Origin of the sequence: Pseudoalteromonas sp. SG43-4, from assembly GCF_014164325.1 — a bacterium.
In the GTDB taxonomy this organism is placed as follows: Bacteria; Pseudomonadota; Gammaproteobacteria; order Enterobacterales; family Alteromonadaceae; genus Pseudoalteromonas; species Pseudoalteromonas distincta.
Genome location: NZ_JACJFB010000002.1, coordinates 325,037 through 410,740, shown reverse-complemented (window position 1 = coordinate 410,740; position 85,704 = coordinate 325,037). Strand labels below are relative to the sequence as shown.

The following is an 85,704-nucleotide window of genomic DNA, read 5'->3' as shown; positions in this document are numbered from 1 at the left end:
TCTAATTTTATTGCTGCAGAATACGATGCGCGTTTTAATTTCGTCATTTTTTCACCCAAATTTGTATGCTTATCAGCATAACATTTCTTTCTTAATGGGTGGCTAAAATCACTGTACCACTACAAGCCAACAAGCAAAAACGACTGGTAAACCATTAATCATCATTTTAGATGGATTAGATCATGTATGGAGAGAAAGGAGTGATATTTCTCAATTAAATCATCTAGTAAATAAACTTTTACCTACGCCTGAAAATGCGTGTTTAATTTTAGGTACTCAGCCAATTAATGAATCTCAACTTCCCATCAAAATTTCAACACTTATTGATAGAGACTCTAATTGGCACTCATTGCCACCAATGGGTTTAATGGCTATTAATTCTTGGCTTGTTGAACAGCGGGACTCAGGACAAGTAACTTTACCTAATTATAATAAATCTCAAAACGAAACTGCTTTAGCTGAAATCACACAGGCACTAAAAAACGTGAGTGATGGCTATCCTCTTCATATGCTTTATTCAATGAAGAATTTGATTCGCTCTGGTCAAGTAATTACTGAACATACGATAGAGCAATTACCTAGATGCCCAGACGGAAACATTCATCAATATTATAAAAATTTATGGGTGCAACTATCTCCTACAGCTAAAGAAGTACTATACCTTTTGAGTTGTGTTGATTTTCCTTGGCCTAATTCGCATAGTCTTGGTACCTGTTTCAATAATAGTAGTGACTTTTTAACTGCTTATGAAAGCATTGAACACCTTTTAGATAGTAAAAGAAGCGGTATTTACTCATTTCATAGCAGTATCAATGTATTTCTAATGAATAGAAGTGAGTACCAAGAAGCTTCAAATAGATTGTTGCCAAGGGTTAAAAACTGGTTAAGTAAAGAGGCCCCTGAATATTGGGTATGGGGGTGGTTATGGATAATCGAAGCTAAGCTAGGCGATTTCTCTAATCTAATGTCAGGTATATCTAGAGCTTGGCTAAAAGAGTCATTTAGTAAAGGTTATTTAAGTGAGCACATTGAGCATATTTTGGATTATGCCGAAAAGGTGGCACTGGAAAATGATTTATTTGCAAAGTTAGTTGACCTTAGATTAATAAAAATACGACTTTTAAATGGGGTTGAGTTTCAATTATATGAAAATTACTCCACATTTTTGAATTGTATTTTCGAATATACCCCTGATAGTTATGCATTGCTATGGCGCGCTGATCACTTACGACAACTAAAAGATCCTAAAGAAATTGTCGTTGTTACGTCTTCATTGCAAAACAGTGATGATTTAATTGTTGAGGAAGCCATTAATGAGCTAATTAGAAGGCTAATGTTCTATAGCGGAATAAAAGGCAGTCGATATGGAAATAAGTTTCATGAATTAGTAAATGCCGTTATTGATATTCTTATTAACGTTATTGAACCTAATATGCTCCGAATAACAGGATTTATTAAAAGGATAAAACCAATTGAAGCACCATTTCGATATATGGTAGACAGTTTAATCTCTAAAGGAAAAGGTTATTGTTTATTTGAACTATCAAAAGAAGCAATCCCTGAATCCTGTATAAAAATTGTTACCGACGCCCTTGTACGCGCCTCAAGCACTGAAGAAATAGAATTAGACGAGCATCACCCCCTGTCTAAGATGACAAGGGCATTTACTCTTGGGCGATTGTATTACTACCTTAATCACCAATTAATAGACAAAACTAAAGTATCTAAAGAAGATATTGAACCAATTACATTAGAAAGTATTTCAGAATATTACTTACATGATTTCTTTTTTAAGAACTTGCTAAATTACTTGGTTGAACCATCTGAAGTAGTACTACCGTTATCAATTGAAATTTCTGATAAGGAGCAACACTTTCAGCAAGCTTTACTAGCATTTAAATATATGGCGATAAGTTTAGGTAATAGTATTAATAGAAAGAAAAAATTTTCACCACTTTCAATTTATCATTTACTTGAAACTACTTTACCTAAACTCGAAGAATACAAATTTTTCGATGTAACAGGTTCAATTATCAGGTCGTTACCATTGATATCAACAGATCTTTACTTATTGCTAAAGAATATTGATTTAGTGTGCCCATTTAATGAAAATATATTTTTAGAAGTAAAAAAATGCAGTTGGTGGAACGGCCATTTATTTTTAAAGAAATCAGCCAAGTTAATTGATGTAGGAGTAATTAGGGAGTTTTCTAAAAATCATTTTAATGAAGCTATTTCTCATTTAGCAAATAGGAAAGATAATACTGCTGAACTATGCAGAGATGCTATAGAAGAAGCTGCGATAGCTTTGGAATTTGACCTTAAAGATCAAGTAATGGAACTTGTTAATCAAACAGCACAACATACCCTCGGTTATGGGCACCGCAAAGATACAACTTTAAGTGAGTTATACGATGCCATAGAGTCGTGCGGCAAAAGTGGTATTGGTGATGTTAAAGGCTGGCTTGAACGATTGACTCCATTTACTAATGAGATATTTGAATTTACTGAGCGTGAAATACGGCATATTCCTTCATGGAGGATTAATTTAATATCTCAACATTATCCTGAAAGACTTGTTGATGAATTTACATATCATCTTTCGAAACAAAACTGGTTTGTACTAGATGATATTATGCCTGCTTATTTTAAAATTACTGATTTTAACGATGAAATTGATTTAGCTTTAATAAGGTGTTCATCAAAGATAGAGAGTCTTGATGTTTTAGAAAGAAGGTCCAAAGTTGCTACTAATATAAGAGAAGCACTTAGTGAACAAATTAAATTTCTTGGCTCAAAGCCTCCATCTCCTAGAAAACGTGAATATAGTGATGCAGATAAAGATAAAAATTTATTAATATTTCCTGAGAATTACCCTCCTGAAAAATTAATATCATTCGCTAAAGCTGTTGATAAATTATCATATAAAGACCACTTCCACTGTTATCAAATGTGGGTTAAATGTTGGCAACAGCAAGGTAAAGGTCTTGAAGTAATACAGAAGTTTAATGACATAATTGAGAGTAATAACAAATTACCTTACAGTTTAGACAAAGGGCTTGAGTTGATTTTTGATTTAAGTAAAAAACTACAAGGAAAGGCTAAATCGTATAAGTGGGCTGTAAGATGTTTACAGTTAAATAATTGTTGGATTCGCTATATGGGGGGGAGTAGAACTGAGTCAATGATTAATAAGTTTGCAAAAATATATTCCAATAGATGGTCAGATCTACTAAAAGACTCACTTCAAGGTGAAAACTTAAAAATCCGCGGTAATGAATCGGTTGTTGTACCGACAGAACGCTTAGTTCAATACCTAATTGCAGCCGGAGAATATGATAAAGCTGTTGAAGTTACTGAAGTCATGGTCTCCAGTATAGAGCAAGAAACAATTCACCTTGCGCTTGAACCTTGTTATTGGACAGAAGAGCCTGTTAAGTTCGATGCTATAGCATATAATTTATTGCTTCAAAATTTCTTCCTTCCTGATAGGGTTATGAGATTGAAGACTGCTAAAGAAATAGCCAATACTCTTACATTTAAAAATGCCGAACACTATAAAAAACTATATTTAAAATATTTGAGTGAGCTACCTTTTGAAACTGAAATTTCAGACTTTTTATCTATTTTGCTATTAGTAGATACTGAAATATTCAAATTTGCTGACTTACAAAGGAATATAAATCACCCCTCATTAACTTCTAACTATATTCTCCAGAAATTAACAGGTAGAACTAGTCGTTTATCCAGTAGTTATTACGAAACTATAGAGAATATAGATAATTATAAAATCCCAGAAAAATTTATAAAGGCCAAGTATAGTTCTTCACCTATGTTTTATAACAATATGGAACGATTAGAGGAAGCCACAGGATACCCATTCACAAAGCATATCTCTCATGAATGGGAAACCATATCAAAAAGGTGTGCAGTCCCATTTTTTAAAGCTCACAATTACTGTGGAGATCAATTTTCTAATGCCGAACCTATACTAGGAAGCTTTTCATCACAAACTGAGTCTGTAGTACTTTCTGCATATGTTAGAACTTTACTATTTGCTAAAGTTAATTTCCCTGATTTCCAGAAATACATTGAGCGCTTTAATCTCGAAGTTATACCATTGGGTAAGGAGTACTCAAAATTGCTTCATTCCCTCCCACCTGAGGGTTGGCCAAAGCTAGAGGAACTTAACAGAAGTTCAGGATTACCAACACAAGATGATTTAAGAAAAATACTTAAGGAGCTAAGTCATAGTTCAAAAATAATATTACAAGCAAGTGCCCCAGTTAGTAGAGATTATTTAAACGTATCTATTGATTTAGAGGTTCTCTGTGTTGAAATACCTAATAATATTACTTTAACCGCTCAAGAAATTATTGAAGGAAAAACAATAAACATTGACTCTGAAATTGAATGTAATTATTTAGCAGAGCAACTATTTCCGGAAGGATTAAACCGCTGGGAAATAGATTACTTTTTAAGAGGGGTGTTTAATCCTCGTTTCTTAATTGGCGCAGGCGACCCTGCTATGGAGTACAAGGAAAGTAGTATTAATTATTTAGAAGGTGATATTTGTAATTCTTCATTTATATACTGGCTACATGAATGGTATCCAGCTTATAAACCTGAACTAGGTTCTTGTTTGGGCACTGCATTATTAGCGTCAGAAAAAGTAACTGATGTTTTAAAAACAGGAAGCAATGACGATTTATATTTAGTAGGTAAATTTACAATAATTGATAAAAGTAGGAACTATAGTAGTAATGCCAAAATAAGCAGTATTTATGAAATGTTAAAAATATAATCGAAATATCATTCGAGATGGCATTTCTAAATAAAAGAGCGAACCATTTGGAGTGCCCCAAAATAGTTGTAAACTCCAATTTTTGGTTCGCTTTTTTCTTATTTATGTGTTCACATTTTTAATTGTAGCGTTCACAAACTTAATTGTTGATCGCCAACTAAGTTTTTATACAAAAAAGGTGAGCCACTGGAGCTCACCTTTTTCAATAATTATAGATTGGGAATAGCGATTGGATTCCCAATCTATAATGAAATTCCCAATCTATAATTTCATTCCCAAACTATAATAACTCTGATCACATCTCTGCTGTAGATCATGAATAGAGTTTGCAACTAGCAGGTCTTGTAACTCAATTACTTAGGTTGGACGTTTTTTAAATAAAGTTTGCAACTCCCTACTCAATCTAACAAGTCTCGGTGTGTACGATTTAAAATAAAGTTTGCAACCAGATTAATTCATTTCTAATCGGGCAATATTTAGAAATGTTTACTAACTCTACCAAACACACCGAGCGTCGTAGGAGGTCTGTATGCTCATCCAAAACTTGAGGGGGGAACAAAACGCTTTCGACAACTGATAAAGAAAGCGGTCCACCAACATAAAAAGTAACTAAGTTATGTATTTGGAGTTTGGGAATAGACAACTAACCTTGCGTATTATTTGAATAAGTCTTAACTTTATCTGTCAGGTTTTATTGTTAGGGCTTAATCAAATCTGACAGTCGCATAAGTGCCATGAGCAGTCATTGGTAACGCTCAAATAAGGGAAGATATAGTTTGTTAAAATAAGCAATGAAGGAGCAAAAACAACTGCTTTTTGTTCTGTTAATTGACTTGTTATGTGTTACCACCAGTAAAACGCTTTAGCGGCGTGCTCTATTAGTGTGTAAATACAAAATATAGTGCCGAATATGAGTGGCAAGTTTGACTTGATGGCTCTTCCACTAAATCCATTCCATATGTCGTAGGAGTGGATCTCTTCCATTATTTCTTCGTTGTTCTCTTTATTTTTGTATTTATCCTTTAATCTATCTAGCGTTGACTTTAACTTAGAGTCAGGTGCGTTTCTTTCCTTTAACATCAAGTAAAGGAAAGTAGTGAGAACAACTGCCATTATAAAGAGGTTATACATTGGTGGTATCTTTTGAGCTGATAGTGTGCCTAAGCAAAACCCAACTACTAATACGACAAAATCAGTGAGTTCGCTAAACCTTCCATTTACATATTCTGAGTAAGCTTCAAACAAACTCTTTCTTTCATAATTAGTCAATTTTCACCTCTTGGTTTTAACTTGATCAGATAAAAACACATAACTTTTAAATAAGGGGCGCAGGCACGTAGGGCACAATGGCGAAGCCGCCCTGCGTGTATGCGTCCAGAAGCGTTGGCTCCCATCCCGAAGTAAACATTTTTTCACCAAAGCACCTAACGCTTACATAAGCGGAAAATTATAGTTGGCTATAATGTTTGAGGAACGAAAAACAGCCAACTGTAATTTTTCCGTTTAATGTTCTTGTTATATTACAACTTACGCCGATGTTTAAAATACTTAAATAGTTCGTAGCACAAAATAATTAGGTAACCACCTAAACAAATTTGACCAATTAAAACCATACCAGGACGACCACAAGCACCAGCTGGACCAATAATTCCGTAACTATCAAGATTGAATAAAATAAAAGGGAAATAACCAAAACCTAAGACTAAAAGTGCAGGAACCCATAATCTAGACCTCTGATGAGACAACCTAATTAGCAGTGAAATAACCGCAACTAAAAGGGAAAATAGAACTAATAAATCAAATAGATTATTGTGCTCCTCAATCAATCCTTTAGGCGGAAACATACAAGCTTGAGTAGTGAAAGATAAGACAGACAACGATAGAAAACTAAGAAACTTCACCACAACTCCTTTTGTAATATAACAATTTAATAGTGTGCTCATCGCGCATATTTCTGCCGACTTCACGCTCATTTATCTACATTATATGTTTTAACAAATAACCTAAAGCATTACTATTATTAAGTTTTCTAAATTTTTAGGTAGAGTTAAATAAACTAATATGCGCTAACGATACAGTTTAACCAATCAATTCACGACGATATTTGGACAATCTCAATGTCTGGTTATCGCTCAAAGTCGCCTGTCAGGCTAAGTCTAAACCCGTTCTTTTAAACTGTAAGATCGGATATGAGCTACTACATATTATTGATTCCGTCAACATATATTCAGTTTCTGCACTCCTTCGAACTTCTATTTGAATCAGGCCTGCTAATGAATGACTAATCAAAGCCGCCCTCAAAAAGTAAGTCATCAATAATGTCCATAGACATATAGTTTTCTCTCAGATCAAATCTCATTAAGGCTTCACCCTGAGCGCAAACAAGTCTTCATTATAGTATTTAACCAAATTAAGGCTTCATCCTGATCGCAAACAAGGCTTCATTACAGTACTTAACCGGATTAAGGCTTCATCCTGATCGCAAACAAGGCTTCATTACAGTACTTAACCGGATTAAGGCTTCATCCTGATCGCAAATAAGGCTTCATTACAGTATTTAACCAAATTAAGGCTTCACTCTAATCGTAAACAAGGCTTCATTGCAGTACTTAACTGAATTAAGGCTTCACCCTGATCGCGAACAAGGCTTCATTACAGTACTTAACCGGATTAGGCTTCATCCTGATCGCAAACAAGGCTTCATTACAGTATTTAACCAAATTAAGGCTTCACTCTAATCGTAAACAAGGCTTCATTGCAGTACTTAACTGAATTAAGGCTTCACCCTGATCGCGAACAAGGCTTCATTATAGTATTTAACCAAATTAAGGCTTCATCCTGATCGCAAACAAGGCTTCATTACAGTATTTAACCAAATTAAGGCTTCAGCCTAACATCATCTACGTCTATTTCTTGGTATTGCAGACGGTAAAGTTTCATACAGCCATTCCTTATCATGTTTAAAAAGCCACGTGTAAGAACTTCTACATAATGCTTGAATCTCTCCACGAGTAGGCGCTTTTGTTCTATCCAAACATTCATGTAATATTGAGCGATGCGTGTTGCGTTGCTTTTTAAATCGAAGCTGGATACGTAATTTTTTAATATTAGGAAACTGAGTCAATAACTGTTCAACTGCACTTTGCGAGCATTCCATCTCTTTGGCAATTGAAGTAGTAAGTTCACCAGCTTTTAGCCTAGAAAGAATTTGCTTACGCTCTGTCGCAAATAGGAAATGTGCTCTACGCTGTATTAGTATGTTATTTTGTATAGCTACAGATTTAGCATACCCCACACTAACGTTTGCTCGCTTAGCAGCTTGGCGCATACTCATGCCATTTCTTAGCTGCTTTAAAAGTAAATCTGTTTTTTCTGGATTAACACGTTCAAACACATCATTAATTACATGATCTGGCCTCACGTTTAATTGATTCGGATTAGAACAACACTTCAAAAATTCTGACAAACTGCCAAATAAATGCTGTATCACGAGTAGGTGTTTTAATGAGTGAAACTGAGCGTGAGATTGATAAATAAAGTTTGATGGGTAGCTATTGCTTTTACTCCCCCCAAAAACCGCATCAAAAAGCCCTTTAGGCAACTCATTTACCCAGTACTCCTTAAGGCTTGTTTGCCATTTTCCTTGCCTGACTGACCCATAATTACATACGAGATTATTCGCATTTAACCCATGTAAATAAACCCTTCTCAAAACATCTGAATCGATGGCCTCTAAATTTAAAGACCAAAGTGCATACGCATCTTGAGCAAGTCTTGCCTGCTTTAGGCTTGCCTGAGTTAAACCTTTGCTCTCACTTACAACCTGAGGTGGCAAAACGAGCAATTTTCTTTCACGCTTTATGTGTTCTAGCTTTATCAAATGAAATGGACAGTATTTGACCCAAGGTAATTGATGTTCTACATGCCAGTAAGCAACCCCAAAGTTTTTTATATCTTGCGCTGCGCACTTTGAACAATAGCTTAAAACTGTGGGCTCAGGTATTCGATTAGCCAACAATGAAAATTGGTTATACGAATCAACACATAACCCTTTGCTTAAGTTATCGTGAGCATTTTGAAAAATATCACTTCGTATAAAAGGCTTAAAAAATGGCAATACGCTGTGCTTTGTAATTATCTCATTAATGTCCAATCCCACAGATTGTGAAACTTGAACAATAAAGGGAGGAAATATGGATGTTAATTGCTGGCCAGTATATCCCAACCTAACCAGCAAAAAGTCATGATCCGTAGCTAAACCGCTTATTAACCCTGCTCTAGCGAGCCAACTGTAAATAGTCTCGTTGGGTAGCAGCGCACTTAAGCTGCAATTTCTAACGAAGGCCATTCTACCGCCAAAAACCGCAGCCACATCAATACAAACAATGGATGCCATCCATTTACGTTTCGTAATGCCTTTTCGAGACTTAACGTTTTGTAATTGATAACAGCTTCAGGTTCATGAAAAAAACGTTCAAAACCATGTTCAAAAAACCACGCTACAAAGTCTTGCTGAAGTCTCGCTGCCACAAATACTTGCTCTCGTATTCTCCCTCCGTTTAAATTAGAAAAGCCACTTTGAATACCTCGTTTCATTACGTGTTCAAAGTATGGTTTAGAAAGCATTCCAGGTGAATTTAATAAATCCATACTCGCTTGCTGTACCCATGTAATATGCCCATTTAAATCTACGTAACTTGCCCTATGAATAGCACCACATTTAGTACATTTATTGGTGGTTGGTGGCGTCGCCATAATTCTTATGTCAATGCTAGAAAATCCACAGTTATTACAGCTTTCACACAATTCGCAAGCATGCTTTGAACAAGTGATCATCGAAGGTAACTGATGTTCAACGTGCCAATAGGAAGTACCTACACGTTTTTCATCTTCAATGGCGCATAATGGACACCATCGCCAAGCTAAAGAAAACGACAATGTTCTGCATAATGGAGCCGATAAGGATGGTACTTGCTCAATAAATTCGCAGCGCTTCCAAAGGCCTCCTTTCCTGATCCGTTTATTAATGATCTTATCAACATCACGAAAATGCATCGAAGGTGAATAATAAGGAAACAATGAGTGTTTTCTTAACAGATATTCTCTGCTTATACTCCCCTCATACGCATTCGCAGCAATATCAATTAACGGATGATAGATTCGTTGATTGCTCAAAGAGCCATCCTCTGAAAGCATGCGTTCAAACACCAGCTTAGGGTTACTACTATCTAAAAGGGTTGCCTTACGAGACACCACTCCCGCAAAGTGCTCGCCATCAAAAGGGGTTGGCATAAATGATACTTTACTCATCGTAACCCTCCTTAATGAAATTGAGCATATCTTTAGAATCAATATCCATACACACACGAGGTATACCTAATGGGTCTGGCACTACGTCAGGTAATAACTTTTGTACTTTTTTGCGCTCAGCTTTTGCAGCTAACTTTACTTCTTCGTTTGTTAAAACATGCTCTTTTTCATCCAGTTTGTTCACATCCTCATCAAACTGTTGAATATTTCCCGCTCTTAGATTATCTAAAGCTCCAGCAATCAAAGAGAATTGATTATTATACGTCTTATGTAACCTCTCCACGTCACCCGTGCGATATGCATCGGCTTTATCGGGGTATTTATTCTTCAACATTGCAATTGACTCATGATGCAGTATCGCCAACCTCGTCATCATTGCAGGCAGACCACACGTTAAATAACAAAAAACTTGTTTGAACTGCTTATCTGGCATTTCGCTACTCTTACAAAATGATTCAGGGAACAATGCATCAAAGAGAGAGTTAAAAAACTTACTCTTTACCCCGTACAAAGAAAACTGATATTCACGGTTGGTCAAGAGTCTGCGTGTGATCGTAAAATCTGGGCTTTTAGTATCAGATAAAAACATCTCCCTACCAGATGTTGTTGATGAAAGAACAATAGGAATACCCAACTTGTTAAACAAAGCTTCAATCGTAGTGAAGGATGGCGCATTTTTACTATTTTTGTATTTCAACATGAACTGCAATTCATCAATATGAGCCAACCCCAAATGATGTGCCACAGCAATTGACTGCATTTGACTTAAATGGCGCTCTACAGAGTAATGTGATTTATCTTTCCACTGTTCATAAAAATCTGTATCAAGGGCTTCATCAACAGCGTTAAAGAAATTGAGCGCCAATCCCTTGGTTGATGGAGTCGATGGCATATCAAGCGATACCCAAACGAGCTGATCTTGCCGGAAGATTTTGTCCTCAAACTTGTTGTGTTTGATCACTTGTGGGATCACTTTCAGAACACTGCGAATTCCTTTCGTCTTACCAACACCACTATGACCATGAACAAATACGCTAGGCGCGGTTGTTCGAGAAATAAATTCCTCTTCTAATCGCTCCCCCTTTCTAGCTGCCAAGGCGATTGCCATTTGCAATTTGTTAGTTTCCGCAGAATGTGGCTTGTACTTAGAATATCCATCTAAAATAAGCCCTACAAACTTGTTATACATTCCATATAAGTATGGCGCTGGAACGTGAACCTTTTCTAAGCGCTCTAGAAATACCTGCTGATATACAGCTGGTATATCAGTTAAGTTCTTTTCAAAAGTAGGTTTGAAAGTAAGCTTTTTATTCAGCTCATCTTCGTGCGCTATTACTTCAATAGCTTCGGTAAGAGGATTTCCATTTAAGCTATCAAGCGGGTGTTTTCGATATATCGCTTCTTTTTTCATAAGATTACTCCATTAATCTCCATACAATTCGTCGTCTAAGTCATCCATGACGGCGGGCTTCATTGACTCTAAGTCGGTTCCAGTACCAAATGTATTATCCAACTGTTGATTCGCTTGAGCTCTTAGCACAAGCTTCTGAATTTGTTGACGAGCTTTAATGCCTGGTTGGATAGATTTACGTTTGTTTTTAGGTGCGAGCGAGCGCTCAGCTTCCTGCTGTAAAGTAGTTTGGTCAGTGACAGAATCCCAAAATGCACGTGTTATCAGAGCATTTTGCTTATGCTCGTGAAGCATATTTTTTTCTTGCTCCATCAAGTGCATTACCAGCTCCCAATGCTGACTTGCTAAAGGGTTTTCGTTATTGATATTTTTAAGGCGTAACTTAACGATCTGACCATCGTCGGTTTCATGTAAGAGCTCATTAATATTGTCGTACATCCTTTTGACCAATATTTTGAATGCGCCATGATGCCTAGCTCTAGCATAGCCACTACTAGAATTAAAATAAGGGTGATGGTATTCGACCCCTTCAAAACGTATACAGCTAGAATTTACCGTCGCACGCTCTTCAGGCAAAAATGCCCACCGAATTTTGGCCTCACTTACTTCAGGGTTTAACCGACCTACCTTTTTCATGTCTTCCAAGCTATTCAAAAAAATTGCTTTGGGCGTAAAGTCTGCACCATTTTCAAGGCCCTTGAAGTTAAGTCGCTTGAGACGATCTGCTGAATTGTTGTGGTAGCAGATTTCTGCGATTAACACTTGCATCAATGAGTCATAATCGTACAACGCATTATTAGATGCATGGCTATCTTCACGTTTTGCTAGATCTGCTAATGCACCAGGAACAAACTTAATAACTTGATCATTAACAGTACCAAATTTGCGCTCAACCACTCCTTTAGCATCACCGCGATAAATTGCCATAAACGCAACATCTTCAATACCAATTCTCGCGTTTAAAAGAGCATCAATGAAGGTGTTCCTATACTCAGGTCCATTGTCTATTGCTAATTCAATTGGCACATGTTTAGCTGGCCAATCATTTTCATCGAGAAGAACGCCAAAACGTTTAGCAAATTCAACTTTATCTAAACATGCATTTGCCAAAGCCTGAGATACTCCTTGCCAATTGGGGCCATCAAACCCCAAATACATCCCAACAATCATTGTTGAATAAACATCGACTACGAGATATAAAACAGGACGCCCCATTGAATAGCGCTTACTTGTATCAAAAGGGTAACGCACGTAACAATCAAGAATGGTTGCATCGACTTCATAGCGCTGTGTGGCGCCAAGTACACCATCAAAAGACTTGCCTTGTCTATCCTCGAAGTCTTTGGCGAAGTTAACATCTCCATGTTTCAAACGAAGAAGTGATGCTTTATCAATAATTTTTTTAAAGTGATAGCGAAACATGCCATCACTGATTCGATCTTCCTCAGGAAATGGGTGAAAGATATGTTGGGTACCTAGTGTCGTCTCTCTTTCGATTACATAGCGTTCAAATGTCCTGTGATATAGCCGATAAGCAAACGCAATAGAAAAGTTAACGTGATTAGATTTGATAAAAGCAGCAGTTTTTTTAATGTTTAATTTATCAACATCATTTACACATCGTGCGTTTGAACGAACTTTCACTTTACCGTTCTTACCGTTTGGACCACGCTTAATCTGGGAGTCACTCAAGTCTTTAACATGACGGTAGTTTGAGCCACATTTCGTTAAGCCAAATGGCAACAATGAGTTTTTGGTACAACCAAAAATGATGTATCGATTAATCGCAGAATGAAATGATGCTTTCCCTTTCCACTTAGCCTTTCCGAGAAGTGGCTTTATCTCAGCCGCTAGCCCCTTGCCATACAAGTACTGCTCAATTTTATCGGGACTAACAAGACTTTCGATTTTCTTAAATTTGTAGTCACGTTTATCAAGCCAGGCACCTTTACCCATTTCAGTAGCAATCCAGCCATCACCTCTAGTCATAACAACCGGATAGTTAAAACGCTCTACTTTTAATGAATGGCTAGTTATGTGTGCCAATACATCATCCATACGCCATGCTTCAGGTTTAGAAAGGTTTTTTTTGGGGTCAAAACCATTTAGATCATACAAAGCAGTAAACCGTCGACAACAACTAACGTGACAAACAAGAAGATCAATATTCTTTTTCTCGTTAGTCAGGCGCGTACCTCTTCTGAGCATCATAAGATAAGCTCCACTGGGCGATGGAACTGTAACGTACTACTATGCTTAAGCGGCAAAAAATGCTTGAGTACACTAAATTGAAAAAGCCGAATAACTTGCTCATCAGAGCAATTTAGCTGTTGCCTTGTATGTAACAGTAAAAACTCAAGTGGTTTCATGAAGTATCTTTGCCATACGTGGCAAAAAGTAAATACGAATGTTCTAACCAATTCATCCTCAAACTTCATAAAACCCGCAGGTTCACAGAAGCGGATGTTATTGAACTCTTCCTTGGTAGCATCCAATTCCGTAACAATTTGATACTTAACACCACGGCGTCGCCAATACTCTCGTTCAATGGCAAATTTCTGCCAAGTTCGAGCATTCTTGCGCTGTAGCACCTTTATTTCTTCGCCTTGTATCGAGCCCTCCAGCTCAGTCCCTTCCTCATCGACCACGTAAATTTGAGAAGCATATTTAAAACTATATGCCGTCGTTATTATGCGACTCGGGTTTTTTAGGTTTTGATGTTGAACCAAAAAATCTGTTGTCATCACATATGCCTCCGAGGTTTCCCAATTGCGTGGATGAATTAAATTACCCGCGACTGCAATATTTAAAGTTTCATTTAAATCGAGTGCATACTGCTCAAATACGCGCTTAGTACCTCTGGCCCAAATCAATTTTTTGTACATCCGTAATTCACCATCACTCAACAAATGAGCATGACGCTTCTGTACATTGCAAAAGATCCAATGCCTACGGCCATATTGATTAACCGCTTTTACCGTTAAATATGGCCGATAGCTCTCCGTTGTTAAACTTTGTATGTCACGCTTCCACCGGTTTAACTTTTCCATAACTTTTGGTGTAGCGGTAACCTCTTTTAATTTCATATGCATCCTGCAATTGATTCATTCGGGAATAATATCTTGCCTGTAGATCAAACTTTGATCAACCCACCTAAAAACCATAACTACATGAAAAACAACATTTTTGTGTTGCAACAGCAACCTTGAACAACATCAGAATTGTGCAAGTGAAAATTGAATTAAATCAACGCAAGTTTTTTGACTAAAAATAAGTTTTTGAATTGGAAATGGAAACAATAATTTTGTTGTGAGATATTTTGGGGCTTTAAAAATTGAAATATTTCAACGCAAGATAAACAAATATTTTTAAGGCATGATCAAAATTAAATAAATATTTTATAAAATAATTTTTAACCGCTCAAAAATACAACAAAATAACAAAATAAGATCGATTGCGATCAATTGCTAATTCCTCAATTTTCTCATACTATCAATTTGTTCACATACAGAGATTAAACATGGCCGATGATATTTTGACCATTCAAGAAGTCGCAACCTACTTAAAGCTAAATGAAAAGACGGCTTATCGTCTTGCAAGTGAAGGCAAATTACCCGGTTTTAAGGTGGGTGGAAGTTGGCGATTTAAGCGCGTAGATTTGGAAAAGTGGATTGAAGAACAAAAACAAAAATAAGGACGTTATATGATCCCTAGTTATCAAGAATTCATGCGCCCTTTTTTCGAAGTTGCTCATCAGGCTGCTCCCAAAGAAGTTAGATTAAGAAAAATAATAAGTCAGTTGGTTAATCAGGAAAATTAGCAAGGAGGTTAGATGAATATTTTAGTTGATCAAGTTCGGATTGCTGGATTTAGAGGGATTGCTAATTTAGAAATTTCTTTACCCAGAGTGGCAGTGCTTATTGGTACAAATAACTCAGGTAAAACTTCAATCATAAAAGCGCTACAACTCGCCTTGGGCGATTATTCGCGCTCTTTAACTGAGGAAGACTTTCATATTGATGGGGAAGATCATGGCAGTGAATCTATTATTGTCGATGTCAGAATTGTCGCAACAGACGAACATGGTAATAGAGTTCAAGCATTTGAAGCTGAATGGATAGAAGAGTTTGAAGACATTATTCAATCTGAAGCTGACGGCCATCAATTTGTTATTATTAGAACAAAATGTGAAAGAGACAAAGTAAAAGGCGGATTTTTAACCTCTCGATTCTGGATGGAAACATGGCCCGATTTTGAAGGTTGGGCAGATGTAAAAGTGATATCTAAACGACAAATTAGAAAACGTTACGATGCACTGCCTTTTATTTCCATTGATGCCCAGCGCGATATCCATCAAGAGTTAAGAGAGAAAACATCTTACATAGGCAAAGTACTTTCAAGTATTGAGTATGATGAGAAAGATGTTGAAGAACTTGAAAAGATGGTCGCTGACATTAATGAAAAGGCAGTTGCTAAAAGTGAACCTTTATCTGAACTTAAAACTCACCTCGACTCATTGAGTCAGTCATTTGAAGGTAATGGGCAAACAGAAATTACGCCTTTCCCCAAAAAAATTAGAGACTTGTCTAAGCGTTTTACAGTTCACTTTGGAGAACATGCAAGTAACTCTTTTTCAATGGAATACCACGGCATGGGCACACGAAGTTGGGCATCAATGCTAACGGTTAAAGCATTTACCGAGCTTTCAGCTAGAAAGCATGCGGAAGAAGTTGAACCGTTTTTTCCAATCATTGCAGCGGAAGAGCCAGAAGCGCACTTGCACCCGAATGCACAAAGAACTCTTTATCAGCAGTTAGCAGATTCTAGGGGACAGGTCCTCGTTAGCACTCATTCGCCATTTCTTGCAGCTATGGCGAACCTTCCTGACCTTCGTTCTATGGTGAAAGTTGATGGAAAAAATTGCGTTAAGCAGCTTTCCAACGCTTTTGACCCTGAGGACCTACTGATACTTCAACGCGAAGTTATGAGATTTCGCGGAGAAGTATTATTTGCAAGAGCAATTGTACTATTTGAAGGTGTCACAGAAGAACAAATTGTTCCTGCTATGTTTGAGCACTATTTCGGCTTTTCATCCTTTGTTGCTGGCGTCACATGTATCAGCGTTGCAGGTAAAAACTATGCTCCATTCATTAAGTTAGGGTGTAGTTTAGGTATACCTGTATGTGTTGTTAGTGACAATGATGGCAATACCAAGTCTTCTGTGGAATCGCAAATTGTTAATATTAAGAAAGATACTGGGTTAGAACTAAACGCCCAAGAGTTCCAAATTTACTTCTTATCCGATGGTAATGATGTTGAGGCTGAGTTAGTTAATATTCTAAAAATCAACCCTGAGTTGATTGAAGCTTTAGTTCTTTCCGAAACAAAAGGTTCAAATAACCCCAGATATGTAGAGGCGAAGCAGAAGGAGCTTTCTACTCTTGATAGTGAAGCCTTGTTGGAAAAACTTAGGGGTGCCAAAGCATCTTATGCAGGTTTTCTTGCTGATGTTATTTTTAGGAATCCACGGGAAAGAGAAAAAGGTACTCTCGTACCAGATGCTTTTAAAGCGGCATTTGAGCAAGTTAAAGGTTGGATATCAGTATGATAAGTCTTTCACCAGCACAAGCGAACATTGTCAAATCTCCAATAGGCACTCCTATACAAATACTAGCATCTGCTGGTTCAGGTAAAACAAGAGTATTGACTGAGCGAATTCGGTTTATTCTGGAAAACACCAAAAAAGATAGAGTGATTGCCCTTACTTTTACTAATAAAGCTGCTGAAGAAATGCAGGAGCGCTTAGTTGAAGTGGATGACATTGAAGATCGAACTTGGATTGCTACCGTTCATTCGGTTGCACAGAGAATACTGGAGCAATATGGGCATACCATAGGCTTACCTTCTGAGTTACACATTTACGACAGAGATAAAGACCGCATGGAAGTATTTCTTCAATCGTTAAGAGATGAAGGTGTCGATATTGACACGTATCTCAACATTGAAGATTCGAAAGAGAAGAAGAACCGCCAACAAGTCATCCAAAACTACATGGATACTTTTTCCATAATAAAAAGGGAACTGTTAAGCCAAGGCGAAGCAGATGAACGCTTTGGTGCAGAAAGTGGCGTTTGGAAAATTTATCAGGATTACCAAAATGCATTGCTTGCAAGTGGTGGTATTGATTACGATGATATCCTTATCTACGCCCATAAATTACTACTGACCCAAGAATGGATTGCTGATTTATACCGCATAAAGTATAAACATATTTGTGTGGATGAAGCACAAGACCTTAACAAAGCTCAATACGAATTTATAAATGCTTTTTGTAGTGACAAAGTTCAAAGCATCTTAATGGTGGGTGATCCTAATCAAATGATTTATGGGTTTAATGGGTCATCGGAAAAGTATCTCTTAACGCAATTTGTTGACGATTATCAGCCCACTCAATACCAACTTACAGAAAATTATCGAAGTACAAAAGCGGTAATTAATGTTGCTAATAAAATCAAACCGCTTTCGCAAACAGAACATGAAATGGCGTTAAATGGCGTGTTTCATAAGCAATCGTGTGACGATGAATATGTTGAAGCGCTATGGGTCATTAATCAAATTAATGAGTTGTTAAAGCTGGGCATACACCCAGAGATTGAAGGAAAAATATCTCTTAAGAATATGGTTGTAATAGCAAGAAACCGATTCGTATTTAAAGCTATTACTGATGAACTTGAGCAAAAGAATATACCTTACCACTTCAAAAAAGGTGAACGCCAAACAGAACCAACCTCGCTATTTGGCAAAGTGCTAGATTTTGCACTTCGTCTAAAACTAAACCCTAAAGATTGGGTTGATGGTAAAAAGCTATGTGCCATTCTCAAAGTAACCCCACCTGAAGATTGGGGTAATGAAAACTATTTGAGTGTATGGGCAAACGATGTACTAAATTCAGAAATACTGTTTTCTGATCTTCAATCAAAGCTGTTGACTCAAATCCAGAATCTAGATGCTAATGAACCAAACATTCCAAAGTTTCACAAAGAGTTAGTGGCTGAACTTAATGTATTAGCCAACGATGAATCCTTAGAAGATAAAAAACCAGAAATTGAGCGTAGCTTAGCTGAGCTAGAAGAATTTAGAAATTCTTGGACTCGCTTCAAGTCTAAGGGGCTTGGTAATTCTCTTCAAGCATTTAGAAATGCGCTTGCTTTAGGGCAATTGGCAGAAACAGCTCAGGGCGAAGGAATAACACTTAGCACAGTTCATACGATGAAAGGGCTGGAAAAGGACATTGTATTCCTAATTGGTATGGTTGAGGGCGTTTTCCCTGACTATAGAGCCAAGACAGCGCAAGAAATAGAAGAAGAGAAAAACAGCGCTTTTGTAGCGGTAACAAGAGCTAAAAGGTGGCTTTATATCACTTATCCTAAAAAAAGGACGATGCCTTGGGGTGATGTTAAATTTCAATCGCCATCTCGGTTTATAAGGGATTTATAAAAATGAATATTCTAAGCAAAGCAAGTTTTGAAACGAGAGTCTAATGAGCAAACAGATCGATAAGGAAATCATAACGGTAAAAGCACTATTGTCTTTGCCAAACTTAAGCATTCCTGCATATCAGCGCCCTTATAAATGGTCTCAAACAAACTTGGCTGATTTGCTAAGTGATTTAAAGGTATATCGAGAGAAATCGGCATACCGATTGGGGTCAGTGGTATTTCATAAACACATAGATAGCGACAAAGAAGCACTTGATATCGTTGATGGACAGCAGCGGACATTAACCTTGTTACTATTAGTAAAAGCCTTGTTAGAAGAGTGCTTCAATGGTTTAAAACGGCAAGATGTTAAAGAAACTCTGATCACACTAACTGAGCCAATTAATAGCTTTTTAGCGCGACAAACCTTTAATAGTGATATTTCGCATCGAAATTTGCATCAAAACTTTATGGCGGCAAAACGTGCTGTTGCTCGCAGTGACTTTACCGAAGCTGACATCGATTTTTTATTAAACCGCTGTGAAGTTGTGACCTTTGTTCTAGATGATGTATCAGAGGCATTTCAGTTTTTTGATTCACAAAATGCCAGAGGCCGAGATTTAGACCCTCATGATTTGTTAAAAGCGTTTCACTTGCGTGAGTTTTCACAAAGCGAAAGTCAACTTAAAGCTGACTCGGTACGACATTGGGAAAGCTTGGAAAGTGACCAGCTGGCGCGACTGTTTGCCAACTACTTGTTCCGTATTCGCAACTGGGCACAAGGTAAATCGGCACAGTATTTTAATAAATCAAAAGTAGGTTTATTTAAGGGCGTAAATCTCGATCAAGTTGGACTTTTCCCCTATGTAGAACCGCTTCGCATTGCTCACCATTTTGTTGATAACTATAACGGGCAGTATCAGCGCCATATTGATCACCAACATATGCGTTTTCCTTTCCATTTAGATCAGATGATCATAAATGGTAGACGCTTTTTTGAAATGACCAGCCATTATCAACATAAGATTAATGAGATAGTCAGCGATGAGCGAAGTGACAATTCAAAGGCTAAGAATAGTGAAGATAAAAGCCAAACTATTCGCATATTGGATCATGAATTAGAACCATTAGCTAGTAAGATTCTACATACTCTAAACACCTATCGTTCTCGAACCCGCACAGGGGATGGTTATATTCGCACTCTATTTGATTGTGCAGTGATTTTTTATCTAGATAAGTTTGGCGCACATCAGCTTTCGCAAGCGATAGAGAAGCTGTTTATTTGGGCATATAGCTGCCGATTACAAATGCAAGTCGTGGGTATAGAGCGCATGGATAAACACGCTCTGACACAAAATGTATTTGAACGTATAAAACAAGCGGTGCAGCCAAGTGATGTTTTAAATTGGCCGTTAGCCACATTAAAAGCATCTGATTGTAAGGGAACCAAGCTGAGTGAGATCACAAAGCTGTTTAAGGACATGAAGTACTATGAGTAATACGCAAGCACCATACCAGCAATACAATGATGGAACTGCAAGTAAAGCAATCACTAGCTTTAGCATTAAGGCATTACTTAGTGATACAAGCCGCTATTTAGTCCCTATGTACCAACGTAACTATGCGTGGGGTGAAGGTGAAATAAACCAGTTAATCCAAGACGTATTGGATTATCAGCAAAGTAAACCCAATCAAACTTACTATATTGGCACACTGGTAGTGTTTGAGCGTAAAGATGGCAGCTTTGAAGTAATAGATGGGCAGCAACGTTTTACCACGCTCACGTTATTAGCTTTTGCTCTTAAACGCTTATCTTCTACAAACAAAACGACGCTTGATATGGGCTGGTACAATGCACCCAATCTCAATTTTGAAAGCAGACAAAAATCATCGGATACCTTTGCAAGCCTAATTCAAGGTGTTGCACTAGAACACTTAAAAACTGACGACTATAACCTAGATGTGGTGAATGGATTCTCGTTACTTGAAAAAGGCTTATTGGCTCTGGGTGACAAGCTAGAAGGTTTTTGCAAATACCTGTTCAATAACGTAGAAATAGCGCGTGTATCAGTTCCAAAAGATACCGACTTAAATCATTATTTTGAAGTCATGAATAATCGCGGTGAACAGCTCGAAAAGCACGAAGTTGTCAAAGCTAGGTTAATGTCAGTATTAAATGAAATTACTGACCCTTATGAACGCGAACACAGTATTCTGCTACTGGGCAAAGTATGGGACGCAACAGCGAATATGGAGCGTTACGTTCAATATGGCTTTAGCCCAGAAGAAAGGCATCTTGTTTTTGGTAAAGACGATTGGGGGCAATTTACAACAAGGTGCTACGCTGATTTAGCTACAAGTATTGGCGAAGTAACCACTCAAAAGAGCGAATCCACTCAATCTATATCGCTGTCGCTTAATGAGATATTGGCAACGCCACCTCATTCATCTTCTAGCGCCGATGTAACGCTAACACCAGAGCGCTTTAATAGTGTCATTAATTTTTCTAATTTCTTACTGCATGTTTTGAGAGTGTTAACAAAGCAGGATATCGCATTAGACGATAAGCGTTTGCTAGAGCAATTTGATGCCTATTTAAAAGGCAACAGCAGTGACAATATTAGTGCGGTAAAAGACTTTGTATTCGCATTACTCAAGTGTAAATACCTCTTCGACCAGTACATCATTAAACGTGAATTTAATGATGGCAAAGATAAGTGGAGCTTGAAGAAGCTGCATTTTTATAACGCTAAAAGCCAGAGCTACATTAATACTTTTGATGACAGCGAAAAACAGGATGATGAAGATGGCTTTGAAGGGATAAACCGTCAACTTTTAATGTTGTTAAGTGCTTTGCATGTTTCCACACCGACATTGGTTTATAAGCACTGGTTAAATGGCGCGTTGTTCCATTTATTCAATATGGATGAAATTACTCCTCGCCTGTATTTACAAAAACTCGAAAACTTAGCTCGCCAATTTGTATATGGACGCTTTTTAAGCGAATCACCTTCTGATTACTACCAAATGATTTACCAAAACTCGCATTATTCAGCGTTAGATCAAAACAATCAGCAAACTATGGTGAGGCTACACTATGGTACGATTGAAAATAACTTAGTGTTTAACTATCTCGATTATTTGTTGTGGTGTGATTGTATTCAAAACAAAAAGGATGATGTCATTACACAGTTTGAATTTGCCTTCCGAAGCTCTGTTGAACACTTTTATCCTCAGCATCCACTTAATGGGCACAGAGTACTAGCCGATGCAGACCTGCATAGATTTGGTAATTTGTGTTTGATCAGTCACAGCAAAAATTCAAAGTTAAGTAACTTACAGCCAACCGCTAAGCGCGATCATTTTAAAGCCGCCATTGCAGATAAAAACATTGATACCCTAAAATTGTATGAAATGATTGAATTAATGAATACCGCTAACGAGTGGAATGAAACTCAAATAGCTGAACATGAACAATCCATGTTAGCTGTATTGGTTAACGATTCGAAAAATGACTAGACTAACTCCAATAATCTTTATAACAGATAAACTTCTTAGTTTATTGTTTTTATTATAATTATCATTTGACTTCACTAAATAACCCAAACAGAATTTTACGTAAAAAAAGTTCAAACAAACTGTTTGCTAATCACAATCACTTATTTAGTTCACAGCTTAAAGTAAAAGACAAAAAAGCGAACCATCTCAGGTTCGCTTTTTCATTTTACTGACCTCAAAATTCAACTATCGGTTGCAAACTTTATTTGAGTTGCAAACTTAATTCCGATAGTTGCATTCTTTATTCGAGATCGACATCTGCTCTTAGTCGCGATAAGTCTCTACCGCTGGGCATGAACATACCAAGTTACGGTCGCCGTATACGTCATCAATACGTGTAACGGTTGGCCAGAACTTGTTTTTAGCTACTGCAGGCACTGGGAATGCAGCGTAAAAACGGTCGTATGCGCGGTCCCATTCGTTACCTAACACGTCGCCTTGTGTATGCGGTGCAAACACTAGCGGGTTATTTTCGATTGACCATTCGCCAGAAATTACTTTTTCAATTTCGCCTTTAATTGACACCATTGCTTCGATAAAGCGATCAATCTCACCTTTTGATTCAGACTCAGTTGGCTCAATCATTAATGTGCCAGCTACTGGGAACGACATAGTTGGTGAATGGAAGCCGTAATCTTGCAAGCGCTTAGCTACGTCCATTTCAGTAATGCCTGATTGCTCTTTAAGCGGGCGTAAGTCAACAATACATTCGTGAGCAACACGGTTGTTACGACCACGGTATAAAATTGGGAAGTGCTTGCTTAGCTCATGCGTTAAGTAGTTAGCATTAACGATTGCCATTTCAGTGGCTTGCTTTAAGCCCTCGCTGCCCATCATGGTGATGTAAGCCCATGAAATAGGTAAAATAGCAGCTGAGCCATAAGGCGCTGCCGATACCGCACCGTTACCGATGTTAGTACCTGGTACGTTAATTACGCTGTGGTTTGGCATAAACGGCGCAAGATGCGATTTAACACCAATTGGGCCTACACCTGGACCACCGCCACCGTGTGGAATACAAAATGTTTTATGCAAGTTTAAGTGCGATACGTCTGAGCCAATAAAGCCTGGGCTTGTTACGCCAACTTGCGCGTTCATGTTTGCGCCATCCATGTAAACTTGGCCGCCGTGCTCATGAATAATGTCACAAATTTCGCGAATTGTTTCTTCATATACGCCATGCGTAGACGGGTATGTGATCATGATACACGATAAGTTTTCAGACACTTCCTCAGCTTTTGCTTTAAGGTCTGCCATGTCTACGTTACCGTTTTTGTCGCAGTTAACTACCACAATTTTCATGCTCGCCATTTGCGCTGATGCAGGATTAGTACCGTGCGCAGAGCTTGGGATTAAACATACATTACGGTGTACGTCGCCGCGTGACTCGTGGTATTTACGAATCGCGATTAAGCCTGCGTATTCACCTTGCGCGCCAGAGTTTGGCTGAAGCGATACTGCATCGTAACCGGTAATGTTTACTAGCCAGTCGTGAAGCTCGCCAATCATTATTTGGTAACCCTCTGCTTGATCAAGCGGGCAGAATGGGTGAAGGTTTGCAAACTCAGGCCACGTAATTGGGATCATCTCTGCGGTCGCGTTTAGTTTCATGGTACATGAGCCTAACGAGATCATTGAGTGATTAAGCGATAAGTCTTTGCTTTCTAGTCGCTTAATGTAGCGAAGCATGTCTGTTTCGCTGTGGTAGCTGTTAAAGTTTGGATGCGTTAGTACTTCGTCATCACGTACTAAACTTGCAGGGATAGACTCGCTGCCATTTGCTTCAACGTCGGCTGCAATAGCGTCAACACTTAGGCCATGGCCTTCGCCTAAAATAATATCAAATAACTCAGTAATATCGGCACGTGTTGTTGTCTCTGATACCGAAATTGAGTACTCGCCTTCGTGGTTTGTTGCAAAATTTACGCCTTTTGCAATTGCACGCGCTATTACGTCGTCTTTGTTGTCGCTTACTACTGTAAGGGTATCAAACCAAGTGCTGTGCTTAAGTGCGATGCCTTTAGCTTTAAGGCCACTTGCTAAAATATCAGCAAAGCGATGTATACGCTGCGCGATAGTTTTTAAGCCTTGTGGGCCGTGGTACACCGCGTAAAACGCTGCCATGTTGGCAAGTAATACTTGTGCTGTACAAATGTTTGAGTTGGCCTTGTCGCGGCGAATGTGTTGTTCGCGCGTTTGCATTGCCATACGTAGTGCGTCGTTACCTAAACGGTCTTTAGATACACCAATAATACGACCTGGTAATGAACGTTTGTATGCGTCACGTGTTGCAAAAAATGCAGCGTGTGGACCGCCGTAACCCATAGGTACGCCAAAACGCTGAGCCGAACCAAGTACTACGTCTGCGCCTAGTTTACCCGGCGCTTTTAACAGTAATAAACTCATTATGTCGGCAGTAACACAGGCAATGGCCTTTTTGCTTTGTACGCCAGCAATTAGGTCAGTTATGTCTACCACTTCGCCTGATGTAGTTGGGTATTGGAACAATGCGCCAAAAATGTCGTGGTTTACGGCATCTTCTGCTTTACCTACAATTATTTCAAAACCAAACTGCTCGGCACGCGTTGTTACTACGTCGATTGTTTGTGTGTGTACGTCGTCGGCAATAAAAAAGGCATTGGCTTTTTTAGCTTTTGATACGCGTTTTGCAAGGCCCATAGCCTCTGCAGCCGCTGTTGATTCGTCAAGTAGTGACGCGCTTGCTAAATCAAGACCAGTTAAATCTAGGGTCATAGTTTGGAAGTTTAATAATGATTCTAAACGCCCTTGAGCAATCTCTGGCTGATACGGTGTGTACGCTGTATACCAACCTGGATTTTCTAGTACGTTACGTAAAATTACGTGTGGTACGTTAGTTGGGTGGTAGCCTTGGCCAATGTACGATTTGAAAACTTTATTTTTGCTTGCTACTGATTTTAAGTAGCTTAGTGTTTCAACTTCAGTACGGCTTTGTCCAACTGTTAGCGGTTGCTCTAGACGAATGCTAGCCGGTACAGTTTGGTCAATGAGCTCTTGCACACTCGATACTTCTAAAGCACTTAGCATATCGCTTACTTGTGCTGGGCTTGGCCCAATATGGCGACGAATAAAATCTTGCTTTTGCTCTAGTTCTTCAAGAGATTTGGCGTTTGACATGTGTCCAGATTCCTATGATCCAAAAAATGTGGCTACTGCTGATGGGTAAACAGCAATAACTTAAAATTCTTATGATTTAACAGCTTACTTTGTATGGAAAAGTTAACTGTAAAATCATAAAAGCCCCGATATCTAAATAAAACACGCGGGGCTTTTAGTTATCTACAAAGAATAATTATTCTTCGTCGATAGTGTGCGAGTAACCTTCAGCGTCTAATAAGTTGTCTAGCTCAGACTCGTCAGATGCTTTAATACGGAATAACCAACCGTCGCCGTAAGCGTCGTTGTTTACTGTTTCAGGTGAGTCTTCAAGTTCTTCGTTAATAGCAACAATTTCGCCACTGATAGGTGCGTAAATGTCTGATGCTGCTTTAACTGACTCTGCTACTGCACAGTCTTCGCCAGCGTCTACTTCGTCGCCAACTTCTGGTAATTCAACAAATACCATGTCGCCAAGAAGTTCTTGTGCATGCTCAGAAATACCAACAGTAAATGTACCGTCGCCTTCACTGCGAACCCACTCGTGTGAAGGTGCGTATTTTAACTCGCTAGGAATGTTGCTCATTTTATTTGTCCTTTGGTTTATATTGGGAGGATATCAATCACTGTAATTACACTGATTGATATAACCAAATTATTTAAATTATTGATTTACCGTTACGTACAAAGCTAGGCTTTACTACTTTAACGTTTACTAATTTTTTACGCATTTCTACTTGAGCTGTATCGCCTGTTGAACGTGGTACACGTGCAAGGGCTACACTAAAACCAAGTGTTGGTGAGAAAGTACCTGAGGTAATAACCCCTTCACCACCATCAACAATTACTTTAGAACCGCTACGCAAAACGCCTTTTTCTTCAAACACTAAGCCAACTAGTTTGTCAGTGCTTTTTTCTGCGCGTTGCTTAACAAGTACGTCACGACCAATAAAGTCACGATCTTCTGGTTCCCATGCAATGGTCCATGCCATGTTAGCTGCAAGTGGTGATACGCTTTCGTCCATATCTAGGCCGTAAAGGTTCATACCTGCTTCTAAACGTAGCGTGTCGCGTGCACCTAAACCAGCAGGCTTAACACCTGCGTCTAGCAGTTGTTGCCATAAATCGGCTGCTTGGTCGTTCGGTACTACTATTTCGTAACCGTCTTCGCCAGTATAACCCGTTGTGGCAATAAATAAATCACCTACTTGAACACCAAAAAATGGCTTCATACCTTCAACAGCGGCTTGTTGCTCAGCATTTAAAAGAGTAGCTGTTTTTGCTTTAGCGTTAGGGCCTTGCACTGCAATCATTGCAAACTCTGGGCGCTCTGTAACAGTTACGTCAAAGTCGCTCGATACGTTAGCTAAATGCGCTAGGTCTTTTTCGCGCGTCGCTGAGTTAACAACTAGGCGGTAAAACGTTTCACTAAAGAAATAAATAATTAAGTCGTCTATTACACCGCCTTGCTCGTTAAGCATGCCTGTGTAAAGCGCTTTGCCTGGTACGGTTAATTTTGCAACGTCGTTAGCTACTAGCTTACGTAAAAATGCTTTTGCTTGAGGCCCTTCAATATCAACAATAGTCATGTGTGATACGTCAAACATACCAGCGTCGGTACGTACGCTATTGTGTTCTTCTATTTGTGAGCCGTAGTTGATTGGCATTTCCCAGCCATGAAAATCAACCATTTTTGCGCCCGCTTCTAGGTGCTTAGCATGTAGTACAGTTTTAGAAGTCATAACATTCCTTCACGTTTAAATTAACCCTGTTTAGGGCGTGGCTTAAATAGATATAAAAACAGGTAAACATTGTTATGCTCGCCTGTTGTTTTTATTCGTTATGCGGCTTCACTATGCATAAGTGCAAAGCCTTGCGCTTGCATGTAGCTTTGCCATTTTTGTAATTCTTGTTGTTTAGCTACTAATACAAAGTGTTGTTCGTCGTTTTTATCAATGGCGGTAATAAATACATCACCGCTTTGTGCACCGTAGCAAAGTTGCGTGTCAGAAAGGCGCAAACCTGGTGTTAATTTAAAAGCATTAACTAGGGTATCAAATGCGTTGTCGCCACTTAAAATAAAGCTTGCTAGGTCGGTGCGTACTACATAATCAATATCAAAACGTAATTGCTGCTCGTTTATAAGCGCTTGTAGTTGAAGGCTTGCGTTGTGTGGTAGTACGAATCTAAAGGCGGTTTCGCTAAAGTAATAAACAGCAAAACTGTAGTCAGAATTATAGTCGCCATCAAGCGTGCCTTTTAAGCCTAAACCGCTGGCGGTAAGCTTAGTTAAATCAAGGCCTAAAATAGTGCTTAAAAATACACTGGTTTCGGTTCCGCTAAAATCCATTACAACGTGATTGTTGTTAGTTTGCAAAGCGTTAGTAACCGCACTACTTGCGTTGCTGTGGCGGGCAAACATTATTGGGTTAAAAGTCATAACAGACACCTGTGTATTTTCGATTACAAAAGTATATTGCCCACGTCTATCAACAACAAATTGTAATTATTTATCAATTGATAAATAATACTTATATATATGGCTATATAAATTGTAATTTTAAATATGAAAAACATATCAACAGACGGTTTACGTACTTTTGTAATGGTAGTTGAAATAGGTGGCTTTGCTAAAGCAGGCGATTTACTTGGCCTGTCGCAACCTGCTGTAAGTTTGCAAATCAAGCGCTTAGAAGACGTGCTTGGCTATAAACTATTTAAAAAACAAGGGCAGCGCCAAGTATTAAACCAGTACGGCGAGCTATTATTGCCTATGGCAAAACAAATGATGCAACACAACGATGCTATTTTGCAGCAGTTCACCTCAGAAAACATTGCAGGTAAAGTGCGCTTGGGTATTCCGAGCGAATTTGCAGCGCGTATTTTACCCTCAATTATTGGCGACTTTGTGGCGCTCTACCCTGAGGTGTCGTTAGAGGTTAAGTCGCGTTTAAGTAAGCATTTGCTTTCGGCTTCTCGCCAAGATCAGTTTGATTTAGTACTTGCGCTAAATGAGCGACTCAACTCTGATAAGTTTCCTATTTTTATGCAAGACGAACTAGTGTGGGTGGGCGACCTGTCACTTGCGCATAATGAGGTGGTTACCCTAGTTACCGCACCAGAGGGATGTATTTATCGTCGCCGTGCTACTGATGCATTAAAAAGTGCAGGCATTAAATACCGAATAGTTTATAGCAACGCCGATTTAACCGGCCTTATTGCTGCATTAAAAGAAGGCTTAGGTATTACGGTACTTGCCAAAAGTACAGTACCGAGTGAGCTTAACTATCAGGTTCAAACCAAGCATTTACCAGCTCTTGGTAATATTGGTATTAGTTTGGTTAAAAGTTCGGGTGAGTCGGAAAATGCGGTAGATAAACTCGCTGAATTTATAGCTCTACGCTTGGGCTAGCGCTTACGTAGCACATATAATTCGTTCAGCCTTTATAGCTAGTAAAGCAATTACAAAATAATACAAAAGAAACAATTTAGTTAATTAAGTTGCATAAGCAGGTGTTTTTAGTTCTATTAAACTGAATAATTAAATAGTTAATAACATTGATTCGTATTCGTTAACGTGTTCAAATTGCGCCAATTAAGATAATTGACATGATTAGGAACACAATGAACCCTAAGTTTTTAGTATCTACTTTAGCAACTGCGGTTGCTTTGTCTTTTAGTGCTACTGCAATAGCAAAAGACACCAGCAATAAAGAACAACGCTTTGAACAAATTACTGTTATTGGCTCTCAGCAAGCAATTAACGATATTCCTGGTTCGGCTACGTTTATTTCTGAAGAAGATCTTCAAAAATTCCAGTTTACCGATATTTCTCGCGTTTTAGCGTCTGTTCCGGGCGTTTACGTGCAAGAAGAAGACGGTTATGGCCTTCGTCCTAATATTGGTATGCGCGGTACAGGTACTGGCCGTAACGATAAAATATCAGTAATGGAAGACGGTGTATTAGTTGCACCAGCACCATATTCAGCACCTTCTGCATACTACTTCCCTACTATGGGTCGTATGGAATCTATTGAAGTATTAAAAGGCGCAGCCTCAGTTAAGTACGGCCCGCGTACTACAGGTGGTGTTTTAAACTTACTTTCGCGCAGTTTACCAACTGAGCCAAATAGCTCAAAAGGTATGGTAGATGCAGCCCTTGGTAGCGACGGTTACTACAAAGGCCACGCTTACTTTGGTAAAGAAAAAAATAACACAGCGGGTTTAATTGAAGTATTTACTTACGGCGCAGACGGCTTTAAAGAGCTGCCAGTAGGCAATGACAACACCGGCTTTGAAAAAACAGATTTACTATTAAAGTTTGGCCATACGTTTGGTCAAAACGATGCGCATAATCTTGAGCTAAAAATTAAGTACTCTGACGAAACATCAGACGAAACATACATGGGCTTAACTGACGAAGACTATCAAGAAAGTCCTTACCGTCGTTATGCTGCATCGCAAAACGATGAAATGAATACGCGCCACAACGCATACCAACTTAACTACGCGTACCGTTTTGGTGATGGCTATGAGTTTTTAGCTACGGCTTACTTAAACGATTTTCATCGTAACTGGTATAAAGCCAGCAGCGTAGGCTTAAGTACTCTTGAGCAGTACAGCGATTTTGAAGCAAACCCTACAAGCGAAGGTATTGAAGGTATTGGCGTTAAAGCTAATAACCGCGACTACCAAGCTAAAGGTATTCAGTCTGAATTACATATTCCTGCAGGCGATCACTATGTGACTGTTGGCGTACGTTACCACGAAGACGAAATGGATCGTTTTCAGTGGGAAGACAAATACACACTTAATCAAGACCTAAGCTTAACACTTACAGAGCAAGGCGTTCCGGGCTCAGACAGCAACCGCGTAGATAGCGCAGAAGCAAGCACCTTGTTTATTCAAGACGAGTGGACAATTGATGCATTAGTAGTAAGTGCAGGCCTTCGTTATGAAGACATTACTATTACGCGTGAAGAGTGGTCTAAATCAGATCCAACACGCAGCAACGGTTTAACTAAAGATGTGTCGAACGACACTGAAATTTTAGTGCCGTCACTAGGTGCTACTTACACGCTTAACGAAAACGTAACGCTACTTGCGGGCATTCAAAAAGGGTATGCACCAGCAGCACCTGGTAATGCTGACCAAGAAGAAGAAGAAAGTGTAAACATTGAGTTTGGCTCTCGCTTTAATATGGATGGCTTTAGCGGTGAAGTAATTGCCTTTTACTCAGACTACGACAACATGCACGGTAACTGTACTGCAGCGGTTGGTTGTAGCGACGACAACATTGGCGACCAATACAACTACGGTGAAGTAGAAGTAGCGGGTTTTGAATTTAGTGCAGCACTTACGTTTGCAACTGATACAGCTATGTTCCCAGTTAAATTAACGTATACCTACACAGACTCTGAGTTTAAAAACGATTTTGATTCAGAAATTTGGGGCGCGGTAGAAAAAGGCGATGCAATGCCTTACGTACCAGAAAACCAAGTAGCGTTATCGTTAGGTGCTGAGTTTTCTGCGTTTGTAGTTAACAGCCAAATACGTTACGTATCTGATGCGCATGCTAACTTAACTGAGGCGGGCTTAAACGCAATTGATAGCCGCGTAGTATGGGATTTAGCTGCTAAATACTTAATCGATGAAAATCAAAAAGTATACCTAAGCGTTGATAACTTGTTTGATAAAACATACGTTGCTAACCGTTCAAACGGTGGCATTCAGCCAGGTAAGCCGAGGACTGTACAGATGGGCTACACTTACTCATTCTAACGAGTTAAATAGCTCTCTAGCTGCGTTAAAAATAACTCATATAAGAACAACTATATTTCGTTATTTTTGTCTTGCTATAGAGTTATTTTCCTATCGCTATAATAGAGTATCAATTGATATAAAATTAAAAGCGTAAATTACAGACACAAAAAAGCCGAGATTGAATTTCAATCTCGGCTTTTTAATACATAAAACTTATCGTTTTATATATTAGTTATTTGCGTTACGTTGGCGTAATACTTCAAACAAACAAATACCCGTGGCTACCGATACGTTTAAGCTTGAAACAGTACCCGCCATTGGGATTTTAACGAGCATATCGCAATGCTCACGCGTTAAGCGTCGCATGCCCTCGCCTTCTGCGCCCATAACAATAGCCATTGGCCCTGTTAAGCTTGCATCAAATACGTGATTATCAGTTTCGCCAGCGGTACCTACAACCCATACGCCTGCATCTTTAATTTCGCGAAGCGTACGTGCAAGGTTAGTCACTTGAATAAGCGGTACTGTTTCGGCTGCACCACAGGCCACTTTACGTGCAGTACCGTTAAGCTTAGCCGACTTATCTTTAGGTACAATCACAGCGTGGACACCTGCCGCGTCTGCACTACGTAGGCATGCGCCTAAGTTATGCGGATCGGTAATACCATCAAGCACAAGTAAAAACGGTGTGTCTTCACGAGCGATTATCGCATCAAGATCTTTTTCATTAAACGTTGGCGCTGCTTTTACGTTAGCAATAATACCTTGATGCTGCTCACCTTTTGATTTGCTATCAAGGGCTTTACGCTGCATAAACTGTACTGAAATACCAAATTTACGTGCTTCATCAATAATCGGAGTTGAGCGTTTGTCGTCACGACCTTTAAGGGCGTAAATTTCTACAAAGCGCTCTGGTTCGCTTTCTAAAATTGCTTCAACAGAATGAAAGCCAAAAATTAATTCATTACTCACGTATTGTCTGCTCCTGGGCTAGTACGTTTGCGGGCATTTTTGCCTGCTCTTTTAGGCTTTTTAACGGCCTTCTTCTTTGGTTTTTTCTTTACGGCAGAGTCTGCTGCTTTTTTATCTGCAGGTTTTGTTGCAGACTTATTTGCAGGCTTGCCTTTATCTTTATTTGCTGGCTTTTTTTTACCTTTTGGTTTGTCATCGCTGTGCGACTTTTTACCTGGTACTTTGCCTGCTTTTAATTGCGAACGCACACTTGCTGGCGCATGCTCAGACTTACCTGAACCTTTTTTTGGTGCACGACGACGTGAGTATCTGTCTTGTGCAACATCGCCTTTAAGCGTTAAGTTTATACGGCGATCGTCTAAACTAACCGACGCAACTTTTACTGTTACTTTATCGCCAAGGCGATAAATTTTGTGAGAGTGCTCACCTATTAGGGTGTGTTTTGCAGCATCATGCGCAAAAAACTCGTCGCCTAAATTAGTAACGTGAATAAGCCCATCAATTTGTAAATCGTCTAAACGAATAAACAAACCAAAATTGGTAACCGATGAAATAACACCATCAAACTCTTCACCTACATGGTCTTGCATAAACTCACATTTAAGCCAATCAGCTACTTCGCGAGTTGCATCGTCAGCACGACGCTCTGTTGTAGAACACTGCTCACCTAGTTGATCAACTTCATCGTCGGTATAAGCGTATTCGCCAGACGTTTGCTGACCTTGTGCTTTTATTACTGCTTTAATAGCACGATGCACTACTAAATCTGGGTAACGACGTATTGGCGATGTAAAATGCGCGTAAGCCGATAACGCTAAACCAAAGTGACCAATGTTATCTGGCTGATATACAGCTTGTTTCATTGAACGCAGTAACATAGTTTGAATAAGTTCAGCTTCTGGGCGGTCACCTAGTCGCGCTAATACTTGCGTTATTTCTTTTGGTGTTGGCTCGTCGCTTAATGTACTTTCAATACCTAACTCGCCTAAAAACTTAGTAAAGTTACCTAGTTTTTCTTGGTCTGGTTCGTCATGCACACGATAAAGCGCGCTTGCTTCGTGCTTTTCAAGAATTTTAGCCGCTGATACGTTGGCTAAAATCATACATTCTTCAATGAGTTTGTGCGCGTCGTTACGAATAACAGGCACTATTGATTCTATTTTACGCTGAGCGTTAAATACAAAACGTGTTTCTAGGGTTTCAAACTCTATGGCACCACGGTCTTGGCGTGCAGCTTTAAGTGCCATGTACATTTGCTGTAAATCAGTTAAATGTGGCACAACGGCTGAGTATTCTTCGCGTAGTTTTTCGTCGTTTTGTAAAATGGCATTTACTTTGGTGTAAGTTAAACGTGCATGCGAGTTCATTATCGCTTCGTAAAACTTATAACCCGAAAGTTTACCCGCACTCGACACGGTCATTTCGGCAACCATACATAAGCGATCTACTTTTGGATTAAGCGAACATAATCCGTTAGAAAGCACTTTTGGTAGCATCGGAATTACTTGCTCAGGGAAATACACTGAGTTACCACGCAAAATTGCTTCTTTGTTAAGCGGCGTGTTCATTCCTACGTAATGCGATACATCAGCAATGGCAACCCATAAGCGCCAGCCACCTGATTTTTTAGGTTCACAATATACGGCGTCATCAAAGTCGCGTGCATCTTCGCCATCAATAGTTACAAGTGGTAAATCACGTAAATCTACGCGACCTTTTTTGTCAGCTTCTTCAACAAATTCACCTAGATGAGCAACTTGTGCTTCAACTTCTTCTGGCCATACATGTGGAATATCGTGATTGCGCAGTGCAACTTCAATTTCCATACCTGGGGCTAAATGCTCACCAAGTACATCTATAACTTTACCTACCGCGTTCATGTTACGGCTTGGATTTTGCGTAATTTTAACCTGCACCATTTGGTTATGGCGGGCACCGTTTTCGTTGCCTGGTAAAATCATTATATCTTGCGTTATGCGCGGGTCTTCAGCGACTACAACAGCAACACCGTGCTCAACAAAGTAACGGCCAACAATTGGCGCGCGCTCGTTAGTAAGCACTTTTATAATACGTGCATCGCATTTTGAGCCAGAACCACGTTTAGTGCCTTTAGCTAGTACAATGTCGCCATGTAACACCATATTCATTTGGTGCTTAGCAATAAACCAATCTTTACTCTCGCCTTCAACTTCTAAAAAGCCGAAACCGTCTCTGTGGCCTATTACTTTGCCTTTGGTTAAACCGGCTTCGTCAATTAGGGCGTAGCATTTAAATTTATTGAAATACAGCTGTCCGTCACGCTCCATAGCGCGAAGGCGGCGTTTAAATGCTATTTGGCGTTCGTCATCGTTTACTGCTAGTTCTTCACATAATTGCGCGCAGTTAGCAGGCTTTGAACGCTCTTGAAGGTGAGTAAGTATAAACTCACGACTAGGGACTGGGTTTTCGTACTTTTCTTGTTCTCGACTGAGATTTGGATCTTGGTTTGACATTCACTATCTTGTTAGTTGGTTATGTAGGTATTTTAACCCATATAGTTATAATGAGACAGGTAAAAGCTATTAAACTTTTAAGAAAGCACTTTTACCTTGCTGTTTACCTTGCTGTATAGTTTAAAAATCTAGCGCAATGGGGCTTAACGATCCCTTAACTGCAAAGTGTTTAGTCATCTCGTAGCAATGCTAAAATCTATACTATTTTTTTTGTAGGTTTTTCCACAGCAGTTTACTTATATTATCAATAAAGCTTGGATCTTCTTCTTTCATTGTAAGTAAAATCTGCTTATTCATTTGTGTTTTATTTTGAGCGTAAATCCAACGATTTTTATTAAATTGCTGGGCAAACTCAAGTGCACCCGCTTGAAGTTCGTCGTTATTTGCAAACACAGCTTCAACTACTTTGTTCTCTAGCAACTGCTGTGCACCAACCCGCTCTCCTGACATAGCTAGACGATTAAAGAAGGTTTGCGAAATAGCCTTATTAATTATAGGAAACATCGATGGAACAAACGGCACCATTACATCCACTTCAGGAAAACAAAAAAAGCCTTTGTCTGATTTCATAAATCTAAAGTCGCACGCACACGCAAGTACAGAACCATTACCATAGGTATGCCCGTTTAACGCAGCAATAATAGGCATAGGAAAAGTAACTATGCGTTTAAATAAGTCACTTATTTGAATCATAAAGTCTGAAATTGCTGCAGGTAAAATACTTGGATTAGACATCCATTGGAGGTCGATACCCAATGACCAGTTTTTATCACTTGAAGACGTTAAAATAACTGACTTAATATTTTGTTCTGCTTCAATGTGGTCTAGGTGTAAATTAAACTCAGCCAAAAACGCTGGGTTGTGGCGGTTTTCAGCGGTATTCATGGTGAGTATAGCGATATTATTTTTAGTTGTTAGTTCTATTAAATTTGCCATTAAAACCTCTTTTAGCGCGTTTTAAGCTAATTTTAAGCGCTGTTCGTTACTTTTACATATCATAGTAATACTTTGCTTATAATTTATAAACCCACTGATTAAAGCCACCCTTTTTGTTTAGCTATACGCGCAGCATCTATGCGGTTAGTAGCGTTTAATTTTGCAATGGCATCAGATAAGTAGTTACGCGTAGTCCCTTCGCTAATAAATAACTGCTTAGCTATGTCGCTTGTTTTAAGGCCATCGCTTGCAAGTTTAAGGGCTTTGCGCTCTTTATCGGTAAGTGGATCTGCGTCGCCTAATGCATTAATAGCAAGCTCTGGGTCAATTACCTTTTGTCCCTGCATTACTTTTTTAAGCGCATTTATTAACTCTTCACTTGGTGCTTCTTTTAAAATAAAACCTTTAACGCCAGTCGTAAGCGCTCGCCTAATATAACCCGCACGAGAAAATGTAGTCATAATAACCATTTTTATAGCAGGAAATTTAGCGGCTATTTTTTCGCTAAGCTCTATACCATTCATGGTTGGCATTTCTATATCGGTTAAAATTATATCGGGATGTAAATCACTATCAAGTGCCTCAATTGCATTAAGTGCATCTTGCCCGTTACTTGCTTGCCCAATAATCTCAATATTAAAATCAAGCCCTAACAATGCTGCTACTGCGTCGCGTACAAGCGCCTGATCTTCCACTAAATATACTCTGATCATTATAAATCCTTAGCTGTAATTGGCAGCACTACTTTTAAAGTAAAATTATCGCCACAGGTAAATGCTGCACTGCCATTTAGTTGCTCTGCTCGCTCTTTAATACCATTTAGGCCATTGCCCGAATTCAATGTACTGCACGGACCATGGTCAATTACGGTTATAAGTAACTGCTGCGCTGTTTGTTCTATATTTATTTCGCAATTTTTTGTGTTGCTATGGCGTAATAAGTTAGTAACTGCCTCTTTAATTATAAGGCCTGCTATACCCTCTACTTTAGCGGGCAGAGCATTTAAAACCACATTAAATGAAACGTTAAATCCTTGCTCTATTAACCTTTGCTTTAACTGTGCTACTTGGCTGACAAGATTAAGCTGTTTTAAATCACTTACGGCGCTTCTTACATCGCTAAGCAACTGCCTTGCCAAATCGGCCACTTGTGCAATTTCGCTATTTGCTTGAGCGTATCGCTCTCCTTGGTTTAATTTATTAGCAAGCTCAGCCTTTAGAGCAATAGATGACAATGAGTGGCCTAAAATATCATGCAAGTCGCGAGCTATTCGTTCTCGCTCTGCAATAGCTGCTAATTGCTCTAGTTGGTTAGCGCTTTCTTGTTCGCGCTTTTTGTATAAGCTTTCTCTTTTTGCTGCAATACCGTAACTAAATAATGTGGCGCAAAGAATCAAAGCAACGCCTAAAAAGTATTGAACCTTACCTATATCTCCAATATATGTGCTTAATAAAACCGTGAATATAATTGCGATCGCAGCATAAATTCTTTGACGGTAGCTGTAAGAGTAGCCTGCTATGTAGGCTACGAAACCAAATAAAGTAGGCGTACCTGTGGTGTAAAAAGTAGCGCAAAAACAAATTAAAAGCATGGCTACAAATAACTTAGTCACCCCTGCACTTTTACAGTTTATTGCTTTTATATACAAAAGAATAAAAGCAACATAGAAGGCTAAAGACATAACAATTTGGTTAACGGTAAAGCTCGAAAAATTAATTATTAGCGGGAGTAAATAAAAGCCGGTAAAAATTAAATGTCCATATTTCCAAAAACCTTTATCGCTTTGTTGAGAAAAGCTGCTTAACGAGCTCATACTAATACCTCAGGCATATTATTTTTACTTATAGCACTATTTTTATTAATAAATATAAATAACATAAAAATGCATACCAGCATAAAGCAATCTGCGTACGTAATAGTAAAACTTAACGCCTCTAGCACTTCATTAATAGTTAAGCTGATTAAAATTAAAGAATTCATAATTACCTCCTGTTGAGTAAGGTAACTATGCCCGCGTACAAAAATAATAAGAGTGTGAAGTGTCATCAACTTTAATGACTTTTGTCATGCGGAAAAAATTCATCTTAAGAATTTTTAAGCAATGTTAATATATTCAAAAAGTACAACAAGGAAACTAAATGCAGCCTCAGCAACAAAGTTTAATTTATTTACACATAGCGGTATTACTTTTTGGCGGGACCGCTTTATTTGCCAAACTTATTGGTTTAAATGCTTTAGATATTACCGTTTACAGAACTGCAATTGCAGGAATGGCTATTTTAGCCATGCTTTATTTTCAAAAAAAACAAATTAAACTCAACAAACCTAAAGACTATCTTATTGCGTTATTTTTAGGTGTTGCGGTGGGTATTCACTGGGTTACCTATTTTGCTGGTATGCAAATGGCTGGTATAACTATTGGAATGCTGGCATTTTTTAGCTACCCCGTAATGACGGTGTTTTTAGAACCCTTATTTAATAAAAGCAGGCCAAAAGCAAAAGATATAATAAGTGCAGCGGTGGTTGTTTTAGGTATTTACTTATTAGTACCAAGTGCAAACTTGGGCGATGATGTAACCCTAGGTGTAATAACAGGTGTGATATCAGCATTGTTTTTTTCAATAAGAAACATTACTCATAAGCGCTACTTTAGCCAATATGGCGGGCCGCAAACGATGTTTTATCAAACCTTAGTGGCAAGCATTATGTTGTATGCATTTATAGAAGTACCAGTGTATGAGGTTAGTAATCATGACCTGATTTTAATTGCTGTAGCGGGTGTTATATTTACAGCTACACCGCACTCGTTATTTGCAGCAAGTTTAAAGCATTTATCAGCGGCAACTGCGGGGTTAATTTCTTGCTTGCAGCCACTTTATGGCACCATACTGGCTATAGTAATTATTCATGAACGTCCTACTGTTATGACGTTAGTTGGTGGAGCACTCATAGTGAGTGCCGCTTGTTTTGAAACGTGGTCAATCACTAAAAAGGCTCGACAATGAAAGTATTTGCACACCGTGGTGCCAGTGGGGATTTTCCTGAAAACACCAAAAGCGCTATTTTAGAAGCGTTAAAAGTAGGTGTTGATGGTATTGAAGTAGATATTCAAAGTTCCTTCGATGATTACATGGTAATACACGATTCATGGCTTGATAGAACCACCAGCGGTAAAGGCAGGGTGAGTAACTTTACCGCTCATGAGCTCTCTAAGCTTGATGCTGGAAATGGTGAAAAAATTCCTACTCTTCAGCAGCTGTTTGATTGGAATAACAATAAATCTTTATTAAATATTGAGCTTAAACACACGTTTGCACTAGAAAGGTTTGTGGCTCAATTAGAACAAAACATTGAAGCTAAAAAAATATCGAAAACCAATATTTTAGTATCATCGTTTGATCATCATCAACTACAGTGGCTTAAAAACAAGCTACCATGGCTTAAAATAGGCGCCCTTACTTCTTCTATTCCAATTAACTATGCAAAGTTTGCTAGTGATTTAAACGCTTATAGCGTACATGCAGATAAAACCTTTATAAATAAGGCCTTTGCAGAGGATGCAAAAAAAAGAGGCCTAAAGATTTATGCTTATACAGTCGATAGGGAAGAAGATATAGCGCTAATGCTTGAGTATGGCATAGACGGAATTTTTACAAATTACCCAGCGCGAACCAAAGCTTACTTGTTGTCGTTACAAAAAGGCTAACTTACATTCCCCTTACTTAAATAACAATCGTAGGGCTTGAGCATAATGAGTGGTTTCATGAAAATTTATAACTATATAGAGCAAACATTCTTTTTTACGTTAACCCGTAAAATAGTCGGTAATTTAAGTTTTGTATTATTGTTCCAAGCAATTACGTTATTTTGGCTGCATCAGAGTTTAAGCGAACAACAGCAAAATACAGGGCTATTTTGGCTGCTTACGCTTGTGATTATATCTGGTTTTATTTTTACTCTTTTTTATATGCGTTTTTTAATTGTTCGCCCTGTTACTGCTATGCGCGATACTTTGATAGAAATAAACCAACAAGATGCAAATTTAGCAGCAAAACTTCCCCACTTTTCGTATGACGAATTTAAAGATTTAAGTTCACAATACAATATATTTACTGCCCATTTAAGTGAGTTACTCAGCACAACATATAACAGTGCTCAAGCGAGTGCACACAGCAATACACAAGTCACTGAATCAATGAAAAATACTGAGCAATCAAGTGAGCAACAAATACAGTTAAGCCACAGTATTATTAATGCCAGTATGCAAATAACCCAAAGCTTACAAGACATAGTAAATAATACAGATAGCGTACATAACGTTAATAATGAACACCTTAACTTTGTAAAACTATCTGCGTCAGAACTCGCTGCTTTAGTAGAGCAGGTAAAACTTATTACTAATATGCTAGGTAGCTTTTCAAATACAATTGCGGGACTAAAAGAGAACAGTGAAAACATTCGTAGTATTTTAAAAATGGTTGAAGAGTTTTCTGATCAAACTAATTTGTTAGCCCTCAACGCCGCAATAGAAGCAGCTAGAGCGGGTGAAGCTGGCAGAGGATTTGCCGTAGTTGCAGACGAAGTACGCACGCTTTCAATAAAGGTAAGTGGCGCAACTAGGCAGATTAGCGACTTCATAAGTCAGATGAATGATTTGGTAAACGAGACAAATAAAGAGTCAGAGCAATTAATGACTCACTCTAATAACGCACAAAGCTCAATTAGTGCAACCTGTGATGGCTTTACTAAAATGCTTAGTGAGTTTGAGCACAACCAGCAGCAGCTGCAACAAATAGCCAGTGCTGTACATTTGCTTGAGGGCACCCAAAGTACGACTCACCAATCGGTAGAGCAAATCGTAGCTTTAGGGGAGCAAGCTAAACTACAAATAGATACGGCATTAGCCGATAGCGAGCAATCTCAACAGCTTAGCTTACAAACCCAACAACAGTTAAAGCGCTTTGTGCACTAAGAAGCGTTTTCGGGCTCAGAGAAATATGGTAAATTACGCAGCTATTAATTTAAGTGTGTAAAGCGTGTGAGCAACCCTACCCCAGACTATGAAAAATTAGCCCTACAAATAAAAACCTGGGGGCAAGAGCTTGGCTTTAGCGAAGTGGGCATTACTGATATTGACTTATCTAAGCACGAAGCCCAATTGCAACGTTGGCTTGATGCAGGCTACCACGGCTCGATGGATTATATGGCTGCCCACGGTATGAAACGCGCCCGCCCTGCTGAATTAGTGCCTGGTACACAACGTGTTATATCCGTAAAAATGAATTATCTGCCTCCCGATGCTGGCTTTGCAAAAACCTTAAAAAATAAAGAAAAAGCATATATAAGCCGCTATGCATTAGGTCGTGATTACCATAAATTAATGCGTAATCGTTTAAAAAAACTCGGCCAAAAAATAGAGCAAGAAATTGGCGAGTATGGCTTTAGACCCTTTGTAGATTCAGCCCCTGTACTTGAGCGTCAACTTGCCGAAAAAGCCGGCTTAGGGTGGCGTGGTAAGCATTCGTTATTAATTAACCAAGAAGCTGGGTCGTGGTTTTTTTTAGGCGAGCTATTTATTGATTTACCTCTACCAATTGATGCAGAAAACACCTTTGAAGGCTGCGGTAAATGCGTTGCTTGTATTACTCTTTGCCCAACAGGTGCAATTGTAGAGCCCTACGCTGTTGATGCACGTAAATGTATATCGTATTTAACCATAGAACACCAAGGGACAATACCAGAGCAGTACCGAACTTTATTAGGCAATCGTGTTTATGGTTGTGATGATTGCCAGTTGGTATGTCCTTGGAATCGTTATGGACAAATAACTGACGAAAATGACTTTCATCCTCGCACTCAATTAAAAGATAAAGATTTACTTGAGCTGTTTGCTTGGGATGAGCCTACATTTTTAAAAAACACCGAAGGCAGCCCTATTCGTCGCATTGGCCACGAACGTTGGTTACGTAATTTAGCAGTTGGTTTAGGTAATGCAGAGTTCAGCCCCGCTATTATTAATGCCCTACAAGATAAAAGCCAAATATGCAGCGAACTTGTTTTAGAGCATATTGAATGGGCACTTGCTCAGCAAAACGATAAACAACGATTACAAATTCGTAAAACAGCTAGGTTAATTAGAATTGTAGAAAAAGGCTTACCAAGGGATGCATAGCACCGCTTAAGTAAACCTTTATATTGCGAAGTAACTAGTTTTTCAAAAGTAACGATAGATCTTGTTCTATCTCTGTAAAGGCTGCTTTGACTTGTTTAACAGACTCTTCTCTTGCTACTGAGTTTTGGATAGTTTCATCTACTTTTTTATAAATAAACACCTCCTGATCTTCATCCAGTCCCATTGATGGGATACGTTCTTCGAGCTCTTCTTGTAACTGTTTAAACACTTTTTCGTTGTTTTGACGGTTTTCATTCAACAAGCTAATTAAGCTATGAAACTTACTATGAACAGTACTTGCTACGGCATTAAGTTTCGCTCGTTGTGATTCAAGCATTTTCTTGGTCATGATGGCGCGTAGCTGCTGCTCGGTAACACTTACAATAAAACATACGTGGTCGCGTATACGACCATGCTTATCAGGGTCATGATCGGGCATATTTAAAATGAGTAAGCTAATCAATTCATAGTTAACTAAAATTCGGTGCGAAAACTCATGTAAGCGCCCTTTGTTTTTCAGCATTTCAAATAGCTCCACCACAATAGGTGAACACACGCCGTTTAGCGCAAAGTGGCTAATTTCATTATTTTCTCTAAATTCTACATTGCTTTGTAAATCAAAAGACTGAAGGCAATCTACAAGCGCTTTACCTAGCTCTTGAGGATCGTTAATAAAGCCTATGTTTTCAACGTAGTTAACTATTTGCCCCATTTCACTGCTATTGGCCATTGCATTAAATGCAGTTGATGTTGCATCTTCAACTTGCTTTTCTAGGCTTTGCTTTTCAACGAGTACTTGATTTAAATTTTTAAGCTTAGATTTAAGTTCGTCATGGCCAAAAGGTTTTACAATATAATCTTCTGCGCCAACAGAATAGCCTTCCATGCGTTCTTCAACAGTGCCGCGAGCAGAAACAAACATAACAATGATGTGTGCGGTATTTGGATTTGCTTTAAGTGCTTTACATACTTCATAGCCGTTCATTTGCGGCATACTTACGTCGAGTAATATAACCTGAGGCATATAACCTTCAACCATGTTTAAACACTCAGGACCATTTGTTGCTACTTGTAATTCAAAATCAAGCTCCTCTAAAATTTCCTCAATAATTTCAAGGTTAAAGGGTTCGTCATCAACGGCAAGTATTTTAGTTAAGGCCATAATTTATCATCCATTCAAATTCTTTAAAAAGTTACTTGGTATGCCAAAAAACAATTAATTACTGTGTTGTATTAACTGATCTTCAGCTAAATGCTCGTCTAAGTTTATTTCTAATGGCACTTGTATAGATATAGTTGCACCACCATTTTCGTTGTTACGTGCAGTGATTTCACCTTGGTGTAAAGATACAAACTCTCTACACAATGCAAGGCCTAACCCTGTGCCACCAGCACCACTATTTGTTTTACTGCTTTGCACAAACTTAGTAAAAATATGCTCCAACTCATCTTCTGGTATACCGACCCCATTATCGGTAACCTCTATAGTAGCAAGCTTATTATCTGACTCTAAATTTACCCGTATTTTACTTTTAGGTTCGCTAAATTTAAGTGCGTTACCTAGTACGTTTCGAAGTAACTGGTTTATTTGCTCTTCATCACATTGTGCAATTACAGGTAATGGCTGTGCGGTAAATATAATCTCAATTTCTTTTTCCATTGCCGTACCAGACACATCATCAATACTTGTTTTAATAATATTCGCTAAATTATAGGGACGAGGGTTAAATGGAAACTTGCCTACATCTAGCTTAGATAGGTCGAGTAAATTATTTAGTAACGACAGTAAACGCTCACCACTACTCTCTATTCGCGATAAATACTTAATGAGTTTTTCTTTTGCAAAATCTCCAGCTTCTAATTTACTTAAACCAAAACGAGAAAAGCTTAAAATAGAGTGCATAGGTGTTCGAAGTTCATGCGACATGTTTGCTAAAAATTCTGATTTACTTAAGTTTGCAGCCTCAGCCACATTTTTAGCATGCTCGAGTTGTGAAGTACGTGCTCTTACTTGCTCTTCAAGAACATCTTTTGCTTCAAGTAATAAATCCTCTTTTTGCTTAAGATGGGTTACATTTTTAAATATGACCGCAAGTGCTATTTCGCCATGGTGATCTATCTCATTAAAAGAGCCAACTAAGGGTATATAACCTCCTGCTGTTTTAGATAAACGTAAATCGCAGCTAAATTGTCGATTACTATTTAATGTCGAAATCTTATCTTTAATACCTAAAATTGAATCATCATCTAAAAAATCAAATACTGATTTACCTTCGAGTTCATTAAACGGTAAGTTAAATAGTCTCAAGCAAGCATCATTAGCTTCTATCACTCTACCGCACTTTTCAAATAACATAATTGCATCGGGCGTATGTTTATAAATAACCTGAAGTAGGCTGTCTTTTTCAATTAGGGCATCAACCGTATCTTGTAGCCTTTCTACAAGCTCTGCGTTATGACGTTTTAATAACTCTGTTTGCCATAATTTATGTATTGATTGTAATAGTGAGCTATCGTTTAAAGGTTTAATAAGTACATCTTCTACGCCTTGACGAATTGCGTCGATCATTGAAACTTGATCAGGGCGTGAGGTAAATAACAAACAGCGGCAATGCGGTTGGGTTACTTTTAAATTTGAAAAAATTCCTAAACCTGTTCCGTCATCTAAAATAAAATCGCTTATCAGTATATCTATTTGCTTTTCTTTACTAATTTCTAAAGCTTCTGCGGAGGTTGTTGCAGTATGAGTCTCGATATGAGCACCGATTAAGCTATTTTTCATTTTTTCGAGACGTTCAGGAACATGGTCGACGAGTAAAATAGTAGGTAATTGCAAAATATGGTTAGAGCCTAATTCTAATAGGCTCTCTAAAAGAGAAGTAATTTCTTTATTAGAAAAAAATGGGTAGACCACGGTTGCGTCAGGCGCAATATGATTTAGCTCGCTAAACGCAGTTAGTTGTTCACCGCTTTGTGCTTTTGGCGCAAGCAGCATAAAGCGCTCTTGCGCTACTTCGCTTACAAGCGGTTTTATAGAATCAACAGGCACACCATGGGCAACAACAACTAAGTCGTAATCGCCTATATTGGTATACATGTCTAGCATGCTGAAATGAATTAATTCGACCTCACACCCTATTAATTCTAAAAGCACTTTCACACGCATCGCGATGACACTACTACTATCAATAATTAATATTTTTCGAATCATCAAGCCACACTTCAAATTAATAAACTTAATATCCTAATAGCGTAGTCTATTTTTATTTAATTGGCATAAAGCCCTATCGTTATTTTGTAAAAAAATATTACAAGCTTTCAAAAAACAGTTTATTTAAGATGCTTTCCAAAAATAGTCAGGCTGTAGGGCTTGTTATCCATTATGGCAACGCTTGGTAACTCGCCCCATATTTCAAAATCAAAATGCTTAAATAATTTAACACTGGGTAAATTATGACTAAAAATAAAACCAAGCAATACTTTAATATTTAATTGCTTAGCTTGTGTTTGAGCAAATATCATTAGCTTTTTACCAAGCCCTTTACCTTGTGCTTTACGGGTAATGTAAATGCTCATCTCTACTGTGCCATCGTAAGCAGGACGCCCATAAAACGATTTATAACTTACCCAAGCAAGTACTTGGTTATTTTCGCAGTAAACATAAATAGGCCTTTTATCGTTATGGCTATTAAACCAGTCACGCTTTTCGTCAACAGTAACTTCTTCGGTATCTGCAGTTACCATTCGCCCTGCAATGGTTTCGTTATAAATGGCTACAATTTCATTAAGATCATCAATAGTTGCTAAACGGGTTGTCATAGGTCATTCAAAGGTTGATCAATTTGTTTCATATTAGCGTATGATTATCCAATCAAACAATTGAAAAGTTTAGGTAATGTAATGCTAAAAAAAATTATAATAGGATTAATGGCTTTATTTATTAATGCCCCACTCCACGCTGAAACATCATCAACTATTAACCAAACCTCTACCCAAGACTGTCAAGATTTTACCAATGTCGATATTCGAAAGCTGCGCTCAAAAGAATCTATTAATTTATGCCAATTTAAAAATAAGCCTTTATTAATAGTAAACACGGCAAGCAACTGTGGTTTTACACCCCAATTTAAAGGCCTTGAAGCGCTATATCAACGATACAAAGAACAAGGCTTAGTCGTATTAGGGTTCCCTTCTGATGATTTTTTTCAAGAAGAGGATAGTGAAAAAGAAACTGCAAAAGTATGCTTTGTAAATTATGGTGTAACCTTCCCTATGTTTGCTACAAGCGAAGTGCGTGGTAGTAAAGCGAATCCAATTTTTAAATATTTGAATGAGCAAACTAGCTCTCCAAATTGGAACTTTTATAAGTATTTAGTGTCTGCTGATCGTGAGACGGTTTTACGGTTTAACAGCAAAGCAGCACCTGATTCAGAACAAATGATTGCTGCAATTGAAACTGTGCTTTCTGATAAATAAGTTTATACTGGTACAATTAGTTGAAACTAACTAGAATGATATTTTAATTCGGTTAAAAAAACACCACACTATACTCGGGAGATTTTATGACAGTAGCAAGCGCACGACATATACTTGTAGACAGTGAAGCACAATGCTTAGACTTAAAAACAAAAATTGAGCAAGGCGAAGACTTTGCTGAATTAGCCAAAGCGCATTCAAACTGCCCATCAGGTCAAGATGGCGGTGCTCTTGGTGAGTTTGGTCCTGGTATGATGGTTCCAGAGTTTGATAAAGTTGTGTTTTCAGCTCCAATTAACCAAGTACAAGGCCCTGTGCAAACTCAATTTGGTTATCATTTACTTGAAGTTACTAGCCGTTCAGAATAAATTTAACTGTATCGTAAGTAACGTTTTATAAAAGCCGCTTATGCGGCTTTTTTATGGAGTAATTATGCAATTAATTGGTTCTGTACCTTCACCTTACGTGCGCCGAATTAGAATTTGGGCACAACAAAACAACTGTAAACTAGAGCTTGTGAGTCTTGATATATTTTCTGAGCAAGATCGCCCTACTATGGCCAGTAAAAATCCAGCTCGAAAGATTCCTATTCTGGTAGATGGCGACTTAACACTTAGTGACTCTAATTCTATATTGCGCTATTTACTTGAAAAAACAGGTCAACCAAAACTAACGTGGCCGCAAGAGCACTTACTTACGACTATAAATGCCTGTAACGATTCGCTAGTAGAAATGTTGCTATGTGAACGCTCTGGATTTGACACCAAAAGCGATAAACTCTTTTTTAATTTGCAAAACGAACGAATTGAACAAACATTAAGCTTTTTAAATACCCATTTAAGCGATGAAGAATTTAAAAGCTGTGAATACCTCAACATCAGTTTATACTGCCTGCTTGATTGGATTTGCTTTCGTGAATTAACTGACTTTAGTCAGTATTCAGAGCTTGTTGCTTTTCATAAGCAATATTGCAAGCGTCAAGCAGCAATAGATACTAATCCTCGTCACTAATTTAAAAAGGTAAACACATGAGCGATATCGAAATTGAATCACAACTAGTTAACTTTGTAGAAAAAGTACGTGTTAGCGAAGTAATTTGGGCACTTGGTGCAGAAGATAATGGCTTTGTAGTGTGCGATTCTAACCAATTTGACGAAACTGACGTACTACTGCTTTGGGAAAGTGAAGAAGCAGCTAAAGCGCAATGTAAAGAAGAGTGGAAAGACTACAGCCCTGTAGAAATAAATCTTGATGAATTTTTAGATGCATGGGTTGAAGATTTAAATGAAGATAACGCACTTGTTGGCATTAACTGGAATGATGACCAAGTATGTACAGAGATTGAACCTACTGGTTTAGCTCGCGCATTAAGTGAATAATACTTTATACGCTTTATTTTAAGAGCGGATAAAACCCGACTAGCATCTACTGCTAGTTGGGTATAAAATAAAACACATCATTATTTTCAAGGTATTACGTTGAAAACCCATCTTGGTCGCCGGCCCTTTTCAGCCATGGAACTGCACACTCTTTATAATGGATATATATACGGTGATTTTAAAGTTGCACGTGAGCAACCAAAACACTGGCATTTTTGGCTTCCTCTAATTGCATACTACAGTGGTGCATATAGCGATGAAATTGGCTATCTAACGCTTGATGATCTGTCCCTTGAAAAAGATGTCTTATGTTTTAATTTTCATACTCACGGTAAGATAAAACCTCGCTTAGTTCCAGTGCATCAGGCACTTATAGATGCCGGGTTTAATGAATATTTAGCATTCATAAAATCACAAAATCAACAACGATTAATGTTCGACTTACCCGCTAAAACTGGCAGATACAGTGAAAAAGTCCGTATTTGGTTTTCAGGTGAAGGTGAGCGAGCCGGCTATTTACAAAAGTGTGATATACCAAACGTTGATCAACTCGGTATGAAAACAGCCATAAGCAGTCTTCGTCTTAACTTTGAGCAACAAGTGCGTATACATGCTCTGCAAGCCAACTCTAAAGACGCCTTTAATTATCTCATGGGATTTAACGAATACCCACATAATGAATTTAAGGACGTGCTTTTATTAAATAACGTGATCCAAAAAATACGTATTATTAACCCACACCTGCATTGGCAGCGTTTTATAAGACGCGAAAGCCACTGACAAACTTTGTTACTATTTCCCCTTAAAGTCATCGTTATAATCAATTACTCTATTAAAAAAAACTGTTAGGATATCTAACCCCCTAATAATATGAGCATAAAAAAGCCTATTTAGGGTAGTTTCTAACAACAACAATCTAGGGATCACTATGTTTCTTAAAAGCCTCTTAACAGTGAGCGTTGCTTTGGCAATGGGTGCTGCAAACGCTAACGAATTCGTTATTGAAAAACTCGCAAAACCAAGTTCACAACAGGTATCGTTAACACTCGATCCGAGCCAAGATACATTCACAGGGATGACTGAGATTTCCCTAGAAGTACTAAAACCAACAAAATACATTGAATTAAATGGCGTAGCTTACGCTGTTAAAATGGCGCAACTGCTTGGCGACGAAAACTGTGACTTAAACAACGAAATGCTTAAAACAGGTAAAGTTAAATTTAGCTGTGATGAGCAAATTCAACCAGGTAAATACACCCTTAAAGTTGATTTTTCAGCGCCATATAACCGTCAAAGTGTTGGTTTATACAAAACGTTAGACCAAGGCACACCTTACTTATTTACTCAATTTGAAATGAGTGATGCACGCCGTGCATTTCCTGTTTTTGATGAGCCAAGTTACAAAATTCCATTTCAGTTAACGATTACCGCGCCTACATCACAAAAAGTATATTCAAATACGCCTGAGCTTAAAACAACGGTTGATGGCGATATGACCACACACTTTTTTGATAAAACGCCGCCAATTCCTTCATACTTAGTCGCGATGGCTGTTGGCCCATTTGAAGAATTAGATATTAAAGGCATGCCAATTCCTGGTCGTGTAATTACCCCTCAAGGTAAAATTCACTTAGCCCAATACGCAAAAGAAAACATGCCAAAAGTACTGGGCGCACTTGAAGCGTATTTTGGTATTCCTTACGTTTACAAAAAATTAGACTCAGTAGCGGTACCAGAGTTTCCATTTGGCGCAATGGAAAACTCAGGCTTAGTAACCTACCGAGAAGATATTTTATTAGTTGATTTAGCTGCAGCAACACGCAGTAAAAAACAGCGTAATGTATCAATTATTGCTCATGAACTTGCTCACCAATGGTACGGTAATTTAGTAACCATGAAATGGTGGAACGACTTATGGTTAAACGAAGCATTTGCTAGCTGGATGGCTGCAAAAATTACTAAGCAGCTTAACCCTGAGTTTGAATCGCACTTAGACCTGCCACAAAACAACGTAATGGCACTTGATGCACGCCTAAGCACCAAGCCTATTCGTAAGCCAATTAAAACCGAAGCCGACATTATGGACGGTTTAGGTCTTGCTTACAGTAAAGGTAGTTCAGTACTTGCTATGGTTGAAAACTGGATTGGCGAAGATGCATTTCAAAAAGGTATTCAAAGCTACTTAAAAGAGTTTTCATATAAAAATGCTGAAGCGGCCGACTTATGGGAAGCACTTGGTAAAGCGTCAAATAAAGACGTAGCGAGTGTTTTAAAATCGTTTATTGAGCAATCTTCTTTCCCACTAGTTAAAGTAACTCAACAAGGTAGCAAATTAACTATTTCACAAAGCCGCTTTGTAAACGCAGGCGTTGATGCGCCAGAGCAGCTATGGAATGTACCAGTTGCAATTAAATATGGTGCTGGCGATAAAGTAAAAACAGCAAACGTATTACTTAATAAACAAAGCCAAACACTAGATTTAGACTTTGAACCAGAGTGGATTTATCCTGACCAAGGTGCACTAGGCTACTACCGCTGGGTAATGGATGATGCACAATTTAGCGCGCTTGTTAAAAAGGCGCCAAGCGTACTGAGCGACCGTGAACGCTTAGCGTTACTATCGGCTACTGATGCGCTACTTGATGCTGGTGTTATATCTGCTGCTAAGTTAATGCAAACACTTGAAGTGTTCGTAAGCGATAGCCACCCTCGCGTAGCAAATACCGCACTAGGTTACTTAGTATCGCAACAGCGCACTTTTAAAGACGATAGCAATAAAGACCTATGGCCTGAATTTATTCGCGGTGCAGTAACGCCTGCTGCTAAAAAATATGGTTTAGAAGCAAAAGCGGGTGAAGATGGAGCTATTGCACAACTTCGTGCAGCCGTTGTATCACGCTTAGGTTTTGATGGTGAAGATCAAAATGTCATCAATAAAGCCAAAGAACAAACGCAGGTTTATTTAAATGATCCACAAAAGGTAGACCCATACTTAGCGGGTACGTACTTAACTCTTGCTGCTTTTCATGGTGACAAAGCGCTGCTTGATCAATTCATGACAACGTTTAAAACGACTAAAGATCCGCAAGTACGCACAAACATGCTTGCAGCTATGGGCTTTTTTGGTAAACCTGAGTTACAAAAAGCGGTATTAGCTTATAGCTTAACGGATGAAGTAACGGCATCTGACATGCGTACTATTTTGTCAGGTCAAAGTTACACAGATGAGCGCCAAGCATTATTTATTGATTGGGTTTACAGTAACTACGATAAAGTAACAGCAAGCTTACCGCCGTTCTTTATACCTAACTTGCCGTACTTTACAACTGCAAGCTGTGATGCAGAAAGTTTAGCGACAACAAAAACCTTCTTTAACGAAAAAGTAGCTGATGTAGCTGGTTACGCTCGTACATTAAGTAAGCTTGAAGAAAGCACAAACGATTGTATCGCGCTTAAAACACGTGAACTTGAATCGGTTAATAGCTTTTTAAAAAGTAAGTAATTATTAGGTTTATTGAGCTATAAAAAACAAAAGCCGCTGAAAATAAATTCAGCGGCTTTTTACGTTTATATTTTTGCTTTATTAATTACCAATAATCATAGTTAGCTTGGCTATAAAATCTTTGGCTGCTTGCTCAGAATTTATTTTAAACGCAACACCGTAGTGAATAGGTTGAGCGCTTTTAAAAATGCGCGTAGGAAAGCGTGTCATCTCACTGCTATGGAAGTACCCTTGCGCACGCGTCACGCCATCGATATCATTAAAATCATCGCTAAACACTTCAAATGCTGGGCGAATTACTATTTTACCCTTGCCGCTTTCGCTGTGGGTATAAAATGCTTCTTTAGAGTTTACTAACATGTACTCTGCAATATTTTTAATCTTAAAATTACTTCTGCACTGTAATTTAATGAGCTGTTCTGTCAGCTCGTCTGCACTATAAGCCACGTGTAATCCCTATTAGTTAATTTGCGTATTAGATTAACGCATACACACAATAAAATCTGAATTTATTTGTCTGCTTCACTTTGTTATATCACATACAAAAGCGAGTTTTTCATTGTTGTAACTCATTCTTGTTATATTTGTTTCGCAGTAGGTGCTTAAATTAAGCCATTGCGATACTTCATCACTTCCATCAAGTTTACGCTGATAAACGCGGTTTTTAATAGCATAAGCAATGGTCGCATTATCTTTTAAAATAAAATCTTGAACTTGAGCCGGTAACCTTAATAGGTCTTCAACTTGTTTATCTTGTGGATTAAAACTCGCTAAAATGTGTTGCTCGTTTTTAGTGTAACTAAATAAAAATGCAGCCATTAAGTTGTTATAAATAAGCGTTCGGCCAATATTACTGGCAGCTATTTCCCCCTTCGCTTGTGCAACAGAAGTATATTGAAGCGTGTGAGGCTTACCTAAAATAAACATCACTAAATCATTTTGGACACCCCATGCATGGTATCCAACAGGTTCAATCCAATCAAAAATACGACGTGGCGCATCTTCATTTTTGAGTGGGTATTGCCACAATTTTTGCTTACCGTCAGCTTCTACAACAATCGCTGATATCGCATCACCACTTGGCATAACTGTTGGTGAGTATTCGCTTACGGGAGAGTTAGTTATATTGGTAACTTTTTTTGACGTGAAATCATAATAAGCAATATCAGTTTGGCTTTGCCCTTTATTAATTACTTCATGAGTAAAGTATAAACCTGTACTTGTTAAGTGCGGTTGGTTGTTATAACTATTTTTATCGCTCACAATACTAACTTGTACCCCGAAAGGTGTATTTAAATCAGCAAGTAATACTTGGCTTTTTGGCATGCTAGCCTGCACCACTATTGGGCTCAGCGCTGCTATAGAAAATAATCCAAGTAATGGTTTAATAAGTTTCATGCTTTCTCTCGTTTTAATTTTAAGCACCTCATGATAACGTTATTTGCTGATGGCGTCACTTGAGCTAAGTCAGTCAACTCTTAAGATACCCAAACGACTTAAAATAATGTTAAGTTTAGTCTGGTTATAAAACCTGGTCCTAAAAAAGAGAATTAACATGTCAGCTAAAAATCCTATTATTGCGATTACGGGTTCATCTGGTGCGGGTACAACCACCACAACGAATGCAATTAAACATATTTTCCGTAGCCTTAATATTCAAGCGGCTTTTGTCGAAGGAGATAGCTTTCATCGTTACACTCGCCCCGAAATGGATAAAAAAGTTCGAGAAGCACAACAAGAAGGTAAACATATTAGTTACTTTGGCAGAGAGGCCAATGACTTTGGCGCTTTAAAAACGCTGTTTGAAAACTATAGCGAAACAGGTCAAGGAAAGTTACGCCGCTACTTACATACCTTTGATGAAGCCGTTCCGTACAATCAATTACCAGGTACATTTACACCTTGGCAAGATCTTGACCATAATACTGACATTTTGTTTTATGAAGGGTTACACGGTGGTGTAGTTGATCAAGATGTAGACGTTGCAAAGCATGTCGATTTATTAATAGGCATGGTTCCAATTATTAACCTTGAATGGATTCAAAAATTAATACGCGATACATCCGAACGAGGCCATTCTCGCGAAGCGGTTATGGGCTCTATTGTGCGCAGTATGGATGACTATATAAATCATATTACCCCGCAGTTTTCTCGTACCCATATTAATTTTCAACGCGTGCCGACCGTTGATACATCAAACCCATTTAGCGCCAAAGATATTCCATCTCTTGATGAAAGCTTTGTAGTTATTCGCTTTAGGGGGATTGATGATGTTGATTTTCCTTATTATTTACGGATGATCGAAGGCAGTTTTATGTCTCGTATTAATACGCTTGTAGTACCAGGGGGCAAAATGGGCTTAGCTATGGAGCTGGTTCTTACTCCACTTATTAAAGATATTATTTTGAAAAAGCGTGCACTGGAAAACTTAGCACCTTTGGATATACCTATTTAACTCCTCTTCTAAGATTGAGCTCTCTCACGTACACTGCTGATTTTAGTAACAATAAGGGACATTGTGTTGTACTCATTAAAAATTATTGTGGGTTCTAAAAACCCTGTAAAAATTAACGCGGCTAAACATATTTTTGCAATGTATTTCCCTGAACATGAAATTGATTGCCAAGGTGTTGATGCCCTATCCAATGTGCCAGATCAACCTATTGGCGAAGAAGAAACACGTGTTGGCGCACAAAACCGTGTTAATTATTGCAAAGAGCATTACCAAGCTCACTACTACGTGGCAATGGAAGGCGGTGCAGAGCAATTTAGCTATGGTGCAGCAACCTTTGCTTACGTAGTTATTGATAATGCCTTAAATCAGGTTGTAGGGCGCAGCAGCAACCTCCCCTTGCCTCAAGTGCTTTATAACGCATTACTTAACGGCGAAGAGCTTGGCGATGTAATGGACAAAGCATTTAATACCACCAACGTTAAACAAAAAGGGGGCGCTATTGGGTTACTTACAAACAATCACGCCACGCGCGAAAGCACCTATACACAAGCACTCACTTTAGCTATGGCGCCCTTTCTACACGTAGATCTCTACAGCCAAACAAATTAATTTAGGAAGTTTAATGAAATACAACTATGTATTGTTTGATGCAGACGAAACCTTATTTAGGTTTGATATTTTAGCGGGCATGACTCGCATGTTTAAAGCTTACAACGTAGATTTTAGCCAAGACGACTATATTCATTATCAAAAAACCAATAAGCAGCTGTGGGTTGATTATCAAAATGGCACTATTAGCGCAGATTACTTACAAGTAACACGCTTTAATGAATGGGCTTCAAAACTCAATGTGCCCGCAAAAGAGCTAAACGATGCTTTTTTAGATGCTATGGCGCAAATTTGCGAGCCATTACCTGGTGCTATTGAGCTTTTAAATAAACTTAAGCCAAATGCTCGATTAGGTATTATTACTAACGGATTTGCCCGCTTACAAACCGTACGCCTTGAGCATACTGGCTTAAAAGATATGTTTGAATGGTTAGTAATATCTGAACTTGTGGGTATAGCAAAACCAAATAAAGCGATTTTTGAGCACACATTTGAGCTAATGGGTAACCCAGATAAAAGCGAGATACTTATGGTGGGTGATACTGCTGCAAGTGACATACTTGGCGGCAACAATGCAGGTATTGATACTTGCTGGTTACAACACCCTGGTGAGCAATTAGCCGATGGAATAAAACCAACCTATACAGTAACTCATTTAAATCAGTTACAAGCTCTTTTAGAGTTATAATAGAGTAAATTTTACGCAAAAAAAATGACGCTAATTAGCGTCATTTTTTATAACTGTTTGTGAGCTGTTCTTTTACTGCTTTTAGGCTGGAGCTAACTCAAGACCGGGTGCAGGCATCGTCACAGGCGTTTCAAATGTTGCCCACTCCCATGCTGACTCTGTAGCCATAATTTTACGTAGTAATTTATTATTTAAATCATGACCCGATTTAAATGCAGTTACTTTACCCAAAAGGTTATGACCTGTCATAAACATGTCACCAACACAGTCTAATATCTTGTGCTTAACAAACTCATCGCTATAACGTAAGCCATTAGGATTTAAAACTTTGAATTCATCAAGTACCACAGCACTATCCATGCTACCACCTAGCGCTAGGTTGTTTGCATGCATGTATTCAATATCTTTCATAAATCCAAAAGTACGCGCACGGCTAATTTCTTCAATAAAGCTTTGCGTTGTTATATCCAACCCAATACGTTGGCGACTTTCATTGATAGCTGGGTGGTTAAATGCAATCTCAAAGTCGATATGAAAACCATCATATGGTTCAACTTCAGCCCACTTACCATCTTCTTCAATGCGTACTTTTTCTTTAATACGGATAAAGCGTTTAGCAACGTTTTGTTCTTCAATTCCGCCTTTTTGTAACAGATATATAAATGGTAATGCACTACCATCCATAATCGGCACTTCTGAGCTGTCTAATTCTACAATTAGATTATCAATGCCCATTGCAGCAACAGCTGCAATAAGATGCTCAGTAGTTGATAAGCGAACACCATCTTTGTTAATTAAACAGGTACACAACTGCGTATCACCAACGGCTTCAGGTGTTGTTTCAAAATCAACAACCGGATCAAGGTCGACACGACGAAATACAATCCCAGTATTTGCGCTCGCAGGTCGGAGAGTTATTGTGACCTTCTCACCTTTATGAAGTCCAATTCCTATGGCTTTGACTACTTGTGCAATCGTACGCTGTTTAATCATAGGTATGCTCACTTTTAAATCAGTTACAGTTAGACGGCGGATTTTAACATAAATCCTTTTGCCTTTCAATATTTGTACATATTTCAAACAAAAGTATTATTAAATGTTAATCTGCCTGCTTACGTAAAAAAGCGGGAATATCAAAATAATCACCACCTTCTGATTTATCTGCTTTTTTACTATTTTGCGCTGAAGAACTTGAACTCGTTGAAGGCGCTTTTTCTTTGCTTTGCGCTTGCTCTTTAGTCGTATTTTCTTCAGCGTTTGTATCTTGGCTTGCAAAACTTGGTACGTACATGCTGCTCGTTTGGTTTGATGTGCTTGCAACATCAGAACCTGATGCTTTTTTAAAGCCGTTATCAACAATACCAAACTGTGGACGACGATCGCCGCCTAAACCAGTTGCAACAACCGTTACACGAAGCTCATCAGTCATTTCTGGATCGATTACCGCACCAACAACAACCGTTGCGTTTTCTGACGCAAGTGCTTTAACGTGATTACCAACAATTTCAAATTCTTCAATCGCAATGTCCATACCAGCGGTAATATTAACTAAGATACCTTTAGCACCTGTTAAATCAACGTCTTCTAGTAGTGGGCTTGAGATAGCTGCTTCTGCAGCTTCTTGTGCACGATCAGGACCTGACGCAGACGCCGTTCCCATCATTGCAGTACCCATTGCAGACATTACTGTTCTAACATCGGCGAAATCCACGTTAATTAAACCAGAGCGTGTAATTAGCTCTGCTATACCTTGTACCGCACCAAATAATACGTCATTAGCTTTAGCGAAGGCATCTAGAAGTGTAGTCCCTTTCCCTAAAACTTTAAGCAATTTATTGTTAGGAATTGTAATAAGTGAATCTACAATTTCTGACAATTCATTAATACCTTGTTCAGCGGCTGCTGCACGTTTTTTACCTTCAAAATCAAAAGGACGTGTTACAACTGCAACGGTTAAAATACCGAGTTCTTTAGCAATTTTAGCAACTACCGGTGCAGCACCAGTACCTGTACCACCGCCCATACCGGCTGCAATAAATACCATATCGGCGCCTTCAAGGCTGGCACGAATTGTATCTGCATCTTCTTCAGCCGACTTACGGCCTACTTCAGGGTTTGCGCCCGCACCTAACCCAGAGGTTATTTGCGTGCCTAGTTGAACTGTAATATCGGCAGCAGAGTTACGTAATGCTTGCGCATCCGTATTAGCGGCTATAAAACGCACGCCTTCTATTTGTTGTTTTACCATGTGCTCAACAGCGTTACCGCCACCACCGCCCACGCCGATTACTTTTATTACAGCTTCTTCGCTGTGTTGTTCCATTATATCAAACATGTTTACTCTCCGACTTGAGTCTTAAAACTCGCCTTGGAACCATTTAGTAATGCGGTTCCACCAATTATTGTTATCCTCTGCTTTCGACTTTTGTGCATTCATCGATTGCATGGTACGCCCGTATTGTAACAAACCAACAGCGGTTGCGTACGAAGGATCATCTACATAGTCTGTCAAACCAACCATCCCGATTGGTTTGCCTATTCTTACTGGCATTTGGAAGATGTCTTCTGCCACTTCCATAGCGCCAGTCATTTTAGCAGTTCCGCCTGTTATAACGAGACCTGCCGCAATTTGGTCTTCTAAGCCTGAACGACGAATTTCTTCCATCGCAAGCTCAAATAATTCTCTAAAACGAGGCTCTACCACCTCAGATAATGTATGGCGCGACATCAACCTTGCTGGTCGCCCGCCTACACTTGGTACTTCAATTGTGTCTTCGCTACTTGCCATTTGGCTACTAGCACATGCGTATTGTACTTTGAGTGACTCTGCATGTGATATAGGTGTGCGAAATATTTTTGCAATATCACCAGTAACTTGGTTACCCGCTACAGGTATAACGGCAGAGTGACGAAGTGCGCCATTAATATAAATGGTGATATCCATAGTACCGCCACCAATATCAAGTACTGCAACACCTAGCTCTTTTTCGTCATCTGTTAGTACAGAATAGCAAGACGCAAGGGCAGTAAAGATAAGTTGATCGACTTCAAGACCACAGCGTTCTACACATTTTTCGATATTTTTTGCCATGTCGTTTGAGCACGTAATGATATGTGCACGCGCTTCCATACGAACGCCGCTCATGCCTAGTGGGTTTTTAATGCCCTCTTGCATATCAATGCTGTATTCTTGTGGCAATGCATGTAGCATTTTACGCTCTGCTGAAATAGGCACAGAACGCGCAATATGTATTACGTTTTCAATGTCTTCGTCAGTGACTTCGGTGTTATTAATTGCCACCACACCACTTTCGTTTTGACACTGTATATGTTTGCCAGAAATACCCAAATACACAGAGCTTATACGACAATCAGCCATTAACTCGGCCTCGTCTATTGCTCGTCGAATAGACTCAGACACTAAGTTTAAATCGTTAACGCCGCCTTTATCCATACCATGAGATACTTGGCTGCCCACACCAACAATGCTGAGCTTGTTATCTGCGGTGATTTCACCTACCGTGGCAACCACTTTCGAGGTGCCAACGTCTAATCCTATTACTAGGTTTCTTTCTGCTGACTTAGTCATGCCTTACTCTTATTTTGTAATTGTTCTTCTTGCATTGGCTTAAAGCTTACTGCAAGGCCGGTATCATACCGTAAATCGATTGTATCTACTTGTGCATCTGCACGTTGTTCCATTCGTGGATAAACGTCTATAAAACGTTGTACACGCTTGGCTTTATCTTTACGCCCTAAATTTAAGCGAATCCCGTTATCTAGCCAAAGTTGCCACGAAAAACGCTCCGATAATGCCAAACTTGTTAATGTTAAACCATTAACTCTGAGCATTTCATCAAATTGCTTAAAAGCAACCCACGCCTCTTCTTCGCTACCTTCTGGGCCATATAACTGCGGTAAGTTATCATCTAACTTATCGCTGCTGGCTTGAAATGCTTGGCCACTTTGGTTGAGCAACAAGTCGCTATTCCAGTGAGCAACTACTTCATGTTCAACTACATACACCTGTATAGTATCAGGCCATTGTTTACGTACCGAAGCGGTAGCAACCCAAGGCAAGTCTTGAACTAGCTGCTGCACGTGCTTAACATCAAGTTCAAAAAAACTACTTAAATCGGCTTTTTTAATTGCTTTTATAATTGCCGTTTCATCTGTGTATTTGGGATGCCCTTGCACTGTAAGGTGCTTAATTTGAGCATCTTTATTTTCAACTAACCAATCAGATACACCTGTGGTTATTTGTACTAAGCCTATAACCACAACCAGAAAAAAACTCACTCCAAAAATCAGCGACCAATTAAAGTTAAGTTGCTGTTTTAGTTGTTGAGCTTTTTCTAAAAGGGGATGCATATTAAAGCGTTTGCTCTAAAATGCGAACAACTAATTGCTCAAAAGTTGCCCCGTTCGCTTTTGCAGCCATCGGTACTAGTGACTTTTCAGTCATGCCTGGTACTGTATTTACTTCAAGCAGGTAAAAATTCCCTTGCTCGTCTTGCATAGCATCAACACGACCCCAACCACTTGCACCCACTAAATCAAACGCATCTAGCGATATGGCTTGTAAGTACTTAGTATCTTGCTCTGATAAATCTGCAGGGCAATGATACTGGGTTGTATTTGATTGATACTTAGCTTGGTAATCGTAAAAGCCATTAGGTGTCGTCATCTCAATGACTGGTTGTACATCGTCGCCAAGCACCGTGATTGTAAATTCACGACCAGTGATCCACTGCTCTACAAGTACTTGGTTATCAAACTTAAATGCATTAGCTAGTGCATCTTCAAGCTCTTGTGTTGTACTTGCTTGCGCCATACCTATGCTTGAACCTTCATGCGATGGCTTAACCATGACCTTTTTAAATTCATCCATAATGGCTGCAGCATCAAAGCCTTTTTTAGCATCAACTACGGTATAAGGTGCAGTGCTTAAACCCGCTGATTTAAATAAGTGCTTACAACGTACTTTATCCATAGCAAGTGCTGAACCTAGTACATTACTGCCCGTGTAAGGCAAGTCCATAAATTCAAGTGCTCCCTGCACTGTGCCGTCTTCGCCACCACGGCCATGCAAAGCGATAAAAACGCGATCTACATTTAATTCTTTTAACTCCCACAAAGAACGACTTTGTGGGTCAAATGCAATTGCATCAATACCACTATTTTGCAGCGCATTTAAAACAGCCTGACCCGATCGTAAAGACACTTCACGCTCTGCTGAGTTACCACCTAGCAGTACCGCTACTTTACCAAATTGTGTGTTTACCTGAGTCATACTTCACCTTGCTTAAGTTTTTCTATCGACATACCCGTTGCAGCTAATGTTTTAACTAACTGACCTATATTACCAGCGCCTTGGGTTAATACTAAATCATTGTTTTGTAAATTTGCGGCCAAAACACCTGCAAGCTCAGCATTTGTTGCTACGTGTAGCGGCTCTTTGCCACGTTGACGAAGGCTACGACATAAGCTTTTGCTGTCGGCCCCTACAATAGGATCTTCACCAGCGCTATACACATCAAGCAATAGCAACTGATCTACATCAGCAAGTACTTTTACAAAATCTTCGTATAAGTCGCGTGTACGAGAAAATCTATGAGGTTGATATACCATTACTAAACGCTTATCAGGCCAACCTTCACGTACTGCTGCAATTGTTGCTGCAACCTCTGAAGGGTGATGCCCGTAGTCATCAACTAACATCACATTGCCCCGCTCGTTTTCAAATTCACCATAGTGCTGAAAACGACGGCCAATGCCTTCAAACTTCTGCAGCGCTTCTAAAATTGCATGATTCGCAATGTTTTGATCTTTTGCCACAGCAATCGCAGCGGTTGCATTAAGTGCGTTGTGTCTACCTGGCATATTCAACGTGGCAGTTAAACACTCACCTTGCTTGTTAGTTACTGTAAATGTGCACGTATTAGCTGATTGGCTAAAGTCGCTCATGCGATAATCAGCATCCTTCGATTCGCCATACGTAATAACTGGGCGACCAAAGCGCGGGATAAGCTCAGCTGCAACTTCAGAGTCAATACATACAACAGCTAAACCATAAAACGGCAAGTTATGAATGAAATCGACATACGTGTCTTTCATTTTTTCAAGACTGCCGCCATAAGTATCCATGTGATCTTCTTCAATATTTGTGATCACCGAGACCATTGGCTGCAAGTGTAAAAACGACGCATCGCTTTCATCAGCTTCTGCTATTAAAAAATCACTTTTACCTACTTTTGCGTTACTACCTGCGCTATTTAACAAGCCACCAATAATAAAAGTTGGATCGAGCCCTGCTTGTCCATAAATACTTGCAATTAGGCTTGTTGTCGTTGTTTTACCATGCGTTCCCGCAATCGCTATACCGTGGCGAAAACGCATTAGCTCTGCGAGCATTTCTGCGCGGCGCACAACAGGGATTCTTGCGGCTTTAGCTGCAATAATTTCAGGATTTGTTTCATCAATCGCGCTTGAAACAACCACTACATTGGCATCTTTCACGTTATTTTCATGATGGCCAATAAATACCTCAGCACCGGCTTTAATTAAGCGATCTGTCATAGCGCTATGAGCAATGTCAGAACCTGTAATACGGTAGCCTTCAAAAGCGAGTACTTCAGCAATACCGCCCATACCGGCTCCACCAATACCAATAAAGTGAATGGTTTCTATTCGGCGCATTGCTGGGCGCGTGTGTTTTTCTTGTACTGACGTTTCTTTCACTTATTTTCTCTTATTTGTTACTTGCTCACAGTGCGTTGCTACGCTTGCTGTGGCATCTAAAATGGCTTGTTTATTTGCATTTGTAGCCATTTCAGTAATTAATGAAGGTTGGGCTAAATATGGGCTTAATAGTTCAACAATTGATTGTTTATTAAACTGCCCTTGTGGCATTAATAATGCGCCATTAGCCATCACTAAATATTGTGCGTTTGCTGTTTGATGGTCGTCCACAGCATGTGGAAAAGGGACAAAAACAGCCATTTTACCTGCTGCTGCAATTTCGCTAACAGTTAACGCACCAGCACGGCAAACAACAATATCAGCCCAGCTATACGCCGCGTCCATATCATCAATAAATTCAGCTATTTTTGTACTACCATCCGCAAAGCCATGCATTTTATAAGCTGTTTCTACAGTAGATAAATGACCCTTACCTGTTTGATGCCATACGCTTATAGGAGCTGTATTATTTAGTACTTTAAATGCTTCTGGTAATGTTTGATTAAGCACTTGTGCACCGAGCGAGCCCCCTACCACTAAAATATTAATAGGGCTTGATACATCGCGTTTGGCTATATTCATAACGCTTTGGCGAACTGGGTTACCTACTAGCTCGGCTTGACCCTGTGCAAAAGCACTTGGAAATGCTGCTAATACACGTGTAGCCACCTTAGCTAGCAGTTTATTACTCATACCCGCTACAGCGTTTTGCTCGTGAATAACTAACGGAATACCTAAACTCTTTGCGGCAATTCCCGTGGGTCCCGTAACATAACCGCCCATTGCGAGTACTACATCAGGACGCTGTTCTTTCAATACCTTACGCGCTTGCAATACTGCATTAACTACCATGAATGGGGCTTTAATAAGACGTTTTAATCCGTTACCACGAACACCTTTTACATTAATAAAATCAATATCTATATTATGCTTAGGTACAACGCTTGCTTCCATTCGATCTGGTGTGCCAATCCAGCTAACTTGCCAGCCCTGCTGTTTTAAATAATCAGCCACTGCAATACCAGGAAAAATGTGTCCGCCAGTTCCACCAGCCACTACTACTAATTTTTTACTCATCGCTTGCCTCCACGTGAGGTGGCTTGTTTGGTTGCCATTTTGGTTTCAAAATCTACGCGCAATAAAATGCCTGTGGCAATGGTCATAATTAACAAGCTTGAACCACCATAAGAAATAAATGGCAGGGTTAAACCCTTAGTTGGCAAAATACCCGCGCTCGCACCCACATTCACCATGGTTTGAAATGCAAACCAAATACCAATGGCAAACGAAAAATAGCCTTCGTATTCTTTGCCACATTTAAGCGCTTGTTGGCCTATTAATAACGCTCTAAATACTAAAGTAGCTAATACCATTAAAATACTTACAACGCCTATTAAACCAAGTTCTTCACCTATTACAGCAAAAATAAAATCGTTATGCGCTTCAGGTAAATATTGCAGTTTTTGTACACTGTTACCTAAGCCTTGGCCAAACCAACCACCTTGGCTATAAGCCATTAGCGATTGAACTAACTGATAACCTTTACCAAAAGGATCATCCCAAGGGTCCAAAAAGCCGACAACACGCGCCATTCGATATGGTTCAACAATAATCAGTAATACAACTAAACCGACGCCAGTTAGAATAAGCACAAAGAACTGCCATAATTTAGCGCCAGCTAAAAACAGTAAACCAACCGTTGTTACAAACATAACAACCACTGTGCCTAAATCAGGTTGCAGCAAAATAAGTAGCGCATACACTGCAAATACAGCTATTGGCTTTGCAAAGCCTTTAATATTTTCTTGTACTTCTTCGCGTTTTCTTACCAAATAACCCGCAATATAACTAAAAAAGTATAATTTAGCGGCCTCAGCAACCTGAAAACCAACAGGACCAATAGGTATCCATCGTTTAGCACCATTCACTTCACGCCCAACAATTAATACCGCTATTAACAGCACCATACCTAGTATTAATAAATAAGGGTTGGATCGTTTCCACCAATCCATTGGCACACAAACACTTATCCAAAAAAGCACAAAAGACATTGCCAAAAACATGCTGTGGCGAATAGTAATATGGTATGGGTCATCAAATAACCGCTCAGCAGTCGGCATTGAAGCGCTAGTTACCATGATAAAACCAACACCAATTAACATAATTACGCAGTACAGCAGCGGTACATCATACAACTGACCTGAAGGTTTTGGTGTTAATGCATCTCTTATATCGGCAAAAGCAATCATAGTTGCCCTGCCATAACACATTGAATAAAGTCATCACCGCGCTGCATATAATTGTTATACATATCAATGCTGGCACATGCAGGTGCTAACAAAACAATATTGCCTGTACTACTAAGTACGTTGGCCAAAGCAACGGCTTCTTCCATGTTGTTAGTTAAATAGCTCTTATTGGTAATCGCAGCTAAGTCACTTGCATCTTTACCAAAACAAATTAATGCTTTTACATGCTGTTTTATGTAGGGTTTAAGTGCGTTTAAATCAGCGCCTTTAGCATCGCCACCAGCAATAACAATCAGATTTTCACCGTCACTAGCTAAACTATCTATTGCAGCAATGGTCGCTCCAACATTCGTTGCCTTTGAATCGTTAAAATACTTTACACCGTTAAGTTCAGCTACAAATTGGCAGCGATGAGCCAACCCATTAAATTGACCTAATGCATTTTTATATTGCACTTTACTTACTTCAAACGGACTTAAAAGCGCCATTACTGCAAGCGTATTTAAATAATTGTGTTTACCCACTACCGCAAGCGTATCAACAGGTAAAAAGGCATCGCCTTTAAGCATAAAATGAGTTTCGCCATTATGCTGCGCTAAATGGTAATCACCTTGTTGAGCACCAAAGCTGATTAGGGGGGTTGTACCGCGCTCAACTGGATGTGTTTGAATATCGTCTGCATTGACAACAATAAGCTCTGTACCGCCATAAATACTTAGCTTTGAGTCTATATAAGCTTGGTAACTGTCGTATCGGTCAAGGTGATCTTCTGACACATTTAATACCGTTGCACTCACAGGTTTTAAACTCGTTGTGGTATCTAGCTGAAAACTAGATAACTCAAGTACATACACATCAAAATCATCGTTGAGTAAATCAAGCACCGCTGTGCCAATATTCCCACCCAAAGCAACTTTATAGCCGGCTTCTTTTAATACTTCATAAGCGAGCGTAACCACGGTTGATTTACCGTTAGAGCCCGTAACAGCAACAACCGGTTTTGTATTAATACGTGCAAATAACTCAACGTCGCCAATCACTTCAACACCTGCGTTAATTGCATTTGCAACAGCTGGTATTTTTAAGCTAAGCCCAGGGCTTATAATAATCATATTGCTTGAACAAAGCTCAGCGTCATCTAAATTACCAAAGTGGGTATCTAGATTTGGCGCATGCTCTTTTAACCAATCAATCCCCGGCGGGGTTGCTCGGCTATCAACGACCTTGGGGGCGAGGCCATGAGATAATAGAAAACGCACAATGCCCAGACCGGTTACACCGAGTCCGAGCACTGTTATTTGTTTGTTTTTTATCTCGTTTAAATACTGCATTTATCGAATCTTTAAAGTAGCTAAGCCAGCAAGCACTAGCACAACAGAAATAATCCAAAAGCGCACAATAACGCGAGGCTCTGGCCAACCTTTTAATTCATAATGATGATGAATCGGCGCCATTCTAAAAATGCGTTGTCCGCGCAGTTTATACGACCCCACTTGTAATATTACCGATAGTGCTTCCATTACAAATACACCGCCCATAATAATAAGTAGTAACTCTTGGCGTACTAAAACAGCAATAATACCTAATGCGCCACCAAGTGCTAATGAGCCAACATCACCCATAAATACTTGTGCTGGGTAAGTGTTAAACCATAAAAAGCCAAGCCCTGCGCCCACAATGGCAGTACACACAACTACAAGCTCACTCGCTAGCGGTAAATGTGGAATATGTAAGTAAGCCGAAAAGTTAATATTACCTGTTAAGTAAGCAATAATTGCCAATGCTGCAGCCACCAAAATAATTGGCACAATCGCCAAGCCATCTAAACCATCGGTCAGGTTTACTGCGTTTGATGTACCTACTATCGCAAAGTACGTAAGCACAATATAAAACAAACCTAATTGCGGTAATACGTCTTTAAAAAATGGAACAACAAGTGATGTCTCAGATGCTTGTGCACTGGTAAAGTACAAAGCAGTAGCTACAACTAATGCAATGACCGATTGCCAAAAGTACTTCCACTTAGCAATTAAACCTTTTGGGTCTTTACGAATAACTTTACGGTAATCATCAACAAAGCCAACAATACCTAATGAGCCAATTACAAACAGTGTTGCCCACACATATTTATTTGATAGATCGGCCCAAAGTAGCGTGCTGGTAAAAATAGCCGCTAAAATAAGTAAGCCACCCATAGTCGGTGTACCCGACTTAGACAAATGCGATTGCGGACCATCGTCGCGAACTGTTTGACCTATTTGCATACGTTGCAAACCACGAATTAACTTAGGCCCTAAATAAAGAGACATAATTAGCGCAGTTAAAATACCTAAAATGGCACGTAGCGTTAAATACGAAAAAACATGAAAACCACTAAAATACTGTGTTAAATACTCTGCCAGCCAAACTAACATTATGATACTCCATTGATGGCTTGTTGCTGGCCATTAACTAAATCGGTTACTAATAATTCCATGCGAGAACTGCGCGATCCTTTCACTACTATTGTTGTTTTTTTATTCACTTTATTAATGCTTTCTTGAATTTTTTGCTGCATCTGTTCGCGGCTCGAAAAGTGACGATTAGGGAGTTCAAACACATCACTTGCGTATTTACTTAACACGCCTAATGTAAATAACTCATCAATCCCTTGTTCAAGTGCATACTCGCCAACTTCTTGATGGTACTTACGTGCATCTTCACCAAGCTCACCCATATCTCCGAGTGCTAAAATGCGGTGACCTTGCATATCACTTAACAAGTCAATCGCAGCCTTTACCGACTTAACATTGGCATTATAGGTGTCATCAACCACGGTAAGTAAATCAGACACTTCAATTAAATTAACGCGCCCTTTTACATCACCCATTGTGGCAAGTGCGTTGGCTATTTCTTCAAGGGTTACATCAAATTCACTGGTCAGCGCCGCAGCGATAAGTGCATTACTAATATTATGCTTACCAGGTAGTGCCAAAGTAACAGGCACTTGCTTGTTTTTAGTGCAAAGCGTAAAGCTTGCACGTGCATTGGCATCAAGCGTGATGTTCTCTGCCCAAATATCGAGTTTTTCGGTTGTAGAAAAGCGCTTAACATTACGCCCTTCAAGTTTATCTAACCAATACTGGCTAAATTCACTATCGCAATTAACAATGGCAACGCCGTCATCTTTTAGGCCATCAAAAATCTCACCTTTAGCTTTTGCAACGCCCATTAAGCTACCAAAACCTTCCAAGTGAGCTGCTGCAACATTACATACAACGGCCACATCTGGTTTTGTCATTGCCGTTGTGTAAGCAATTTCACCTAAGTGATTTGCACCTAGCTCAATAACAGCAAAACGATGTTGAGGCTCTAAGCGCAATAACGTAAGAGGGACGCCAATATCGTTGTTAAAATTACCTTTAGTAGCTAATACATCACCGTGAACCGACAAAATTGCTGCACACATTTCTTTTACGGTGGTTTTGCCTACACTCCCTGTAATTGCAATTGTTTTAGGCGCCACTTGGGCCATAACAGCGGTGCTAATTGTACCTAGTGCAATACGTGTATCGCTTACTATAAATTGTGGAATATCTACATCAACTTTGTGCTGAACAATAACGCCTATAGCGCCTTTTTGTTTAGCCTCAGCTATAAATTTATGGCCATCAAAATTTGGCCCTTTAAGTGCTAAAAACACTTCGCCATCGCACACTGTGCGAGTATCAGTATTTATATTTAGCACGTGTTGATTATCACCTTGATAATCAGTTGTTAGCACATTAGCTAACCAATCAAAATCCATTGGGATCATTGTGTTATCCCTCTTACTGCTTTTTTTAGTTGTTCTTGTACATAGCGGCGATCGCAAAAGTCGATGCGCTTATCGCCTATAATTTGATAATCTTCGTGGCCTTTACCTGCAATCAAAATAACATCATCAGCTGTAGCATTTTCTATAGCAAAACGAATTGCAGTTGCTCTATCAGCCTCTAAATGTGCATTTTGAGGATGGGTTAGACCGCCTGCTACATCTGCAATAATGTCATCAGGATTTTCTGTTCGAGGGTTATCGCTGGTAATAATCACTTTATTAGCGTTTTGCTCTGCAGCTTGCGCCATTAATGCGCGCTTACCTTTGTCTCTGTCGCCACCGCAACCAAATACACAACTTACACCACCTGGCACATGCAACTGCAATGCTTGTAATGCAAGTGCAAGTGCATCGGGTGTATGGGCGTAATCGACAACACACGTTGGTATGCCAGCTTGACTAAAAGCTTGCATTCGACCAGCGACTGGCTGTAACTGCGCACAACCAGCAACTAATTGCTCAAGCGGATAACCTAGCCCTAGTAATGTAGCGAGCGCTGCCGTTAAGTTATATAAGTTGAATTCGCCAAACAGAGGCGATTTAATTGAAATATCACCCCAACTTGTCGACAGCTGCGCCGAAATACCTTCACTTGAATATTCAACATCAGAAAAATAAACGTATCGGGCATTCTTAGGAGCTAAGTTTTTGCGGCCATAACAAATTAGGTTATTAAAATCATACTTTTCAAGCCATTGCTCAGCTTGAAAGTCATCTTGATTGAGCACTACAACTTGCGGCTCAAAATCACGGAAAAGCATTAATTTCGCATCTCCGTAACTTGCCATATCACCATGGTAATCTAAGTGATCGCGCGAAAGATTAGTAAACACAGCCGCTTTAAACTGACATTTAGCAACGCGTTGTTGCACTAATCCATGAGATGATACTTCCATGGCTACCAGCTTTTTATGCTGCGAATTTAAATCGCTCAAAATATGCTGTAAATCAACTGTTGAAGGCGTAGTGTTTATCAGTGGAATTAAGTTATCAGGATGGCCATAACCTAAAGTGCCTATAATAGCCGACTCAGTACTACAAAATTGTGCTAAGTGGGCAATCATTGCTGTGGTAGTCGATTTACCATTTGTACCTGTTACACCAATTAAATCAAGAGTCTGACTTGGTTGGCTATAAAAGCGACTAGCTAATTCTGGAAGCTTTTTATCAAGCTCTGAGACTAAATACAGTGGCTCAAAACTGCTTTCAAATTCACATAATCTGTCAGCAATGATAGCTATTGCGCCATTTTCAATTGCTTTAGTAATAAATTGTCCGCCATCAAGTGTATGGCCTTTAATAGCAACAAATACATCACCCCGCGTTACTTCACGGCTATCAAGGCGTAAATGCTTTACCAGTTGCGAGGGCGCATCTATTTCGATGTATTTTAAAATATCCTTTAAATCACGCATCGTTATCTTTACCTTGTACGTACGCAACCTCTTCCTTGTCAGGCGCTACGTTTAATATTCTTAATGCGTTAGAGATGATTTCTGCAAATGCAGGGCCAGCGGTGGCACCTCCATAGTACACATCACCACCTGGTTCATTAATCATAACTACCACGGCTAAACGAGGATTACTTGCCGGTGCTACACCTGCAAAGTAACCTACATATTCATCACCATAACCACCTGCTACGGCTTTTTTAGATGTACCTGTTTTACCGGCAGCACGATACCCATCAACTTTTATGTTGCGAGCAGTACCGTCTTTTTCAAATACACTTTCCATCATGTGGACTACGGCTTCTACGTCTTTTTGTTTAAAAATACGTTCGCCTTCAGGTATATTATCTTGCTTTAAAATAGTCAGTGGTCGATTAACTCCACCAGCGCCTAACATGGTATAAAAGCGCGCCATTTGCGCAGTACTTACCGAAATTGCATAACCAAATGATAAAGTGGCAATTTCAAAGTCAGACCAACGACGATTTGGATAAAACAAACCGCTGCTTTCACCTACCATTCCAGTACCGGTGTCACTGCCAAAGCCTACTTTTTGATATAAGCCAACAAGGTAATCTTTAGGCACTAACTGAGTAACCTTCGCAACCCCCATATTTGAGGAGTACTTTAGTATTTCGCGCAGTGTTAGTTCGCCGTGATTACGAGTATCTCTAACTAAACTACCACCTAAACGCATCCAACCTGGGTAGGTATCAATCGTGTCATCTGCCTGAATGGCGCCGTAGTCTAGCCCAGCTAAAATGGCTAGAGGCTTAACAGTTGAGCCTGGTTCAAACAAATCTGTAATTGCGCGATTACGACGCTTATGAGGTGCAGCATCGCTTAAGTTATTTGGATTAAATGAAGGACTATTTACCATTGCCAGCACTTCACCGGTTTTAACATCAACTACCATTGCTGAGCCCGATGTGGCTTTGTAAGTCAGTACAGCTGATTTTACAGCTTTGTAGGCAATAGCTTGAATTCGCTGGTCAATACTTAGTTCTATACTTTCTGGCTCTACGCGATCACGCTCGTCAAGCACTTCTACTTCACGCCCTTGTGCGTCTTTACGTATAGTGCGGCGGCCTTCCTCGCCCGTTAAAGCGTTTTCGTATAGCTTTTCAATGCCTTCAATGCCTTTACCGTCTATATTAGTAAAACCAATAACATGCGCGGTAACCTCACCGGCGGGGTAATAGCGTTTAGATTCATCTAGTAAATGAATACCTGGTAGGCGTAAATCGCCAATATAATTTGCTACAGCAGGAGTAACTTGGCGCTTTAAATAAACAAAGCGACGCGAGGGATCGTTTAATAGTCGAGAGTTAATCTTCTTGGGATCAATGCGCAATACATCTGCAAGCTCACGCCAGCGTAAATCGTTTTTATAATAAAGTGCAGTACGCTTATCAAGCTCGGCGGTATTTTCAGCTAAAGATAAATGATCTTCGCCGCTTTTACGTGCTTGTTTGATTACCTTAGAAACAAGCGATTTATGTAATGCTTTAGGATCAGCATATACACTTACCACAGGCACACTTACCGCTAATTCTTTACCATTGCGGTCAAAAATCATCCCGCGTTGCACATGTAGTTTTTCAACGCGCACGGTACGTTTGTCACTTTCTGAACGTGCTTTATCAGGTTCTATTACTTGTAAATAAGCAGCGCGAGATACGAGTGTTACAAACACCATAAACACAACTGCACACACCAGCATAAAGCGCCATGTGATTAAATTAGTGACTGGTTTTTTGCCTCTATTTCTCATTGTACTATTATTACCTGCTCATCTTGACTCGTAGGTCTTTTCATTTTCAATTGTGATGTAGCTACTTCTTCAATGCGTGCATGTTGCGAATAAAATTCTTCTTCAACAAGTAAGTAGCGCCACTCTAAATCGAGCTCATCGCGTTCTTGTAATAATTGATCTTGCTGTATAAGTTGGCCACGAGCTAAGTGGGTTGTTTGCACAACAGCTAAACTAGAAGCGAATATCACAACCAACAAGGCCGAGGTTAGCTTATTAGCTCCTAGGCCTTTTAATATTTCAAAGAATAAATTAGGTTGCCGATAGCTCGCTTTTTTACTCATCCCAACCTCTGTGCAATCCTAAGTACAGAACTACGAGAACGTGGATTACGCTCTACTTCTGCAGCACTTGGCTTAATAGCTTTACCCACTGCTTTTAACGTCAGATTTTTATTTATTTGTGCGTCAGTTAAAGGCAGACCTCTGGGTAATGCTTCTCCCTTACTCTGTTTTCTAATAAACTGTTTTACAATACGGTCTTCTAAAGAATGAAACGAAATCACTACTAAACGTCCGCCTGGCTTTAGCACTTTAACTGCAGACTGTAGCGCTGTTTGAATCTCTTCAAGCTCGCTATTGATATAAATACGAATCGCCTGAAAAGTACGTGTTGCAGGGTGCTTAAACTTATCTTTTACCGGTACAGCTTCATCAACAAGGTCAGCAAGCTGCTTGGTAGTTGTGATTGGTGTGTGCTCACGAACTTCAAGTACTTTGTGTGCAATGCGTTTACCAAACTTTTCTTCGCCCAATTTTTTAATTACGTGGGTAATATCATCCAACTCAGCCTCTGCTAACCACTGTGCTGCACTGCGACCTGTTGTAGGGTCCATACGCATATCGAGTGGGCCGTCTTTCATAAAACTAAAGCCACGCTCAGCGTCATCTAATTGTGGTGACGAAACACCAATGTCTAATAAAATGCCATCGACTTTACCAATTAGATCGTTTTGCTGTGCTACTTCGTATAGGTTTGAAAAGCGAGTATGTGCAATTGCAAAACGTGGGTCATCAGCAAATTTTTCAGCTGATTGTATTGCTTGTGGATCTTGGTCAATTGCTTGCAGGCGACCTTCATCACCAAGGCGTGCTAAAATTTGCCCAGAGTGGCCACCACGTCCAAATGTACCATCCATGTATATACCGTCTGGCTTAATTGCAAGGGCATCGATGGTCTCATCCATTAATACGGATACGTGTTCAAATTGCGCTGTCATTAGCTATTGTGTGCCTTTTTTTGTGCCGTTAGAGTGTAAAATTATCTAAATCTTGGTTAGGTTCAAAATCACCAAGCCTTTCAAGCTCAGTATCTTGCTGCATTTGCTCGTGCCAACGCGCCTCATCCCAAATTTCAAACTTATTCATCAAACCAACCAGCATGATTTTTTTGCCAAGAGATGCATGGGCACGTAATGACGGCGCAAGCAAAATTCGACCATTTTTATCAAGTTGATACTCTGTAGCGTTACCTAGCAACATACGTTGCATTCGTCGAGCTCGTGGATTCATATTAGATATTTTCGCTAAACGGCTTTCTATTTCGAGCCACTCAGCCAATGGATATAACCATAAACACGGTTCATTTAATGCGACGGTACAAATAACTGTCCCCTGATCTTCAGACAACAGAGATTCTCGGTACTTTGTCGGTACCGCAAAACGCCCCTTATCATCCAAACTCAGTGAACTCGCGCCACGAAACATAAAAAACCTACTTTGAAATTGTTTTATTCAATTTTTTGTTTATTTTATCCAATGAGATCCACTAAAAACCACTTTTTACCACAGTGCTCCAGTTTAGGGCTTGACAAGCCATTTTGTCAAGTAAGCTGACCAGCTTTAGTGAGTCTCAAAGCTAGAAAAAATAAGGGCTCAAGCGAAGCGTTTGAATTACGTGGGAAAAAGTGGGATTGAGGTAAAGAAAAATATCAGCTTTGCTTTTATAACTTTCTGTTTACATGTATTGCTTACTGAATAACCAATGAATATTTACAATTTTTAAGGCGTTTTTATCCTCTTTGTAAAATTTACCTAGCCGTGTAGTAATAGTTACTGTTTATTTTAAAATACTAATTATCAAAAATTAAAAACAATAAACAAAATACATCAAATTCAGGCAGTTAAAATAAATAACAAGTTTGGTTTAATCATTGCATCATCTAAATCACTATTTAAATTTTTAACTTATTAAGGATTGATTATGGCTACTGCAACGAATACGAAACCAAATACAACTTCAGATGTTAAGCCTGACGTTAAACTAACAAATACTGAGTCTCCTCTTACAGAGAAAGCAACATCAGCGGCGCACGATGCTGTAGATGCACTTTCTAGCAAAGCTGCAACAGCAGAAAGCAGTGTGCGTAAAGGAGCTTCTAGCTCAGCAGATGCATTGAGCGAAAAACAACTTATTGCACGTGAAAAACTAAGCGAATGTACTGCAAAAACTCGTGCTTTTGCTTCTGAAAATCCATTAGCAACTGCGGGTATTGCTTTTGCTGCGGGTATGTTAATCACATCACTACTTCGTCGTAAGTAATTAGTGATGAATAACCCACAAACAACAGCAACCAAGGATGGTAATGCGCAAGACCAAACTACTGAGCAACATAGCCAAAAGGACGATTGGCAAGATCATGTTGCAATGCTTTTAGAGTATTCTAAGCAGCTCAAGGATGATTACCAAACTCAAGGAAAGATCACCCACCAGCTTGCTAAAGCTGAATGGCGGTTATCGCTTAGATCGCTTGCATTGATCACTATATTTTTAGGATGCTTTGCCAGTGGTTTGGTTTTGTTGTGGGCAGGATTTCTAGGTGCTGTTGGATACGGTGTATACGATGTTTTTGGGTCGGTATGGCTAAGTATAGCAACAGCTACTTTACTACAAGTTGCTTGTTTAATATGGCTTTGGAAAAATACAGTTTACTTAAGCAATAAAATCGGCTTTAGTAAAACACTTAAAAGTTTAAAGCAGCTATTTAACTTACAAGGAAATTAGTATGTTAGTTAACTACTTAATTAAAGCACCTAATGAAAACGTTGATGCTCTAAGTAAGCAAATGGATACGCGCAGTGAATTGAAACGCCAACATCATGCAGCGTTCCAATATAGACTAAAGCGTTTTGCCGTAACCAAAGTTGGGCTTTCAAGTGCCTTTATCGCAGGTGCAGCAGTACAAGCGGGTAAAAGCGAAACCAGCTTCGTAAGAAAATACGGCTGGCTAGTGAACTTGATAGCTTAAGCGCTAAACATTTCTACCGTGATCAGATAAGTAATCAATACTTGGACCACTTGGCACAACTTGTGTTGGGTTGATCATTGTGTGACTAAAATAGTAGTGACGCTTAATATGATAAAAATCAACTGTTTCAGCCACTCCTTTAACTTGATATAGCTCCCTAAGGTATCCACTTAATGCAGGATAGCTTTCAATTGTGCGTAAATTACATTTAAAATGGCCAACGTACACACTATCAAACCGAATGAGTGTAGTGAATAATCGCCAATCTGCCTCGGTGAGCCTATTACCTGTTAAATAACGCTGCTTGCTCAGTATCCCTTCTACTTCATCGAGTGCTTTGAATAAATCGTTAAACGCCTCTTCGTATGCATCTTGAGTTGTTGCGAATCCCGTACGATAAACACCATTATTTATATTTGGATAAATCAACGCATTTAATTCATCAATTTTTGGTCGTAGTGCCTCCGGATAGTAGTCATCGTTATTACCTGTTAACTCATTAAACGCACTATTGAACATACGTATAATATCGGCAGACTCATTACTGACAATTTTATTTAGCTTTTTATCCCACAATACGGGTACTGTAACTCGCCCGGAATACTTAGGATTATTTTTTGTATACACTTGATGTAAGTAGTTACTATTAAATAAAGCATCACCAGTACTGTGGTTTTGCGTATCAAAAGCCCAACCACTATCAAGCATATCAGGGCTAACAACCGACACCGTAATTAAATTTTGCAACCCTTTTAACGCTCTAAATATAAGCGTTCGATGCGCCCAAGGACACGCAAGTGATACATATAAATGATACCTGTTCGCTTGTGCTTTAAAACCAGCCTCGCCCGTTATTCCAGCGCTACCATCAACAGTTACCCAGTGACGTAACTGCGCCGTTTCGCGTTCAAACTTACCGTTACTTGAATCTGTGTCGTACCATTTATCTTGCCATTGGCCGTTAACTAATAATCCCATAAAACTCTCCTAAAAATACCGTTATATTTTGCCAAACTCGCCGTTTTGATAATCACGCACTGCTTGCTGTACTTCAGCTTGCGTCGTCATTACAAACGGACCCATATGAGCAATTGGCTGATTAAGTGGATCGCCTGCAAAAACCAAAACGCCAGCGCCGTGCTCAGAGCTAATATTAATATCACTGCCTGGTTCTAAAATAAGTAACTTACCAGCTGGTATTGTTTGATTATCGCTCATTATTAGTGAGCCGCTATAAATATAAAGCATTACTTTTTGTTGGCTAAGAGGCTCTAAATAAATGCTTTTACCAGCAGGTAATGTAATATCAGCGAGCGCCGCATTAGCAGCTAAACTTTGCAGCTCGCTTGCAAGCGTTTCACTTTCGAACTGCCACGATCCCGCAAGTGCTTTTAACGTCACGCCTTGCGTATTTGTAAAACTAGGAGCTGGGTTTTTAGTCGTATCTTGATAACGTGAATCACGCATTTTTTCTGCGCTTGGCATGTTTATCCAAATTTGAAAGCCATGCAGACCATCTATAGCATCAGCGAGTGGCATTTCACTGTGCATGACGCCGCGCCCTGTGCTCATCCATTGCACATCGCCTGCTTTAATTGCTTCTTTGTTACCCATTTGGTCACGATGCTCAAAGCCACCTTTTAGAATATAAGTAAACGTTTCAATTCCTCGGTGCGGATGCTCTGGAAAGCCTCCCATATAATCTTTTTTGTCGTCTGACTTAAGTTCATCAATCATCAAAAACGGATCTAAATATTTACCATCAAACCCAGGTATACGGCTAATGCTCACGCCATCGCCATCTTGAGTTGCATAAGCTGTAAGTATTTTTGATATTTTCATTTTTTAATTCACTCTAAAGAATAAGTTTATGAGGCTATTAAATCATTCATTAAACAAAACAACTATGTCTTTAAATCGAGCTTAAGGTTCTAAAAAATAGAACGACATTGATTCATTGGTTACATTTTAAACCTTATAATTACTATGGTTATTTGGAGTGAATTTGGCTACAATTGTTATTGCAAAATACGAAACTAAGGAATGGTTATTTTTACTTATTCTCTCAAACATCAGCTTTATCGTTTGCTTATATTGCTAAGTATTCCGGGCACCGCTGTAATTATTTTTACTCTGCTGCTTGAACGCCACCACTCTATTGAGCAAAGTGAAAAAAAAGTAGAAAACATTGCTAAGCAATTAATTTTACAGCAAAAGCACTTAGTCGATGATATTGACCGTTTAGCGCGTTATTTGGCTAAAGAGGAAAGTAAGAAAGAAAATATAGCAACGTCCTGCCCTAATTATTTTAATCAATTTAGAGCTATTTATGCCCATGTTGCCAATATCGGGATTATAGATCCAAATGGCATTGTTATGTGTACAACAAGCGGATTAACCAAAACAATAAGTATTGCAGATCGTGCGTATTTTCAAAATGCCTTAAAAAGTAACCAATTGTCGGTAGGTTATTTTCAGCACGATAGAAACTTGCAAAAAAACACCCTTAACTTTGCGTTGCCTATCATTAATAAAAAAAATGTAATTCAGGGCGTTGTAGTTATCGTTGTTGCGCTTGACTGGTGGAACAATGCTTTTAATAATATTGAACTGCCGACTGGCTCTATTGCTGCAATCGCTGATTCTAATGGAAAAATTTTAGCGCGTTACCCACCAACAACTGCAGCCCTTGGCGATAATATTGCAAAGACTTTATTAGCAACTGATTCTTCGATTGATAATGAGGCATTAACAAAAATAAAATCTATTGAGGGTGAAGATCGAATGCTTCATCACTCTATTATTTATAAAGATCCGAGTAATAACAGCTTAAATATACATATTGCACTTCCTATTACGCATGCTTTAAAGCAAATAAATAATAATTTTTTTATAGCGATTGGTGTGTTTGTTTTATCACTGCTAGTGCTATGTTTAACTGCACGTAAGCTGCTTAAAACCAGCATTATCGACCCAATTAATAATCTAACAAATGCAACAAACGTGTTGGCTAAGGGCGAAATGCCGTCACAAAAAACACAGCCAAATAATCCAGAGCTAAATACTCTCTATCAGCGCTTTAAATCAATGGCGCAAACTAGGTTAACAGCTGAAGCTAATTTAAAAAACAAGCACGATGAGCTTACCAGCTTGCTTAATACTCTACCCGACAGTTACGTTAGAATTAACATCCATGGCGATATTCTCAACATAACGGGGCAATTTAAGCCTCAAGTAAACCCAAACAGCACTGCAGTACCTCATTTATCATCAATACTTTCACACAGCAATGTTCAGCTTTTGTTATCGCAGTTATCTAAGCTTGATGTTTCGAGTAATTTAGAATTTACACTCGAAAAATCAGATCCTAAACGCAGCTTTGAAGCGCGTATTAGTGCAATGCAAAGTAAAAATGAATACGTTGTTGTGCTAAGAGATATAACACAACGAAAAATAAATGAAGAAGCACTCCACCTTGCCTCGCTAGTGTATAACAACAGTAGTGAAGGCATGGCAATCACCGATCCAGCGGGTATAATATTTGATGTAAACCCTGCGTTTTGCAAAACGACTTTATATAGTAAAGAAGAAGTTATTGGGCGCTCCTCTTCAATTCTTTCATCAGGAAAACATGATAAGAATTTTTACAATAAAATGTGGTCTGAATTACAGCAAACAGGCCGCTGGCAAGGCGAGGTTATTAACCGTAAAAAGAACGGGCAGCTATACTCTGAGTGGCTCACAATCGATACGGTTTATGATACAAACAACGCACCTATTCGTCGAATCGCGATATTTACAGACCTCACTGAGAAAAAACAAGCCGATGAAACAATTTGGCGACAAGCTCACTATGATCACCTAACTGACTTACCAAATCGTTTAGAGTTAAAGGAGCGATTAAATCAACGATTTTCAAACATTGTTACTCCCGACAATCAATTGGTTGTCATGCTTTTAGATATAGATCACTTTAAAGATATTAATGACACATTAGGCCATCACTATGGTGATAACTTATTAAAACTCGTATCTCAGCGTATAGTCCAGTCGGCAAAAAATGCTGAGTTTGTGGCACGTATTGGTGGTGATGAGTTTGTTATTGTGTTTAATCGTATAAAAAGTACGCGTCATATTAATCAAATTGCCAGTAATATTTTGCTTAGCCTATCGTCGGCTTTGCATCTTGAAAACGAAGAGTTATTTATTAGCGCCAGCATGGGCATAGCATGCGCCCCTAATGATGGTGAAAATACTGAACAACTTTTAAAGGCAGCCGATCAGGCTATGTATAAAGCAAAAAGTAATGGTCGTAACTGTTTTGAATTTTTCTCTGCTGACATGCGCGAATATGCACACGCGCGCATGGTGCTATTAAAAGACTTACGAAGTGCCATTGAACTTGAACAGTTTGAGTTGTTTTATCAGCCCATTGTTGCTTTGAATGATTTACATATTCATAAAGCTGAAGCACTTATTCGTTGGCAACATCCCGAAAAAGGCCTAATTAGCCCTGTCGCATTTATTCCTCTTGCTGAAGAAACTAGGCAAATAAACGCAATTGGCCAATTTGTATTTGCTCAAACCTTGCAAACGCTTAACGATATAAAAACCCTAACCGATGACACTTTTCAAATAAGTGTAAACGTGTCGCCAGTGCAGTTATCCACGCCAGAGAGTGGTATAGATGAATGGTACGATATGCTAAAAGCTGCAAAATTACCTGCATCCTCAATTGTGGCAGAAATAACTGAAGGCCTAATGATTAACCCCGAAGCATTAACGCAACGTCGCTTAAAAGAAATAGTAAAATCAGGTATGCAGCTTGCCCTTGATGATTTTGGTACAGGATATTCGTCACTCGCTTACTTACAAGAAATGGATACCGACTATTTAAAAATAGATAAACGTTTTGTTGATAATATCCAAGTAGGCAGTCAAGAACTTGCACTGTGTGAAGCAATAATTGTTATGGCGCATCAACTGGGCTTAAAAGTAATCGCCGAAGGAATTGAAACTAAATTACAAATGCAGCTATTACTTGAAGCCGGATGTGATTACGGACAAGGTTATTTATTTTCAAGACCTTTAAATAAAAGCAGTTTTATGGCACTTCTAGCTGATAAAAAAGTCGCTTTATTAAAATAAATAAACAAAAAATTACTGTTACGCAATAAATAATGCGTCTGCGCGGTCAAGTTAAGCAATCAGATATAAGTAGTAACAGGATTTAAAAATGGCAAAAGCAACATTAGAGCAATGGCGAATGTTTAAAGCGGTTGTGGATCACGGCGGATTTGCAGGCGCAAGTGCGGCTGTACATAAAAGTCAGTCAACCGTACACCATGCTGTTCAAAAACTTGAAGCCGCCTTGCAAATTAAGTTGCTTGAAGTAAAAGGTCGTAAAGCATTTTTAACCGATAGCGGTAAACTAATTTTACGCAGAGCTGAATTTTTAATTGAAGAAGCAACTAAAATAGAATCGGTAGCGAGCACACTAAGCGAAGGCGTAGAAAGCACATTAAAAATAGCTGTTGATGAAGTTTTTCCACACACCATTTTATACCAGGGACTTGCTAAAACGAGTGAACTTTACCCGCTTTTAAAGATTGATTTAGTAGAAAGCGTGCTAACCGGTGCAAACGAATTACTACATAACTCAGTGGTTGATTTAGCCATTTCATCAATTCCTATCTATGGAATTAGTTGCAGTACGTTATGCGATATAGAGTTTATAGCCGTTGCGCATAAAGACCATGTATTACACCAACAAACTGAACAACTCAACTTTCGCGATTTAAAGCTACACCGGCAAATAGTAGTTCGCGACTCAGCAACCCACACCAGTCACAATGATGGCTGGTTAGGTGCTGATATGCGCTGGACAGTCAGCCATTTACGCAACTCTATTGATATGGTTAGTCAAAATTTGGGTTACGCTTGGCTGCCAAAAACACAAATAGCACATTTAATTGAAGATAAAACGCTCATCCCACTTAATTTAGACCAAGGTACAACCCGTACCCTTAATTTATATTTAATGTGCAACGACAACGACAGGCTTGGTCCTGCAGCACAAGAGTTTAAAGAGCAGCTTATAGCTCTCACTAACTTTAGCTAATAGCTATTCGTTTTTTACATCGAGGTGATCTGCCACATAGGCGCCTCGCTGCCCACGCTCTTTAGCTGGGCCTATAGTACTGTCTTTACCTGTTTGCTGCTCAGTAGCTGCATTAATAACAGCACCTAATGTGATTATATAAGCGCTGATATACAACCACATCAACATGATCACTACACCACCTAGTGAGCCGTAAGTTTCGTTGTAACTAGAAAAACGCGACACATAAAAAGAAAAACCTATAGATGCCAAAATCCAAAGTACAGTAGCAATAGACGAACCCATCGTGATCCAACGCCATTTGGCCGGTTTACGATGTGGGGCATAACGATATAAAAGTACCAATGCAAAATTAAAGGTAAAAGCTAATAATGGCCAAGAGATGAGTTTAATTAATAAATCTATACTTTCTTTTAGTCCCACTAAATTAAGTACAATAGGTAAAATACCAATAATTAATAACGCAAAAATTGCGACAACAATCGCCCCTACCGAAAATAAAAAGCGTACTAATTGAGCTTTAAAAAATGAACGCTTTTCATATTCACGATAACTAATATTACACGCAGTAATAAGTGCTTGGCTGCCCTTAGAACTACTCCAAATAGTAAGTATAAGCGTACCGATTGCACTTAAGCTCAAGCTTGCACTTGATGTTTTTGCAAGGCTAGAAACCTGAGATAAAATTAGTTCACTGGTACTTGGTGGGAGCAAAGTAACTATTTTACTTAAATGATCACTAATATCTGCGGGGGATGAAAAGTACGCATACACAGATACCATCGCCGCAATGGCCGGAAAAATAGCAAGTAACGCATAAAATGCCACACCCGCTGCCACTATAGATAAGTTATCTTCACTCATTTGCTTAAAAATGCGCTTAACAATATCCCACCAACCTATAAAAGGGATATGACCAGGCTGCTCAGCTTGCTGTCCTCGTTTAGCTTCTTTCATTCTAAACCTCAATATTTGTATTACATTACTACAGCAAAATGTTTGCCAAGTTAAATAAAGTATTTGGTACTAAACTTGCTGTTACCTAATATTAGCGATTATAAAAACCAAACACGGACGATAAGCCATGCCTAGTAGCCAATCAAACATTATAGCTTTAAACAATACGCCTCCCAGCACGCAAAGTTTTCAAGGCGATGTGTTTACGTGGCAGTTTTTTCATGAACAAGCTGTGCAATTACTTCATGCAACAGCGCAAATATTACCCACACTATTACTCGGTATAATACTTTTAGCATTAAGCTATTTAATTGCAGGGCCACTTTCTCGATTGCTTATAAAGCCTGTTGACTACATGACTGACAGTAAACTAGTTCATCTAGTTGTAAGGCGCAGTATAAGCACTTTAATTATTTTATTTGGCGTGTACTTATTCCTGCGTTTAGCAGGGCTTACCGAGTTTGCTGTCGCCATTATGAGTGGAACGGGACTAATAGGACTTATATTAGGTTTTGCCTTTAGAGACATAGCTGAGAACTTTATCGCTAGTTTATTACTGAGCATACAGAGGCCTTTCAAAATCGACGATGTAATTGAAGTAGACAATCGTTTAGGCGTTGTTAAAAAAGTAACCGCAAGAGCAACCACACTTGTTGATTACGATGGCAATCATATTCAAATACCCAATGCGACGGTATATAAAAATACTATTAAAAACCTGACTGCCAATCCAAAAATGCGCGGAAAAGTAGAAATTGGTATTGGCTATGATAATGATATACGCAGCGCACAAACTCTTGCCCTAGCTATTGCCAATCAACAAAATGTGGTGCTTAGCGATCCACCTGCGCAGGTTTTAATAAAAAACTTAGGCTCATCTACTATTAACTTCGTTTTGTATTTTTGGGTTAATAGCGAGCAACACAGTCCATTAAAAGTAGCTTCCCAGCTTTTGCGCGAATTAGTCAATGAGTTCACAAAACAAAACATCAGCATGCCTGATGATGCACGAGAAAGAATTATACTCACCGACCCTAGTGAAAATGTTTCTAATTTAGAGGAAAAACAACCATCGCAAGTGCAAAGCGAAAAAAGTGAAACAGTTGATCAAACTAAAACACTTGATGATGTGAGCAGTGATACCGACGAAATACGTGAACAAGCAGAGCAATCAAGAGACCCAGAACAAGGTAAAAATATTATTTAATAATGCTGAAGTTGTATATATTAGTATTTAGCTCAATATTAATACTCTCGACCCAATAAGCAAAATAAGTAATCAACGCTAATATATATTAACGCTGGTTAGGAAGTATCTTATGAAAAGGCAAAAGGCTTTATAGGATATTAATCGACTTTTGCCCTTTGTTTGCGGAGTTTTTCAAGTTAGTTGTCGCATCAAATAAAATTTTATGCCGCCCGCATTGCTTCTTTTTTCTCTGGATTTAAATTTACTTCATTGGTCAGATGCCCACAGCTAGTCTGGTCTAGTTACTACTACAATCCACCAACACCGCCTTGTATCGACCTCTAAACAGTTCACCATCTGTATTATGTGTTCTATTAGAATATTGCGTATAGAGACCATTAATATGTTTCATGGCTCTGCCCATGTTTGCATCAGGGATTTTTATTAGTAGGTGGTAATGATCGGTCATTAAATAATACGAATGCACTTCAATATTAAAACGAAAACTGGCTTCCTCAATGCAGTATAAAAAATGCTTAGAATCGTCATCACTCAAAAAGGTGTTTTCACGCCCTCTTCCGCGATTCATCACATGATAAAACACATTTTCATACTCTATTCGTAGTGGTCTAGCCATAATAATAAACTCAATGAGCAATAAACTATAAATCTAGATCATTGATGTATGAAGGTAAGATTTGACCCTGCCGAATCGCTAAAAAGCAGTTAACACCCTCCTACCTTTATATTAATGACCTTAGCTCAAAGTCATTTTCTTCGCGCCCAGCTTTATCTTTCGCTTTATCTATACATCTTAAGTTTTAGCTATTGTACTTTATATAAGCTTGTTTATCATATGAGATCTATTTACAAAGGCATGTGAATATTAAAGTTTGCAAGGGAATCATGTAGCCTCCCCACAAAAAATTCACAGCCTATTTTTAAGGCTTCTTGTTTATGTCATTTTTAACAACACTTAAAAAGTTTGGTAATCATATTGGTGCTTACAAAGTGCACTTGTGCCCTGAGGTAAAAGGCCAAGCTAGTGAAAAAGGCAAACCTTTATCGAATGTAAAAATAGAGAGAGTATTGAATTTTTCTGATGGTAAAAGTGTTGAAGATTTCACTTACACGGATAATAATGGGGGCTTCTCATTACCTGAAATTAATATCCGTTCTAATCAACCAGCAGTCCCACTTGCTGAGATTTTCACTTCTCAAGCTATTTATCTATCCTACAATAATGAAGAATATTGCCTTTGGGGTTCTAGATTATCAGGCGTTAAATATCGAGAGGAATATGCAAGAAAGTTAAGGCAATTAATAGCCGACATCTCTAATGGAAAGGTTCTTTTTAAATTTCAGAATAAGAAAACTGAAGGCTATAAATTTGAGGCTTTAAGTATTTGTCGTTGGTCTGATGATTTTGAAGTAGTGGAACAAAATGCTTATTTTGACCTTTCAGAAATTGAAACGGATAATAATTAATAAATCAAAAACTAAATTATAAGGAAATATTAATGAATGTTTTAAGCCCTGCAATAGCTGCTAATTTTGCAGCTATCTCATACGAAAGCCTTGACAAAAGAGGCTTGAGAGCTAATCCATATTTTGAAAGAATTAGCTCTTTATTTTCATTCGAATCAGAATCTATAAAAGGTGTAAGTGGTTCTATTCTCGAACGAGTTTTTAACCACTCGACCAATTTTGGCTGCATTGCAGAGGGTAAGAAAGGAGCATATGAAGATGAAGATGATTATGTTTTAGCTTTACGAGGCACGGCTAAAGTTCGTGATGTTGTCACTGATTTACATTGTGGCTTAAGTACTTGTAGTAATAATCAACCTGTACATGCAGGCTTTAACCATACATTTAACTCTTTCAAAAATCAGTTAGAACTATACTTTAAAAAAAGCACTAAGAAAAAGTTAAACATTCATGTTGTAGGTCATAGTTTAGGTGGGGCTTTAGCAAACTTAGCTGCTAACTGGCTAAAGCAACGTTTCGGTGCCAATGTAAAATTATATACTTTTGGTGCGCCGCGCGTTGGTTATAATAGCTTTGCTGTAAAAACAGAGTCCGCAACAGATAACAACATCTATCGTTGCGTACATGCCGCAGATCCAGTTCCTTTAGTGCCTGTGTGGCCATTTATGCATACTGAACAAGAATATATTTTACACGGTGCTGCCACTATTACTCCAAAAGCACATAGTATGACTAATGAGACGCCAGGATATTTACATACAGCAAGCAACTTCAAAAGTTACTCTGCTATCAACAAAGGAATGGAAAAACGAATTCAAGAAGAGGTAAGGCTTGATTATGATAGACGGCTCGAATGTAGCCGCACGTCTAAATGGGCTAGGAAAATTGGTGCAGCTTTAATAACTCATTTACGTGATACTGGTAAGCTATATGCGATACAAAATCATTTATCGAACGCTCTCACAGTGTACGATCAGATAGCTAAAGCATTAGCTGATAGCATTGACTTCTCTAAAAACTGTACCAAAGATATAAAAGGGATTTTAGGGCACATACTAACATTTTGTGGCTATCCATTTAAGGTAATTTCTTTTACTTACGCTTCGATTAGACATATTTTACAATTAATGCTTAAAAATATTTTCGCACTTGCGGGTGAAGCGATAGCATTAGCAAAACCTTCCTAAAATGAAATTATACAAAAAAACCGCCAAATGGCGGTTTTTTATTAACAAGTAAAGCTGTTAGTGTTATGTGAAATTTAACAAAAGCCAATGTGCAAAAGCCAACGGGGCCAAATCTTGACTTCATACATCATAATTTCTCACTGCCCGGTTATCACTCTTTGTTGAAATTCTAACGAGTACTGCAAACAGATAGCCAAAAACTAATTACTTGCCTTAATTTACAAGCACAAAAAAGCCCGCAGCGTTAACTGCGGGCTTTTTTATT

71 protein-coding genes are annotated in these 85,704 nt (G+C 38.9%); 29 read left to right on the top strand and 42 right to left on the bottom strand.

The genetic code is table 11. The features are described 5' to 3' along the window. The first annotated feature begins 367 nt into the window (after nt 1-367). Nucleotides 368-4,804 (top strand): hypothetical protein, encoded by a 4,437-nt coding sequence (locus H5160_RS03855; RefSeq protein ID WP_182736798.1) that lies wholly within the window; start codon nt 368-370, stop codon nt 4,802-4,804. Nucleotides 4,805-5,647: 843 nt separating this feature from the next. Here H5160_RS03855 and H5160_RS03850 read toward each other — a convergent pair. The 7 genes from H5160_RS03850 to H5160_RS03820 form a co-directional block, all read right to left on the bottom strand. Continuing rightward, nucleotides 5,648-6,073: a hypothetical protein gene (locus H5160_RS03850; RefSeq protein ID WP_182736796.1), complete on the bottom strand. Its 426-nt coding sequence runs from the start codon at nt 6,071-6,073 to the stop codon at nt 5,648-5,650. Nucleotides 6,074-6,324: 251 nt separating this feature from the next. After that, nucleotides 6,325-6,705: a hypothetical protein gene (locus tag H5160_RS03845; protein WP_182736794.1), complete on the bottom strand. Its 381-nt coding sequence runs from the start codon at nt 6,703-6,705 to the stop codon at nt 6,325-6,327. 995 nt (nt 6,706-7,700) lie between these two features. After that, on the bottom strand, nt 7,701-9,200 hold the full coding sequence (locus H5160_RS03840) for a TnsD family Tn7-like transposition protein (protein WP_182736792.1): 1,500 nt from the start codon (nt 9,198-9,200) through the stop codon (nt 7,701-7,703). Continuing rightward, nucleotides 9,125-10,114 carry a TniQ family protein gene (locus H5160_RS03835; protein WP_182736790.1) on the bottom strand — a complete coding sequence of 330 codons (990 nt, stop codon included), beginning with the start codon at nt 10,112-10,114 and terminating at the stop codon, nt 9,125-9,127. The genes H5160_RS03840 and H5160_RS03835 overlap by 76 nt, the downstream gene beginning before the upstream one ends. After that, the gene (locus H5160_RS03830; protein WP_182736788.1) at nt 10,107-11,525 is read right to left on the bottom strand and encodes an AAA family ATPase; all 1,419 of its coding nucleotides are present in this window, start codon (nt 11,523-11,525) and stop codon (nt 10,107-10,109) included. Before H5160_RS03830 ends, H5160_RS03835 begins: the two co-directional genes overlap by 8 nt. Before the next feature lie 12 nt (nt 11,526-11,537). Next, entirely contained in the window at nt 11,538-13,736 is a 2,199-nt protein-coding gene (locus H5160_RS03825; RefSeq protein ID WP_182736786.1) for a DDE-type integrase/transposase/recombinase, read from the bottom strand. Then, nucleotides 13,733-14,611, bottom strand: coding sequence for a TnsA endonuclease N-terminal domain-containing protein (locus H5160_RS03820; protein WP_182736784.1), 879 nt, complete (start codon nt 14,609-14,611; stop codon nt 13,733-13,735). Before H5160_RS03820 ends, H5160_RS03825 begins: the two co-directional genes overlap by 4 nt. Nucleotides 14,612-15,045: 434 nt before the next feature. Here H5160_RS03820 and H5160_RS03815 point away from each other — a divergent pair, with 434 nt between their 5' ends. From H5160_RS03815 to H5160_RS03795, 5 genes are all read left to right on the top strand, one after another. Next, a complete protein-coding gene (locus H5160_RS03815; RefSeq protein WP_159577776.1) occupies nt 15,046-15,219 on the top strand; it encodes a methylation-associated defense system helix-turn-helix domain-containing protein MAD1 in 174 nt (57 codons plus the stop codon). Between the two features lie 138 nt (nt 15,220-15,357). Further along, nucleotides 15,358-17,133: an AAA family ATPase gene (locus H5160_RS03810; protein ID WP_182736782.1), complete on the top strand. Its 1,776-nt coding sequence runs from the start codon at nt 15,358-15,360 to the stop codon at nt 17,131-17,133. After that, a complete protein-coding gene (locus tag H5160_RS03805; protein WP_182736780.1) occupies nt 17,130-19,022 on the top strand; it encodes an ATP-dependent helicase in 1,893 nt (630 codons plus the stop codon). Before H5160_RS03810 ends, H5160_RS03805 begins: the two co-directional genes overlap by 4 nt. Nucleotides 19,023-19,065: 43 nt before the next feature. Then, entirely contained in the window at nt 19,066-20,502 is a 1,437-nt protein-coding gene (locus tag H5160_RS03800) for a DUF262 domain-containing protein (RefSeq protein ID WP_182736778.1), read from the top strand. Continuing rightward, a complete protein-coding gene (locus H5160_RS03795) occupies nt 20,495-22,522 on the top strand; it encodes a DUF262 domain-containing protein (protein WP_182736777.1) in 2,028 nt (675 codons plus the stop codon). The genes H5160_RS03800 and H5160_RS03795 overlap by 8 nt, the downstream gene beginning before the upstream one ends. A 303-nt stretch (nt 22,523-22,825) precedes the next feature. Here the strand turns inward: H5160_RS03795 and gcvP are convergent, their stop codons facing one another. The 4 genes from gcvP to H5160_RS03775 all read right to left on the bottom strand — a co-directional run bounded on the left by gcvP (nt 22,826) and on the right by H5160_RS03775 (nt 28,136). Further along, a complete protein-coding gene (gene gcvP / locus H5160_RS03790; protein ID WP_182715728.1) occupies nt 22,826-25,717 on the bottom strand; it encodes an aminomethyl-transferring glycine dehydrogenase in 2,892 nt (963 codons plus the stop codon). 175 nt (nt 25,718-25,892) lie between these two features. Continuing rightward, the gene (gcvH, locus tag H5160_RS03785) at nt 25,893-26,282 is read right to left on the bottom strand and encodes a glycine cleavage system protein GcvH (protein ID WP_024590231.1); all 390 of its coding nucleotides are present in this window, start codon (nt 26,280-26,282) and stop codon (nt 25,893-25,895) included. Between the two features lie 73 nt (nt 26,283-26,355). After that, nucleotides 26,356-27,438, bottom strand: a complete 1,083-nt coding sequence (gcvT, locus tag H5160_RS03780) for a glycine cleavage system aminomethyltransferase GcvT (protein ID WP_002958027.1) — start codon at nt 27,436-27,438, stop codon at nt 26,356-26,358. Between the two features lie 98 nt (nt 27,439-27,536). Next, nucleotides 27,537-28,136, bottom strand: coding sequence for a hypothetical protein (locus H5160_RS03775; protein ID WP_182736775.1), 600 nt, complete (start codon nt 28,134-28,136; stop codon nt 27,537-27,539). Between the two features lie 126 nt (nt 28,137-28,262). Here H5160_RS03775 and H5160_RS03770 point away from each other — a divergent pair, with 126 nt between their 5' ends. Together H5160_RS03770 and H5160_RS03765 are read left to right on the top strand one after the other, a co-directional pair. Then, nucleotides 28,263-29,108 (top strand): LysR family transcriptional regulator, encoded by an 846-nt coding sequence (locus H5160_RS03770; RefSeq protein WP_002958025.1) that lies wholly within the window; start codon nt 28,263-28,265, stop codon nt 29,106-29,108. 212 nt (nt 29,109-29,320) lie between these two features. Next, complete coding sequence (locus H5160_RS03765; protein ID WP_182736773.1) at nt 29,321-31,477, top strand: TonB-dependent receptor domain-containing protein; 2,157 nt, start codon at nt 29,321-29,323, stop codon at nt 31,475-31,477. A gap of 210 nt (nt 31,478-31,687) precedes the next feature. Here the strand turns inward: H5160_RS03765 and rlmB are convergent, their stop codons facing one another. The 6 genes from rlmB to H5160_RS03735 all read right to left on the bottom strand — a co-directional run bounded on the left by rlmB (nt 31,688) and on the right by H5160_RS03735 (nt 37,839). Further along, a complete protein-coding gene (gene rlmB, locus H5160_RS03760; protein WP_002958023.1) occupies nt 31,688-32,431 on the bottom strand; it encodes a 23S rRNA (guanosine(2251)-2'-O)-methyltransferase RlmB in 744 nt (247 codons plus the stop codon). Next, nucleotides 32,428-34,923: a ribonuclease R gene (gene rnr / locus H5160_RS03755; protein WP_182736771.1), complete on the bottom strand. Its 2,496-nt coding sequence runs from the start codon at nt 34,921-34,923 to the stop codon at nt 32,428-32,430. The genes rlmB and rnr overlap by 4 nt, the downstream gene beginning before the upstream one ends. 201 nt (nt 34,924-35,124) lie before the next feature. Beyond that, nucleotides 35,125-35,859 (bottom strand): enoyl-CoA hydratase/isomerase family protein, encoded by a 735-nt coding sequence (locus H5160_RS03750; protein ID WP_182736221.1) that lies wholly within the window; start codon nt 35,857-35,859, stop codon nt 35,125-35,127. A gap of 98 nt (nt 35,860-35,957) precedes the next feature. Then, the gene (locus H5160_RS03745) at nt 35,958-36,572 is read right to left on the bottom strand and encodes a DNA-binding response regulator (protein WP_182719876.1); all 615 of its coding nucleotides are present in this window, start codon (nt 36,570-36,572) and stop codon (nt 35,958-35,960) included. Continuing rightward, nucleotides 36,572-37,672: a sensor histidine kinase gene (locus H5160_RS03740; protein WP_024594631.1), complete on the bottom strand. Its 1,101-nt coding sequence runs from the start codon at nt 37,670-37,672 to the stop codon at nt 36,572-36,574. The genes H5160_RS03745 and H5160_RS03740 overlap by 1 nt, the downstream gene beginning before the upstream one ends. Continuing rightward, on the bottom strand, nt 37,669-37,839 hold the full coding sequence (locus tag H5160_RS03735) for a hypothetical protein (protein ID WP_164487629.1): 171 nt from the start codon (nt 37,837-37,839) through the stop codon (nt 37,669-37,671). The genes H5160_RS03740 and H5160_RS03735 overlap by 4 nt, the downstream gene beginning before the upstream one ends. Before the next feature lie 158 nt (nt 37,840-37,997). Here H5160_RS03735 and H5160_RS03730 point away from each other — a divergent pair, with 158 nt between their 5' ends. The 4 genes from H5160_RS03730 to queG all read left to right on the top strand — a co-directional run bounded on the left by H5160_RS03730 (nt 37,998) and on the right by queG (nt 42,031). Beyond that, nucleotides 37,998-38,864 (top strand): DMT family transporter, encoded by an 867-nt coding sequence (locus H5160_RS03730; protein WP_182736769.1) that lies wholly within the window; start codon nt 37,998-38,000, stop codon nt 38,862-38,864. Next, nucleotides 38,861-39,565 (top strand): glycerophosphodiester phosphodiesterase family protein, encoded by a 705-nt coding sequence (locus H5160_RS03725; RefSeq protein ID WP_024599309.1) that lies wholly within the window; start codon nt 38,861-38,863, stop codon nt 39,563-39,565. The genes H5160_RS03730 and H5160_RS03725 overlap by 4 nt, the downstream gene beginning before the upstream one ends. Before the next feature lie 45 nt (nt 39,566-39,610). Continuing rightward, nucleotides 39,611-40,831 (top strand): methyl-accepting chemotaxis protein, encoded by a 1,221-nt coding sequence (locus H5160_RS03720; protein WP_182736767.1) that lies wholly within the window; start codon nt 39,611-39,613, stop codon nt 40,829-40,831. A gap of 66 nt (nt 40,832-40,897) precedes the next feature. Continuing rightward, the gene (queG, locus tag H5160_RS03715; RefSeq protein WP_182736766.1) at nt 40,898-42,031 is read left to right on the top strand and encodes a tRNA epoxyqueuosine(34) reductase QueG; all 1,134 of its coding nucleotides are present in this window, start codon (nt 40,898-40,900) and stop codon (nt 42,029-42,031) included. 34 nt (nt 42,032-42,065) lie between these two features. On the opposite strand, the gene H5160_RS03710 is transcribed toward queG, so the two are convergent. From H5160_RS03710 to H5160_RS03700, 3 genes are all read right to left on the bottom strand, one after another. Then, a complete protein-coding gene (locus H5160_RS03710) occupies nt 42,066-43,193 on the bottom strand; it encodes a PleD family two-component system response regulator (protein ID WP_182693580.1) in 1,128 nt (375 codons plus the stop codon). Nucleotides 43,194-43,247: 54 nt separating this feature from the next. Further along, complete coding sequence (locus H5160_RS03705) at nt 43,248-45,242, bottom strand: ATP-binding protein (RefSeq protein ID WP_182736765.1); 1,995 nt, start codon at nt 45,240-45,242, stop codon at nt 43,248-43,250. 119 nt (nt 45,243-45,361) lie between these two features. Next, nucleotides 45,362-45,850, bottom strand: a complete 489-nt coding sequence (locus H5160_RS03700; RefSeq protein ID WP_039485299.1) for a GNAT family N-acetyltransferase — start codon at nt 45,848-45,850, stop codon at nt 45,362-45,364. 81 nt (nt 45,851-45,931) lie between these two features. Here H5160_RS03700 and H5160_RS03695 point away from each other — a divergent pair, with 81 nt between their 5' ends. The 6 genes from H5160_RS03695 (at nt 45,932) to H5160_RS03670 (ending at nt 51,388) form a co-directional block, all read left to right on the top strand. Beyond that, nucleotides 45,932-46,507 (top strand): glutathione peroxidase, encoded by a 576-nt coding sequence (locus tag H5160_RS03695; RefSeq protein WP_002958010.1) that lies wholly within the window; start codon nt 45,932-45,934, stop codon nt 46,505-46,507. An 86-nt stretch (nt 46,508-46,593) separates the two neighbouring features. Continuing rightward, entirely contained in the window at nt 46,594-46,875 is a 282-nt protein-coding gene (locus H5160_RS03690; RefSeq protein WP_002958009.1) for a peptidylprolyl isomerase, read from the top strand. Between the two features lie 64 nt (nt 46,876-46,939). Continuing rightward, a complete protein-coding gene (locus tag H5160_RS03685) occupies nt 46,940-47,518 on the top strand; it encodes a glutathione S-transferase family protein (protein WP_182736764.1) in 579 nt (192 codons plus the stop codon). Nucleotides 47,519-47,535: 17 nt separating this feature from the next. Further along, nucleotides 47,536-47,886, top strand: coding sequence for a DUF2750 domain-containing protein (locus H5160_RS03680; RefSeq protein ID WP_002958007.1), 351 nt, complete (start codon nt 47,536-47,538; stop codon nt 47,884-47,886). 99 nt (nt 47,887-47,985) lie between these two features. Continuing rightward, nucleotides 47,986-48,666, top strand: coding sequence for a hypothetical protein (locus H5160_RS03675; protein WP_182736763.1), 681 nt, complete (start codon nt 47,986-47,988; stop codon nt 48,664-48,666). Between the two features lie 148 nt (nt 48,667-48,814). Continuing rightward, nucleotides 48,815-51,388 carry a M1 family metallopeptidase gene (locus tag H5160_RS03670; protein ID WP_182736762.1) on the top strand — a complete coding sequence of 858 codons (2,574 nt, stop codon included), beginning with the start codon at nt 48,815-48,817 and terminating at the stop codon, nt 51,386-51,388. An 81-nt stretch (nt 51,389-51,469) separates the two neighbouring features. Here H5160_RS03670 and H5160_RS03665 read toward each other — a convergent pair whose 3' ends face one another. Further along, complete coding sequence (locus H5160_RS03665; protein ID WP_007376965.1) at nt 51,470-51,835, bottom strand: hypothetical protein; 366 nt, start codon at nt 51,833-51,835, stop codon at nt 51,470-51,472. 75 nt (nt 51,836-51,910) lie between these two features. After that, on the bottom strand, nt 51,911-52,786 hold the full coding sequence (locus tag H5160_RS03660) for a hypothetical protein (protein ID WP_182732803.1): 876 nt from the start codon (nt 52,784-52,786) through the stop codon (nt 51,911-51,913). 157 nt (nt 52,787-52,943) lie between these two features. Here H5160_RS03660 and H5160_RS03655 point away from each other — a divergent pair, with 157 nt between their 5' ends. The 3 genes from H5160_RS03655 (at nt 52,944) to yjjG (ending at nt 55,140) form a co-directional block, all read left to right on the top strand. Beyond that, nucleotides 52,944-53,843 carry a phosphoribulokinase gene (locus H5160_RS03655; protein WP_002958002.1) on the top strand — a complete coding sequence of 300 codons (900 nt, stop codon included), beginning with the start codon at nt 52,944-52,946 and terminating at the stop codon, nt 53,841-53,843. A 63-nt stretch (nt 53,844-53,906) separates the two neighbouring features. Then, nucleotides 53,907-54,452: an inosine/xanthosine triphosphatase gene (gene yjjX, locus H5160_RS03650; protein WP_096040826.1), complete on the top strand. Its 546-nt coding sequence runs from the start codon at nt 53,907-53,909 to the stop codon at nt 54,450-54,452. A gap of 13 nt (nt 54,453-54,465) precedes the next feature. Continuing rightward, complete coding sequence (gene yjjG / locus H5160_RS03645; RefSeq protein WP_182711439.1) at nt 54,466-55,140, top strand: pyrimidine 5'-nucleotidase; 675 nt, start codon at nt 54,466-54,468, stop codon at nt 55,138-55,140. Between the two features lie 81 nt (nt 55,141-55,221). Here yjjG and lpxC read toward each other — a convergent pair whose 3' ends face one another. From lpxC to mraZ, 16 genes are all read right to left on the bottom strand, one after another. Then, nucleotides 55,222-56,133, bottom strand: a complete 912-nt coding sequence (gene lpxC, locus H5160_RS03640; protein ID WP_002957999.1) for a UDP-3-O-acyl-N-acetylglucosamine deacetylase — start codon at nt 56,131-56,133, stop codon at nt 55,222-55,224. A gap of 106 nt (nt 56,134-56,239) precedes the next feature. Next, nucleotides 56,240-57,475: a cell division protein FtsZ gene (gene ftsZ / locus H5160_RS03635; RefSeq protein WP_154903867.1), complete on the bottom strand. Its 1,236-nt coding sequence runs from the start codon at nt 57,473-57,475 to the stop codon at nt 56,240-56,242. Between the two features lie 21 nt (nt 57,476-57,496). Further along, nucleotides 57,497-58,729: a cell division protein FtsA gene (gene ftsA / locus H5160_RS03630; protein ID WP_007582937.1), complete on the bottom strand. Its 1,233-nt coding sequence runs from the start codon at nt 58,727-58,729 to the stop codon at nt 57,497-57,499. Beyond that, entirely contained in the window at nt 58,726-59,511 is a 786-nt protein-coding gene (locus tag H5160_RS03625) for a cell division protein FtsQ/DivIB (RefSeq protein ID WP_002957996.1), read from the bottom strand. The genes ftsA and H5160_RS03625 overlap by 4 nt, the downstream gene beginning before the upstream one ends. A gap of 1 nt (nt 59,512) precedes the next feature. Next, nucleotides 59,513-60,433, bottom strand: coding sequence for a D-alanine--D-alanine ligase (locus H5160_RS03620; RefSeq protein ID WP_058154153.1), 921 nt, complete (start codon nt 60,431-60,433; stop codon nt 59,513-59,515). Further along, the gene (gene murC, locus H5160_RS03615; protein ID WP_039485322.1) at nt 60,430-61,881 is read right to left on the bottom strand and encodes a UDP-N-acetylmuramate--L-alanine ligase; all 1,452 of its coding nucleotides are present in this window, start codon (nt 61,879-61,881) and stop codon (nt 60,430-60,432) included. The genes H5160_RS03620 and murC overlap by 4 nt, the downstream gene beginning before the upstream one ends. After that, entirely contained in the window at nt 61,882-62,958 is a 1,077-nt protein-coding gene (gene murG / locus H5160_RS03610; RefSeq protein WP_182715721.1) for an undecaprenyldiphospho-muramoylpentapeptide beta-N-acetylglucosaminyltransferase, read from the bottom strand. Continuing rightward, the gene (gene ftsW / locus H5160_RS03605) at nt 62,955-64,130 is read right to left on the bottom strand and encodes a cell division protein FtsW (RefSeq protein WP_024606332.1); all 1,176 of its coding nucleotides are present in this window, start codon (nt 64,128-64,130) and stop codon (nt 62,955-62,957) included. Before ftsW ends, murG begins: the two co-directional genes overlap by 4 nt. Beyond that, entirely contained in the window at nt 64,127-65,461 is a 1,335-nt protein-coding gene (murD, locus tag H5160_RS03600) for a UDP-N-acetylmuramoyl-L-alanine--D-glutamate ligase (protein ID WP_182732805.1), read from the bottom strand. The genes ftsW and murD overlap by 4 nt, the downstream gene beginning before the upstream one ends. Further along, nucleotides 65,462-66,544 (bottom strand): phospho-N-acetylmuramoyl-pentapeptide-transferase, encoded by a 1,083-nt coding sequence (gene mraY, locus H5160_RS03595; protein WP_002957990.1) that lies wholly within the window; start codon nt 66,542-66,544, stop codon nt 65,462-65,464. Continuing rightward, on the bottom strand, nt 66,544-67,926 hold the full coding sequence (murF, locus tag H5160_RS03590) for a UDP-N-acetylmuramoyl-tripeptide--D-alanyl-D-alanine ligase (RefSeq protein WP_182736761.1): 1,383 nt from the start codon (nt 67,924-67,926) through the stop codon (nt 66,544-66,546). Before murF ends, mraY begins: the two co-directional genes overlap by 1 nt. Next, on the bottom strand, nt 67,923-69,401 hold the full coding sequence (gene murE, locus H5160_RS03585; protein WP_182736760.1) for a UDP-N-acetylmuramoyl-L-alanyl-D-glutamate--2,6-diaminopimelate ligase: 1,479 nt from the start codon (nt 69,399-69,401) through the stop codon (nt 67,923-67,925). Before murE ends, murF begins: the two co-directional genes overlap by 4 nt. Further along, a complete protein-coding gene (locus H5160_RS03580; protein ID WP_182692347.1) occupies nt 69,394-71,211 on the bottom strand; it encodes a penicillin-binding transpeptidase domain-containing protein in 1,818 nt (605 codons plus the stop codon). Before H5160_RS03580 ends, murE begins: the two co-directional genes overlap by 8 nt. Next, nucleotides 71,208-71,534, bottom strand: coding sequence for a cell division protein FtsL (ftsL, locus tag H5160_RS03575; RefSeq protein WP_002957986.1), 327 nt, complete (start codon nt 71,532-71,534; stop codon nt 71,208-71,210). The genes H5160_RS03580 and ftsL overlap by 4 nt, the downstream gene beginning before the upstream one ends. After that, complete coding sequence (rsmH, locus tag H5160_RS03570; RefSeq protein ID WP_024606338.1) at nt 71,531-72,469, bottom strand: 16S rRNA (cytosine(1402)-N(4))-methyltransferase RsmH; 939 nt, start codon at nt 72,467-72,469, stop codon at nt 71,531-71,533. The genes ftsL and rsmH overlap by 4 nt, the downstream gene beginning before the upstream one ends. A gap of 28 nt (nt 72,470-72,497) precedes the next feature. Beyond that, complete coding sequence (mraZ, locus tag H5160_RS03565) at nt 72,498-72,956, bottom strand: division/cell wall cluster transcriptional repressor MraZ (protein ID WP_007582904.1); 459 nt, start codon at nt 72,954-72,956, stop codon at nt 72,498-72,500. Between the two features lie 496 nt (nt 72,957-73,452). Here mraZ and H5160_RS03560 point away from each other — a divergent pair, with 496 nt between their 5' ends. The 3 genes from H5160_RS03560 to H5160_RS03550 are packed head-to-tail and all read left to right on the top strand — an operon-like array spanning nt 73,453 to nt 74,497. Next, nucleotides 73,453-73,791, top strand: coding sequence for a hypothetical protein (locus H5160_RS03560; protein WP_002957982.1), 339 nt, complete (start codon nt 73,453-73,455; stop codon nt 73,789-73,791). 6 nt (nt 73,792-73,797) lie between these two features. After that, a complete protein-coding gene (locus tag H5160_RS03555; RefSeq protein ID WP_024596382.1) occupies nt 73,798-74,253 on the top strand; it encodes a hypothetical protein in 456 nt (151 codons plus the stop codon). A 1-nt stretch (nt 74,254) separates the two neighbouring features. After that, entirely contained in the window at nt 74,255-74,497 is a 243-nt protein-coding gene (locus tag H5160_RS03550; RefSeq protein WP_024596383.1) for a hypothetical protein, read from the top strand. A 3-nt stretch (nt 74,498-74,500) separates the two neighbouring features. Here the strand turns inward: H5160_RS03550 and H5160_RS03545 are convergent, their stop codons facing one another. Beyond that, on the bottom strand, nt 74,501-75,475 hold the full coding sequence (locus tag H5160_RS03545; protein ID WP_182736759.1) for a glutathione S-transferase family protein: 975 nt from the start codon (nt 75,473-75,475) through the stop codon (nt 74,501-74,503). A gap of 21 nt (nt 75,476-75,496) precedes the next feature. After that, nucleotides 75,497-76,339, bottom strand: a complete 843-nt coding sequence (locus tag H5160_RS03540) for a pirin family protein (protein WP_182736757.1) — start codon at nt 76,337-76,339, stop codon at nt 75,497-75,499. Between the two features lie 201 nt (nt 76,340-76,540). On the opposite strand from H5160_RS03540, the gene H5160_RS03535 reads away from it, so the two are divergent. Both H5160_RS03535 and H5160_RS03530 read left to right on the top strand, forming a co-directional pair. After that, nucleotides 76,541-79,645, top strand: a complete 3,105-nt coding sequence (locus tag H5160_RS03535) for an EAL domain-containing protein (RefSeq protein WP_182736755.1) — start codon at nt 76,541-76,543, stop codon at nt 79,643-79,645. Between the two features lie 88 nt (nt 79,646-79,733). Next, the gene (locus H5160_RS03530) at nt 79,734-80,618 is read left to right on the top strand and encodes a LysR family transcriptional regulator (RefSeq protein WP_182736753.1); all 885 of its coding nucleotides are present in this window, start codon (nt 79,734-79,736) and stop codon (nt 80,616-80,618) included. A gap of 3 nt (nt 80,619-80,621) precedes the next feature. On the opposite strand, the gene H5160_RS03525 is transcribed toward H5160_RS03530, so the two are convergent. Then, complete coding sequence (locus H5160_RS03525) at nt 80,622-81,575, bottom strand: YihY/virulence factor BrkB family protein (protein ID WP_182670939.1); 954 nt, start codon at nt 81,573-81,575, stop codon at nt 80,622-80,624. 127 nt (nt 81,576-81,702) lie between these two features. Between H5160_RS03525 and H5160_RS03520 the strand changes: the two genes are divergently transcribed. Next, nucleotides 81,703-82,782 (top strand): mechanosensitive ion channel family protein, encoded by a 1,080-nt coding sequence (locus H5160_RS03520; RefSeq protein ID WP_182736752.1) that lies wholly within the window; start codon nt 81,703-81,705, stop codon nt 82,780-82,782. Between the two features lie 280 nt (nt 82,783-83,062). Here H5160_RS03520 and H5160_RS03515 read toward each other — a convergent pair whose 3' ends face one another. Beyond that, the gene (locus tag H5160_RS03515) at nt 83,063-83,401 is read right to left on the bottom strand and encodes a transposase (RefSeq protein ID WP_259395014.1); all 339 of its coding nucleotides are present in this window, start codon (nt 83,399-83,401) and stop codon (nt 83,063-83,065) included. Between the two features lie 320 nt (nt 83,402-83,721). Between H5160_RS03515 and H5160_RS03510 the strand changes: the two genes are divergently transcribed. Together H5160_RS03510 and H5160_RS03505 are read left to right on the top strand one after the other, a co-directional pair. After that, a complete protein-coding gene (locus H5160_RS03510) occupies nt 83,722-84,252 on the top strand; it encodes a DUF6795 domain-containing protein (protein ID WP_154903853.1) in 531 nt (176 codons plus the stop codon). A gap of 32 nt (nt 84,253-84,284) precedes the next feature. Continuing rightward, complete coding sequence (locus H5160_RS03505; RefSeq protein WP_182732814.1) at nt 84,285-85,439, top strand: lipase family protein; 1,155 nt, start codon at nt 84,285-84,287, stop codon at nt 85,437-85,439. Nucleotides 85,440-85,704 lie beyond the last annotated feature (265 nt).

Bases quoted from the DNA above. Each gene is read 5' to 3' on its own strand.
- H5160_RS03855 (WP_182736798.1), top strand. From the start codon at position 368: ATGGCTATTAATTCTTGGCTTGTTGAACAGCGGGACTCAGGACAAGTA.
- H5160_RS03840 (WP_182736792.1), bottom strand. From the start codon at position 9,200: ATGGCATCCATTGTTTGTATTGATGTGGCTGCGGTTTTTGGCGGTAGA.
- H5160_RS03835 (WP_182736790.1), bottom strand. From the start codon at position 10,114: ATGAGTAAAGTATCATTTATGCCAACCCCTTTTGATGGCGAGCACTTT.
- H5160_RS03830 (WP_182736788.1), bottom strand. From the start codon at position 11,525: ATGAAAAAAGAAGCGATATATCGAAAACACCCGCTTGATAGCTTAAAT.
- H5160_RS03825 (WP_182736786.1), bottom strand. From the start codon at position 13,736: ATGATGCTCAGAAGAGGTACGCGCCTGACTAACGAGAAAAAGAATATT.
- H5160_RS03820 (WP_182736784.1), bottom strand. From the start codon at position 14,611: ATGAAATTAAAAGAGGTTACCGCTACACCAAAAGTTATGGAAAAGTTA.
- H5160_RS03815 (WP_159577776.1), top strand. From the start codon at position 15,046: ATGGCCGATGATATTTTGACCATTCAAGAAGTCGCAACCTACTTAAAG.
- H5160_RS03810 (WP_182736782.1), top strand. From the start codon at position 15,358: ATGAATATTTTAGTTGATCAAGTTCGGATTGCTGGATTTAGAGGGATT.
- H5160_RS03805 (WP_182736780.1), top strand. From the start codon at position 17,130: ATGATAAGTCTTTCACCAGCACAAGCGAACATTGTCAAATCTCCAATA.
- H5160_RS03800 (WP_182736778.1), top strand. From the start codon at position 19,066: ATGAGCAAACAGATCGATAAGGAAATCATAACGGTAAAAGCACTATTG.
- H5160_RS03795 (WP_182736777.1), top strand. From the start codon at position 20,495: ATGAGTAATACGCAAGCACCATACCAGCAATACAATGATGGAACTGCA.
- gcvP (WP_182715728.1), bottom strand. From the start codon at position 25,717: ATGTCAAACGCCAAATCTCTTGAAGAACTAGAGCAAAAGCAAGATTTT.
- gcvH (WP_024590231.1), bottom strand. From the start codon at position 26,282: ATGAGCAACATTCCTAGCGAGTTAAAATACGCACCTTCACACGAGTGG.
- gcvT (WP_002958027.1), bottom strand. From the start codon at position 27,438: ATGACTTCTAAAACTGTACTACATGCTAAGCACCTAGAAGCGGGCGCA.
- H5160_RS03775 (WP_182736775.1), bottom strand. From the start codon at position 28,136: ATGACTTTTAACCCAATAATGTTTGCCCGCCACAGCAACGCAAGTAGT.
- H5160_RS03770 (WP_002958025.1), top strand. From the start codon at position 28,263: ATGAAAAACATATCAACAGACGGTTTACGTACTTTTGTAATGGTAGTT.
- H5160_RS03765 (WP_182736773.1), top strand. From the start codon at position 29,321: ATGAACCCTAAGTTTTTAGTATCTACTTTAGCAACTGCGGTTGCTTTG.
- rnr (WP_182736771.1), bottom strand. From the start codon at position 34,923: ATGTCAAACCAAGATCCAAATCTCAGTCGAGAACAAGAAAAGTACGAA.
- H5160_RS03750 (WP_182736221.1), bottom strand. From the start codon at position 35,859: ATGGCAAATTTAATAGAACTAACAACTAAAAATAATATCGCTATACTC.
- H5160_RS03745 (WP_182719876.1), bottom strand. From the start codon at position 36,572: ATGATCAGAGTATATTTAGTGGAAGATCAGGCGCTTGTACGCGACGCA.
- H5160_RS03740 (WP_024594631.1), bottom strand. From the start codon at position 37,672: ATGAGCTCGTTAAGCAGCTTTTCTCAACAAAGCGATAAAGGTTTTTGG.
- H5160_RS03735 (WP_164487629.1), bottom strand. From the start codon at position 37,839: ATGAATTCTTTAATTTTAATCAGCTTAACTATTAATGAAGTGCTAGAG.
- H5160_RS03730 (WP_182736769.1), top strand. From the start codon at position 37,998: ATGCAGCCTCAGCAACAAAGTTTAATTTATTTACACATAGCGGTATTA.
- H5160_RS03725 (WP_024599309.1), top strand. From the start codon at position 38,861: ATGAAAGTATTTGCACACCGTGGTGCCAGTGGGGATTTTCCTGAAAAC.
- H5160_RS03720 (WP_182736767.1), top strand. From the start codon at position 39,611: ATGAGTGGTTTCATGAAAATTTATAACTATATAGAGCAAACATTCTTT.
- H5160_RS03710 (WP_182693580.1), bottom strand. From the start codon at position 43,193: ATGGCCTTAACTAAAATACTTGCCGTTGATGACGAACCCTTTAACCTT.
- H5160_RS03705 (WP_182736765.1), bottom strand. From the start codon at position 45,242: ATGATTCGAAAAATATTAATTATTGATAGTAGTAGTGTCATCGCGATG.
- H5160_RS03700 (WP_039485299.1), bottom strand. From the start codon at position 45,850: ATGACAACCCGTTTAGCAACTATTGATGATCTTAATGAAATTGTAGCC.
- H5160_RS03695 (WP_002958010.1), top strand. From the start codon at position 45,932: ATGCTAAAAAAAATTATAATAGGATTAATGGCTTTATTTATTAATGCC.
- H5160_RS03690 (WP_002958009.1), top strand. From the start codon at position 46,594: ATGACAGTAGCAAGCGCACGACATATACTTGTAGACAGTGAAGCACAA.
- H5160_RS03685 (WP_182736764.1), top strand. From the start codon at position 46,940: ATGCAATTAATTGGTTCTGTACCTTCACCTTACGTGCGCCGAATTAGA.
- H5160_RS03680 (WP_002958007.1), top strand. From the start codon at position 47,536: ATGAGCGATATCGAAATTGAATCACAACTAGTTAACTTTGTAGAAAAA.
- H5160_RS03670 (WP_182736762.1), top strand. From the start codon at position 48,815: ATGTTTCTTAAAAGCCTCTTAACAGTGAGCGTTGCTTTGGCAATGGGT.
- H5160_RS03660 (WP_182732803.1), bottom strand. From the start codon at position 52,786: ATGAAACTTATTAAACCATTACTTGGATTATTTTCTATAGCAGCGCTG.
- H5160_RS03655 (WP_002958002.1), top strand. From the start codon at position 52,944: ATGTCAGCTAAAAATCCTATTATTGCGATTACGGGTTCATCTGGTGCG.
- yjjG (WP_182711439.1), top strand. From the start codon at position 54,466: ATGAAATACAACTATGTATTGTTTGATGCAGACGAAACCTTATTTAGG.
- lpxC (WP_002957999.1), bottom strand. From the start codon at position 56,133: ATGATTAAACAGCGTACGATTGCACAAGTAGTCAAAGCCATAGGAATT.
- ftsZ (WP_154903867.1), bottom strand. From the start codon at position 57,475: ATGTTTGATATAATGGAACAACACAGCGAAGAAGCTGTAATAAAAGTA.
- ftsA (WP_007582937.1), bottom strand. From the start codon at position 58,729: ATGACTAAGTCAGCAGAAAGAAACCTAGTAATAGGATTAGACGTTGGC.
- H5160_RS03625 (WP_002957996.1), bottom strand. From the start codon at position 59,511: ATGCATCCCCTTTTAGAAAAAGCTCAACAACTAAAACAGCAACTTAAC.
- H5160_RS03620 (WP_058154153.1), bottom strand. From the start codon at position 60,433: ATGACTCAGGTAAACACACAATTTGGTAAAGTAGCGGTACTGCTAGGT.
- murG (WP_182715721.1), bottom strand. From the start codon at position 62,958: ATGAGTAAAAAATTAGTAGTAGTGGCTGGTGGAACTGGCGGACACATT.
- ftsW (WP_024606332.1), bottom strand. From the start codon at position 64,130: ATGATTGCTTTTGCCGATATAAGAGATGCATTAACACCAAAACCTTCA.
- murD (WP_182732805.1), bottom strand. From the start codon at position 65,461: ATGCAGTATTTAAACGAGATAAAAAACAAACAAATAACAGTGCTCGGA.
- mraY (WP_002957990.1), bottom strand. From the start codon at position 66,544: ATGTTAGTTTGGCTGGCAGAGTATTTAACACAGTATTTTAGTGGTTTT.
- murF (WP_182736761.1), bottom strand. From the start codon at position 67,926: ATGATCCCAATGGATTTTGATTGGTTAGCTAATGTGCTAACAACTGAT.
- murE (WP_182736760.1), bottom strand. From the start codon at position 69,401: ATGCGTGATTTAAAGGATATTTTAAAATACATCGAAATAGATGCGCCC.
- H5160_RS03580 (WP_182692347.1), bottom strand. From the start codon at position 71,211: ATGAGAAATAGAGGCAAAAAACCAGTCACTAATTTAATCACATGGCGC.
- ftsL (WP_002957986.1), bottom strand. From the start codon at position 71,534: ATGAGTAAAAAAGCGAGCTATCGGCAACCTAATTTATTCTTTGAAATA.
- rsmH (WP_024606338.1), bottom strand. From the start codon at position 72,469: ATGACAGCGCAATTTGAACACGTATCCGTATTAATGGATGAGACCATC.
- mraZ (WP_007582904.1), bottom strand. From the start codon at position 72,956: ATGTTTCGTGGCGCGAGTTCACTGAGTTTGGATGATAAGGGGCGTTTT.
- H5160_RS03560 (WP_002957982.1), top strand. From the start codon at position 73,453: ATGGCTACTGCAACGAATACGAAACCAAATACAACTTCAGATGTTAAG.
- H5160_RS03555 (WP_024596382.1), top strand. From the start codon at position 73,798: ATGAATAACCCACAAACAACAGCAACCAAGGATGGTAATGCGCAAGAC.
- H5160_RS03550 (WP_024596383.1), top strand. From the start codon at position 74,255: ATGTTAGTTAACTACTTAATTAAAGCACCTAATGAAAACGTTGATGCT.
- H5160_RS03545 (WP_182736759.1), bottom strand. From the start codon at position 75,475: ATGGGATTATTAGTTAACGGCCAATGGCAAGATAAATGGTACGACACA.
- H5160_RS03540 (WP_182736757.1), bottom strand. From the start codon at position 76,339: ATGAAAATATCAAAAATACTTACAGCTTATGCAACTCAAGATGGCGAT.
- H5160_RS03535 (WP_182736755.1), top strand. From the start codon at position 76,541: ATGGTTATTTTTACTTATTCTCTCAAACATCAGCTTTATCGTTTGCTT.
- H5160_RS03530 (WP_182736753.1), top strand. From the start codon at position 79,734: ATGGCAAAAGCAACATTAGAGCAATGGCGAATGTTTAAAGCGGTTGTG.
- H5160_RS03525 (WP_182670939.1), bottom strand. From the start codon at position 81,575: ATGAAAGAAGCTAAACGAGGACAGCAAGCTGAGCAGCCTGGTCATATC.
- H5160_RS03520 (WP_182736752.1), top strand. From the start codon at position 81,703: ATGCCTAGTAGCCAATCAAACATTATAGCTTTAAACAATACGCCTCCC.
- H5160_RS03515 (WP_259395014.1), bottom strand. From the start codon at position 83,401: ATGGCTAGACCACTACGAATAGAGTATGAAAATGTGTTTTATCATGTG.
- H5160_RS03510 (WP_154903853.1), top strand. From the start codon at position 83,722: ATGTCATTTTTAACAACACTTAAAAAGTTTGGTAATCATATTGGTGCT.
- H5160_RS03505 (WP_182732814.1), top strand. From the start codon at position 84,285: ATGAATGTTTTAAGCCCTGCAATAGCTGCTAATTTTGCAGCTATCTCA.